Source organism: Proteiniphilum sp. (assembly GCF_034331125.1).
In the GTDB taxonomy this organism is placed as follows: domain Bacteria; phylum Bacteroidota; class Bacteroidia; order Bacteroidales; family Dysgonomonadaceae; genus Proteiniphilum; species Proteiniphilum saccharofermentans.
The window spans coordinates 1-87,735 of record NZ_JAXQGC010000040.1; the positions used below are offsets into that span (position 1 = coordinate 1).

The following is an 87,735-nucleotide window of genomic DNA, read 5'->3' on the forward strand; positions in this document are numbered from 1 at the left end:
CTTGCCAGTCGCTAATGTTTCCTATCAACTCGGCACATACAGGAACTTACATCCTACAAGCTTAATACCATGCCCGACATACCAAAGAGGGTGGAATCACATTACAGTAATTCCACCCTCAATTTTTATGGGTAAAAGGATATCCTTATGGAATCCGGTAAACAATACTGTTGATATTCATACCGGCACCTACCGAAGCCAATACAATATTGTCTCCGCTTCTGAGGGTATGCCCGTCCATCTCACCACGTGTAATGATATCGAGCAACGTAGGGACGGTAGCCACCGATGAGTTACCCAACCATGAAATAGTCATCGGCATAATATGTTCAGGGACCTCCTTGAGGTTATACAATTTAAATAACCGCTTCAGGATAGCATCGTCCATCTTCCCGTTTGCCTGATGGATCAGTACCTTACCGATCTCATTGACATGTAATTTCAATTTATCAAGTCCGGCTTTAATGGCTTTCGGCACGTTCTCAAGGGCGTACTGGTAAAGACGCCGGCCATTCATCTTCAGGTAATATTCTTTTTTCTCTGCCAATTCCGGTTTATAGGAATATCCTAAATAAAGCATATTGGCATATTCCAATGCATCGCTACGCGAATTATGACCGATAACACCTACAGGGATATCGCTTTCTCTTGCCTCCATGACCGCTGCGCCTGCACCGTCGGCATAGATCATACTGTCACGGTCGTGCGGGTCGGATATACGTGACAGCACATCTGCCCCTACAACCAATATCTTCTTTGCATCACCGGAACGGATATAGTAGTCGGCCTGAATAACCGCCTGCACCCATCCCGGACAACCATACAAAATATCATATGCTACGGCAGAAGGATTGGCAATACCCAGTTTCTGCTTCAAACGGGCAGCCATCGTCGGCAACACATCTATCCGCATATTATCCTTGGTTGTCTCACCGAAGTTATGGGCAAAAATAATATAATCGAGTTCCTCCTTATCCACTCCTGCCGCCTCTAAAGCTCTCTGAGATGCTACAAGAGCCAGATCGGAAGTCGACTCATCATCGCTGGCATAGCGCCGCTCGGCGATAGTGGTGATCTCTTCAAATTTCCGAGTGATCTCTTCGTTGGGTGTGAGCAATTTTTCTCCGGTAGAGTCATAAAACTCATAATTGTGAAAAAACTCGTTCTTTATCTGTTTGGCAGGAACATAACTGCCTGTTCCGGTAAAAACACTATAAAGCTTACTCATTGTAAATCTTTCTTAATTGACTTGATAACCTTGTATCTCTTTTTTACCTCTCTACTTCCTGTTAGGGAATACAAAAGTACATGATTTTTTCTAAATAAACCACAAACAGGTAAAAATAACCATTTTAATCAACGGAAAACTAATTGTATTAATGGGTTATCCCGGTTTCGGGTATTTTGGTGATGACCGGATTAGAGACATCCTCGTAAAGTTCCAGGTCGAAATATTTAGCTGCTGCTGTCACATGATCAAGCACGTCGGAACATATATCTTCATATTTAACCCAATTGGTTGTAGCAGTAAAGAAATAGAGTTCCAGGGGAAGTCCCTTTGAAGTAGGTTGCAACTGGCGTACCAGTATCAGCAGCCCTTGATGCACATCAGGATGATTTTTCAGATAAGAAAGCAGGTAATGTCTGTAAAGGCCCATATTGGTCAGATTTCTTCCATTGATGGAAAGTGACTTATCCACACCCCTCGCCTTGTTGTACTCATCGATCTCGGCACTCCTTGAACGGATATAATCCGAAATAAGTCCTATCCTTTCCAGTTCTTTCAACTCGTCATCCTTCATAAACCGGATGGTCGACTGTTTCACGAAAACAGAACGTTTTAATCTTCTCCCGCCGGTCTCTACCATACCGCGCCAGTTCTGGAACGACTCCGACACCAGTGAGTAAGGAGGGATAGTGGTAATGGTCTTATCGAAATTCCTTATTTTCACGGTAGTGAGTGAAATTTCGAACACATCCCCATCTGCATCATACTTGGGCATGGTGATCCAGTCACCAATACGCACCATATCATTGGCCGACACCTGGATACTGGCCATAAATCCAAGGATAGGGTCTTTGAATACCAGCATCAATACGGCAGAAAGGGCTCCCAGGCCGGTCAGGATATGAGCAGGATTTTGTCCGGTAAGGATAGAGAAAAAAACGATAAAGCCGACACAATAGAGCACAATCTTCACCACCTGGGCATAACTCTCCAGCGGCTTATCCCTCATCCTTGGTTTCTTGGCAAGCGAGTCAAAGAATGCATTAAGAACAGACATCAGAAGCCATATCACATAGAATATCAGGAAAATATCGATTAATTTATTGATCAATACCATTGTTTTCGGGAATTGGTCAAAAATAATAGGGATGGAACCTTTTACCAGGCTATAGGGTATCACCATTGCCAGGTAATGAGGAAATCTTCTGTTAGAAAGATTTTTAGGGAATTCGGCGCGTGAAATCTTCCCAAAACGGTTGAGTATCTTCTTCAGGATAGTACGGGTAAGGTATTGCACTATAAATACCAGTGCTGTTAATACTATCAACAAGATGACCAGGTTGATATACTTAGCCCAGGTATCAGTAATTCCGAGGCTTTGGAGTAATTGGAGGGACCAATCGCTGACAGCATTGGTCGAACGTGAAATTTGTTGGATGTTCTCTTCGTTCATAAAATTATTTGTCTTTTAAAGAAGCCTGACAGCGCAAAGATTAAACGCAAAGATAATCAGGGGTCAGGAATCAAAACATGCGTTATTTGATTAACTAATTAATATATCATCAGATAAGGTGATGAAACGACAAAGGTACAATTTTTAGGTGAAACACGCCTCATTTCACGGATTCATTGTATATTTGTAGAATATAGGATGCGGTTCGGCAGAATCTTCAAACAAGTTTGATATTCTGCGCTCACCTTTCACTATCTTTGTGGAATAGGATTTGTCAAGGCAGCCCTTACTCTGCTATGAAGAGATGAAGGAATTGCTTTCAAAATTATTATATCTAAACAACTTAACAAAAATATGGGAAAAGTACTGATCATTGGCGCCGGTGGTGTGGGAACAGTGGTAGCCAATAAAGTGGCACAAAACAGCGATGTGTTCACCGATATTATACTGGCAAGCCGTACCAAAAGTAAATGCGATGCCATTGCTGAAGATGTGAAACGCCGTACAGGTGTAACCATTCAGACGGCGCAGGTGGATGCCGACAATGTACCGGAATTGGTAAAGCTGTTCAACGAGCAAAAACCGGAATTGGTGATTAATGTAGCGTTGCCCTATCAGGATCTGACCATCATGGATGCCTGCCTGGAATGCGGCGTAAACTATCTCGATACGGCCAATTACGAGCCGAAAGATGAAGCCAAGTTCGAATACAAATGGCAGTGGGCCTATAAAGAAAAGTTCGAAAGAGCGGGGCTGACAGCCATCCTCGGCTGCGGCTTCGATCCCGGAGTGACAAGTGTCTTTACGGCATATGCTGCCAAACATCATTTCGATGAGATCCACTATCTCGATATTGTGGATTGCAACGCTGGCGATCATGGTAAAGCCTTTGCTACCAATTTCAATCCCGAGATCAATATCCGCGAAGTAACACAAAAAGGAAAATATTGGGAGAACGGACAATGGGTGGAAACGGAGCCGCACGAAATCCACAAACCGCTCACCTACCCCGAGATCGGCCCCAAAGAGTCCTACGTGATCTATCACGAGGAATTGGAATCGCTCGTGAAGAACTTCCCCACCCTCAAGCGGGCACGCTTCTGGATGACCTTCGGACAGGAGTACCTCACCCACCTGCGTGTGATCCAGAATATCGGTATGGCCCGGATCGATGAAGTGGAATACAACGGACAAAAGATTGTACCCATCCAGTTTCTGAAAGCGGTACTTCCCGATCCCGGCGAACTGGGAGAGAATTATACGGGAGAGACATCCATCGGATGCCGTATACGGGGTATTAAAGACGGTAAAGAACGTACCTACTATATCTATAATAACTGTAGCCACGAAGAGGCTTACAAAGAGACCGGTGCCCAGGGTGTAAGCTATACTACCGGCGTACCGGCAACCATCGGGGCCATGATGTTTTTGCAGGGTATCTGGAAGAAACCGGGTGTATTCAACGTAGAAGAGTTCGATCCCGATCCCTTCATGGATCAACTCAATAAACAGGGATTGCCCTGGCACGAACAGTTCGACATAGATCTGGAAGTGTAAAAAAATTATTTTTAAACCTTGCATTACCAATTGCAAGGTTTTTTTCTAATTTTGTCAATAATCTCAAAACAGGGACAAATGGGGATCAAAAGTTTAGTCAATATCGTCGATTACGACAGGGATGATATCTATCGTATCATCAAAAGTGCTTCCAGGTTCAAGCAGAATCCTGACCGTGATTTGTTGCAGGGAAAAGTGTGTGCCACGCTTTTCTTCGAGCCGTCTACCCGTACAAGGCTCAGTTTCGAGACGGCAGTCAACCGCCTGCGCGGACGTATCATCGGCTTCTCCGACTCGGCCACCAGCAGTTCCACTAAGGGGGAGTCGCTCAAAGACACCATCATGATGGTAAGCAACTATGCCGACCTCATCATCATGCGCCACCATCTGGAAGGATCGGCCCGCTACGCCTCGGAGATATCGCCCGTACCCGTAATCAATGCCGGGGATGGTTCAAACCAGCATCCCACGCAGACAATGCTCGACCTGTTCACCATCTACGAGACGCAGGGGACATTGGAAAACCTCACCGTCACCATCGTGGGCGACCTGAAATACGGACGTGCGGTACACTCGCTTATCCAGGGACTTTCCCACTTCAATCCTACATTCAATTTCGTAGCGCCGGAAGAGTTACATATCCCCGACAAGTACAAAACGTTCTGCGACAACAAACAGATCTCTTACAGGGAATTTACGGAATTCTCCCCCGAAGCGATCAACAGCGCCGACATCCTTTATATGACCCGCGTGCAGAAAGAACGTTTTACCGACCTGATGGAATATGAAAAAGTAAAGAATGTATATATCCTGCATAACCGTATGCTGGATGATTCCAAAGAGAATCTGAAGGTGCTGCACCCGCTTCCGCGCGTGAAAGAAATCGACCAGGATGTGGATGAGAGCCCGAAAGCTTACTATTTTGAGCAAGCAAAGAACGGGATGTACACACGACAGGCTATTATTTGCGATTTAATGGGAATCGTAGATAATAATTAATAATTGACAATTGATAATTGATAATTGACAATTATATAGTGAAATCTGTGAGTAAGTGAGAGTAAAACAAGTTTACTTGGGTTTGCCGGGCAGGAGCAGATTGCGCGAAACGAATGGTGAAAAATGGCAGGAAGGTCAGACTGGGAGATTGAGAAGACTGGGAGGCTGGGAGACCGGGAGACCAACGAACCGAAAAAGATCGCTAATTTGTAATTGGTAATTAGTAATTGGTAATTAGTAATTAGTAATTTTTAAAAAAACTATGGGAAAAGAACTACAGGTTGCAGCGCTCGAGAATGGCACAGCCATCGATCATATACCCAGTGATGCCGTTTTCAAAGTGGTCTCACTGCTTCAACTGCAGAAACTGAACAACCGGATCACTATCGGCAATAATCTGAAGAGCAGCAAGATGGGATCCAAAGGGATCATCAAGGTATCGGATAAATTCTTCCGTGAAGATGAACTCAACCGTATTGCTTTGGTTGCGCCTAATGTAAATTTGAATATTATCCGTAATTTCGAGGTGGTAGAGAAAAAGAAGGTGGTACTTCCCGATGAGATTGTGGAGATCATGAAGTGCAACAATCCCAAATGTATCACCAACAATGAACCGATGAAAACCCGGTTCCATGTGACAGACAAAGAAAAAGTGGAACTTCAGTGCCACTACTGCGAAGTAAAAATAAAAAAAGAAGAAGTAGTCCTTCTATAATTGAAATTGAACTAATTATGCCCGTCAATATACCCGATAAATTACCCGCGATTGAGATATTAAAAAAGGAGCATATTTTTGTGATGGACGATTTGCGTGCATCCACACAGGATATACGTCCGCTGAGAATCCTGATTCTCAACCTGATGCCGGTCAAAGTCACGACCGAGACCGATCTTATACGCCTTCTGTCCAATTCTCCGCTTCAGGTTGAGATTGAATTTCTGGGACTCTCCACGCATACTCCCAAGAATACGCCTATCGAGCACCTCATGTCGTTTTACACCAATTTCTCCAAAATAAAAAACACCTATTACGACGGGATGATTATCACCGGAGCACCGGTAGAAATGCTGCCTTTTGATGAGGTGAAGTATTGGAAAGAGTTCACCCAGATTTTAGATTGGGCACGTACGCATGTCACCTCCACTTTCTATATCTGCTGGGGGGCCCAGGCTGCATTGCATCATTTTTACGGTATCAATAAATATCCGTTGGAGAAAAAACTCTTCGGCGTTTTCAAGCATAGGATAAACGATCCTTCATTCCCCTTGTTCCGCGGCTTCGATGACGAATTCTATGCACCTCACAGCAGGCATACCACTATCCTGGCCGAAGAGATCAACCGGCATCCCGCTCTGACCATTCTCTCCGAATCGGATAAAGCCGGCGTATATATTGTCACTTCGCGTGGCGGAAGGGAGTTTTACGTAACCGGCCACTCCGAATACTCTCCTTCCACCCTGCATAAGGAATATATACGTGACAAGGAGAAAGGGATGGACTCTGTCGCACTGCCTGAAAACTATTACAGGAACAATGATCCTGAACAACCCCCGTTAGTGCAATGGAGATCTCACGCCAATCTGTTATACATAAACTGGTTGAATTACTTTGTATATCAGGCCACTCCATTCAACATCGAAGAGGTTGCACAGTTGGGAGAGTTGTAAAGCATTCGTAGCCTGGAAACACCGGTAAGGGAAACGCTCATCTCAAGAGCATATTCCCTCATCCGATCTGTTTTTACTTTTACCCTGACCCGGTCATTCAACCGGTTTTACCACGGTGTACTCCTCTATTCCCCACATGTAGGCGGCGACAAGTTCACTGTTGTTGAACGCTGCCGCATTCATCTTATTGATTTCTCCGATCAACCCCTTTGCTTTCACCGGATCAACCTCCTGCACAATAATGGCAGAGTTGTAACCCGGCCATACGGCGGTATTTTGCCGGGGTTCTCCCCACCGGCTCATGGCTGTCACCTGTTCTATTACCTGATAATCGGCATACTCCATCTCATCGAGCAAAAGTGTCAGGGTTTCCAGCATACTTACGTTACATGTAATATAGATAAACTTCATTTTAAAACTATGATTAATGTTTATAGCGGGAGGCGCAATCTTTCATCGCCCTCCCACTACAAAAACAATGAGTGATTAATTTGTCCTATTCTCTTCTGTTTTACCCCTTCCCTTGGCCAACCGAACCGAGATACGATCCTCTATCAATGTACGGTGATAGAGCGCCGTATACATGGTGGGGACCAGTATCAGGGTGGTGAGCACCGACACGAACAGTCCGCCAATAATCGTGACACCCAGCGGGGCGTACATCTCTTTTCCCATTCCTGTACTGAGAGCCATGGGCAACATACCGAGAATGGTGGTAAGCGAGGTCATCAGTACGGGGCGAAGACGCGAGCGACCGGCCTCCATCACGGCATCACGAAGAGAATAGTTCCGTTTACGCAGCATATTGGTATAGTCGACCAGCACGATTCCGTTATTCACTACAATCCCTACAAGCATGATCAGTCCGATGAAGGTGACAACGCTTAACGTGATATCGGTGATAAAAAACGCCAGGATAACCCCCACAAGGATAAAGGGAATGGCAAAAAGAATGATAAAGGGGTCTTTAAACGATTCAAATTGCGCCGCCATCACCATATACACCAGCGCTATACCCAAAAAGAAAATCAGATAGAGCGATTGAAATGATGAAGACTGGTCATCTACCTGTCCACCGATTTCAACGGTTATGCCCTCCGGGACGGTGGTTTCATCGATCAACTGCTGGGCTAGCCGGGTAGCTTCACCTAGGGAGATATCGTTCAAATTGGCGACAGTTTTCACATATCTCTGTTGTGACAGGCGCTGTATCTCAATCGGACCGCTCTCTTCCACAATATCGGCAACCGACGAGAGGGGTATCTGTTGCCCCAGCAGGTTGGTAATCTGCATTTCACGGAGTTTCGACACTTCATTGCGGTACTCCGGCGCATATTGTATCACCACACTGTAATCGTTTCCCTCTTCGGTAAACTCACCCGACTCGGTACCGTACAGATTCTGTCGTACCTGCATCCCCACCATGGCAACATTTAATGCCATCTGTGATGCTTTCTCCTTATCGACCCGCACCTGTACCTCTAACTTGCCGGGATCAACAGTGGTTGAGACATCGGTAAACGATTTCTCGGCAATCATTTTTTTCTCAAAATCAAGAGCCACTGCTTTGATTTTATCCAGATCATTTCCGGAAACAATAATTTCGATGGGTTTTTTATTTCCCGTTACGGCAGTAGCCAGGGCGCTCCCTCCCTGTATACTTACTGCCTCTATTTGCGGGATCGCTTCCACCCGCTGACGGATAGATTCGGCCACTTCGGCGGCAGAGCGACTCCGTTGCTCAACCGGCACAAGGTGACAAAGTACCGTCCCTACATTTTTACCTTCTTTGAAACCTACGGTTGTAAGCGCCCCGTCACGTGTCTGACCTGAGATAGACGCGATAGCGCCGTCGGCTATTTCAGGTATTTCGTCGAGCATAATTTTTAATATCTGCTGCCCGACGCTGTCTGTTTGATTTGCCGCCGTTCCTACTTCGGTTTCGAACACCACGGATACCGTTCCCGCATCAAAATCGGGAATATAGTCGGTACCTATTCGTTTGCCTAACCACATCGTTAACACAAAAACAAGCAATGCCACGGCCAACGTCATGCCTTTATGAAAAACCGCCCATCCCAGTACCCGTTTGTACCCGTCTTCGATCCGGTTGAATATCTTTTCACTGGCAGTATAGAGTTTAGAACGGCGCTGTTCTTCCTTATCGCGAGGAGCCCTCTTCAGCAACTTCGACGAAAGCATGGGAGTGAGTGTAAGCGCCGCAAAGAGCGACATGGTCATGCAGACGACCGTAAGAATGGCAAGCTGTTTAAACATGATTCCTACAATCCCCCCCATAAAAAGGAGCGGGAGAAATACCACCAGCGTTGTTGCCGTTGATGCAATAATAGCCATGCCCATCTCCGAAGTTCCAAAGATAGCCGCCTGTTTGGGATCGGCTCCCTTTTCGATATGCTGCGTGATATTTTCGAGTACCACGATCGCGTTATCCACCACCATTCCTATGGCAATCACGAGCGACATCAACGAAAATATGTTGATGGTATAGTCCATGATATACATCGCTATGAATGCGGAAATAAGAGATACCGGCATGGTGATGAAAACAATGAAGCTCGATTTCCACTCACGCAGGAACATAAGGACAACCAACGTTACAAAGACAAGGGCGTACCATATAGAAGAGGTGAGGTTCCTGATGGAACCGGTAATGATCTCTTCCGAGCTGAGTATCTCGTTCACCCGGATATCTGCAGGCAGTTGCTGCTCAAGCTCTGCCATCTTCGCACGGACGGCATCCACCACCTCCACGGTATTGGCTCCCGACTGTTTCTGTACCATCAAGGCCACTCCTTCGCCGATGTGATTACGGGCAAACGATTCTTTTTCCTTGAACGTATCCTCGATGTCGGCCACATCTCTCAACCGTACAACCTGACCGTTGAACGCTTTCAACACCGTATTGCCTATTTCATCCACCGATTCGAATTTCCCGGGCACACGCACAGAGAAATCGTACACACCCAGATTGATGTTTCCCGCGGGGATATTGATGTTATTGGCTTTAAGCATTGTAGATATCTGCGATGTTGACAGTCCGTATGCCTTCATCTGTTGCGGATTGATATTTACTTTTATCTCACGTTCGGGTTGTCCCAAATAAAGCACTGTCCCCACCCCTTCCACTTTGCGCAGGGCAGAGGCGATATCTTCCTCCACAATATGCTCGATACCGTTGTAATGGGCATCGGCATTGATGGCATACGCCAGAACCGGCATCATCGAGGAGTTGATCTTGTAGATAATGGGTTGTTGTGCTGCTGCCGGCAGTCGATTCTTTCCCAACTCGATCAGGTCGCGCGCATTGTTTGCCGCGGAGGTCACATCACCTCCCCATTCATAACTGAGTTGAATGAATGAGACGTTCTCTTTCGATGTCGATTTGATTTCCGTCAAACGCTCTGCGGCAGAGAGCACGGTTTCCAATGGCTTGGTGACCTGTTCTTCTACCTCGTTGGCCGAGGCTCCGGGATATACGGTGATCACCGTCACGGAAGGGAACTCCATTTCCGGCATCAGGTCAAGCGGCAACATCTTGAGCGATACGATTCCCAGCAGGATAATTGCTATGAACAGCATGGCGGTTGCCACAGGTCTTTTCACACCTATTTCGGGTAATTTCATTTGTATATTGTTTATAAGATGATCAAAAGCAGGATAAACTCCCTGTTATTTATTCACTATTTCAATAGGCGAACCGTCGTCCAATTTATTTTTCCCATCGACAACCACATACTCATCGGTACTGATTTCGGGGATCCGGATAAGGTTCCCTTTTGATTCGCCACGAGTGACTTTCCGGCGGGTGACCCGGTTCTGGTCGACGACCATAAAGAGATAGTCTTCTCCCGTTCCCTGTTGCCTGTACAGGGCATTTACGGGGACAAACACGCCGGTTGTCTGCGGCATGGAGATCGAAACCCTGCCGAACATACCCGGTTTCAGTTTCATTTCCCTGTTGGGAATGGTAACCTCTACCGTGGCGGTACGGGTCACCGACGACAGGACAGGTGAAATATAGCTCACTTTCCCTGAAACGGGTTCATCCGGATAAGCATCAAACACCACATCCGCATGTTGTCCCCGGCTGATGGAGTTAATCTCTTTTTCGTTCACTTCTATAATTATTTTCAGCGGATTGAGCTGGCGTATGGTAAGTATACCGCTCTGCATTTTCAGGTCGGAGCTTACCGAAGGAACAAAAGTATAATTCTCTCCCTCCTGCACCGTTATATCGGTTAATACTCCCCCGAAAGGAGCGGTAATAGAGGTATTCTTCTTCAGCATATTTACTTTGGTTTGCGACGCGTCGAACTTGGCCTTGATATGGTCGTAGTCCATCACGCTCACGCTCTCTTTTTCTTTCAGGCGGCTTATCCGTTCAAAATCCTTGCGAATCGCTTCCAATTCAATTTGTGCCTGAATCAGCATTTCGTCCGACATCTCGGCTATCACGGCTCCTTCCGGGACATAACTGCCCTTGGAGAAGTGAATCTTCTCCACCCGTCCCGGGATAGAAGCTCCGAGAGCAGCTTCCCTGTTTGCTTCGGCCGTACCTGTAAAATTCAACACGGGAATATACTCCATCTCTTTCGCAACATGCACAGTGACTTTTGTCGCGGTTGCCGGACTTGTCGCGGAATGACCGCTGTTCTCTGTCGTTTTTGTACTGCATCCGCCCGCGAAAATGGTGAGCAAACAGGTCGCGTAAGCTATTTTATTTGTCAGTTTCATCATTGTATTGTAATGTATATTTTTGTTTAAAATGTAAGTAAGTCTCAATAAAGGTAATTGTAAATCTCGCCTGTCGATTTATCCAGTTCCAGAAGTGTTGTCCTCATCTCCACCAGCGCGTCGATATGTTCCGAGGAGGCATTTTCCCACTGGAGTTGGGCTTCAAGCAGTTCAGTCAGGCGGCTCCGGCCTTCCATCAGGTTCTCTTTTGCCACGCGCATATTTTCTTCAGCCTGCTTCCTGGAAAGCCCGGTCATCTCCGCTTTTTTCAATGCCTCACTGTATCGATAGCGATTCTGGCGAATTTGCAGGTCAATCATTTCGCGGGCTTCGTTGAGTTCAAGCTGTACATTCTCCCTCTTCAACTTCGCGGCATGAAGATCATGTCGGCGTTCCCCCCAGGTAAAAATAGGTATCGAGACCATTACTCCCACACTCCAATTTCCCCCGAACTCACTTCTCAATCCATTGTAGGGATTAGGATTCATCCATCCATACCCCCCGGTAAGCGCCACATCGGGCATAAATTTGGAACGTTCGATATTTCTTTTCGACTCCATGATGGCTGCCTTCTCCTTCAACATGGCTATCTCTGCCCGGTTATCGGGAGAGATTTCCTGGTAGAAAGAAGCCGGCATGGAAAGCGGAGGCTTTTCCATAGTATCCGTATCGACCTCTATCTCGCTCTCTTCCATCCCGATAATCTGTGCCAGCGCCATTTTTGAGAGCGCACATCCGTTTTCGGCCTGCAATGTTTTCAGTTTTGCTTCGTTTTGTTTTACCTGGGCTTTCAACACATCATTCCGCGTAATGATACCTTCGGCATACATATTCTCGAGGTCGGTGACCAGCCTGTCGAGCAACGCTTCATAAGCATTTGCCAGCTTCAATTTCTCCTGTAGCGACACCACACGCCAAAAAGCTTCGTCGGTCTTGGCCACGACCTCCGCCCGGGTCAGCACCTCCTTCTCTTTGGCAATATTTTCAGCTCGCCTGGCAATGTGGTTGGCTTCCGTAATTTTAAAACCCGTAAAGATTGGCTGGGTAACGGTAAAACGGGCATAATAACTGTTCTTATGGTCAAAAACAAGTTTATCGGCCGGCAGCATCGCGTAGTTCTTGAAGATGGGATTCCCCGCCTGATCGACCATGGGCGCCCCAGTTTCAGGATTGATAACAAGCGTGTTCACAGCCGTCTCGGGATCTTTCAACGCTTCCGGGTTAAACCTCCCCGTTGCGGGATCAATGGTGTTGAACGGCACTACCGGAAGGAACAGGTCATTCTCCAGCGGTTGAATAGCCTTGCCTGTACGCAACCATGCCCCTCCGAAACTTACTTTGGGAAGATATTGTGTTTGCGCGGATTTTCTGGCATGGGTGGCTGCCTGCATCTCATTTTGCACGATACGAATTTCCCTGTTCTGTTCAAGCGCCAACGTACGGCACTCATCGAGCGTGAGTTTTTGCTGGGCAGAGAGAGGGAAAACAAAGAGTGTGATCAGTGTCAATAAACAGGTAAATTGCTGTTTGTCCGGATTCATAATTCTCATTTTCATCTGTTTTCATTCTACATTTACGGCTGCAAAATTATGAAACAACAGCTGACCCTGTTTTAAAAAAAATACTGAGCTGGAAAAATTGAATCTTTAAACGACGATAACGTACTTTAAAGCGATTACAGGAAAACGCGACAGGGAGACGGAGGCAACAATCAATGTTTCCGGCCGGGAACAGCCAAAGGCAACAGCAGGCTCTTCCGGCAAGAGGAGGCGGGCGGTATTTATAACAAGAAAGATAAGGAGGTGAGAGAAAATCTATAGGATATTATCCATGTACCAATTTTTAAAGTCACGATTGCGCGCCCGGCTCACAATGATTCGCTCGGGCGTTTCCACCGAGAGATTTACCGCCAACTTGCCTCCGAACCAAACCGACATATCCTCTATGGCGCGATGTGATACAATATATTGCCGATTGGCACGAAAAAATTGGGCCGGATTCAACTGGCCCATTAACTCATCGAGGGAGCTGTCCAGAGAGAATGTCTTTTGATTGAAACAGATAATTTTTGCTATTTTATATTCGGTATAGATATAAGCAATTTCATCCACCGGCAGCGGGGTAAGCTTGTCTTTATTCGGAATGAGGAAATGCCTCTTATAGGGTATCTTCGATTCATGCATCGATTGCATGATTTGCGAGACAAGCTCTCTGTTATTTTGTTGGGAGGTTAATGAAGTGAGCTTGTTCATCGCCCTCTCAAGATCCTGCCTGATGATCGGTTTCAGCAGATAGTCGATGCTGTTTACCTCGAATGCTTTTAACGCATATTCATCGTAGGCGGTAGTAAAGATAATGGGACTAAGGATTTCAACTTCCTCGAAAACCGAGAAAACATCACCATCGGCCAAATGAATATCCATAAAAACCACATCGGGGGAAGCGTTTATCGAAAACCACTCTACAGACTCTTCCACACTTTGCAGCACGGCCAGAATTTCCGTACTTCCATCCACTTCTTGTATCATCCGCTCCAGGTTTTGTGCGGCAACAAATTCATCTTCTACAATTACTATTTTCATCTGTTTGTTTTTATTTCTTATTTTTTCACACTATCGCCAGATGGAACCATTGATGATTAAAATAATCATTCAATTACATTAGACTATTTATACGCTCAACATAGTCAAAACAAGTTTTGCCTCTGTATTCGCTTAACGAAATAGTTCCTTTGCATGTTCAACGATTATTTTAACCATGCCGGTTTCATCGAAGGTGCCTTTACTTACCCTTATAAATATCCATATCTTTTATGAGCGGGATCTCAACGGAAAATAGCCCGTGGGCAGAACAGACAATGATCTCTTTTCCGAACATCAATCTGTATTGTTCGTTCAGATTCGACAGCCCCAACCCGCTACTCTCCCTCTCCCCGGTTTTTATCTGCAGGTTATTCTCCACACGCACTTTGTCATCCGGCAGGGTTTCGATCACGATACGAAGAGGTTTTTTCCGACTGACGACATTATGCTTGATGGCGTTCTCAATGAGTATTTGCAGTCCTGACGGGATCATATAATATCCCTTTTTTTCATCGTCGATACGTATTTGCACATCCAACCCGTCGTTATACCGGATCTTCATCAGATAGATATATGACTCTGCGAACTCCAACTCATCAACCAATCTGGCCACCTCCCTACTCTGCATCGTATAACGGAACACATGGGAAAGTTGTTCCACATAATTTTTGGCACGTTGATCATCATATCCGATCAATCCGTTCAACGTATTCAGCGAATTGAACAGAAAATGCGGATCGGTCTGGTTCTTGAGTGCATTATACCGATTTTGCAGACTCTCGAAAACAAGGTGTTGGTTTTCGATCACCCTCTTTTGATTCTGATTGATAAAATAGATCAATATCGTAAAGAGAAAAGAGATAATAAAGATGATCAGGTCTTTCACATAGTGCAGTGTGGAATAGGCTCCGGGCGATACTTCATCACGAAACCACCACCACTGCATCTGTGAAAAAAGGGGGCCCAACAAGATGATCAACACGAACAACCCCAATAAGAACAGCCACATTTTATACGGCCGGTTCAGGAAGTGCGTTACCGCCCAAAATTGCAGCTGAAAAACAAAATAGAAAAACAACGTATTGGCTAACAGCGTCACAACAGACTCCGGAGTAATAATATCAACCAGCCGTACCCCGCTGTTTTTATCTAACGATATGGAGTAATACATCGACGACGAGAGCATGACAAACGCCAGGATAAAACTGATGATGACCGACGCGATAAGCGCCGTCTTTCTATTGTAACTGAGAATAAAAAATCGTTCTTTTCGTAATTTCATTTTTTCAATTGCCATTTCTATTATAACAGACTCACAAATGTACGGAAAACAAGAGAGAAAAGACCCGATAAACATCCGTTGTCAGGCAAATGTTCATCGGGATCAAAAAAAGTGTCTGTTCGAGGAGATTGTCTCAATTAGACACCCGTATCAAAACCCGGCCCATCTCCATGTCGTCACACACTTTTCTTCATGTTGGGCATCGAATGAGGTTCCATTTCCGGCCTCTATGGCCGGATCTTGAGACAATCTCTTTGGGTTCAGCGTTCTGCTTTTGTCAGAAACGATATCCTATGCCTACGTTCACAGTTTGTGTCCGCATTTTAGCATCGTCCGAGCCGCTGATTACATTTTTCAAAGCGGTCAACTCATCCGCCTGATTAACCAGTCCGAACTGGTACCCTGCGTTCAGTTGCAAACCACTGTTGAACTCATATCCCAGCAAGAGCCCGAGACCAAAGTCCCAACGGTTCATAGGCGTTTTCCCCGCTACTTCTTTATACAGGTCTATGTCCAGATCATCAAGTCTTGCATCAAAACCCAATCCTACGAACGGCCCAATACCTCCATAGAATAATCCGTTATAGGTTCTGTATTGACCCAAAGCATATACCGGGAGCTGCATTCCCCACTGCTTGAATGTGTCGTCTTCCGACAGGGCTTCCATCTTAGCATTTCTATAGAAAAAAGACAGTTCCGGTTGAATGGCAAAATTATCGTGTAATTCGACCCTCATGAACCCTCCTAAGTTGGGTCCTGCTTTCATTTTACTCGAAAGCAAATCGAAGTCGTTCAGTAAAAAGTTCGACAGATTCATTTCACCTTTCACACCCCAATAGATAGGTGTTTGTGCATTCACACTTGTTATCCCTATGGTTATAAGGGCAACTAAACTTACTAAAATTGTTTTTTTCTTCATTGTTTCAATATTTAAATTTGGACAAATTTTGGCTATTCTTCTCTTCAAGCCTGACGACACAAAAGTAGTACACGAGTATCATGCCAGGTACAAAAAAAGTATCCAACCGAAAAATCAGAGGCTTGAAATGTGAAAAACCAATACTGAAACGATATTGAACCTTAATGTGAATTGAAAAAATGATGAAGGTGAAAAACTCAGTCGTTCCGGGCTGTTCCTGCAAACTTCAGGCAGACCGGCTTACTGACGGGGATATCCTGATGGGTATTGGTCAGTAGTCCTGTCTCGGTATCGATGCGGAACACCTGTATCTTATTATCATCCCTGCCGGCTACCAGGAGGAACTTCCCATTAGGAGTGATCACAAAATTACGTGGATGCTTTGCTGTCAATTGATAACCCGTTTTAGTGAGTGTCCCCTCGTCCGGATCAATGGAAAAGATGGCGATTCCATCGGCCTGCAGCCTGTTGGAAGCGTAGAGGAAACGTCCGTCGGGTGAAATGTGAATATCGGCACTACCTCTGGCACCCGTCGTATCAGCGGCAATTACCTGTTTTTGGGTCAATTCACCGAAGGAATAATCATATACAATCACTTCTCCCGATAACTCACCCAACAAGTAGAGATACCTGCCCCCATCGGGATGGAAATCGAAATGACGGGGTCCGATACCTGCAGGTGTTACAAATTCTTTCAGGCTATTCTCCAATAAACCGGGTTGTCCTTCAAAGGGAGTATCGTTCACGGAGAACCGGTAGAGTCTATCACTACCCAGATCGGCAGCAAACAAGTATTGCCCGTCGGGAGAATATCTTACACTATGTAAATGAGGCCTCTCCTGTCGAATGGAATCAGGACCGGATCCTTTGAAAGCAATCATCGAAACGGCTGGAGTAAGTGTGCCATCCTCTTTTACCTGAAACGAAGTAATGGTTCCCCCTCCATAATTTGCGGTATGCACATTCCGCCCTTTACTGTCGATAGTAATATAACAGGGGCCGCTACTGTTCACAGGATGGGAGTTCAGCAGTTCCATCTTCCCGCTCCGTTTATCGAGCGAAAAAGCGTGTACGGCACTACCTGACTCGTTATTTTCACTTACCGTGTAAATAAACCGCTCGTCCGGACTCAAGGTCAGGTACGACGGGTTATCGACTTCCACCATGCTGACCGAGTCGGAATTCCCGGTATCTATATTGAAACGGTATAAATATATCCCTTTGCTGCCCTCTTTGGAAGTGTAGGTTCCTGCCAATAAAAAGAGGTCTCCACCCATAGTCTCTATCGCCGGAAGCGTCTCCTCCGATGCATTCCTGTCGCCTGTTTTTCCGGAACGGTTTCCTGTGCATGAAACTAACAAAGCTGCTGTCATTACTGCCATTACTATTTTTTTTATCATCTTTCTTACATTTATCGGTCAAAAGCATATATCATCGCACGAAGCACACTATTATCGAAGACATTATCACGAGTAAAGCAAGTACTATCGCCTAAGGCACTATCGTGCAAAGCACACTACGCTCGAAGCGCATTTCACGAAAGTAACTTATTTTTCCGAAACAAATTCTCTTTTTGGGAAAAAGTTTGCGAATGTGGTGCGGACTCCGTATTTTTGCACCGTCAAAAATAAACCCGGTTGTAAAACAAGAAATTAATTATGTTGTCCGAAATATTATCCATCACGGGCCGTCCAGGCTTATATAAACTCATCTCCACCAATAAAAATATGAATATCGTTGAATCGCTTGCCGATGGAAAACGTGTTCCCATATACGCACAGGAGAAGGTGGTAGCCCTGAGTGATGTATCCATATATACCCAAAGTGGAGACACTCCGTTGCGGGAGGTACTGAAAAAAATAAAAGAAAAAGAGGGAGGCAAACAGGTATCCCTGGGTTCCAAATCGTCCGGTAAAGAACTATTTGCCTATCTGGCGGAGGTGTTGCCTGATTACAGCCGGGACAGTGTCTATGCCGGGGATATAAAAAAAATTATTTCCTGGTATAACATTTTGACGGAGCATAACATCGACCTGGAAGAAGCGGACAAAACAGGGGTAAATCCTTCTGACGAACCTGAAACCGGGGAAGGGAAAGAATAATTTTCCACTATTCCTTATCTTATAATGAACATAAAAGATATCATTACCCGTGCGGGAGCCGGCATCATTTACATCCTGGTCATCCTTTTAGGTCTGCTGGGAGGCCGGTTTTCATTCCTTGCAGTTTTTGGAGCCATATTGGGTTCCGGGCTGTTTGAATTTTACCGTATGGTTGAGAAAGACACCTCCCATGCCATCAGCAAGATATTCAATATCCTGATGGGAGTTATCATCTTTATATCGGTCTTTCTCTATCTGGAAGGTATCTATACCTATCTCCTACCTGTCTTTATACTCACTTATCTCTTAATACTGATTGCCTCAGCCATTTTCCTGCGCAGGCATGATATCCTTCATGGTATCATCTATTCGGTGTTCGGGCAGGTCTATATTACCATGCCGTTGAGCCTGCTCATGTTTATCTCCTATTCGCCCGATATGGCAGGCAGCGAATACAATTGGGTTCCGGTACTGGCACTCTTTGTGTTCCTTTGGGTGAATGATACGGCTGCCTATTTCATAGGATCGCTGATCGGCAAACACAAGTTGATAGAACATATCTCACCAAAAAAATCGATAGAGGGTTTTATTGCAGGTATCCTGTTCACTGTGCTCGCCTCCCTGATCTTCAACCGGTTCCATCCCGATTTCTCTACCGCTTTCTGGATGGGATTGGCCGTGGTGGTCGCCCTGTTCGGTACACTAGGTGATTTGTTCGAATCACTTATCAAGCGGACATGCAACGTAAAAGATGCCGGAAACCTCATTCCCGGACACGGCGGAATACTCGACCGGATCGACAGTCTCCTGGTGACTGTCCCGGCCGTTTATCTCTACCTGATCCTGTTCCATTCTCTTTAAACTATTTCACTTCTTCGAATAAGAACAAAGGGATGATCCCAAACTATCACATCATCCCTTTTTCCCGGAGACGCAGTTGCCATTTCCAGGCCGAAGCCATGGTATCTTCGATGGTTTCCACGGCTTTCCAGCCCAGCACGTTATTGGCTTTATCGGGTTGAGCCCAGATCTGTTCAATATCACCTTCCCTCCGTCCGACAATCTTATAGTTCAAAGGCTTCCCGGATACTTTTTCGAACACCTTGATCAATTCCAGTACGGAAAGGCCGGTTCCGGTCCCCAGGTTAAATATCTCCACCTTCTCATCCGACTTGTCATCAAGCATCCGTTCAATAGCAATCACATGCGCTTTAGCCAGGTCTACCACGTTGATAAAGTCACGGATACAAGAACCGTCAGGAGTATTATAATCGTCGCCGAATACGCTTAGTTGCTGGCGTATGCCGATCCCTGTCTGCGTGATATAAGGCACTAAGTTCTGCGGTACACCTAAAGGTAATTCCCCGATCTCGGCCGACGGATGAGCGCCGATAGGATTAAAGTAACGAAGAATGATACTCTTGATAGGAGCGCCCGAATGTACAAAGTCGCGGATGATCTCTTCGTTGATCTGCTTGGTATTTCCGTAGGGTGATGTGGCCGGTTTGACAGGGGCATTCTCATCGATCGGATTTGTATCAGGTTCTCCATAAACGGTACATGAAGAAGAGAACACGATCCCTTTCACGTTATGCAGCGGCATCAATTCCAACAGGTTAATCAACGACACTATGTTGTTGCGATAATACATCAACGGTTTTTCCACCGATTCTCCTACCGCCTTGCTGGCTGCAAAATGGATGATACCGTCGAAGGTATATTTCCGGAACAACGCCTTCATCGCATCAAAGTCAGTACAATCGAGTTTATCGAAAACAGGGCGTTTCCCGGTAATGCGGGTGATACCTTCCAATACATCGGCATTGGAATTGGACAAGTTATCAATAATCACCACTTCGTACCCGGCCTGTTGCAGTTCGACCACGGTATGGGAACCGATGTATCCGGTTCCTCCTGTTACAAGAATTTTTTTTGCCATAATATTTAATTTCAATTCAAAATTCAAGATTCAAGATTCAAGATTTGAAATCCCAATCACCTTTTTATTTTCATTTTAGGACTATACATCCCACTCTCCTCTCCCCTTCCCATCACTTTTCACTTTTAATTTTTCACTTTTAATTTTTCAACAACTCCTCCACTGCCCGTTTCAGTTGCAGGTCATCGTCACTCAGCAGTGATTCCGGAGAATTATAGACCTTCACATCAGGCTCCAGTTGATTGTTTTCCATCACGGTGCCTTTCGTATCCACCACAGTTACCTGCGGAATACCGAATACCAGCGATGGATCGATCTGCGTCTCCCACCATACGGCGGTCATGGTTCCCGGCACGGGGGCACCCACCAGTTTTCCGATTCCCAATTCTTTATAGACCCAGGGGAATCCGTGTGCGTTAGAATAATTGCTCTCTCCCATCAGCACAATGGAAGGCTTGTTCCACTTGTTGAAAGGATCACTGCCGATATACTCTCCACGGGGTGTAAATCGTTGGTACTCCTTCCCGCTCAGGAGAGTCGCCAGATCGTCATGTAGCCACCCTCCTCCATTGAAGCGGGTATCTACCACTACAGCCTCCTTATTACGGTATTTTCCAAGCAGATTCTGATAAACATCCCTGAAACTGCTGCTGTTCATCCCGCGGATATGGATATAGCCAATGCGTCCACCGGAATATTTTTCAGTCAATTCTTCCCGTTGTTCCACCCAGCGGTTATATAATAATTCGTTCTCCTCTCCGTAAGTAATAGGTTTCACAATCTCTTCGAACCGATCTCCTTCGCCGGGTGTATAAGCGGTGATGATGACATGTTTACCTGCCTTTCCGTCAAGCAAATGCCACCAGGTCTTTCCCGCTTCCACCGGTTCTCCGTCGATCTTCTCTATGATCACACCTGTCTTCAATTTCGTATTTGCCTTGATGAGAGGGCTTCCTTTCATGATCTCTTTGATCTTCAAACCGTCTCCTTTATAGGTATCATCCCAGAATACACCCAGGGTAGCTGTCTGCCAGCTACTACGGGGAGGTGAATAACGTGCACCGGTATGCGATGCATTCAGTTCACCCAGCATCTCCGACAGCATTTCTGCAAAATCGAAATTATTATCGATATGGGGCAAAAATCTGCGGTATGTTTCTCCATACATCTTCCAATCCACACCGTGTAATTCCTTATCGTAGAATTTATCCTTTACCTGCTTCCACGCATGATCGAAGATATAGACCCTTTCCGCCGCACCGCGGTAGTTAAAGGGGGCGGAAAACGATACTTCGGTCACTTTTCCGTTCTCTATCTTCTTTATCTTTCCCTGCGATACCAGGTACAGATTCTTTTCCTCTTTGTCCGGAAGCAATAAACCATAGCCTACATCTTTGCTTAACAGCTTGGTCGTATTTTCAAGGAAATCCTGTTCCCACAGGTCGACTCCTTTCTCAAAACTGGCAAGATAGTAGAGTTTGGATCCATCCTTGTTCAGGTATGCATCGGACAAATTGGAAGAGTGGCGCGTCAGGCGTACCACCCTGTGACGGCGGTTATCAAGATCGAAAACGAGCGGTTCCACAGTTTTGGTTGAATCCTTATCTGCATTCGATTCCTCTTTTGCATTCTTGTCTCCTTTTTTCTCCTTGCTTTCAGATTTCTTATCTTTATCCTTCGCCTCCTTTTCCATCTCTTTTTTCAGCGCCCGCTCCTCTTTGTCCATCCGGAAATCATCGTAAGCATCAGGAGTAAGGAACATCAGATAGGCATCGCGATGTGCTCCCCAACTGCCGTGGCTGCGATATCCGGCCCGGTCGGAGAAGAACAGGATCGCCTTACCTTCCAGCACCCATTTGGCTCGTACGTCGGTATAACCGCTGAGCGTGAGGTTGGTCGTCTCTCCGCTTCCATCAGCTTTTATCAATGCTACATCCTTGTTATTCCAACCACCAGTATCAATATAATCCGAGAGTATCCATTTACTGTCGGGCGACCATTGAAACCACTGGTCACCATCGCTGTAGGAATAATTGTATTTGGCATCCATCACCTTTCGCAACTTCTTGCTTTCCAGATTGAGCACATAAATAGCGGAACGGTCTTCCAGATAAGCTATCTCTTTCCCGTCGGGAGAGAACAGTGGCTGGAACGAAGGAGCGTCGGTGTCGGTCAGCTTTGTCTCTTTCAGTTCGCGGGCATAGCAGAAGTACTTGTCTTCTTTCCGCACCAATCCGGTGCTGTAAATATTCCACGTATTATTACGTTCCGCCGAATAGACAAGCGAACGCCCGTCGGGACTGAAATCCACATCGCGCTCCTGTTCAGGGGTATCGGTAATACGTTTTGTGGTATTGAATTCGATGGAAGTGACAAACACATCACCGCGGGCAATAAAGGCGATCTCCTTTCCGTTGGGTGAGACGGCGATACTTCTTGCATCGGTAGTAAGGGTCTGGGGAACCATGTCCCTTTCAAAATTGTCGGAAACGATACGGACATCTATTTTACGGGGGTTTTCACCTTTTTGCATATAGTACAACTCCCCGTTAAAAGAAAAGCAGAGATTGTCACTTTTATCGGCTGATAAAAAACGTACGGGATGGTCCGTGAAGTGTGTCAACTGAACCGGTGCATCACCTTCAAGGCCGGCACGGTATATATTAAACGTTCCGTCCTGCTCACTCAGGTAATAGAAACTATTCCCGTCGGACGACCAGACACCATTGCGGTTTTCACCTTTAAAACCGGTCAGTTTCCGGTGCGTTTTCTTTTTGCTGTCATACAACCACACATCACGGGTGATGGACGAGGTATGGTGCTTCCTCCATGCATCTTCATAACCTTTCCTGTCGGTATAAAGCCATAAATTCCCGTGCCGCGCAATATCCTCCATATGAGTTGGAGAAATCATCTGTGGCCGATCTCCATTCAAAGACACAGTATAAATCTGGTTGAACAATCCGATCGGGAATTGCTGGCTTTCCTGCGCCGGCTGGATAAAGGCGCTGAACAGTACGGTTGTGTCGTTTTGAAACCCTTCGGGATATTCGTTATTGGAATGGGAAGTGATGCGTTTGGTCTGTCCGGTTTGGAGTGTAACCACATATACATCAAAATTTCCTTCACGGTTGGACGCAAACGCCAGTTTATCACCCTTTGGCGACCAGACCGGGCGGGTATCGTAAGATGCATGTGAAGTCACTTGTGTAGCTTTTCCGCCGGAAACCGGCACGGTAAATATATCCCCTTTGTAAGTAAACGCCACGGTGGCACCATCCGGAGAGATTACACTATTACGAAGCCAGAGAGGGGCTTCCTGGGCATGTAGCCAAAAAGCAGCCAGTAAAAGCAAGGAAGAAAACAGGATTTTTCTCATTGAAATATTTATTAGATCATGGCGGTCAGACGGTATCATACCGTTTACGCACCGTTAATTTGCAAAATTACATAAAAATTATAAAATCTAAAACCATAATAGTGTCAAACAGGCTCTGATTATCGAAAAGAGACAATCACATTGTGATATTAGTTTTTTTTAGTATTTTTGTTTAATATTGATCCGTGTTGCGCACTCAAACAGATATGGGATACAGTGTAAAAGCATATTATCGTAAAGAGGATCTTCCTCCGATGGAGGAAGTCAATTTTTTTCACAGCCCTTCATCGTTCGATTGGTACGCCAACAGTCCCGCCTACACCCCTTTAATGCTTGTTGTTTTCGAGAATGAGGTGCCGGTAGCCGCCATGTTCGCTGTCATTGTGCGGATCAATCGTTTCCTGAGAGGTAAACTATTTAAAAGATGCTTTATCTCCCAACAACCGGCTTTCTTCAGAAAAAAACTACCCCAGATAGAGATATTCGATGCCCTTATTGCCCATCTGGTCAAAGAGGTACGTAACAGGGTTTTTTTCATCCGTTATGAAAACCTGGGCAATGCCATTTTCGGTTATAAGGGGTTTCGGGAAAACGGATTCTATTCGGTAAAATGGATCAATATCCGGAACTCGCTCCAGCGTAAAAGAAGAATCTGGGATCAGCTTTCGAAGAGCAGGAAGAACCAGGTCAACAACGCATTAAAAAAGGGGGTCGTGATAGAGGAATTCACCTCTGAAGAGAAGTTACCGGAGATGTATAAGCTGATCAGTGATACAAACAACAAAAAGATATCGCGCCGGTTCCCACCCTACCAATATTTTGAGAATTTCTTCTGTCACTATATAAAGCAAGGCAAAGGAAAAATATTACTTGCCCGCTATCAGGGTAAAATTATCGGGGGCGCCATTCTGGGATTCGAGAAAAAAGAGACGGTCTATTGCCTTTACTATTGGGGCAAATCGAAACGATACAAATTACTCTACCCCACGATTTTCACCATTTATCAGGCCATGCAGATATCGGAAAACAAGGGTTTCCATTATTTCGATTTTATGGATGTAAGTTTTCTGAATAAAAATGCCGGTCGCTCACGGTTCCTGCTTCAGTTCGGTGGTAAACAGCGAGCCACGAGACGCTGGTACCGGTTCAACTGGGGGTTACTTAACTTCTTTGCCAACCGGATCTACGATTGAAAGTTCAGCTATATCAAGTAAGAAGTAACCGAAAAACCTGAAAGCGAATTTCGATATATCGAATGAACGTAAATTTGCCATATATAAATAATGGAAGCCATCTTACACCTGTTACAACACACACAATCTCAGAGTAATAAATTAAAGCCACCTCCCTATTAAATGTATAGGAAAATGGCTTCAATTTTTTGTAAAAATTCACCTTTTCAATTATGCCTGTATTACCGATTGTCAGGCTGTATAGTGGTTATCTTATTATCAGCTGAATTTCAATGAACTGCTCTTGTTTACTCTTTTGTTTACATCGCCCGGATTACCGAAACAGGTTACGTCGGCTGAACCCGACACAGTGATATCGAGGCGGTCTGTAACACGGATACTCCCGTCGGCAGCGCCTGAAAAATCGGCATTGCAATTACGTGCGTTGAGTTTAGAAGCCGAAACATCACATCCGCCACTCGCAGTCAGGGTAAGCTCGTCAGTCTTCCCCGTCAGTTCAATGTCACAACCTCCGCTGGCGGAAATCCGGGTCGTTTGTGCGGATATATCATACAATTCCACATCACTACCGCCGCTCACATCGGCTCTTACGGTCTGTGCGGAAATAAACCTGATCTCCGCATCACATCCGCCTGAAAACTGTCCTTTAAATTGTCTACAGTCCAGTCTTAAATTTTCCAGATCAGTGCCACCACTCAATGCAAGCTCGAAATCGCCGGTTTTTACGGGTGTTTCAAAACTGATATCCACACCACCCGATGCTTCTATCTTTCCTAAATCCGTAACGGTAACGTATGCCTTTTGGATTATGTTTCGTGTGTTACCTAAGTCGCGAAGAGAGAATGTACGGTTGTTTCTCTTGTTATAGATATGCAGCGTGCCGTTTTTGACTTCCACGACGGCCTTATCCAATACCTCTTCGCTTACTTCTATGGAAACCGACTGACGGTCGCCCTGGCGAACAATAACATCCCATCCACCCGAAGCATTGATAGCGGAAAATGACGCTACCTGACGGTTTTGTTTTATGATTTTGTTTTGCGCCGGTGCGCTGACGAATGCCACTGTGGCAAGGATAATAGTGAATAATGTCTTCATTGTTAATAGTGTTTAGTTTATATTTTTTATAGCGATTGTATTTGATCCTTTAAAATACGCATGTAAAAAACCGGGTCAAACAAATTTTCCTTGACGCGAAATTTCCTCTGCTTTCTTATTAGACGCAATTAACTCTTGTTTGGTTACATTATTCTATGTTTTTTTTCACTATTTTGTTTTTTCATTATAAAAGTAAAAAAACAACTTATTACTTTCTCCAATCAAAGAGAGTTTATTTCGTATTCAATTGAGAAAAAAATCATTCTCAATCTTCAATCAATTGTAATACTTTTCGAGTGGCTTCCACTCCCTCGTCACTGCCGTATACGGTATTTTAAGGTCTTCTATTTTAATATCCGAGAATATTTGTTCCATCTTTTTATACATCTTCCTACTGCAAAAAACACCTTTCCGGTTTAAGCCAAAATCAATAAATTGGAAAATAGTCCGGTTCATTTCCGTATCACTAACATCCTGACACTAAAATGATTCAATTTATCAAGTTTTCAGGCTGTAAACTTAAATTCGTTTACTGTATAAATGTACCGTTTTCTTTTAAAAGAATAAAGGTCTGTATTCATCTTGATATAATTTTTTATTGGATTGTCTCATAGTAGTTTTACCTATTAATCAGGAGTATTCAGTAGAGTGTGCGTGTCAATCACAAAGATAAATAAATTCTATTACGGAAAATAATACGGTAAATAATTTGATTTAAAGCGAGAAGAGAATCGGTAAGTACTGTATGCGCCGAGAATACCAACGCCGTTTTCAATATTTGTATGTATCATTACCGGTTCGGTAAATGGACCATAATCTTCGGCATTCAAGGCTTTATTGCCTGAAATAAGATACTGGTACATATCCTTTGAAATTTCACCTATTTCTATGATATATTCCACTGTTAACTCTCCCCGGGAACTGCTCCCATCATTTATTTTCTCTCCATTGACATAAGTAACAGATTCCAGGATATCATAAAATGAGAAATCGAATATGATATCTTTTCCATCCACAAACAAATCCGAAAAAAGGTTATCTGTCCTGTCCGACTCTCCCTCATCACCGAAAATATCCTGAAAGATATTACCGTTATCTGTAATATTGTTCTTTAATACTTCACTGAGTTTCAGTTCCATTGTTCTTTCTGTGATTAACATGCCATTATCTGAGAAATACTGTGAGGCTTTTATAAAATAATAATTTTCTTCGTTGGGCATATCAGTCAATTTCAATTGTACCTGCATATTACGGGATGTAGTTTTAGTTACGGTATTGGGTTGGTAGGGATTTCTGTATTCCTCTTCCCGGACAGTCACTGTCGAATCATTGATCACGATACCGGGCTTTTTCGGAATTCGGGTCTGAGATGTAGCCCTGTTGAATCCCTCGGCAATAACTTCAATCTTTATATTCTCATCCGGCTTTGGCAAGTAGGTTCCTCTGTATATTCCTTTTTCACTATGCGAGAGTTGTTCTTTCAGATCGTCGTTTACAAATACAGATACTGTTGCATTGGAAATAGGGTTGAACGGGGCCATTTCCCCGAGGACGAAACGGCTTTGGGACAGATGTACGGAAACAACCGAATCAGGAGTAAATATACTATTCACCACCAGCATAGGATCGGTGACGGTACCTTTGAATTCAATATCTTTTTCGCAGGATATAAAACAACCTACTACGAGGATGAATAGTAACAGGGGATATATATTTCGTGTCGTATGACAATTGAATGAAGCGAAATTGCCGACTTCCTTAAAAGTATTAACTGGAGGCAACTCGCTTTTAATAATCAACATAGGGGTAAATGATTTATATACTCGTTTCATTGTCTTAAAAATTAATCTTAGAATTTAATTGTATAGCTTACCGAAGGGATAATGGGAAAGAGCGTGGCCTGCCGCAAAACATTTTTTGTTTTCCGTTCACCCGTCTCATGATTCACGGAGGTTTCATCCCAGACATATACATAGAAAGGATTCAGATGGTTGTACACGTTGTAAATGCTGACATTCCATGTGCGCAGGTTTCCCCGTTTGGTCTTTTTGTGGAAATTCACTCCCAGATCCAGCCGATGGTAATTACTATACCTAAAATTGTTCCGTGCCTCCACATAGGAATAGGTTTCAGGGAAATAGTATTTATTCCTATAGGTAGGAGAATTAGCGGCCTGATATTCATGGAAGGCGAAGGTTGCAGCATTCCCCGTGCTGAACACCCACGACGCCGAGACATCTATCTTTTCCGAGAACTTATGCGTGCCGGTAATGCTGATGTCGTGCCTTCTGTCGTACTTTGCAGGAAACCGTTTCCCGTTGTTGATAGTGTTCCCCGGGCGGTCGAAGATCCTGTCGGATTTCGACCAGGTATAACCTATCCATCCGGTTGTATTTCCGAATGACCGCTGAGCAAGGAACTCTATACCATAAGCGATGCCACGTCCCATACTCACCTTATCTTCCCAATTTGTAGAAGCCCCCATGAACGAAGCGCCATCCTTATACTCGAGTAGATTGTCCATTGTCTTATAATAGCCTTCTACCGAAAAATCGGCGATATGCTGAAGCGAATAGAATGCACCTATCGCATATTGGTGGGATTTCATCGGTTTGATCTTTGAAGTGGCCGGCACCCACAAGTCCGTCGGCATACTGATGGTATTGTTGGAAAGCATATGGATGTACTGGTTCATGGATGCATAGCCGGCTTTCAACGACAAGTTGTCGGTAAGCAGCACCCTCAATCCTGCACGCGGCTGCAAGGAAAAGTAGTTGCTGTTCTGCACATGGAATGAGGAAAAATGCACTCCCAAATTTACTTTCAACATCCTTCCGATCGAAATATTATCTTCCAGGTAAGCCGCCGTCTCATGCGCATATACTTTGGGGCTACCGGCCACAGTATCGATATCTTGCTCTGTTTGGCCGGTATCCTTAACCTTCAGTGAGATCACATCGGGTGCAAACGTATGGTACGTATAAGCAGCCCCGAATTTGACGTCGTGATTGACGTTCGGCGTGAAATCAAAATCAGTTTTCATCGTCCAGTCCTGTATTCCGGAATTATAGGTGAGCCGCGTTTCTTCTTTCTCTTGGGATCTGTCAGGATTAGAAGGGTAACGGGTTTCGCTTTCGTAGCCACTGCCTAATGCCGACCGGTAACGGGTGAATGAAGCGGTAGTATTCATAAACAATTTATTGTTCAGGATACGGTTCCAGCGGAGGGCGGCAATGGCGTTTCCCCAATCCCAGTCGAGTTTCGTATGATCTTTGGTTTCCAGATTATCACCGTAAGAATATCTGTCTTGGGCTTTCAGATAAATTGCGTCATCTCCGAAATAAGTACTCAGGTATAGCTTGTCTTTATCCGATAACTTGTGTGTGAACTTGGCGTTTATGTCGTAAAAAAAATATCCTGCACTATTCACCCCTCCGTTTTCATTATCTTGTGCCATTTTGATGATCGGTTGCGCCAGCACATCGATGTAGGTTCTCCGCAGTGATACGTTGAACGTGGTTTTCTCTTTTATGATGGGGCCTTCCAACTGTAATTTGGATGAGATCAGCCCGATGCTTGCCGTACCTCGAATTTTTTTATCGTCGCCGTCTTTCATCCGGACGTCTACCACGGAGGAGAGCCGTCCACCGAACCGTGCGGGAAAACTGCCTTTGTACAGGGTCACGTTTTTCAGTGCATCGCTGTTGAATACCGAAAAGAAACCGAGCATGTGATTTACATTATACAGCGGCACGCCGTCCAGCAGGAGCAGGTTTTCATCCGGCCCGCCTCCCCGGACATACAATCCCGCCGAGCCTTCGGTACCCGATTGCACCCCCGGCAGCAGTTGCAAGGCTTTGATCAGGTCGTTTTCACCAAGGAGGGTCGGGATGTTTTTTATCTGTTCGATAGGGACTTCCACGGTACTCATCTGCGATCCTTTGACGCCTGTTTCGGAGCGGTTGCCGATGACCGTCACTTCCTCCAGCATGTTATCCAGATCCAATTGGATGTTCAACACCGTGTCGCCCTGCAGATGAAATTCCTGTTTTAATGTCCGGTACCCGATATAAGAATATTCGAGGGTTACCTTCCCTACCGGTAGTGTCAGCGAATAATAGCCAAAGTTATTGGTTACTGCTCCTTTAGCTGAGTTCGAGTCGAAAACAGTAGCGGAAATGAGGGTTTCTCCGTTTACCTTGTCAGTAATGTATCCGCTGATGGTGTAACGTTGTGCAAATACCGGATGAGCGATCATATACAGCAGCATCAGGTAAAGTGTGGTTTGTTTTTTCATAAAATTAAATAACAAGCAATACTCAATATTGATTTTTTTATGTGATATGTTTATAAGATGCGGAACCGGCAAAAATCCCCTCACCCGACATTGTTAATATATTAAAAACAACTGCGAGCAATATAGCGAACGCTATCCATTTTGTCACAAACCAAACCGGGCTAAAGTACAGTTGCTGCTTTTCTCTCTCCATTTAAACAAGTCCTCCAAAGCCGCCCGGGTTGCTTGATATGAGGAATTTGAAGAATATTCAAAAAATACATTCTCTTCTATAGTCACATTATTTGCTGAATATATGCTATCCATTTTCCGCTGGTATTCTTTCTCAATATAATATATGTACATATAAGTATTGTAAATACTTTCTAACTCTGAAGGTACACCAATATCATCTTCTGTGAGCATTTTATTGTCAACAAAAATCCTGAAATGCGATTTATCATCATCAGAATAGTCACCCATAGACCAGTATTGAAAATTCATTACCGGAAAACCTATCTGGATAGTAGTGCTATCCCCAAGGTTTAGTAATTCTAAAGTACATGATACTTTGGCTGAATCATTAAATAAGTCAGCATAAACATATTCTTCAGTCATCTGGATTTTACAACTGTCATTTGTATAAATTCCTTTAACAACAATCGGGTTGGGAGCAATGTCAGCATTAACCCTGGCAAATAATAAAAAAGCAGTCAATATTAAATAAAATAATCTCATATTCATTATTTTATCACACAGATAACTTGCATTCATCGAGAATGTTTTAATTTGATTCGGTTTTAGAACCTTACGGGCATTACATTACAAGTTGCGTAACTATTCAACAGTTAGGTGTTTTAGAGGAAAAAACGGATAAAGATTGTAAAAAAATTACCATCAGTATCCGTTTTTAAGATTTAGTTTTTCAAAACTCAGTAAAAGCTGGAATCAGATGAAGGGTTCAGGGATCAGAAATAAACAGAAAGCCCTACTGATCCACCCAAACCTTTTGTTGAGTATTTGTAGGAAGAATCCGTTGAATACCGTGCACTCACTTCTGCATATTCTGCCATCAAATCGATAGAAATATTATTGCTGACAAAGAATGCTGCTCCTAATCCCCCAGCCCATGTAAAACCACCGAATGACATACTCTCGGCTTGCGCTCCCTGCATAGCCATTTCCAACGATACATTTGCATATCCTGCACCGAGAGCTGCAAACGGACGAACCGGTTTTCTTGTTGGGATGTAATAGGCTACCGTTGGCATCAGAATAAATTGAGACGTTTTACTTTGATAATCGCCATCGGTAATCGAAAATGAAGCCTGACCACCGACCGATAAATTATCAATCACAAAATACCCTATACTGGGGGTAATTGTAATTGAATATCCGTCCAAATCCATTGCCTCCCTATCACTGATGTCGATATTAGCACCATATACACGATTAGAAAAATAAGCTCCTTCCATTGACGAGCGGCCTGAAATGGAAAATTTACCTTTTTCTGTTTGTGCAGACATAGTAAATGAGAAAAGACAAAACAGTACTGATACGATAAAAAATTTTTGTTTCATAGAATTGTGATATTTATGCGAAGCAATAGTTGAAACTGTTCGCGGGTTTATTTAGTTAAATTATTTATAATGAATAAAATATATATAATTAAACACTAATTCAATCCTCTATAAATCATTGATATCTGTTTATAATCCACCACCTTCACTTTTTCTTCTTCTCTATTTGGATAACGCGTGGATGAATGGTGTCATTGGCTGCGGCATCAATTACGTAAAACAGCGGCTTTTCGGTAGTCTCATCCGTCATGGGTAAGATAGTGTACTCTTTCCCCTTTTCTGCCGTGAATACGAGTTTGTAATGCATATGTGGATTATTCGATTCCGCAATGGATGCACCGATTAATCCGAACATTGCCCCCGACATGGCAGCTTTATCTTTCCACTGCTGGAAGTGGCGTATCTCCACCGTTCGCTCACCCGGTAACACATCGGTATGTTTCGGGAAACCTTTCATATAACTGCCTACCGAAACCGTATCCACTTTCACAAGAAGGGCCGACTCGGAAGTCTTCTTCCCCTTGATTCTCAATTTATGATCGCCCTGATGTATACGGGCAAGGTCTGTAGACTCCATTTTCGTTCCCTGATACCCTTTGGTACTACCACAACCCGGCAAAAGAATTATACCGGTAAGAAGAATTGCCAGAAAAATAAATTCATTTGTTTTCATAAAGTGATAAATTGTTTGTTATAAAGGTTTATTAATACAGATCCAAATCGACAAATGTCATGCCAATAATTTAGACACTGCTTACCATGTCCTGAAACTCAGGAAAGCTGTAATCATTATGTTAGAAATACTTACCGGCTCATCATATTTTACGTTTTGTCCTGCTATATTGACCGAACTGATGTTTCCAAGAGTATAGGAAAGTTTCAACCCAAGCCCGGTTTTGGCATTCAACTTATACTCCCCGGCAACCCCGGCATTAATTCCGAAAGTGGTCTGACTGGCATTGATCTTTGTGCCGTCGAGATTCATCCTGTCCATATAGAACAAGGGGCCAAGAGCAATTGAAGATACCAGCAGGAACTTTGAAGACTCAATGCGACCTGCGAATGACGGGCCTACAAATAATGCATTTTGAGACTCCTTGTAACGGTTAACATTTCCCACATCGGGAATAGTAACATTGTCCCCGGATGTGGGTGATGAACAATAATTCGCATTAAGTCCCAATCCCCAACCCTCCTTAAAAAAGTATTGCGCATCCGCATCAACGGTAAATCCGTGTTGCAACTGCTTGTTTAGGTCATCAAGCTTAGGGTCGCCCGTTTTTTCTACTTCTCCCAGACGAAAAGCGTAACCACCTCCAATCGAAAATCGGAAATCCTTGTAAATCTGCGGAGATACATATTCCACTTCATACGAAGTTTCCTGCTGGGCAATAGCAGGCAATACAGCCAGCATGCACATAACAGCGGCTGCAAATGCAATAAAATAGATTTGTTTCATAAAAATGATAATAATTAAAGTAAAGTGTGTATTTCTTTCGTTTTGCTAAAGTGCTACTATTTCGCATCCTCAAGGGAAAGTATCTTCGAAATAAGAATATTTCTCATGATATCGGATCATATAAAAATAATTCATATGAAGCGCTGCAAATATAAAATATTTTTTTCAATCTTAATTATATATCTCAGAAAAATAATAGAATTTAAAAAAATAATTTATCTGTCTGCTATACAGTGTAAGTAAATCTTACTTTACAAAAATAATAATGAATAAATACAAACAGTTTATATTGTATTATTTTCAATTTATTAAGATCAAATTCGTTTGTCGTGACACGGTATTGAAACGTGAGATTCAGAAAAGCACCATCTTTTAACTAGAAATATTAGTTTTACAACGAAAATATTTAGTTACTTTACCGGCATAAACTTCAAAACAAAACAAATTATGCGAAACAAAACAGTAGTTACCGGATGTATAATATTTTTCTTTCTTTTGACAACCGGAAATCTTAACGCTATGCAACCGGCAAAAAATAATCATGTTGATCCTCCGCAACAGGAAGAATTGGATAAGGCTTTTCTCCGTATTATTTATGTGTTCGATCAGCAGGCAACAAAAGAGAAGGAAAAAATTTTAGTAACCGATACGATGGCGCTGGATATTGCACAAAACTGGTCGGTTTATTATGATTGGAACAAAGAGCAGAGAGATTCTGTCGCCAAAGTAAAAGATCAGAAATTAATACAAACACTTAAATCGGTGAATGTATTGAAAGATCCCGATAATGAAATTTTTGAGCGTTTTGAAGCCATGAACCGAAAACCCGAAATTATGAATGACCGGAAAGGTGAAGATGCACGAATATTTAAGAACCGATCTGACAATACAATTATTACCATAGATAAAGGTCCATTCACCGGAGCGGGTAAAGGTATATATCTCCGATTAAAAGAACAAATACCTCCAATGGATTGGCAAATATCGGAAGATACTATTTCCATAATGGGTTACCTTTGTTACAAAGCTACAGTCCCATTCCGGGGACGTAATTATACGGCATGGTTTTCACCAGAAATACCGGTCAACGAGGGGCCATGGAAGTTATACGGTCTGCCCGGAGCGATCCTGGATGCAAAAACGGAGGATGGATTATTTCGCTTTCAGGCGATTGGAATAGAGCAGATAAAAGACGTTCCTATCCGGTTTCCGTCCGACAGAGACTTTGAAGAAGCCAAAACCCTGAAACAGGTTAACGATTACAGAAGGTCGAAACTGAAAGACATATCGCTCAGTTATATGGATAATGGAACGATGACTATATTGAGGAAAAGGAATCCTGTGGAATATAATGATTTGGAATTGAGCGAATGATGAATGTGACAAGGCATTATTTACTGATCTTCCTGCTGATCTGTAGCTGTTTCTCTTCGTTTGCCCAACAGGAGATCAAAGGAAGGGTGCTCGATTCACAAAACCGCAAACCGGTTGTTTCGGCCACGGTCACGATACACCCTGTGGGTTCTTCCTCCATCCTGGCCTATACCATGACGGCAGAAGACGGCACATTCATCCTGAAACGCAACAACTTCCCCGACTCGGTCACGGTGACCGTATCGGCCATGACCATCGAACAGCAGTCAAAGAACATAAAGAGTGATGTTGCAATGATTGAATTTCTGGTTACCGAGAAGACAATGGAACTGAAAGAGGTGGTCGTGAAAGCACCCAAAATACGCCAGTTGGGCGATACCATCCATTACGACGTGGCCGGTTTCATGGATGAGACCGACCGCAGTATCGGCGACGTGTTGGAAAAACTACCCGGTGTGCAGGTGCTCTCCTCGGGACAGATACTTTACCAGAACAAGGAGATCAGCAAATTCTATATCGAGGGACTCGACTTGCTTCAGGGCAAATACGGCCTGGCTACCCAAAACGTAGATGCGTCCAAAGTGGCTTCGGTGCAGATACTCGAGAACCACCAGCCCATCAAGGCGCTTAAGGGGATGGAAATTCCTGAAAATGCCGCCATCAATCTGAAACTGAAACAGTCGGCCATGGGTGCTTTCTTTGCCACGGCACAACTGGGAACAGGCCTCCCGCCCATCCTGCTCAGCAACGAAGCAGTAGGCATGCGCTTCACCCGCTCGCAACAGAATATGCTGGTATATAAGGGCGACAATACCGGAAGGGATATCAGCAAAGAGTTGACTTCCTATTACGACCATTTCGGAAGCAGACCCTCCAACCTCTTATCGGTAATTGCCCCTGCCCCGCCTTCCATCAGGGAACAGCACTATCTTTTCAACGAAGCCCACCTGGTATCGCTGAACGATTTGAGAGGAATCAAGAAAGATCTTATACTCACCACCAACATAAACTTCCTGCACGATAAACAGAAAAGCAGCAGCTTCTCACAGCAGGATATCTTTTTAACACCTTCCGATACGCTACAGATAACGGAGGATATGGATGCACGCCTGTTGAAACGGGAACTGGAAGGGTCGGTCACCCTCGAAGGCAATACTGACAACTATTTCCTGAACAACAATCTCAATGTCCGCTCTTCATGGAATACCCATAAAGGCAATATTGCGGGGAGTGAACCGGTGGCACAGTTCCTGCAACTCCCCTCCTTCCATATTGAAAACAACTTCGACTACCTGCGGCGGAATAACTCCCGGCGAAACCGGATAAAGGCAAACATAGCATATACCACCCAGCATCATTCGCTGGATGTCTTACCCGTATTGTTCGAAGAGTTGAAGAATCCCGACCCGCGTATCCGGCAGGATATTTCTTTCGACCGGTTCAATGCCTCGGCCAGCGTATCCGGACATAAGGACCTGCAATGGTTTAGCTTCGGGTACACTACCGGAGCCTCTTTTCTGCATTACAGGATGGAGTCGGGTCTGCTTTCGGGCACCATCCATACGCCGGTTGTTGCAGATACCCTGCAAAACAATATCAGCCGTACGGAAGCTAAACTCAATTTCTCTCCGTCATTCGGGTACAGGCCTCCGTCAGGTCTCCAATTGAACTTTTCCTTTCCTCTGGACTACCTGTTCCTAAACAGGGAAGACGAGATAAGACAGACAAGGCAAAAGAGAGGACATCTGCTCGTTTCACCCTACTTGTGGATCCAATATCCATTCAGTACCAGACTGACTATCTTTTCCAATATTTCCTTTTCCAACCATATCGGTTCGGTGAATGAAGATTACAGGGGATATATACTGAATACCTACCGCAGTTTGAACCGCAGCGACGGATTGTTGTCGAAAAACAGCCGCACATTGGCAAACGTAAACTTCAATTATAAGAACCCGTTCACCACCCTCTTTACATCTCTGCGTTTGTTCTACAACAACACATGGCGTAATATGCTTTACGATGTTGAATACAACGATATCCTGAGTAGCAGCATAGGCACTATTCATCCCCACACCTCACATAATTGGGGTGCAGGTTACTCCATCGGTAAAAGCATCGATGCAATCAACTCCGAAGTGAGATTCAGCACCGGTTATGACCGCAATCAATCAGTAACCCTCCACCAGGGAGTAATCTCCGGTTACAGTTCAACCGGCTATTCCCTCTCACCGCGTATCACGACCGATATCGGTCGATGGATGATCGTAAAGTACGCTGCCTCCTACCGGCATAATCGGACCAAAATCAGAGATAACGAAATGTCACCGGTAAATGATTTCACACAGGACATCGCTCTGTCGTTGATCCCCGCAAAAGGGTTTACCCTGACCGCTTCGGTCAACCACTATTATAATAATATGATCGAGTCCTCGGCCCGTTCATCCTGGTTCGGAAACCTGGGAGCACGGTACAGGATGAAGAACGTGGACTGGATGCTCGACTGGACAAATATTTTCAACACCCGGCAATTCGTGACCTATTCTTATAGCGCTATCAGCAGCTATTATACAGTATATGAATTACGTCCGGTGGAAGTGTTGTTAAGGGTAAGGTTCAAAATACTGTAAATAATATACGAATACTGTAAATAATACAGGGTTACCCATTCGTCATTACCATCCATATTTACGACTAAAAACAAAACAATTCCCGAAAATATGTAAACAAAGATCAACCAATATTCTTTTAGTTACAAGAGTAGGCTTGAAAATACTAAATAAAATTAAAAGGCCAATATTTCCTGTCGGATTGTTTGGAGAAACGGAATCAACGCCTTATTTTTGCAACGTGTTTTTCATGGTATTAGATTTAAGGTTAACAATGAAGATTGGTTGTCGTGAGACAACCATTTCTTTTTATATATAGGCCCAAACAATTCTGCCAATCTTTAGCACCGGTATAAATTCACCACAACTTTCCAGATAAATACTCAACTAAACCCAACCGGAGATTCTTAAATCCTGATATATTATTTAGTTCACTGGAAAAGGAAAAAGGAGATTACAGAAAGAACCGCTCCTTATTATTTGTATTTTTCCCATAACGCAGAATAGATAATATCCCTCGTCTCCTCGATCAATCCGGGTATCTCAGCCTCCATAAGTGATCCGGTGGGTATAGGCCGATGGATCACAAGTTCCATCTTTCCGGGCCTGAGGCGAAAACCTTCCCTCTTCAGTACATTGTAAGCACCATTTATGGTCAACGGTACTACGGGCAAATTCATATCATGGGCCAGATAATAGGCACCCCGCTTAAAACGGCCTAATTTACCACTCCTTGTACGCGCCCCTTCCGGAAAGATCACCATAGAAACCCCATCCACTATCTGCTCCTTGGCCTTTTCAAGCGAAGCCGCCCGCGCTTTCGGGTTCGTGTTGTCCACAAAAACATGTCCGGCTTTTTCAGATGCAAATCCCACGAACGGTATTTTGCGTAAGCTCTCTTTTTGCATCCATTTGATATTCTGATTCAGGAAACCATACACTAAGAAAATATCAAATGCACTTTGATGATTAGGTACAAAAATATACGACTGAGCGGAATCGAGGTTCTCATGCCCTCTCGTCTTCACTCTACATAAAGCTAACCAGCAGGTCAGCCTCGACCACCACTTCGGAGGGTAATAACCCCAAAACTTATTCCCGAAAACAGGAGCCATCACCATTACAGTCAAAGCCGTTATAAGTGTGAGTACAATAAAAATCGGCACAAATATGAGCCATTGATACAAAAAAACAAGTATTTTTTTCACCACCATTCAGTTTTATTGCGATCAGTCTTCAGAAACGATACCTACGTTCCGGTCATCTCATCTGCATCAACGGAAACTTTTTCACAAAAATATACAATTTGTGCATTGTTCAGAGATAAAAAAGGTAGTTTTTTATCTCTGAAGTTCATTTTTTCGCTGAATACAAAATTTTTATCTCAAATTATTTCCTTGTTTGTCGAATTTTGTGTTTATTTGCGTTACGAAATCAGAAACATAAATTATTATACACACATGAAAGAATTAGCGAGAAACATCGGGATATTAGTAATGCTCATAGGCGTTGCTATTTTGGTGATTCCCTTTTTGACGGGCGGGACCAATAACACCAATTTAATCATCGGACTGGTATTGGTTATAGAAGGATTACTGGGACATATCTATGTGAATAACATGAAAAAAGGCGGTTTGATAAGTAATATTCTCTGGGCAATTATACTATTAATCGTCCCCTATGCTATCTTTTTCATCTCAAAGAGAATGGCTTATTCCGACGAAGAAATAGCTGCTTACAACTAACCAAAAGGCATCTGTTTCACAGCAAGATACAAAGTTTACGACAAAATACGAACACCCTGGGGTAAGAACCTCGGGGTGTTTTGTTTAAGTATATGCGTCAGCCTAAAGATATTCTGAAGGACAAACAATACGATACATAATGGTTTCTCTCCAGGTATCGCCCTCTGCATAAATACCTTGGGAAAAATGAGGCCAGTTAGGGGAGTCGGGATAATAGTGGGCCTCCAGGCATACTCCCGATAAGGACTGATAAGAGCCCGAAAGATAATCCCCTGTGTATATCATAACTCCCGGCATTGTTGAAAACACCTCCACACGTATGTCTGAATCTCCGCTTTTCAAAATAGCCAGTCTTTTTAAGTTTCTCTCATTCTCATTCCGTCGCGATATGAAATATGAATTATACCCCTTTATTTTTTCTTTTTTCAAACTCATATTTTCACCTATCACCTTGAATTCCCGAAAATCGAAACCCGGATTATTTTTAACATTGAGATAGGCTCCCGTAGGCAGGAAGTTGTTATCGGATTCAAGAACTGTAACCTTCCCTAAATAGGGAAGGTTACAAAGAGATTTATCAGAATCTGGAAATGGGATACAATCCCGATAATCTCGAGTATATAAGCTTCTGCTTAATGTATTTTTTTGCTTCGCTGAAATATCTTCCCCAATACCAGGAGATTAAAAGTGTAAGGGAGACCGATGTAATCCAAAAAAGTATTGTATTCATGAAAGAGCATCTGGAGGAAAAAATAACACTTAACAATATTGCAAGTGCAGTAGGTTATTCCAGTTCCCATTTAAACACCTTATTTATGCAAAGAACCTCTTATTCTCCTATGGCCTACTACAATCAATTAAAAATACAACGTTCCTGCTTTTACCTCCAATTTTCGGATTTAAAGATAAAAGAGATCGCCTTCCGGTTGAACTATTACGACCCGTTTCACTTTTCTAAAACCTTCGTCAAGGAAATGGAAATTACTCCGAAAGAATACAGAATACGATACCGCGATAAGAAAAGACAGGAATAATTTTCAGGACGATACACACCTTTCCACTTTTCCACTTAAATCACCTTATCACCTTTGCACCTTTCCCGACCACATACAACTGAAAATTCTCATACCGCCTCACCACCACTTCATCTCCTTTATCAATGAAACCTTTCAGTGAGATGGCATCGTAAAAATCCCCATCCACATTCACCATGCCCGAAGGACGAAGATCAGTAGCCGCCACACCGGTCTTGCCCACCAGGGAAACCGGCTCCATCGATACGGACACATATCCTTCCTGATCGGCATGCAATGCCGCGAACTGCAGGAAGCCAGGCTTGCCGATCCGGCCCGACAGGTAAATAATAAGCACCAGCCCCATACCCGTACCACCTAAGACAACCATCAGCGCCCTGAACATTTCCATGGCGGGTAATCCTTCAAAGTTAAACCGTATATTACCTATAAGTGCGAGCACCAATGCCGAAAAGACAAAGAGTATTCCCAGAATGCCGGTTATTCCGAAACCGGGGACGACAAATATTTCAAAGACAATAAAGATTAGCCCCAGGACAAACAGCAACACTTCCCAGTTCTGGGCATACCCCGTCAGATAAAGGGGCGTGAAATAGAGGATTGCGGCCGTAATGGCTGCAGCTGTGGGGAAGCCTACACCGGGCGACTGCAATTCAAAATAGATACCTCCTATAATAAACATGATGAGGAATGCCTGTACAATCCCGTTGGTAAGAAAACCTCTGATCTTATCATAAAAAGAGGGATTATAGGTCTCTAAAGTGTAGTCGCTGTACCCCAGATGGGTCACGATCACTTCATGCACACTTTCCGCGATACCGTCGCAATAGCCCAATTCCCTAGCCTGGCTGGCCGTCAGGGTGAGTATCTGTGTAGAGTCGGCAAAACCGGGTATCACAACCTTTTCATCTACCATCGCCTCGGCAATTTTCGGATCACGTCTCCATTTTTTAATGGTATCCCCATTGTTAACAGTCACAATCTGGCCATGACTCTCGGCTGTGGCACGCATGATACCGCGCATATAGGACTGATGTTTATCGGATGCCCTTTCACCGCTCCCTCCTTCCACCACTGTCGCAGCACCGATAGAACCGCTGCTGCGCATGAAAATACTGTCACAGGCAATAGAGATAAGCGCACCGGCGGAAGCGGCGTTATTGTCAATAAAAACATATACAGGGAGGGGAGCATTGAGAATAGCCGTACGCATAGAATCGGCCTCCAGTACGCTCCCTCCATAAGTATTCATATGTAAAAGCACTGCGGCGGCATCTTTTCCGGTTGCCTCATGAAGTCCGTTTTGGAGATATATCCATGTATTACTACCTATATTCTCCTTTACATTGATCCGGTATATCATGGGTTTGGCATCCTGAGCCGAAAGATCAAAAGAAAGGATCAGAAGAAGCAGGAACAATACGATTTGAAATTTTCTCATTTTTCACAAGGTTTAATACAACAAAGATAATAGATTTTGCGATTCACTATTCATTTTAATTTAAAATGTCTATATTTGTACTTCAATTTATCAGTATGAGCACAATTTTACTAAGCATAGGATCAAATACGTTCGCCAAAACCAATATCGACAAAGCTAAAAGGATGCTTGCATTTCTTTTTCCTGATATTGTTTTCAGTGAGCCCATCCTGACTGAACCGGAAGACGACAAGTATGCGTACCTTTTTCGGAATGTCCTTGCAAAAGCCGATACTGAGATGTCACCGGAAGAAGTTATTGACAAGATCAAACAAACGGAACGGGCTGTAGGACGAACTCCCAGAGATAAGTACTTAGGTAGAATGATCATTGATATTGATCTCATTCAATATGACGGCCGTATCCTTCGTCCACAGGACTATGAGCGGGATTACGTGCAACAGTTATTGCCTACCCTGCCGGATCTTGAGGCTACGAATCCAGGCACGGTCGAACCTGACACCATAATAAATCCTGAAATCACAGAAAAGGAAGAGGATTAAGCATATCCACAGGGGTAATCCCCGTCCCACAACGTAAAAGGGATATTTCTTTTATCTTTACGGGATATGTAGGTTCAATTCAATCTGGAAACGGATTTCACCCCTTTCACTGCCCTAAGTTTTTTAATTAATTGGTCGAGCATCGAAGTATCTCCCAGCATCACGGCGATATTTCCCTGAAAAAGGCCGTCGTTGGAATCAATGGTGATAGAACGCATCTGCACACCCTCCTCTTTCGAAATGATGGACATGAGGTTGGCCACTATATTAAGCTGGTCATTCCCTATCACCCTCAATACAATAGTATAGCTGGAAGAGCTAGTCTTACCCGACCAACGGGCTTTCAATATGCGGTAACCGAACCGGGAGAAGAGGTCGTGTGCATTCGGACAGTTTACACGATGTATCTTGATACCCTGCGAAGAGACAAACCCGAAGATATCATCTCCAAAAATAGGATTACAACATTTAGCCAATTTATAATCCACTCCTGTCAGATTCTGGTCGATGATCAACTCATCGGAACCGCTTATTTCGGGCGAAGGAGTCTTTAGCGTGAACTCTCCGGCGCTCACCGTTGCATGACTTTCCCGGTTTTCAGATTCTTTATTTTCCAATTCCAAATAGCGGTCTATCACCCAGTTTACATCAATCTTCTCAGAAGCAATGTCCACATAAAACTCGGTAACGGTCTTGTATCTGAGTTTTTTGATCAATTGCATCAGTCGCGATTCGTCCACCTCGATCTTCCGATTCCTCATCCGCCGGGAAAGTGTCTCCTTCGCGATATCCACCTGCTTACCGGCCTCCTCCTTCAGTAACTGGCGTATTTTGGCCCGTGCTTTCGAAGTTACTGCAAAGCTTAGCCAGTCCTGCTTGGGTGTTTGGTGCGACGAAGTGTTAACGGCTACCTGGTCGCCACTTTTCAGGACATGCCTGATGGGTACGTTTTTCCCGTTCACCCTTCCCGATACGCAGGCAGCACCCAGGTTAGAATGGATGGCGAAAGCAAAATCGAGGACTGTCGCCCCTTTAGGGAGTTTAAACAGATCTCCCTTCGGAGTAAATACAAATATCTCCTCGTCATACAGATCCAGTTTGAAATCGGTCAGCTTCTGGCTCAGGTTGGCATCACTGTCTTCCAGTGACTCCCGCAGCGAACTCAACCAGTTATCGAGCGCCGTCTCACCCTTCACTCCTTTATATTTCCAATGGGCTGCCAATCCGCGTTCGGCGATTTCATCCATCCGTTTCGACCGGATCTGTACTTCTACCCACCTTCCGTCGGGTCCCATCACAGTAATATGAAGCGATTCGTACCCATTGCTCTTAGGGATGGAAAGCCAATCTTTCAACCGCTTGGGATTAGGCTGGTACATATCGGTAATGATAGAATATACCTGCCAGCACTGGGCTTTTTCCTGTTCGGGCGGAGCATCAAGGATAACGCGGATGGCGAACAGATCGTAAATATTTTCGAATTCGATCTTCTGTTTTTTGAGCTTGTTCTGTATGGAATGGATCGATTTGGTACGTCCTTTGATATCATATTTCAATCCCGTCTTATCCAGGCGTTCCTTTACCGGCCCGATAAACTCGCTGATATACCGGTCACGCGAACGTTTCGTCTCATTCAGCTTACGCGCAATAAAGTCATATTGCTCCCGGTCGGTATATTTCAGGGAGAGGTCTTCGAGTTCCGACTTTATAGCATAGAGACCAAGCCGGTGAGCAAGGGGAGCATAAAGATAGGTAGACTCCACTGAAAGATCTAACCTATGTGAGGGTTCCCTCTCCTTTGCATCACGCATACGCTGCAGTTGTTGCGCTATCATAATAAATACCACCCGGATATCTTCGGCGATAGAAAGTAGCAATTTAATATAGTTTTCCGACTCTACGGCGCTCTTCTTATCACTGAATTGATTTACTTTCTTCAATCCCTTAAGAATACTATCAACCTCAATATCAATTAAATGATCAATATTATCCGGAGAATGTCCTCCCTCCACTACAGTATGAAAAAGTAAGACTGCACATACTGCCGGCTGCTTCAATCCTATCTCGTCAATAATAATGACAGCCGTACGCATAGCCAACACAAGGTGATATAACGCCTCGCTGTCGGGTTGCCCTTCTGCCTTTTTGAAAGAGTGCAACAACAACTCTTTCAACCCGGACACTTTCCTGACATCCCATTCCTGTCTGAGAAAGGAATAGAGTCTGGCATAAAGCCGGAAGAATTCACTGCGGGTTATAAAGGTGTTCTCACTCATCTTCTCTGTTTAGTCGCTTTTTCTCTTACAAATTTACAATTTTCTTCCAATATCATAGAAGTGTCTAATAAAAGTTCAGGAACAAATTGTTATATTCATATTGCTTTTTATTGGAGTTAATAAGCTACAAGATATGAAAAAAGGACTCGACTTTCTTTTTTGACGGTCAATAAGTAACGAATATACACCACCGCTCCATTTTTATGTATCTGTGTAATAATTCATTTTTATCATGTATATTTGCAGAATAATAAGATGCGCCTCGGATAAGCTTAAGCAAGCTTGGCTTACCCCGTGGCTTTCATTATATTTACAAAATATTTAACATAAAATTACCCCTGTTCTTATGCGTAAATTTATATCTCTTCTATTTCTTCTTGCCATGCCCTTTATTTTATCTGCACAACAAGTTGAGACACTCTCTTTGAATGATGGTTGGGAATTCTCACAAATGAATAAAAACCAATGGCATAGTGCAGAAATACCCGGATCGGTACAACGTGATCTGATCCGGCATAATGTCTTGCCCGATCCTTTTTATGGCACCAACGAAGAGAAGGTGCAGTGGGTAGAAGATGAAAACTGGGATTTCAGGAAAACTTTCACCGTAACAGCCAACCAGCTGAAATACGATGATGCACAGCTCTTTTTCGAGGGGTTGGACACCCATGCAGACGTATTCCTGAACGGCTCACGCATTCTACGTTCTGAAAATATGTTCATGGGTTACAAGGTACCTGTGAAGCAATTACTCAAAGAGGGGGAAAACCATCTTTATATCCGTTTTTACTCCCCGGTACAACTGATGATGCCGGCAAGGGAAACCTTCGGTTACGATTATCCGGCGGGAAACGACCACCGGAAAGAGAAACTGAGTATCTATAATCGTAAGGCACCCTACCATTTCGGATGGGACTGGGGTATAAGGATCGTACAGATGGGTATATGGAAACCTGTCACACTCAGTTTCTATAATAAGGCATATATCGACGATTTTTATGTAAAACAGACTTCTGTAACGGAGCAATCAGCCAAAATTGATAATCAGATAGAAATCTATTCCGTTGCCAATAAACCTATAGAAGCTGTCATCACCGTCGAATATGGTTTGCAGGAGAATGCAGGCAGTCCTGTATCGAAAAATGCCACCTTACAGCCCGGCAAAAACAAGATATCCATACCTTTAGAGATCAACCAACCCAAAAGATGGATGCCTGTATATTGGGGAGAACAACATCTCTACGATTTTACGGTGAAAGTTGTATCTGACAACCGGGAAATTGCCGAAAAGACAGTCCGGACAGGTTTACGCTCCGTCCGCATGGTACAGGAACCGGATGAGCATGGCAAGTCCTTCTATTTCGAAGTAAATGGTATCCCCATCTTTGCGAAGGGTTCCAACTATATTCCGGGTGAAATCTTCACTTCACAACAGGATACAGGTTTTTACGAAAGGCTGTTTGACAACATCACCGCAGCCAATATGAATTTTGTACGCGTATGGGGAGGCGGTATCTATGAAAACGAAGAATTCTACCGTCAGGCCGACGAAAGGGGTATTTTAGTATGGCAGGACTTTATCTTCGGTTGTGTACCCTATCCTTCAGACGATACTTTCCTGGCGAATGTGCAGAAGGAGGTGATTTATAATATCAAACGCCTCCGTAACCACGCTTCGCTCGCCTTCTGGTGCGGTAACAATGAGATCGAAGAGGGTCTTAACCACTGGGGTTGGCAAAAAGAATATCCGGCCGAAGTGATGGATGCCTGGTTCAAAGGATACGACAAAACATTCCGTGAACTGATTCCCGGATTAGTAAATGAACTTGACGGTACACGCAGTTATATCCACGGATCACCTTATAACTCCAACTGGGGTAATCCCGAGAAATTCGCTGCCAGTGACGCACACGACTGGGGATTATGGTACGGACACCTACCATTTGAAGGGATGGCAGACCGGTTGCCCCGTTTTGCCAGTGAATTCGGCTTTCAGTCGTTCCCCGAAATGAAAGTTATCCGTTCCTTTGCTCCCGAGGATCAATGGAGCCTAGAAAGTGAGGTGATGACGGTACATCAGAAAGCATCGACCGGCAACTCGCTTATCAAAAAATATATGGATATGTATTATCCTGAACCGGCCAACTTTGAAGATTTCGTCTATATCGGACTGGTGATGCAGGGGAACGGAATGGAAGAGTCGGTAGAAGCGATGCGTCGTGGAAGACCCTATTGTATGGGTGCACTTTACTGGCAAATCAACGACGACTGGCCTGTGGTTTCCTGGTCGAGTATCGACTACTACAACAACTGGAAGGCACAACACTACCGTATGCGGGATGTGTTGGCACCCCTTGCCCTGGGAGTTGAGTCTAAGGATGGTAAACTGAATTATTATACTATGTCCGATTATCTGCAGGATCACAACGACCTCAAACTGACCGTACAGGTCATCGATTTCTCAACCGGAAAACGGAAAGAATTTACTGAGCGTGTCAATGCCAAGGCCAACGACAGCCGGATCGTCAAAACATTCAATATCTCCGAACTGGCAAGTGAAGCAGAAAAGACACATACAATGATACATGCTTTCCTGAGCGACAGTAAAGGGAATGTGATCTCTTCCAAAGATCATTTCTTCTACTGGCCCAACAAACTGGAATTACCGGAAACAGAAGTGACAACCAATGTACAATATCGCGACGGAGAATACAGGGTGACTCTTTCAAGCAAAAAACTGGCGAAAGACGTCTTTGTGGAGATACCTATCCAGGGTGCCCGCTTCAGCGATAACTTCATCGACCTCTTGCCGGGAGAAAAGAGAACAATCACCATCACATCTCCTGAGCTAAAAGCTGCTAATAAAACACCTGTTACAGTAAAGCATGTAAGGGAAACGTATTAATTGATGTGATAATTTAACGATTTTAGATCTTGAATACGAAAGCAAACGTAATGGGAAAAAGAGAAGATCTTTCAATATTATTGGTAGTGGCGGTAACCTCCTTTATGGGTACCTTTCTGGTGTCGGCAGTCAATATCGCGCTACCCACCATTGAAAAGGATCTAGCCCTCAATGCCATTGAGTTGAGTTGGATCATCACTGCTTTTATCCTGGCTATGGCTCTTTTCATGTTGCCGTCAGGGAGTTGGGGTGATCGGAGTGACAACCGTCGGTTGTTCAAACTGGGATTGATACTGTTCACCATCTCTTCAGGTATCTGCTATGTGGCTCCCGACGGTCACTGGTTAGTTGCCGCCCGCTTTTTACAAGGTATAGGTGCTGCTTTTACCGGTACCACAGGACAAGCCATTCTGGTATCATCATTCCCTGCGGAACGACGGGGGCAGGTACTCGGTATCTCTGTCGCTTCGGTCTATGGCGGATTGGCTTTGGGTCCGCTGATCGGAGGATTCATCACTCTCCATATCGGCTGGCGCTCCCTCTTCCTGATCGCTGCCCTCTTCGGTCTGCTCACTATCCTTATCTCATATCTTTTCTTGAAGAGTGAAAAGCATAAATCTGTCCCGGCAAAAGGGAGAGACAAAATAGGAACCCTCCTTTTTATGACGGGACTTGCAGCATTGGTCTATGGCTCCTCGTTGATCCCCTCCGCTGTGGGCTGGGGCTTAATGAGCGGGGCAGTGATACTGCTCCTCCTCTTCTGGAGATATGAAAGCCGGATTACATCTCCGATGCTTGATACGAAACTCTTTTCCCATAATCGTCTCTTTACATATTCCAGCCTCTCGGCTCTCATCAATTATACCTCTACCTTTGCCATCGTCTTCTTTCTCAGCCTATACCTGCAAAAGGTACAGGGACTCTCGCCACGTGATGCGGGAGCGGTGATCGTAGCGCAACCGGCTATGATGGCCCTCTTCTCTCCTATCGTGGGGAGATTGTCCGATAAGATACAACCGCGCTACTTTGCTACTACAGGTATGGCCATGTGTACTACCGGATTAGGTATGCTGGCCTTCCTTGGCCCCGCAACAGCCATCTGGATCATCGTCACTATCCTGATATGGGTGGGGCTCGGCTTTGCCCTCTTCTCCTCTCCCAATATGAACACCATTATGAGTTCGGTAGAGAGACGGCAATACGGGCAAGCCTCCGGGCTCGCTTCCTCCATGCGGGTATTCGGACAAATCATCAGCATGAGTATTGTCACCCTGATCTTCTCCCTGCTCTTCGGCAGCCGTTCTATTGAGGAAGTACCCAATCCTGTTTTCCTGCAGGCCATGCGATGGGGATTTATTATTTTCACCCTGATTGGCTTACCGGGTATCTACTTCTCATTCAATCGGGGAAATTTGAAAAGAAAAGAATAAGAGGCCCAACTTTCACATATAAATTTGAAATGTATACACCTAAGGCGAAGACCTATAGATATTTTGTAAGACCCCATTGAGGAACTTATTACAACTCTTCCGATAATATTTTTTGTAAAAGATAGGTAGCATTAAGGTTTCGGGAAACACCGCGTTGTATTTTATAGCTGTACTGTTCCTCTTCGGAAAGAGATATCTCGAAACAATAATTTTGAAATGAACCGGGCGACCCATCCTCCAGTTTCGCCAGTTCCAGATCGTGGGTAGCAATAATCCCCGTTACCGGCAATTCCGCCATTTTTTTCAGAAACAATATTGAACCGTCGAGTTTATCTTTTGAGTTGGTTCCCTTTAACAACTCATCCAGTATGATCAATGTGTGCCGATGTGTCCGGCAATACCTGATCAACTCCCTCATCCTCTCCAGTTCAGCTTTGAAATAAGAGGTGCCCGATGAAAGGTCATCCGTATTGCGCATACTGCTGAACAGATGGAAAAGGGTAAAACTGAATTTCACAGCACACACATTCATGCCGTTGACCGCCAGGATATAATTGGCTCCCAGTGTACGCAGGAACGTACTTTTTCCAGCCATATTGGCACCGGTGATGATCAGAAACTGTTTTTTACTGATCAGGATATCATTGTCTACCCGTTTCTCTTTGGGTATGAACGGATGCCCCAATCCGGAAGCATCGACAAGCAGATCTACATCCTGCATGATTTCAGGTTGTACGAATTCTGGCAGATTGAACATATAAGTAGACTGTGACACCCTCGCCTCCATCTCAGACAAAGCACTGATCCATAATTGGATATGATCCAGATAATTATCTTTCCACCGATAGAACTGCCGCAACAAAAACAGATCACGCAGGAAAAAACCATTAAGCAACACAAGGATATAGGCATTATTACGCTGGTCAAATTTTTTCAGTAAGGAAGAAAGCTCTTTCAATGCTTCACGGGAGTTGTGGGTGCCGAACAGTTCCTCTTTTAAATCCCTGTTTTCTGCTGCATCGAAAGTTTCCTTATGCAAGATATCCAACAAGTCCGCATGGATCCTGGTATTTTTGTGCAGAAAGCCAATATCGGCACCCACCTTGTTCAGCGCCTTGTTAAAGGTCATCGGGATAAAAAGCTGTATCATAAACAAGGTGATAAATACCGACCAGGGCAGGACTCCCAACCAGGCCAACAGCATTGATCCCAACGTGATGGCTATAGAGACATAAATGAGTACCAATCCTGTTCTGGAAGTCAACCGTGCACTGTTACCCTTGTGTTCACTGATCAGTCTGTAGTTATTCTTCTCTTCGTCAAATCCTTTACAGACAGCCATAAACCGGTGTCTGAAATCAACTTTCCCCACCAGCTCCGAAAGCGATTGCTGCCTTGCTGTGATAACCTCTTCATTGTCCGGAATTGAGCTCAGTTTTTCAGCCAGAATAGAACCGGCCTCATGCGTCACCGTCCTGTTGATCATGTGGTAAATGGAGTTCTCGCCGAAAACATCCAAATCATAAGAATAGGGATGTTTTTTATTGATGAAGTGCTTCCCGTTATCGAAAGGAGTATAATTACCCTCCAGAAAGCTGATCTCGTTGGCATAGACACTATGCAGGGCCATATAATAAGCCCTTCTCCGCAGATAATATTCATCCCACCTGTAAAGCAAAGAGAAAACTATCAGAGAGAAAGCTGCGGATGTAAAACAGAATGACCTGTCCCAACCCCATTGAAAGGCAGCGATCACAAGGAAAACAGCCGCAAGAAAAAACAAAAGTTTCAGGAAAGGAAATATCCTTAAACGCGATTTTACTTTACCCAGCTCTATAGCGTTCTCTTCTATTTTCTTTTTATAATAATCCTTTTTCATTTCTTCAGTAACAAATTCTTTTAATTTTTTATAAATGATGGATACAACAAAATTAAACTGTCGCCAAAGATACAATTTTTTCGAGTTTCCACTTTGCTGCTTTCTACCTTACTACATTATTATTATCTTTGCATCCGCAAACAAAATAATGGAACATTTTCGTTAAACAAGAGCAGAACAACTGACAACAAACCGAAACCAAAGAACAAACTTGTTTGGATTTTGGTGAGGTGCGAAGGAAGACGACAAAGGCAACTCAAAACGATTAACAAAATTGAATTGTAACAAGATGGCTAAAGAATTGAAGGAGCTTACGCCCCGCAGTAAAGATTACTCTCAGTGGTACCTCGATTTAGTGATCAAGGCTGAGCTGGCAGAGAACTCCGCCGTGCGCGGTTGCATGGTAATCAAACCCTATGGTTATGCGATATGGGAAAAGATGCAACGTCAACTGGACGATATGTTCAAGGAAACAGGACATGTGAATGCCTACTTCCCGCTGTTCATTCCCAAGTCATTTCTTAGCCGTGAAGCCGACCATGTGGAAGGATTTGCCAAGGAGTGCGCCGTAGTGACTCACTACCGCCTGAAAAATGCTCCCGACGGCAGCGGTGTGGTGGTCGATCCCGAGGCAAAGCTCGAAGAGGAACTGATAGTACGACCCACTTCTGAAACCATTATCTGGAGCACCTACAAGAACTGGATTCAGTCCTATCGCGACCTGCCTATCCTTATCAACCAGTGGGCCAATGTGGTGCGCTGGGAGATGCGTACGCGCCTCTTCCTCCGTACGGCCGAATTCCTCTGGCAGGAAGGTCACACCGCTCACGCCACTAAGCAGGAAGCAATAGAAGAGGCAAAGCAGATGATCAATGTCTATGCCGAGTTTGCAGAGAAATATATGGCCATGCCGGTAGTGAAAGGGTTGAAATCGGAGTCCGAACGGTTCGCCGGCGCCATCGACACCTACACCATCGAAGCATTAATGCAGGACGGGAAAGCGCTGCAGTCAGGGACTTCCCACTTCCTGGGACAGAATTTCGCCAAGGCGTTCGACGTACAATTCACCGACCAGAACGGAAAACGGGACTATGTATGGGCCACTTCATGGGGTGTTTCCACCCGTCTTATGGGTGCCCTGATCATGTCACACTCCGATGATAACGGATTGGTACTTCCTCCCAAGCTGGCACCTTATCAGGTGGTGATCGTCCCTATCTACAAGAACAGTGAGCAACTGCAACAGATCGATGAAAAGGTGGCAGGTATCGTACAACGATTGAAGGCTTTCGGTATCAGCGTGAAATATGATAATTCGGATAACAAGAAACCGGGATGGAAATTCTCGGAGTATGAACTAAAAGGGGTTCCGGTACGTCTCGCCATGGGTGGGCGCGACTTAGAGAACAACACCATCGAGGTAGCCCGCCGCGACACTCTCACCAAAGAGACGCTGTCGTGCGACAATATTGAAACCCACATCAAGTCTCTGCTGGACGAAATGCAGGAAAATATCTATAAGAAGGCAGCCGATTTCCGTGCTTCCCAAATCCGCAAAGTGAATTCATATGAAGAATTCAAAGTGGAGATCGAGAAAGGCGGATTCCTGCTCTGCCACTGGGATGGTACACCCGAAACGGAAGAACGCGTCAAAGAGGAGACCAAGGCTACTATCCGCTGTATCCCTCTCGATGGAGATAAGACACCGGGTAAGTGCATGGTGACCGGCAAGCCGTCGGCACAACGGGTACTCTTTGCACGGGCGTACTAAAATCTGAAACTATTTTACTCAATAAGAGAATATTAGCACCTTTTAGTCCTTAGTTTTTAACTATTAATTTTTCACTTCCTTTCTATGGCAACAGTAAAAGACTGGATCTCTGCCTTTCGTCTACGAACGCTTTTTCTGGCTGTGGCGACTGTTGTCTTGGGAAGTGGACTGGCCTTGCATGAGGGGAATTTCAGTATAATAATTTTTGTACTCACTCTCCTGTTGGCCGTCTCCATTCAGATATTGGCTAACCTGGCGAACGACCTGGGTGATTTCCAGAAAGGGACAGATACTACCGGTCGCAGGCAAGGGCCTGCACGTACCCTTCAGAGTGGCAAGATCTCTCCCCGGGCAATGAAAAGCGCTATCGTTGTCTTCTCCGCTATCTGTGTCATTACCGGTCTCTCTTTAATATTCAATATTATAGGATTTATACCCCATGCTTCTGCTGCCATATTGATCGGCATCGGTGGTGCCAGCATCCTTGCGGCACTATTTTATACGTTGGGAAAGCATGCCTACGGCTATAAGGGTTGGGGTGACCTTTTGGCTTTTATATTCTTTGGCCCGGTACCGGTGATAGGTACCTACTTCCTTCATACGCACATACTCAGTTTTAAACCCGTCATGCCTGCCTTAGGGATTGGTTTGGTCAGCGCCATGATATTAAATATTAACAACATGAGGGATATAGAGAACGACAGGGCTTCGGGTAAGATCACCCTTGCCGTTAAACTCGGTATCCGCAGGGCAAAAATGTATCACGCCGGTTTGACCTTCGCCTCACTCCTTTGTTTTTTCGGGTATAACAGCATATATGAACCCTCTCCCTGGTTCCGGCACCTTTACCTGCTTGTTTTTCTTTTCCTGTTCAGGATACTGGACGACGTACGTCGGAAAGAAGGAGAGGCGTTAGATCCTTATCTGAAATTCACATCATTATCAGGATTTCTGCTTGCACTGTTGTTTACAATATGTATCAATCTCTAATGCGGGGAATAGTATAATGCGAAAAGGCTTCCACAATTATTGCCCGCTTGTTTCCATGTAGTGGATGAGGCCGACAATCGATTCAATATCTTTAAAATCGACTTTATTCTCCTTGGTATATTTGTTATAAAGCGGCTTCTGTTTGTTGTAATTTTTTTTTAATTGCCCCATCGATGAAAAACTCTTCAATCCTTCTCCATTATCAAACCAATAAACCACAGAACTATTCACTTTGAAATCGTCGGGCAATTCCAATTGATAAATTTGACCATCCCCTATCCAACTCGAATAGGTTGTGGCGGATGATGTTTGCGAAGTCCCACCAAAAGGAGCCGGTTTACCCGGAGGAATTATCCAGCATTTATACTGGACAAGTAGTTTATATCCCTCTTGATTGATGACCTCTGCAAATTTTTTATTGTCAAGTAATACAAACTTTCGATCTTGTACAAAAACGGTATCCAGGTTATTCAATGTGATCTCCGCAAAAGCTAATTTCTGTCCGTTCTGATCAAAGATCATCTCTTCGGTAGCAGCGTTATAGTTGAGCAAAGCCGGATTTCTGGTACCATCTTTCATCAATACAGTCCCCTTTGTGAATTCAGGCAATATATAATGGTATATCTCTTTTATACGCATCTGTGCACTTGCCAAAAAACAGACCGATATTAGGGAAATAAGCAAGATAGATTTATAGTTCATACGCATATTACATTTAATGTGTTATTGATATCATAAAGGTATATGATATTTTTTGTATCACAAAAAATTTAACTCAATATCATAATTCCATTTTTTGTCTCAATTATTTCGTTAACTTTGCCCGACTTACAAATTTAATAATTGTTTAATATGTTCGATAACAGCAAACGCGCATTTATAGCTATTAACGACAATGCGGAAGTATGTCTTGTCCCCAAGATGGCAAACCGTCACGGCCTTATCACCGGTGCAACCGGTACCGGAAAGACAGTTACCCTGCAAACATTGTCTGAGACTTTCAGTGAGATGGGAGTGCCCGTGTTTGCTGCAGATATGAAGGGAGACCTATCCGGTGTGGCAAAAACAGGAGGTAACAAGGAGAGCGTCGCAAAGCGCGTAGACCAATATAACCTGCCCGAAAAAGGATTCGAATACAAGCCGTTTCCGGTACGTTTTTGGGACGTATTCGGCGAACAGGGGCATCCGGTACGGACTACCGTTACCTCTATGGGACCGCTGCTGTTGGAGCGTTTGCTGGATCTGAACGAGATTCAGGGAGCTATCCTCACTATGGCTTTTCGTATCGCCGACGACAATGGCCTGCTGTTGATCGATCTCAAAGACTTGCAAAAGATATTGCAATATATCGGCGACAACCGGACACAGTTCACCACCAAGTATGGGAATATCTCTCCGGCAAGTATAGGCGCTATTCAACGGGGATTGATCCGGCTCGAGAACGAAGGAGCCGATAAGTTTTTTGGTGAACCCGACCTGGAGATCACCGATTTCATCCAGACAGAGCAGGGCAAAGGGGTAATCAATATCCTCGCTGCCGATAAGCTGATGCGGTCGCCACGGGTATATACCACTTTTCTGCTATGGTTACTCGACGACCTCTACGAAACACTTCCCGAGGTAGGTGACCTGGAAAAGCCCAAACTGGTCTTTTTCTTCGATGAAGCACACCTACTATTCAATGATATGCCTGCATCACTACTCGAAAAAGTAGAGCAGATCGTCCGCCTGATCCGTTCCAAAGGCGTGGGTATTTATTTCTGTACCCAAAATCCGGCAGATATCCCCCAAACTATCCTTGGCCAGCTCGGAAACCGTGTACAGCATGCGTTACGGGCCTACACGCCGAATGACCAGAAAGCTGTACGGGTAGCAGCCAACACTTTCCGTGCCAACCCCGCATTCGATACCGGTGAAGCCATAACCCAACTCAATACCGGGGAGGCACTCGTCTCGTTCCTCGACGAAAAAGGGGCTCCGCAAATGGTAGAGCGTGCCAATATCCTCCCTCCACAGGGACAGATAGGGCCGATAACGGTTGGCGAACGGGATCAGATGATCCGTAGTTCGCTGATTTACGGCGTATACGAAAAACTGATCGACCGGGAGTCAGCTTTTGAAATATTGTCTAAAAAAGAGGAGTTGCTCGAAGAAGAACGTCGTCTCGCTGCTGAAGAGAAAGAGCGTATCCGCCAGCAGAAAGAAGCCCAGAAGGCAGCACTCGAAGCAGAGAGGGCGAAGCGAGCCGCAGCACGGCAACGGAAAGCCGACCAGGGTTTCCTGGGAGATATCCTCACCCAGGTAGGGAAAAGCACTCAGCGGCAAATCAGTAACGAATTGGGAAGAACTATCACCCGCAGTATTTTCGGAGCGCTTTTCGGAAAGAAATAAATTCCCTATCCCACATCTATGTATAAAATACTATTCAAACATTACCTGTTAAAGACATTTCGTTCACCCGGATATTACAAAAATCTGATAGTCAACATTTTTGTAGGGTTAACCGCGCTTTACTTTATAGTGATCCTGGTGATGATGGGCTTCATGCTTCCCAGGCTACTGGAAGAGATTGCTCCTCAGCAAGATGCTGCAGCAACATTCAACAGCATCATTATCTATGGTGTAATAGCCTTACTTATGATCCGTTATCTGATGCAACCGTTGAGCACGCTGAACATAGAAAATTACCAGGTATTGCCTATCAAAAGGGAAACACTGGTCAACTATCTCCTGCTGAAACCGCTATTCAACCCGCTGAATTATATAGTACTGTGTTTTGCTATCCCCTTCGCCATCACCGGAGTATATCCGGTTTACGGGGTAGCCGGAGCCTTCAGGTTTATCTTCGTCGTTATTTTCCTGATTTGGTTCGATACTTTACTCGCTCCTTTCCTGAAACGCAAATTCAGCAATATCTTGTCAGGTACAATCGTATTTTTGGCTATTGGTGGAGTACTGGCAGGACTGGAGTATTTCAACATTTTTTCCCTGTCCCAACTGTCTCAACAACTTTTCGATTTGGTGAGTAAAACCCCTCTTGTATGGATTTCTCTGCTTCTTCCCGTTCTATTGGCTTTTCTACTCAATAAACACTATTTTGCAAAAAATTATTATCCCGAGAATTTCGACAAAAAAGTAAAGAGGACAGAAAGCGATTCCGGAAAATTCACTTTCATGGAACGTTTCGGGAAGATAGGAGAAATCATCTCCCTGGAGATAAGATTGGTGCTCCGCCATAAGCGGACAAAGAGAACACTCTATACAGCACTCTTTTTCCTGCTGTACGGACTGCTGTTTTATCCCAATCCCATATATAGTAACAACCCCGGATGGTTACTTTTTGTGGCCATTTTTGTGACCGGAACAGGAATGCTGATATTTGGGCAGTGGATCATCAACTGGGATGGGGCCCATTTCGATTTTCTGATGACAAGGGATATAGACACTCAAACCTATATCAGGGCCAATTATTTCCTGATGCTCTCACTATGTATCGCTTCATTTATCGCAACTACACCCTACTTCTTCTTTGGCACCAAGATTATTATCTATCATTTGGTGGCACTGATCTATAATGTGGGCGTCAATATATATGTATATCTTTTTGGAGCCACCTTCAATACCAAAAGATTGGAACTCTCCCGGGGTAATTCCATGAATATGCAGGGAGTTAGTTACAAAAATTTTCTGGTGATGATTCCACTACTCGTAATCCCTATCACACTGGTTATGCTGTTCGATCTCTTCTCGGCAGCACATATAGCATTGATCATTATCTCCCTGATGGGTTTGGCAGGCATCCTTTTCCGCGAACCACTCCTGAAGATTATAGAAAATCAATTCCTAAGAAGGAAGTATGCGCTTTGTGCAGGATTCAGGAAGAAGGAGTAAGCTGTTCCATTTTCTACCATTCCAAGGGATCAACAAATAATAAAAGAAAACGATAAGCAATAAAATATATGCAAGATCACGAAAACAGTTCAATGGAGCTCTCCGACACGCCTCCTCCCATACCGCAATCGGTAAATGAGACTAAAGAAATTATCACAGCCACAAACCTGAAGAAGATATACCAGGGCATTACGGTGTTGGACATCCCTTTTATCAGGATTGGTAACGGAGAAAGTTTCGGACTGGTGGGTAACAACGGTGCAGGAAAGACCACCTTTTTCCGGTTGATCCTCGACCTGATCGAGGCTTCCTCAGGTGAAGTGATAGTCGATGGTGAGAAAGTAGCCCGTCGCGACGAATGGAAATCCAAGGTGGGGTCTTTTCTCGACGAGAGTTTCCTCATAGATTTCCTTACCCCCGAAGAATATTTCACCTTCACAGCTAAAGTATATAACAAATCGGAAGGCGATATAACCCTGTTCCTGGATTCGATGAAAGAGTTCTTTAACGGAGAGATACTGGGTTCCGGAAAACTGATCAGGGATCTCTCAAAAGGCAATCAGAAGAAAACGGGTATTGCCGCAGCACTGATCAGCGATCCACAAATCCTGATCCTCGATGAACCGTTTACAGCCCTCGACCCCACTTCCCAGATCCGGTTAAAACGGATGCTCAATGAGCTGAAAACCAATAGAAAAATGACAATGCTGATCTCAAGTCACGATCTCAATCATGTGACCGAGGTATGCGAACGTATTGTGGTACTTGAGAAAGGGAATGTGGTGAGAGATATCCCGACAAGTGAAAACACCTTGAAAGAACTGGAATCTTATTTTGCAGTATAAGCATACATCCAGCCTGTTACCATATTCCCCGATAGCGGATAAAACAGTGGTTTACGCTACTCAAAACGTATAAATATTATATCTTTGCAGCTGCAAAATAATGCAGGCATTGCAAGTAAAACAATAGTACAACAGGAAATGAAGGAACAAGAAAGAGGAACAGCAAAAGAGCAGAAACAAATCAACCCCGTCACAGACTGGATCATCCGCCTTTTAAAAGGTGCCCTGGTCGGGATCGGATTTATTCTTCCGGGCTTATCGGGAGGAGTATTGGCTGTTATCTTCGGCATCTATGACCAGTTAATCCGTTTTCTTGCCAACATAAGGCGGAATTTCCTGAAAAATGCACTTTACTTCCTTCCTGTGGCGATCGGTGCCGCCATCGGCATTGTCCTCTTTGCTGTGGTAGTAGAAAAAGCATTTGGTAAATATGCTGCACTGTTTGTCTCTCTCTTTGTGGGATTTGTAGCCGGCACTTTTCCTTCTCTTTACAAAACAGCCGGGAAAGAAGGAAGAAAATCATCGGATATAGGTATTCTTATTGTTACCACCATCGCCATCTTCGCGCTGATGCTAGTCGGCGGGCAACAACTTACCGAAGTAACTCCCAACCTTATGGTATGGCTCGGATCAGGGCTGTTGATGGGATTGGGGCTGATCGTGCCGGGAATGAGCCCATCCAACTTCCTGATCTATTTCGGGCTTTACGACAAGATGGCTATTGGCATCAAGGATTTCGATTTCGGCGTCATTATTCCGCTGATCATCGGGTTTATTATCTGCGTGCTGCTTTTTGCCAAACTGGCTGCCTGGCTTTTCAAGAAATATTACTCCGGCATGTACCATTTCATTCTGGGAATGGTAGTCGGTTCTTCATTGGCTATTTTCCCTACCGTAGTCTTTCCCGCATTCTCTGCCGATCAACTTGCCACGGCCGGGTTAACTTTTTGGGGAGCGCTGCTTATGAGCTTGTTGCTTTTCATAGCAGGTACCATCGCCTCCTGGCTTTTCAGTAAAGTGGAAGAGAAATATCCGCGGGAAGAAATGTTTTAGACAAGTTTTACTCCTCCCCGGCGATCCTGATCCTTGGGTTCCGGTCTTTCAATTCTGCCATCAGGACATCTATATCCGCTTTATTTACCCTCAGCACTTCAAAACCTCGTACCTTATCAATACGAAGCTGGTTTTTCTTTATCTTTTGCAAACCAACGATATCACCTATAGCTATTCTTCTGTTCTTCGAGAACAATTTCAGTACAAAACGGATCTCCAGAAAATTCAGTTCAGTAACAGCATACTCCTTTATCGTGGTCGACAGAATAAAAACAATGGCAAAAGCAAAGTAAATAAAATCCATCCAGATTCTCTCACCATGTCTGAACCTGTAAATAACTACACCTAACAGGAAGAGTGAAACAATTCCCCAGAAAAGATTCCCAAGTCCGTTATCTGCTTTATATTTTTTTTCCACAACCGTTGAATTAAAGTTATATTACTCCGAAAATACATTAGTTTGTTTCTGCATTCAATACTTTACAAATATATTCTTCAAATATACACTTATTTCTGAAAAATGGGTTAAAAAATGAAAATAATCGGAGAATAGATCAACAGGTTGTTTTTGTCGACGAAACCGGCTTTTCAATAGACAAATCGCCTAATCTCATCTATATAACACTGAATATATGACATTTAAATAGCAAAAAAGAATATTTTCCCTTTAAACTTTTGCTTACCTTCGGAGGTCATAAGAGCAGATCATATTTTTATTCACTTTTTAAAATGTATGTATTATGAAGAAGATTGTATTCATGGCGCTGGTTGCCATATTCACCCTGAGTTTTACCCTTGAGGCTCAGGATAACACAAGAAATAGAAGGGACAACAGGCAGGATACCCGTAGCGGTATGAGATGGACAGCGAAGGAACGTGCCGACAATATGGAAAAGCAATTGGGACTGACTGCTGACGAGAAAGCGAAAGTGCAGGCTTTATTTGAACAACAGGATGCCAAACGGGCTGAGCAGGTTGCTGAACAGAGAGCAAAGAGAGATGAGCAGATGCAGGAGCGCACCAAACGTCGCGAAGAGATGCAGGCATTACGTGAAAAAGAGGTGGCCGAAAACGATGCCGAACTGGAAGCTATTATCGGAAAGGAAAAAATGGAACAGTGGAAGCAATATCGGGCCGACCGCCAAAAAGAGATGCGTAGCTCAAATCGTGCCGGGAGGCGCAGTCCACGTTGAATAAATAGTAATTCCAACTAAAGACGGGACTTTTAGAAATTTGAATTAATAAACTACGGGTAAAACTGACAAGCCGCCTCTCAAAACGGGGGCGGCTTTTCTATATCAGTAATATTTCCGGTAAATCCGCTTAAATGCCGGTGTTGTCTTAAACCGGTCAAGCCAGCTATTCAGGCTGTCCAGCAATACGGGAGAGTCTTTTCTTACTGACCACGATTCCAGTTGCGTAAAACTGATATCGGTCTCAATATCTATCTCCGGCAACACCTTTGCCAGTCGTATGGCCATTTTCTCATCGCACACCGTGAAGTCTATATCACCCGAAGCTACCATCATCACCAACTGTTCCGTTTCATAGGTGGGATCTTCTACAATAAAAATCGTATCCCCTATCTCATGGGAAAGATTATTCAGGCGTAGGATCACAGGGGAATCATTTGCCACACGAATGGTTTTTCCCGCCAGGTCGAGATGCTGCCGTATAGGCTCCACACTGTCGTTATATTCTTGCTTCCGTTGTACCAGCACCTGCTTGTTCAGCGTAATAGGATTGGTGAAGGCGAAAGTATCTTTCAATTTTATATTGACCGGGATATTACGGGCAACCAAATCATATCGCATCGTCAACAAGCCCTCCAGGTTTTCATCGAGGCTGTTCTCAAGAAAAAGATTCACCTTGATCCCCCACTCTTTCTCAAGCGCGAGGATCATCTCCCGTTGAAAACCCTGCAGCGAATCACCCGAAGCATAGAGACCGATACTATTGTAATCGGTCACTACGTTCAATTCTCCCGAAGAGATTATCTCATTATAATCGCGCGGGGCCATAAAAGTGTTGCGGAAACCTTTCATACTGGTCCTGAGCAGTATCATTGCCACTATAGCGACTATCAGCAAAAGGAGATAGAGATATAAACGTTTTCTGTTCTGCAAGCTGGAAAGATTTAATTATGTAAATTCACTGAAACTCCAAGTCTGATGATAGCAGGATTGACCGGATAACCCGGCAATGAAAAATATTCTTTCGGGTTCATGAATTGTGAGGCCACATTATAGTACATCACGTAAAAACGGGTCTGCTTCAAATGCATATTGGCATAGACAGTAGCGATAGGATAATTTCCGATCTCTTTTTCACGCTGATTGTAAAACTGCAACAAAGCCGGCTCATAACCAGGGACATAATAGTTTGTATGATAGTGTGCATCCACTCCCAGTTGTAAGGTGAGTTCGTTCACAATCTTCGTTTTAAGATACATATTGGAGTAAACACTGAGCTTAGGTACAGGGATCACTTCCTGATTGCTCGAAGTCTGGTAGACCACCTGGTTATCCCAGTTAAATATGCCAAAGCGCAGGTTCTGGTCTACACGTACGGTCAATAATTGTATGTTGCCGCTCTCCTGGGCTATTTGTCTCTCACTGTTGTAATAAATGAAGTTCTGCAGGTTCTCCACTCCTGCGCTCACCGTAGTATTTGTAAACGGTATATGCAGTTTTCCTCCGGCATAGACCCTGCGGATATCACCAAAATCATGATCCCATCGGAAATATTTTGAGTAATAGTTTTCTTCCAGATATTTAGGCTTCAAATTTTTGATGTATGCATGCGCCGAAAGGGTTGTCCGCTTTCCGGCAATATCAAAACCTGTCTCCACATCACCGATTGCCCTGAACTCACCCAGATTTGCCCCAAATACTCCGAGATCGGCCCGGATATTAAACAAGAGATTATCTCCCTGCTGTTTATTCAATACACCTCCCAGGGTAACAGCACTTTCGCGGTGCTGCATCATGCCTGGACGCAGACTGTCCCTTAAGGAATAGTTGCGCAACTCATGCTCCAAGAAGGCTGTCAGTCCAAACTTAACCCATTCTTTGAATCCTTCCCTCAAACTGAGTGACACACTGTTTTTTATTGATATGAACCGGATACTGTCATCCACTGCTCCTTCATAGAACCGGTTGGGGTAGAACTGGTCTATACGGTGCATGTCCACACCATCCACATTCACATAGGCGGTATCATATGAAAGGAAACGCCGGTGTTGCTGGGTATATTGCGATGCAAAACCTATGCTTGCCACAGGGACAAACTGTCCCTGTCCCTTGTGCAACGAATCGCCCGGTGCATCCATATAACCCAGGTTATACCTGCCCGATAAGAAGAAACGATTATTACGTAATGAATTCCAAGTGTTAGTGAATTTAACAGGAATATCCCTCGAGGTGAAACTCTGTTGGATAGAATCCGGATGGGTTATAAAACGCTCATCTGTTATTCCTCCGTTCTCTGCATTCTTCAGAGATCCAAGATTCATGAAAGCATGCGCTTCAATCCTGTCGGAAAGGTAATTTCCAAAGAGGGAAAAGTTATTATGTTTTACAGCTTGTGAGTTATAATAACCTCGTGTATTGATCAAATCGGCGTCCAATCCCACATTTAGGCTTTTCCCGAAATTAGAGGTCAATCGTGCTTCAAACCGTTCTTCTCTGGTCTGTTTAGGAACGGCACGGTTATAACTTAACCTGGAATAAGGTACACGTGTATTGACGAACAATACCTCTTCCGGATCTTTCAGGTAGAGATAATAAGCATTGTTGAATACAAAGTGCTCGGTCTCCGGCCTTTCGATAAATATTTTCGAGAATGCCGGAGATCCCAGTGTTGCCAGAAATCCCATTGCGACCGATTGTCCGTCGGGAAGGATAGTCTGTTGATAATTGTGGAGTAATGTATCTGAAACGGCAGGCAAGCGGTTACCGGTACGTGCATCTAACTTCCAGATGGTCATTCGTGCCAGTCGGCGAAGTGAATCGGCTTCCGCACCATGGTCGTTCAACAGGTGATTAATATGCGATCTACTCCCGGCTGATACAGAATCATTGTCGGGTTGAATATCCTGGGGTATCTGCCTGGGAAGTAAATCCAATGAATCGGGATTGGTGGTGATCTGCGATGAATCGGGCAGAATAATACGCGCCTGCGGATATGCAGTCCCCACACAAAGGACACATGCCAAAAGAGATATGAACAGCTTTTCTTTCATCGGATGCAAATCTACATAAAAATCGCCATACACAGATAACCAGCACGGCTTTTCTCTCATTTTTGAGAATTTTTAAAAGTGGAAAATTATTTCTACCTCTGAAAATATAAATACTGCTGGCTATTATTGTTACCTTGCATTCTCTGATAAGAGGCTGAAATCAATGGCGGGAATAGAATCCGAAAAAATATCTCTTTTATGAGTTGTTTTAAATAATTTCATTATCTTTGCGGCATCAAAATAACAAAAATGAAAGCAAACCTGTTCCATCATCATCATTTTCACACTTGCAATCAGGCGAGTTGAGGTTGGTATGTACGAACAGAAGACAACATATATGCACAAACCCGTCTGAAGAAACTCAGGCGGGTTTTTTGTTTAATATCATCCCCGGAATATCCGGTACGATTGAATAAAGTGGATAAAAAATGGAAAAAATTAAAATCGCTATTCAAAAAAGCGGACGACTAAGCGAGAAATCCCTTGACCTGCTCACGGAATGCGGTATCAATGTCTCCAACGGCAACCGCAAACTGAAAACCGATGCACATAACTTTCCCATGGAGATACTCTTCCTGCGCGACGATGATATCCCGCAATATGTTGAACAGGGAGTGGCCGACATCGGTATCCTGGGGCAAAACGAGGTATGGGAAAAGGAAAAGGATGTAATAGAGATAGAAAAACTGGGGTTTGGGAACTGCCGTCTTTCACTTGCGATTCCGAAAGATGAGATATACACGGGGCTGGATTACTTTAACGGAAAACGCATAGCGACCAGCTATCCAAAAATCCTGAAAAAGTTTTTCAGGGAGAAAGGAAGGGACGTGAAGATAGAGGAATTGGGGGGAAGCGTGGAAATTGCGACGGGGATCGGTCTGGCTGATGCAATCTTCGATATAGTAAGTACCGGAAGTACTCTCATCATGAATGGATTGAAGGAAGCGGAAGCCATCATCAAAAGCCAGGCAGTGCTGATCGGCAACAAAAACCTATCGACAGCCAAAACCGAACTGCTGGAGCGATTGTTATTCCGTATAAAGGCTTATAAAAACGGACAGGGAAAAAAATATGTATTGCTCAACGCACCCAACGAGGTTATCCCCGACATTGTGAGATTATTACCCGGTATGCGTTCCCCCAGTATCCTTCCGCTGGCCGACAAAGGATGGAGCAGTGTTCACTCGGTAATTCATGACGACGATTTCTGGGAAATCATCGACGAATTGAAACGCTTAGGCGCCGAAGGAATCCTCATAGTCCCCATCGAGAAGATGATCCTGTAATAATTTCAGATTCAAGATTTCAGGAATCAGGACTTCTTCTCTTCCAAGTTCAATCGTTAAATCAACAAATCAGTTATATCAGTTATATGAAAACGATTTCAAACCCTTCGCAAAGCAAACAAAAAAAGCTGGCCGAACGCCCTATGATCAGGCAGCGGAAGCTGATGAACACGGTGGAAAAAATATTCTATAACATCCACCGTAAAGGCGATAAAGCGGTACTTACTTACAGCCGTCAGTTCGACTGGCCGGCACAGGAGAGGCTGGAAGTAGACCGTGAGACAATTGAAAAGGCAGCAGGATTGGTATCCGAAAGGTTAAAACAGGCCATTGAACTGGCACGAAAAAATATAGAATCCTTCCATCGTTCTCAACAGGAAGAGATACGTAAAGTGGAGACCGCACCCGGCGTAATCTGCTGGCGTGAATCGCGCCCCATCAACCGAGTAGGAATCTACATACCCGGCGGTACAGCTCCACTCTTTTCGACGGTGCTGATGCTTGCAGTACCTGCAAAAATAGCCGGATGCAAAGAGATCATATTGTGTACTCCCCCCGACGAAGAAGGAAAAATCCATCCAGCCATTCTCTACGCAGCTACGCTGACAGGCGTTACGAAGATATTTGCAGCAGGGGGTATCCAGGCTATCGGTGCAATGACTTTCGGAACGGAAAGTATTCCAAAAGTAGATAAGATATTCGGTCCGGGCAACCAGTATGTGATGGCAGCCAAACGCTCTGCGCAATATTACGGTACTGCTATCGATATGCCGGCAGGGCCAAGTGAACTTCTGGTGATTGCAGACGACACATCGAATCCTGCATTCATAGCAGCTGACCTCCTGTCGCAAGCTGAACACGGTCCCGACAGTCAGGTAATCCTGCTTGCCGATAACAAAAAAGTGATCAAAGCTGTCAACAAAGAACTTGATATCCAACTGGAAAATTTACCCCGGAAAGAGATAGCAGCGCAAGCACTCAAAAACAGCAAGGCAATCCTCTTCGATGATCTGGACGAATGTGTGGATTTCAGTAATTTCTATGCTCCGGAACACCTTATCCTGGCGACCGAAAATCCGGTACTGCTGAGCCGGGACATCACCACGGCCGGCTCTGTCTTCCTCGGTCACTATAGCTGTGAAAGTGCCGGCGACTATGCAAGCGGGACCAATCATACACTCCCGACAAGCGGACACGCAGCGGCTTACAGCGGTGTATCACTCGACAGCTTCGTCAAAAAAATCACTTTCCAACAACTTACAGAAGAAGGAGTGATCAGTATCGGTAATGCAGTGGAAATCATGGCCGAAGAGGAACAACTTATTGCCCATAAAAACGCCATGACCCTCCGTCTCGGAGCCGTAAAAGCTCGACAGATAACCACGGCAGGTTATATACAAGATCAGGGACAAGAGCCACAACAAACAGGAGAAGGGGGATCACAAGGTTTATTACAACCAGATCGGCAGGAAATTGGTGAGCTACCCCAAACAACACAACAAATAGACGAAAATGAAGAGATTTGATCCGGAAACGCTGGTACGCCCCAATATCCTGGCATTGCAGCCCTACTCCAGCGCGCGCGACGAATTCACAGGCGATGAAGGTATTTTTCTCGACGCAAACGAAAACCCGTTCGGAGAAAGAAACCGTTATCCCGATCCTCATCAGCGCCTGCTGAAAAAGGCCCTCTCCGAAAGGAAACAGGTACCGGTGGAGAATATTTTCATCGGAAACGGAAGTGACGAAGCAATCGACTTGATCTACCGTATCTTCTGTGAACCCCAACAGGACCGGGTGATCATCTGTCCTCCCACCTACGGCATGTACGAAGTATCAGCCAACATCAACAACATAGAGGTGATACGGATACCACTGAACGACCAATTCGAATTGGATATAGATAAAATACTATCCTTTCAGGCTCAATGTATCTTCGTCTGCTCACCCAATAATCCTACGGGCAACACCCTGCAGAATGTGGAGCGGTTACTTCGGGAATTCCGGGGGATCATTATAATTGATGAAGCCTATATTGATTTTAGTTCCGGTAGCAGCTTTCTCGAAAAGTTACCAGACTACCCCAACCTGATCGTGATGCAGACTTTCAGTAAAGCGTGGGGATTGGCGGGCGCACGTGTAGGGGTAGCATACGCAAGTACCGACATCATCGCACTGATGGACAAGACAAAACCTCCCTATAATGTGAGTGCACTGAATCAGGAAGAAGCGTTAAAGGCGCTCTCAAACCCTCTCGAGTTTGAACGGCAACTCTCTGTCATATTAGAGCAACGTACTCTGTTGGAAAAAGAGTTGAAAGAATTGTCACTGGTACATCATGTCTATCCGTCAGATGCAAATTTTCTGCTGGTGGAAGTAACAGATGCCAATAAGATATACCAACATCTGGTCAATAAAAAGGTGATTATCAGGAACCGTAACAGCGTTGTCCGGAATTGCCTCCGTATCACTGTAGGAACGCCGGAAGAGAACAGGACACTATTGGATGAACTGGAAAAAATGGAAAGGTACAAATGAGTAATAGAGAGTAATGGTTAGAGAAGTTAAGACATTCAAAATCATGAAATCTTAATCTTGAATTTTGAATTTGAAAAAATATGAAAAAAGTATTATTTATTGACCGGGACGGGACGTTGATCATGGAACCGGAAGACGAACAGATCGACAGCCTGGAAAAGCTGGAATTCTATCCCAGGGTATTCCGAAACCTCTCCCGTATCGCAGGCGAATTGGAGTATGAATTGGTAATGGTTACCAATCAGGATGGCTTGGGTACATCCTCTTTCCCGGAAGAGACTTTCTGGCCGGTACAGAATAAGGTCATTAAGGCATTCGAAAATGAGGGAGTACATTTCAGCGAAATACTGATCGACCGCTCTTTTCCCCACGAAAACCTACCTACCCGAAAGCCCGGTACCGGTATGCTCACCCATTATATGAGAGGGGGATACGATCTGGAGCATTCTTATGTAATAGGCGATCGGGTAACAGATGTACAACTTGCTGAAAATATGAATTGTAAATCTATTTTACTAAATAATAATTCATATCCGGGAGTCACACTGTGTACTACAGACTGGGGAGAGATATACCAGTTTCTGAAAGAGGAGCCACGCAGAGGGAAAGTACACAGAAAGACTTCCGAGACGAATATCTTCGTCGAGGTGAATCTCGACGGCAAAGGGAAAAGCGATATCTCTACCGGGCTGGGATTTTTCGACCATATGCTTCATCAGATCTCCCGACATGGCAATATCGACCTTACCATCCGTGTGGAAGGGGACCTGCAGGTGGATCAACATCATACTGTAGAGGACACCGGTATTGCTCTGGGAGAGGCCTTTATACAGGCGTTGGGTAAGAAAAAAGGTGTAGAACGGTATGGCTTCCTGCTTCCAATGGATGATTGTCTGGCACAAGTGGCCATCGATTTCGGCGGACGTCCGTGGTTGGTATGGGAAGCAGAGTTCAACCGTGAATTTGTGGGCGATCTTCCCACGGAAATGTTCATGCACTTCTTCAAATCGTTCAGTGACAATGCCCGTTGTAACCTCAACATCAAAGCCGAAGGCGACAATGAGCACCATAAGATTGAAGCCATTTTTAAAGCCTTTGCCCGTGCGGTTAAGATGGCTGTGAAACATAACGGTACAGAGGGAATACCCAGCACCAAAGGAACAATTTAATGTGCCAATGGGACTAATGTGATGATTTAATGATTTAACAATTGAAGAATGATAGCAATTATCAAATATAATGCCGGCAATATCACATCGGTCAAAAATGCGGTCGAACGGCTGGGCTATGGATGTAAAGTGACTGATGATATTGGTGAAATACTATCGGCGGAAAAAGTAATCTTTCCGGGTGTAGGAGAAGCTGGATCGGCAATCACATACCTTAAAAACAGGGGATTGGATGAAGTAATTCAATCTTTAGTCCAACCCACACTGGGTGTATGCCTTGGACTGCAACTGATGTGCCGGCATTCCGAAGAAGGCAATACAGAGTGTCTGGATATCTTTGATGCGGACGTGAAAAAGTTCCCTGCAACTGATATTGTTCCCCATATGGGATGGAACAATCTGGAAGTGATGGACAATCCACTTTTCAGCGGTTTCAGAAAGGATAATACCGTTTATTTCGTGCACAGCTATTATGCCGAAATATGTTCCGATACAATTGCCCGCTGCAATTATATCCTGCCATTCAGTGCTGCTATACAGAAAAATAATTTTTATGCCACACAATTTCATCCTGAGAAATCAGGAGATGTGGGTGAAAACATATTGAAGAACTTCTTGGAACTATAGTTCAGGAAAAGTGGGAAAGTGTGGTGATTTATTGATTTAATAATTAAGAAGAATGAGAATTATTCCGGCAATAGATATAATAGAGGGGAAATGCGTGCGCCTGACCAAAGGCGATTATAATACACAGAAAATATATAATGATAATCCGCTCGAAGTAGCCAAAGAATTTGAAGCCAATGGCATACAACACCTTCACGTGGTGGATCTCGACGGTGCCCGCTCAAAGCATATTGTCAATCATAAGATCTTATACAACATTACCACTAAAACCTCACTGAAAGTAGATTTTGGTGGTGGTATCAAATCGGACGAAGATATTCGTATTGCCTTCGAGAATGGCGCAGTACAAATAACCGGAGGGAGTATCGCGGTACAACAACCCAATACATTCCGGGAATGGCTCGGGAAATATAGTGCGGAAAAAATTATCCTCGGCGCCGATAGCAATAACAGAAAAATTGCCACTCATGGCTGGATGCAGCAATCGGAACTGGACGTGGTCGACTTTATTTCTGATTATGCGGAGCAAGGCATTATTTATGTTATCTGTACTGATATCCAGAAAGACGGCATGCTGCAGGGCACATCAAACGAATTATACCGGGAAATTATCGAAAAAACCGGCGTAAAACTGATCGCCAGCGGAGGGGTTTCATCCATCGATGATCTATTCGCCTTAAGAGAACTCGGATGCGACGGTGCAATCATCGGAAAGGCTTTCTACGAAGGAAAGATAGGTTTTCGTGAATTGCAGAAGGTTGTTGAGGATTATAAATTATGAGTTATGAATTATAAATTAAAAGTGGGTAAGTAGAGGTCAGAACCAGGAAGTAGAGAATTTGATGATTTGACTCTGTCGATTTTCAATTCTATTCACGATCTGGAATCTTAAATTTTGAATGTTGAATTTTGAATTAAAAATAAATGTTGAAAAAAAGAATTATCCCATGTCTGGATATCAGGGACGGGAGAACCGTAAAAGGGATCAACTTCGTAGATATCCGCGACGCGGGTGATGCCGTGGAACTTGCTAAACGATATGTACAGGAAGGGGCTGATGAATTGGTGTTTCTGGATATCACCGCCACCATCGAAAGGCGTAAGACGCTTACAGAACTCGTCACACGTGTGGCGCAGGAAATCAATATCCCATTCACCGTGGGAGGAGGTATCCACTCGTTAGACGATGCACGTGCCATCATACAGGCAGGAGCCGACAAAGTCAGCCTGAACTCTGCAGCGGTCAGGCGGCCGGAACTGATCACCGAAATAGCCGGACAATTCGGTAGTCAATGTGTGGTACTGGCCATCGACACTAATTTCGAAAACAATGAATGGATCGTCTATACCCATGGTGGAAAAATCCCAACCAACCTCCGTACCGTAGATTGGGCAAAAGAGGGCGAACAACGTGGTACAGGTGAGATCCTGCTTACCTCAATGAATAATGACGGTACAAAAGATGGTTTTGCTATTGATATTACAGCGGCCGTCAGCGAAGCTGTATCTATTCCGGTGATTGCTTCGGGAGGAGCAGGAACGGTAGAGCATTTCGCTGAAGTATTCAGGCAAACAAAAGCGAGTGCGGCACTGGCTGCCAGCATTTTTCATTTCGGGGAAATTCCTATCCCTGCACTCAAAGATTATTTAAAAACTCAAAATATACCCATACGATGAATATCGATTTTTCAAAGTCGGGAGGATTAGTACCTGCCGTTATCCAGGATGCACTCAGCTTACAGGTATTGATGGTAGGCTATATGAACGAAGAAGCATTAGAAAAAACACGGAAAGAAGGAAAAGTGACTTTTTTCAGCAGAAGCAAGAACCGCCTTTGGACAAAAGGGGAAACTTCCGGCAATTGGTTGGTCGTGGACGAGATACTAACGGATTGTGACAATGATACCATCTTGATCAAGGCCTATCCACAGGGACCGGCCTGCCATACCGGCTCGGTTTCCTGTTTCGGGGACAAACAATCAAAAGGATTCCTGTACGAACTGGAGAATGTAATCGAGAAACGGATCACTGAAAATCCCGAAGGCTCATACACCAGTAAGCTGTTCAGCCGCGGGGTAAATAAAGTGGCGCAGAAAGTGGGAGAAGAAGCCGTGGAACTGGTGATCGAAGCGAAAGACGACAATGTCGACCTGTTCAAAAACGAAGCGGCCGACCTACTCTACCACTTCCTGATCCTGTTAAAGACTAAAAAACTGAAACTGGAAGATATTGAAGCTATATTGGTTGAGAGGCACAATTGAACATTTTCGTTAAGCTAAATGAGCAAAGTCAAACTTGTTTGAACTTTGCCATAGCGAGAAAATGTCTGATGAAATCGAACGTTTTCGTTAAGCTAAATGAGCAGAGTCAAGCAAGCTAGCTTGAACTCCGCCATAGCGAAAAAACGGCTAATGTAATTGAACGTTTTCAAAAACAAACTGTTGGTCAGGCTCAGTCTTGTACCCGTTTATATACGGAGAGTAGGTTTTTACGGATATAGTTTTATTTTCAGGATCAATGGTAACAATCCGGAGAAATCCGTTTCCACCATTTTCAGAACCTTCTACTCCCGACTGGTAATTGGCCAGCATCTGGTACACATCGTTGCCGTGTATTCCGGTGCTCACCAACTGTCCCGTACCACTATGGAGCACATGCCCGCTGAATACCAATAATACATTGGGGTACCGGTTCACCAGCTTCTCCCACATCATTTCGCCGTCGTTGACGGACTCGTCGCCTGTGTCTTCGCCCACCCCGTATCGCTGTGGTACCCAGGAATGATCGCGATCGATACTCATGCGGGTATCATCCGAATACATATAGTCGTGGGTATTAATGATAACCCTATGTTTGGGATGTGCCTCAATCACTTCACCCGCCCAACGCAATATTTTATCGCGTGTACCAAATTCGAGCGAAAGGATCAACCAATCCAATCCTCCGGCACGAAAAGTATGATAGGTATTTTCCATCTTTCCCGGCTCAAAGGCCCCGCCGAAATGTGCCATTTTACTATACCGGTCGTAGGGGTAAGTATTTATTGAAAAGTTCTGCGTCCCGGTTACTGGCACTGCCTCCCGGTCCCAGATCATGGTTACCCGGCACAAACGTATATGGCACTTTACCGTCCATTACAGAGAAAGCTGCGACAGCGTTCTGCCATTCCTCCTCGGAGTTGTGATCGGTAATATCCCCCTGTTGAAGGACAAAAGCGATGCTATCAGCATTTTGAACGATCCATTCGGTTTGCGAATGGAATATTTCGGGGTATAAGCGGGAATATACTTGCGTGTCCGGCAATAAGACAAGATTAAACGGTTTTGCCCGATCAGCACAAGACGACAAAACGAGTAATGCCAGAATGATAAATATTGCCGATATTACCCATTTCTTTAGTTCGTTGAAAAATGATTGTTGCTTTATATTTCTTGGCTCTATAACAAATAGAGTGGGTAATCAAATTTCAGTATTATTTGTTGTGGGTGCGCGCTTAGGGCATTGCCTGTTTTATCAGCCGGATTACTATTTAAAATATCCTCTTGAAATACTCCTTCCGTTTTCATGGGAGAGCGGCACGTTCAGATTTACGGGCTACAGAGGGCTTGCCAGCCACGGCGGAGCCATAGGGTTGATCATAGCCGTGCTGCTCTTCTACCGAAAAACAGGGATACATTTTCTTAGAGTTTTTGATTATATCGCCATTGCAGCCCCATTAGGAGGAACGTTTATCCGCCTGGGCAATTTAATGAATTCAGAGATTATCGGAAATCCAACGAATTTACCATGGGCTTTTATATTTACGAGAGTTGACCGGATTCCCAGACATCCGGCACAATTGTATGAGGCCATTGCCTATTTGACATTCTTTTTGTTAGTCTTCATGATTTACAATAAGAGGGGTAAAACATTGAAAAGAGGTTTTTTATTCGGTTTGGTACTTATCCTGATATTTACTTTCAGGTTTTTTATAGAATTCCTAAAAAAGGAACAGGTCGATTTTGAGAAAGGATTGATGCTAAATATGGGACAATGGTTAAGTATTCCTTTTATTTTGGTGGGGGGGGTTATCTGGTGTTTTTTTATAAAAACACAAATAGTAAAAAATTTGGCGTTACTAGATAAACTAATTAACAAAAGAGCTATTACCGGTGAGGAGCTTTTAGAAAGACTTATTCCCCGCCCCCTATAATTCACTGGTTCCCTACGTTTCTCGGAGTCTATAATTAATAAAAAGCCTGCAATTTTGTACAAACTATCCACACTTTCCGTTCATCAGCGAGCGTAGTAGCAAAGAGATAGGTATCACCACCATCTACCAATCCGGTCTTGTGACGGATCTCAGCGACCGTCATCGGAAAATTGCGGACAGCAATGTTCGCTTTTTTTGTATCCTGTAAAAAGGTTTTTATGTTTTTCTTATTCGGCGCAAAAGAGGTCTCTACTTCAAAGACACGGCCGGGAAAATCCGCGACAAGTTCGTCAGATGTATATAAATGGCTGTTGATATGCAGTTTCTGGAGATTGTATACTTGTGCAACCGATTTAAAAGCACCTGCTTTCAGGATTGATGCATTGGATTCGTATAAATAGTGCCCTGGTCCGCTGGCAAACGGAATTGACGCTTTCTGTTCCTGCTCCGGCGTAAAAGAAAAAATCTCTTTTCCTCCCGACCTTCTAAGGTTCACGGCAACAAATAACGGTTCATTCCCTGCCGTTTTCGATAACAGGAAAAGCAACTCCTTACACTCGTTATCTACCGAAACGATATGTACCGCACTTACACAACCGATAGTTTTGACCGCTAAAGAGATATCCAGCATCGGCGAATACTTCACCATTACCCTACCCGATTTTTCGAGCAACCACGGTTTTATTTTCAATAGATCGGGACTGCAATCCTCAATTCTGAACAGTTTCCGTCCGGCATTATCGCGTCGGGAAGGATCGAGATAGATAAAATCAAGAGGTGTCGTTTCTTTCAGGAAAGTTTCTGCATCAACACAGTGAATCGTCATATTTTTCAATCCCAACAGCCGGAAATTATGTACTGCAATCCGGCATAAATCCTTATTCTGCTCCACATAGGCCGCTTCCCGGAAATGCGGCGACAGGAATGAGAAATCAACTCCCATTCCTCCGGTCAAATCGGCAAACCTGTTATTTTTGTTTTCAACGGATACCTGGCTTGTTCCCGAAGTTATGAAACTCGAATCGGCAAACGCTTCACTTTCCCCTGTAATCAGCGAAACCTTATAGCGGGCGGTCAGTTCGGATGAAGACTGCTCCAGTGATAGATGTGCCGGATAAACGATATCGGTCTCCGCATACCACGACGGAATTTTCTTTTCTGCCATTTGTCTCCCTGCGATCTGTGCCAATAACAAAGGCATATCATCGCGCACAAAACGTAATGCCGTTTCACGTATATCTTCGCGTTCATGCGCCAGGATAAACTGCTTTTGTTCGGGAGTCAGTTGCATAGGGAGATACCAAAAAATAAAAACAACCTTACTTTGGAAAGCAGGCTGTTTTTATCAACTAAAAAATTATATTTTATGGTTCAAGTTCCCTTTTACCGGAACACCAAAGGCAATTGCTGTTAGGCTTCTGCCTGTACTTTCGGTTGTACCGATACGAATGAGCGGTTGTCTTTCCTTTTACGGAAAACTACCACACCATCTACCAGTGCAAACAAGGTATGATCTTTACCCATACCCACATTCTCTCCGGGATGGTGAGCAGTCCCGCGCTGGCGCACGAGGATATTACCGGCTTTTGCCGTTTCACCACCGAATATCTTGACGCCCAATCGTTTACTTTCCGATTCGCGGCCGTTCTTGGAACTACCTACACCTTTTTTATGTGCCATTTCCTTCTGATCTTAACTGATTAAGCAATAATCTCTTTTACTCTCACTTCTGAAAACTGTTGACGGTGTCCGTTCAGTTTCCGGTATCCTTTTCTTCTTTTCTTCTTGAAAACAAGGACTTTGTCGCCTTTCACATGGGAAAGGACTTCTACTACAACTTTCGCTCCTTCGATAACCGGTACACCTACAGTTACGGTGCCGTCCTTATCAACGAGCATTACTTTCTCAAATTCCACCTCAGCACCCTGATCGGCGTTGATCCTGTGGACAAATAATTTTTGGTCTTGTTCAACTTTAAACTGTTGACCCTGAATGTCTACAATGACGTACATATTAAAAATAACCTGAAGTTACGTGCCTGAGGCGGGCCACTCTCCGCAGCCTCTTTTTGGGCCTATTGGCAAATTGAGGTGCAAAATTACACAATTAAATCGTAAAACCCAAACAGATCAGTTCTTTTTTTCCAAACTCCGGTATGCATTTCCTATATTTTCAATGATATCCGAAGCGACGAAACTGCGGGGATGAATGCACTCACCAGCGATGTCGGCAGTCATTCCATGCAGGAAAACCCCTATTCTGGCGGCTTCTACCGCTTGATACCCCTGCGCCAACAAGCTGGTGATCATACCGGTCAGCACATCTCCGCTTCCGGCAGTAGCCAGTGCAGGCGTGCCACTGCTATTGACATATATTTCTTTTCCATCGATAATCAGCGAATAAGCTCCCTTTACTACTACGATCACATCATATTTACGCGCAAAAAACCTTGTTTTCTCTATCTTGTCATAATCGTCGCGCCACTCACCAATCAGCCGCTGGAGCTCTTTCGGATGGGGAGTCAGGATGGTTTCTGACGGCAGAAGTGATAGCCAGTCAGGATGCCCGGCCAGGATATTCAACCCGTCGGCATCCACCACCAACGGAGTATTGTTCTTCTGAAGGAACTGGTATATCGCCTGCGCTGTTTCCTCATGCAATCCCATACCTATACCTATACCGATCGCATCCGGTTTCAGTTCGTAGTCAATAGAGGTAATATGGTTCGCACCCTTATCTTCAAGGGCCATCGCTTCAGGGAAATAGCATTGTATTGCCGTCACGCCACATTTGGGCAGATAAGCCGTAACCAATCCACAACCGGTTTTGAGTGCCGCTTTCGATGCCAGGGAAACCGACCCGCATTTGCCGAGGCTTCCACCGATAATAAGCGCATGTCCCAAAATTCCTTTATGGACAAATTTGGAAAGCGGTTTCAGCAGATCTCTGATTTTCTTCTTTTCCGTCAGGTAAATATCTGTCTCCGCTTCAGCGATAGCTTCCTGGTTTAAGCCGATATTTACAATACGGACATTCCCGGTAAACCCGGCATTTTCGGGAAGAAACAGAGCCAGTTTAGGTATCTGGAACGTCACCGTTTCAGTCGCTTTCACCGCGAACTTCGTTTTCCGGTCCGAAAACAGCCCACTCGGCGCATCGATACTGATCACCTCTTTTCCGCACTCATTGATCCGAGCGATCACTTCAGCAGCGGCTCCACTTACTTCCCGCGACAATCCTGTACCGAATATACCGTCGATCACCACATCAAACGGCGACAGATCGGGAATATCCTCTTTGTTAAGAATCTTTTTATAGGGGATATTTTCAGCTTTCACGCGGCGGATATTGTGGGCACAGTCTTCGGTATATCTATTGCTGAACTCCACCATATATGCTTTCACCGAATAACCCGCCTTATACAAAAGACGAGCCACTACCAACGCATCTCCACCGTTATTTCCCACACCGGCAAAGATGATTACGGATGTATTTCTGTCCGTGTATTTCTCCGTAAAAAATCGATAAAAAGCAGTCGCAGCACGTTTCATTAGTTCAAGAGAGGAAATTCCCTCCCGCGTAATCGTTTCGGCATCTACCTTGCGGATCTGTTCCGATGTGAGGATTTTCATTATTATTTATTTTCTAAAGATCAATCTGACGGAAGTTCAATTTTCTTATATCTCTTGTAGACAGCAACCATCAGCGTGCCAAACAATACCGCCATCACGATCATGATATGGCTGGCCAACCCCTCTACCGAAAAAGAGAGCCTGATCAGGGTCGTGGAGACAACAAATCCTGAGTTTCGCATCACCTTGGGGAAATCATCAGTAACCGCAAATGAAAAAAGCAGTATAATCACATCGCTAAGGATCAGTATCAAAAAGAAAGAGGAGAATAGATCCCTGGACGATAAGCCGGTATTTTGCAACCATTCGATAAGTGAATGGTGACTGAACCAGTCCACCAGGTTAACCACAACCATCATCACGAATATAACACCAATTACCAATGCCAGAAACTTCTTGGCCAGGATATACTTTTTCTTCTTTTTCGGGATTCCGTCAGGTATTCCCTTGGTACTATTATTACTCCGGATGCTCTTTTGATTCTGCGCATAATAGAGGTAAATCAGGAAAAACAACACAAGAATAGTAATCAAGGTATAGATAAACTGTGGATTGCTGTACATCTGATCCAAATCGGACGAAATTTTCAGTTTGGGGATCTCTTTAAATATTTCCCGGATAGTGATAAGAGCAATCACTTCAAACTGCTTTCCAATATAGACAGTCATCGATTTGGGCAGATAATAAATCAGACAATACACTTCATAATAAAGGATAATGGAAAAAGGAGTATAAATGGCATTTACCGGATTACTGAATCCACTGGCATACTCTCCTGCATCGATCACCCCCAATTGCACCAGCCATATAACACCTAAATGGAGGAAGAAACCGATCATGGCAGCCACAAAAATCAACCTCTCCAATCTCAATTTAGTCTTTGAAGATAGTATTTTGTTATAGATAATTGTTAAGATTGCCTTTAACCTCATTATTCATACGATTAGGATACAAAAATAACAAATAGGGAGAGAAATAGTTGCTTTCCCGAAAAGAATCCGGAAAGAAGACGTTTTACTCTATGCTTTTTTACTATAAGCTAAACTCTTTTTTACTTTGCGAAACTTGAATTAAAAGGTAAACTTGTTGAAGAACTTATTGAGTTTGCTGTTATTGCCGCATAACTCTATTTTAAAATCTATAACGAACTATTGTTAAAAAAGATGGAAAAGCAGCGGAATAAAAAAACCACCATGAGTGTGGTGGTGTTAAAGTGCGCAGGATGAGACTCGAACTCACACGCCGTAACCGGCACTACCCCCTCAAAGTAGCGTGTATACCAATTTCACCACCTGCGCATTTGCAGTGCCCAGAACAGGACTCGAACCTGCACGTTGTTACCAACACTAGTCCCTGAAACTAGCGCGTCTACCAATTTCGCCATCTGGGCATTATCATTAATTTAAATAGAAAAACAGGCCACTGCCTGTCGCTATCCGAAAGCTCATGTTTCCGGCTATATGAACCGTCTGTTTCCGAATTGCGGATGCAAAGATAATAGTTTTTTTATACCTGAACGAATATTTTTAAAATTTATTTCCAATTCATTGTGATACCTTTTATATGTCGTTACTAAAAAAGGAAAACCGCTCCACAGGGGAACGGCCTTCCGATTCACAATGAAAAGTCAAGTAGAGTAGAATAAAAAAGTTATTTATATTGAGTCAGTAGAAAGTGTCATAAAAACTTCTCCCTCTTCAGAAATATCTACAGGCAGATAATTGGTATTGCGTGAGTAATTCCTGATCCTCTTGCGCACGACGGCCGGAGGCCTGTTGTCTTTGTAATCACGCAGTGCTTCACTCATCTCAATCGTTTTGCCCGCCGGCACCGATATTTCTACGGTGATGCTCTGGTTTCGGAATCCCTGCTCCACCGGTACCGAAAAGAATTCCGGAAGTAACAACAGGGAATCTTTCTGTACAATCTCATAAGAAAACTGTGCGATATCGGCTTTGGCGGAACGAAGATCTTTACCATGTATGGCAGATATGACCCGCACATGGAACAACGAGTCGCTGCTTTTACCTATCTGCAGGTTAATGTTATCAAAAAGGAGAGAATCTTCATTGATCGTGGTATAAGGCAGTTCGTCGATTTTAGTGCCCGGTCCGTATCCTGTCTTGAATTCAGCATAATCTTCGGCATAGGGTTGCATCTCCACATACATCTTGCCCGAGCTAACCAATTCAATGGAGACAGTTCTTTCACTGGAGCTTTCCACGCTGAACTTGTCGGCTATCCGTGCACCCAGCACACCGGATATCACCAGTCCCACAATCCAGAGCACAGAGGCGACAATCCCGATAGCCGGACGCGATTTGGCTTTCGTAGTGCGGCGCACAATCCATATGATGACCGCTATGATCGGAACCAGGAAGATCAATCCCAACGCGGTAAAGAGCAGATTGGTCTCATAACCGGGATCAATAAACAGCGACTTCAACGGCGAAAGATGTGTTCCGGTTACTAATAATCCGACAAACAGACCGATCAATACCAATAAGAAGATTCCTACAACTGAGAAGAAGATAATTTTCAGAAAGATAATCAATGCATTCAGGCAGCCGGAGCGTTCAGGTGGGGATACCGTTGCAGTACGACGCTCAGACAGAGGTGGTTCGGGAGGCATCTCCTCCATCCCGATGGCTTCATCCTCTTCACTCTCAACTTCTGGATCTGCGGCACGGAAGGCATCTTTTTTTTCTACCGACGGGCGAAAGTTTCCCTCATTGGAGGTACGGCTCCTTGAACTTGCTACATTGTCGGTTACCTTTTCCCTGATCGAACGGATATAATCCTCTTCACCCATCATTTCCAGCTTCTGTTTCACGGTCTTTGCCACGGGAATAATCGCCCAAAGGACAACATAGACTACTACCAGGCTCGAGTTGATATTCCAGTTGAAACCCACATTATCAAAGATCCGGTTCAACGGAAAAATGGAGATCATCCCAATCATATTCAATACAAGCGGTGTAAGGAACAGGAGACGGGGTATCCATGAATCGATGCGGAAATAGGCAGCAATACCGCCGCATACCCCGCCAATAAAACGGTCGTTGGGATTCCGGTAAAGCCGCTTGGAAACATTCGATTCCAACACTTTCGGTTTTAACACGATCCATAATACAATGTATACCCAAAAAAGAAATCCAAAGAACAGTACAAAGAGAAGTCTTATCCATACGGGGTCGGTTTTGAAATAGTGTGCTAACCCGCTACAAACACCACCTATAATCCGATCGCCGGCATTCCTGTGTAAACTTTGGCGTTCGCTTTCGGTTGACCAAGTTTCACTTTTGGGAGCACCGGAATTTCCCGTACCTGATTGAGATGATTGGGATTCCTGCCCGGTGCCCGCAACTTCTTCGTAATCCGAATCGAATTCCTGTGGCCTGCCGATACTGTCGATAACAGCTTTCACATCTTCATCAGTGATGCAATTGATGCCATGCTTCAAACGGTTGCCAAACAATTCGGCGATACGACATTCTATGTCGTTCACAATCTCATCGCCGCCCTCTTCGCGAGAAAAATAAGTCTTGAGACTACCAATATACTGCTTCAGCATTTCGTAAGCAGTCTCCTCGATGGCAATCACCTGACCCTGAAAATTAATGTTGATTACTTTCTTCATATGGATTCTATTCTGATTGATTTTCATGTGACTCGCCCCTCTTTTGCGTGAGGGTCTCAACTCCTGTCGCTAACTCATTCCATGTCGCTTGCAGAAGGATGTAAAACTCGTCTCCTTTTTCCGTCAGACGAAAATATTTGCGTGGAGGTCCCGAAGTACTCTCCACCCACTGGTAGGTAAGTATTCCGGCATTCTTCAAACGGTTGAGCAGAGGATAAAGGGTTCCCTCCAAAAGCTGTAATCCCGCATCCTTCATCTCGTCAATAATATCGCCGGGATAGGCTTCGCTTCTTTTGATGATGGAAAGAATACAATATTCCAATACTCCCTTTCTCATCTGGCTTTGCGTATTTTCAATATTCATCTCTGTATCATTTTATACTGCAAAAATAATCAAAGCAAGGTATTATGTAATACAAAGTACCAAATATTTCTTCGGAATTAAATTTATTTAACATTAAAAGCGGTAAATGTAGCCTTAATGAGACTGTATAGAGTTTGATTCTTGTTACTTTTGCACATCAATTATCACAACTTCCCGAGAGATCGGGACAAGTAGTCCCCGATTTATCGGGATTATAAAATCAACACAACTTGTCCCGACTTGTCGGGATCATCAAATCAACATTTATGTTGCTTCAGGGAAAACATATTGTATTAGGTATCACAGGCAGCATCGCAGCCTATAAATCGGCTATTCTCACCCGGCTGTTGATAAAAAAGGGAGCGGAGGTACAGATCGTGATTACGCCGGCCGGAAAGGAGTTCATTACGCCGGTGACGCTCTCCGCACTTTCGGGACGGCCGGTGATCAGTGATTTTTTTGCCTCGGGCGATGGTACCTGGCACAGTCATGTGGATCTGGGATTGTGGGCAGACGTGATGATTGTGGCTCCGGCTACGGCTGCTACTATCGGTAAGATGGTCAACGGGGTCGCCGACAATATGCTGATCACCACCTATCTTTCCATGAAAGCACCTGTCTTTGTGGCGCCGGCCATGGATCTCGACATGTACAGGCATATTTCCACCCAACGCAATATCGAAAAACTGAAAAGCGACGGAGTGCAGATCATCGATGCAACCGACGGGGAGCTGGCCAGCCACCTTGAAGGGAAAGGCAGGATGGAAGAGCCGGAAAATATTGTGTCTGTTCTGGAACAGTTCTTCGCTACCGGAAATGATCTTGACAAGAAAAAGATCATGATCACTGCAGGACCGACCTATGAACGGATCGATCCGGTACGTTTCATCGGCAATTTCTCTTCCGGGAAGATGGGATTCGCTTTGGCGGAAGAATGTGCTTCACGGGGTGCTGAGGTGATCCTGATCACAGGCCCCACCGCATTATCAGCTTCACATCCCAATATATTAAGGGTGAATGTGGAGTCAGCCGTCGAGATGTATGATGCCGCACTAAAGATTTTCCCGCAAATGGATGCAGCCATCCTCTCGGCAGCAGTAGCCGATTACCGCCCGGAGGAGATGAGTGAGGAGAAAATAAAGCGGTCAGGAAATGAGCACTTATCACTCTCTCTTGTTCCCAATCCCGATATCGCAGCTTCGCTCGGAAAAATAAAAAAACCGGGGCAACTGACCGTCGGTTTTGCTCTGGAGACCAACAACGAAGAGTCGAATGCGATAAAAAAGATAAAAGAAAAAAACTTCGACTACATTGTACTCAATTCACTGAATGACCGGGGAGCAGGCTTCGGACACGACACGAACCAAGTGACGATCCTTTCCCGCGACGGCGAAAAACAATCATTCTTACTGAAATCAAAGAAGGAAGTGGCAAAAGATATTATTGATACGGTTTTTGGTAATTGAAAATTGAAAATTAGTAGTTTCCAAATCCAATATCCGACATCCCAAATCTAAAGTCTTGGTTCTATCATCATTCTTAATTTTTCACTCTTAACTATATAATGCGACTACTTAAATTACAACTTATATTTTTCTTATTTTTCACCAGCACTCTCCTATCTTATTCGCAACAATATAGAAATCCCGTTACCATTTCACCCGCTCTTAGCGGCAACTTCGGTGAATTAAGAAATAATCATTTCCATTCCGGGATCGATTTCAAGACACAACAGGTGGTCGACAAACCCATCATCGCCATCGAGGACGGGTACGTCTCCCGCATCAGTGTCTCTCCCGGGGGCTATGGGTTGGCACTCTATGTAGACCATCCCTCTACCGGCCATACCAGTGTATATGCGCATCTCAACAGCTTCTCCAGAGAGATCGCGGAATGGGTAAAGGAACAACAATACCGACAGGAGCGATTCAGTGTCATCCTCTATCCGGAGCCGGGCATGTTGCCGGTAAAGAAAGGGGAACAAATTGCTTTGAGCGGCAACACCGGCAGTTCCGGCGGGCCTCACCTCCATTTTGAGATACGCGATACCCACACGGAAGAGCCGTTGGACGCATTGGAATTTCTGGCTAAGATACCCGATACACGAAAACCGAACCTTCAGGGGATCACCTTTTATCCCATACTTGAAAAAGGGGTAGTCAACGGTAGCGGCAATCCTGTCAGACTTAATATCAGCAAAGATAAAGCGGGAAATCCGTCACCACTGGGAAGAAACATTGAGGCCTGGGGACGTATCGGTGTGGGTGTAAAGGCATACGACCGGATGGACGGCCAAAACAATATCTACGGCGTAAAGCATATCCGTCTTTTCGTGGATGACCGCCAAATATTCAACAGTACCATAAGCCGGTTCTCATTCGCGGATACACGTATGCTGAACACTTTCATCGACTTTGAAGATTGGAGAAAGCGACGGTCGTTCTTTATGAAATCATTTATTGAGCCGGGCAACACCCTTCCATTCTATGAAGCCGAAAATAACGGATATATCGATATTGACGAAGAGAGGCCATACCGATTCCGGTATGAACTGGAAGATCATTACGGAAACAGGCTGACCTACAATTTCACCGTCGACGGAAAATCACAGTCTATCCCCCAAAGACCGGATTGTAATAACTGGATGGCCTGGAACCTCTATAACTCTTATATGGAGATGGGGTTTCAATTGCAAATTCCAAAAGGAAACCTGTACAACGATTTTTGCTTTTCCCATTCCACAACCAGAAGTAGGAATCATTATTCCGATCTGCACCAAGTGAACAATAGCCCTGTTCCACTACATGACCGTGCAGATATGTGGATCGGCATGCACACCGACACGTTACAAAACAAAAAAAATTACGGTATCGTAAGGATCAGCGACAACGGATCGGAGAGTTGGGTCGGGGGAGAGTATGTCCGTGGGGGTATTAAAATCAGCATTCGCGAGTTGGGTGATCGGTACGCCATATCGGCCGATACTATCGCTCCCGTCATAACACCTATAGAACCAGCTATCTGGGTAAATCAAAAACGCATCCGCATCCGGCTCAGGGATGACAAGAGCGGTATCGCATCATTCAGGGGAGAGATCAACGGCGAGTATGTATTGTTCACACACGACAGCAAATCATCGATCTATACTTACCGGTTTGATGATAGCCGGCTGACAAAAGGTCAACAGCAGGTATTGGTCTTTACTGTTGTTGACGGGGCAGGCAACCGAAGCGAGTATACCTACAACTTTTTTTATTAATTACAACCCCAGTACCGCCTGGGCAATCGCTATCTCCCGCTCGCTGCCGGTATGCTTACCTTCTACATCCGATAGTTTGATGCACTCCTGCCACTCTTCACGGGGAGTCATCTTGCAGCGGAAAAGTTTCATCACAATATTCATCCCTTTAATGTCGTTCCCCACATCAGCGGTCAGGTTTGTACCAATCCCGAAAGTAGCACCGATACGGTCGCCGCAATATTCTTTGATTTGAATAGCCTTATCCACATTCAGGCTGTCGGAAAAAACCAGGTATTTAAGTTTAGGATTTACGCGCAACTCCTCATACCTCCGGATCACCTTGTCGGTAAACAAGAACGGATCACCGCTATCGTGACGCAGGCTGGTGAAGAGCGACGCATGTTTTTTACTGAAGTTACGCAGAAAAACATCGGTGGTATAAGTATCGGTCAGCACAGTACCCAGATCGCCGTCGTAGACGTTGATCCAGTTCTCCATCGACATGTAGTTGGCCATCTTGTAACCGTAGATCGACCCGTGGAACTGCACCCATTCATGCGGATGGGTACCCGACACGTTCAGGTTATGTTTAAACGCCATATAGACATTGCTCGTCCCATAGAGGCCGGTACCGGCATGTTGCTTCAACAGCCCGGTCACGCGGTCCTCCACATCAGCACTGAAGCGTCGCCGCATCCCGAAAAGAGAAACGGAAAGGTTGTGTTCTTTCATCTTCTTTGCTTTTTCCACAGTCACCTCTTCCATATATTTCAGGTCTGGATAACGGCCGGTCTCACGGAAGTAGAGCTCGGAGACGGTCGCCAAGATAGGGGTTTCCCAAAGGGTGACGCGATAGAGAAGTCCAAGCGCTTTTATATGCAGCTTGCTTCCCTCCATGGTGATCTCCACCTCCGAGGGATCGAACCGGAATCCTTTCAGGAAATCGATATAAATTGGCGGCAAATAAGGCATCTGCTTCCTTACAAACGCCTCTTCCTCTTTGGTGAGTGCAAGGTTCGACATCTCCTCCAGTTCTTTTCTCAGCAGCCGGTCAAATCCTTCCGGATAGTCACCATTACTCCGGTCTATAAATTCAAACTCGCCGTAAGCCCTTGGAAAGAGCTTCGAATAGGCATAACCGGTGGTAAACTTATAAAGATCGGTATCGAGGATACTTTTGATAACAGCCATATCTTTTACTTATTTATTTTATTGAACGTTTTTGTTAAGCCAAATGTACAGAGATCAAACTTGTTTGGGCTATGTCATGGCGAGAAAACGACTAATGTAATTGAACAATACAACATCTCAAACCGAAATACGGTTCACCGGAGCCGTACTATGGAGGTTATCCCAACAGGGCGAGCACTTGTATCAATACGATCAATAATATCATGGCTACGGGATATACGGTGGCATAAGCCACGCTGGGAGCAGTGCTGTCGGTCATGGAATCGACAGTGGCCAACCCGGGGGTACTGGTCATTCCACCGACAATGGTACCCATTAAATCCAGAATAGGGATTTTGAACACGTAAAATCCAAGCAATCCGGCGATAATCATGGGTACTATCGTGATAACCGCTCCGGTAAGGAAATAGGGTAAGCCATAAGTTTGGAATGTAACGAAAAGATTTGCTCCTGCCGATGTGCCTACCTCGGCAAGAAAAAGCAACAGCCCGAGTTGCCGCAGTAGCTGGTTTGACATGCCCGACATCGACCAGAGAATAGGTCCTGTTTTCCCCAGTTTACTAAGCACAAGTGCCGTAATGAGTACCCCACCCGTCAACCCCAGGGAGAAAGAAAATGAATTGGAAAAAGATATCTGCAACTGTCCCACCAGTATGCCCAATACAATACCCATGGCTATCGGGAAAAAATCGGTATCGGATAATTTCTTCTCGTTGTTACCAAGCAGCAGGCCTACTTCCTGCACACTTTTTCGTTCACCTACCACTACCACCTTATCACCGAATTTCAATTTCAGGTCGGGTGTGGGAGAAAGCACTATCCCACTCCGCCGGATACGGGTAATATTACAATGATAGGCCCGTGAAAGGTCTAATGCTCCCAATGTTTTATCCACCATCCGTTTATTGGTAACCAGGAGCGATTCCACCACCTGATCATGATCTACAGGCAGTTCTATCTCGGTACGTTCGCCGATAAACAAGGCTAGCTGGTTCAAAGAGTTATCCGTTCCTACGGCTTTGACCAGATCCCCTTCCCGGAGGACGGTTTTCGCTCTGGGAATCACCATTACACCGTCGTGAATCACACGGGAGATAACAGCTCCCGTCATGGTGCGGATCTGCAATTCGGACAATGATTTATTGAATACTGTAGGATTCTTTACCCGGAAAACAGCAAAATTCACTTCGGGATAAGCCGCCTTTTCCTGCCGGTCGAGCCGAAGCACCTCTTCCTGAAGATCTACGCCGATTATTTTCGGAAAGAACTTCACGAACAGGATCACCCCTATCACACCAAACGGATAAGCAATACCGTAAGCGATTGAAGCAAGCGGGGAGTTGGTACTGTCGATGGCCACCGCCAGCCCAGGCGTACTGGTCAATGCGCCGGCAATCAACCCCGTCACTCCCGGCACATCTATACCGAAGAGATAAGCCAGTCCTATACCAACAGCACCGGCACTAACCACAATAATCAATGCCATCATCAATAGATTTTTCCCATTCTTTTTAAACGAATCGAAAAAACCGGGTCCCGATTGTAAACCGATCGTAAAAATAAACAACACCAGTCCGAAATATCCCAATGAGCTGGGAATAGTCACCCCAAAATGGCCGAACAGCAAAGCTATAAAGATGACTGCCGACACATCGAGTGAGAGACCTTTAATTTTGATGCGTCCAAGCATATAGCCAAGCGCTATAATAAGAAAAACGGAAAAATAAGAATTCTGAAGCAACGAATACAACATAACAATGTCCGGATTAATAAATTATCAATGACAGCCTAAAGAGGCTGCAAAGGTAATATTTATCCTTCGGTTAGGAAAGTGGTTACACCACAAAGTGATCCATCATAATTGTGACCTAAACCTGATTAATCCCTATTAGGCGGGATAATCCTGCGAGTGAAGAAAAGGACTATATTGTACGACAACCCACTCAGAAAAGCCGGACATATCCATGCCCGGCTTCCGACTTGAATGTACGTTTATTACAGAATAGTGTACACTTCTAAAAAATCACACCATATCTTCCACGTTCAACACAAAAGCTCGAAGCCCTAAATTATTATACTCATTATCAAGTTCTTTTAGATATTTAAGCAATAACGCCACTCTGTCATTTTCGACTATTGTAATAATAGCATTATTTACCGACGGCCAGGCATGGCTGCCATAATGAGGCTCTCCGGTGTTGCTGCCTCTGCCGTAAACTTCTTTCCAGGACGAAAATCCACGAATATTCAGTTTGGACAGGTCTCTCTCTATCTGGCTATAGTGCGCCTGGTCAAATATAATCAATCACTACTGACCGACTAAAATAATTAAAGAAGAATCGGGCTACTCCCGTTTTC

Annotated in this window: 72 protein-coding genes and 2 tRNA genes; 32 read left to right on the plus strand and 42 right to left on the minus strand. The window is 44.4% G+C overall.

Going from position 1 to position 87,735, the window contains the following annotated elements; genetic code table 11:
- Nucleotides 1-145: 145 nt before the first annotated feature.
- Together U2P89_RS09415 and U2P89_RS09420 are read right to left on the minus strand one after the other, a co-directional pair.
- Nucleotides 146-1,228: a ketoacyl-ACP synthase III gene (locus tag U2P89_RS09415; RefSeq protein WP_313381101.1), complete on the minus strand. Its 1,083-nt coding sequence runs from the start codon at nt 1,226-1,228 to the stop codon at nt 146-148.
- A gap of 148 nt (nt 1,229-1,376) precedes the next feature.
- The gene (locus U2P89_RS09420) at nt 1,377-2,681 is read right to left on the minus strand and encodes a mechanosensitive ion channel family protein (protein WP_313381100.1); all 1,305 of its coding nucleotides are present in this window, start codon (nt 2,679-2,681) and stop codon (nt 1,377-1,379) included.
- Nucleotides 2,682-3,035: 354 nt separating this feature from the next.
- On the opposite strand from U2P89_RS09420, the gene U2P89_RS09425 reads away from it, so the two are divergent.
- From U2P89_RS09425 to metA, 4 genes are all read left to right on the plus strand, one after another.
- A complete protein-coding gene (locus U2P89_RS09425) occupies nt 3,036-4,238 on the plus strand; it encodes a saccharopine dehydrogenase family protein (RefSeq protein WP_091909529.1) in 1,203 nt (400 codons plus the stop codon).
- A 78-nt stretch (nt 4,239-4,316) separates the two neighbouring features.
- Nucleotides 4,317-5,237, plus strand: coding sequence for an aspartate carbamoyltransferase (pyrB, locus tag U2P89_RS09430; protein WP_322191255.1), 921 nt, complete (start codon nt 4,317-4,319; stop codon nt 5,235-5,237).
- Between the two features lie 262 nt (nt 5,238-5,499).
- Nucleotides 5,500-5,952, plus strand: a complete 453-nt coding sequence (gene pyrI / locus U2P89_RS09435) for an aspartate carbamoyltransferase regulatory subunit (protein ID WP_019539212.1) — start codon at nt 5,500-5,502, stop codon at nt 5,950-5,952.
- Nucleotides 5,953-5,969: 17 nt separating this feature from the next.
- Nucleotides 5,970-6,905, plus strand: coding sequence for a homoserine O-acetyltransferase MetA (metA, locus tag U2P89_RS09440; RefSeq protein WP_091909523.1), 936 nt, complete (start codon nt 5,970-5,972; stop codon nt 6,903-6,905).
- A gap of 93 nt (nt 6,906-6,998) precedes the next feature.
- Here metA and U2P89_RS09445 read toward each other — a convergent pair whose 3' ends face one another.
- From U2P89_RS09445 to U2P89_RS09480, 8 genes are all read right to left on the minus strand, one after another.
- Entirely contained in the window at nt 6,999-7,316 is a 318-nt protein-coding gene (locus U2P89_RS09445) for a PG0541 family transporter-associated protein (RefSeq protein ID WP_091909519.1), read from the minus strand.
- Between the two features lie 75 nt (nt 7,317-7,391).
- The gene (locus tag U2P89_RS09450) at nt 7,392-10,550 is read right to left on the minus strand and encodes an efflux RND transporter permease subunit (RefSeq protein ID WP_322191256.1); all 3,159 of its coding nucleotides are present in this window, start codon (nt 10,548-10,550) and stop codon (nt 7,392-7,394) included.
- Between the two features lie 45 nt (nt 10,551-10,595).
- Nucleotides 10,596-11,663, minus strand: a complete 1,068-nt coding sequence (locus U2P89_RS09455) for an efflux RND transporter periplasmic adaptor subunit (protein ID WP_322191257.1) — start codon at nt 11,661-11,663, stop codon at nt 10,596-10,598.
- 41 nt (nt 11,664-11,704) lie between these two features.
- Nucleotides 11,705-13,216: a TolC family protein gene (locus tag U2P89_RS09460; RefSeq protein ID WP_322191258.1), complete on the minus strand. Its 1,512-nt coding sequence runs from the start codon at nt 13,214-13,216 to the stop codon at nt 11,705-11,707.
- 258 nt (nt 13,217-13,474) lie between these two features.
- Nucleotides 13,475-14,242 carry a LytTR family DNA-binding domain-containing protein gene (locus U2P89_RS09465; protein ID WP_322191259.1) on the minus strand — a complete coding sequence of 256 codons (768 nt, stop codon included), beginning with the start codon at nt 14,240-14,242 and terminating at the stop codon, nt 13,475-13,477.
- Nucleotides 14,243-14,441: 199 nt separating this feature from the next.
- Complete coding sequence (locus U2P89_RS09470) at nt 14,442-15,524, minus strand: sensor histidine kinase (protein ID WP_322191260.1); 1,083 nt, start codon at nt 15,522-15,524, stop codon at nt 14,442-14,444.
- A 277-nt stretch (nt 15,525-15,801) separates the two neighbouring features.
- Complete coding sequence (locus U2P89_RS09475; RefSeq protein ID WP_322191261.1) at nt 15,802-16,443, minus strand: porin family protein; 642 nt, start codon at nt 16,441-16,443, stop codon at nt 15,802-15,804.
- Nucleotides 16,444-16,640: 197 nt separating this feature from the next.
- Entirely contained in the window at nt 16,641-17,843 is a 1,203-nt protein-coding gene (locus U2P89_RS09480; protein WP_322191262.1) for a lactonase family protein, read from the minus strand.
- 258 nt (nt 17,844-18,101) lie between these two features.
- Here U2P89_RS09480 and U2P89_RS09485 point away from each other — a divergent pair, with 258 nt between their 5' ends.
- Both U2P89_RS09485 and U2P89_RS09490 read left to right on the plus strand, forming a co-directional pair.
- Nucleotides 18,102-18,545, plus strand: a complete 444-nt coding sequence (locus U2P89_RS09485) for a DUF5606 domain-containing protein (RefSeq protein ID WP_322191263.1) — start codon at nt 18,102-18,104, stop codon at nt 18,543-18,545.
- Between the two features lie 24 nt (nt 18,546-18,569).
- A complete protein-coding gene (locus tag U2P89_RS09490) occupies nt 18,570-19,406 on the plus strand; it encodes a phosphatidate cytidylyltransferase (RefSeq protein WP_322191264.1) in 837 nt (278 codons plus the stop codon).
- 46 nt (nt 19,407-19,452) lie between these two features.
- On the opposite strand, the gene galE is transcribed toward U2P89_RS09490, so the two are convergent.
- Together galE and U2P89_RS09500 are read right to left on the minus strand one after the other, a co-directional pair.
- Nucleotides 19,453-20,484, minus strand: a complete 1,032-nt coding sequence (galE, locus tag U2P89_RS09495) for a UDP-glucose 4-epimerase GalE (RefSeq protein WP_322191265.1) — start codon at nt 20,482-20,484, stop codon at nt 19,453-19,455.
- A gap of 139 nt (nt 20,485-20,623) precedes the next feature.
- Nucleotides 20,624-23,863, minus strand: coding sequence for a S41 family peptidase (locus U2P89_RS09500; RefSeq protein WP_322191266.1), 3,240 nt, complete (start codon nt 23,861-23,863; stop codon nt 20,624-20,626).
- Nucleotides 23,864-24,069: 206 nt separating this feature from the next.
- Between U2P89_RS09500 and U2P89_RS09505 the strand changes: the two genes are divergently transcribed.
- A complete protein-coding gene (locus U2P89_RS09505; protein ID WP_313381084.1) occupies nt 24,070-25,056 on the plus strand; it encodes a peptidoglycan bridge formation glycyltransferase FemA/FemB family protein in 987 nt (328 codons plus the stop codon).
- A gap of 258 nt (nt 25,057-25,314) precedes the next feature.
- Here the strand turns inward: U2P89_RS09505 and U2P89_RS09510 are convergent, their stop codons facing one another.
- The 7 genes from U2P89_RS09510 to U2P89_RS09540 form a co-directional block, all read right to left on the minus strand.
- The gene (locus U2P89_RS09510; RefSeq protein ID WP_313381082.1) at nt 25,315-26,154 is read right to left on the minus strand and encodes a head GIN domain-containing protein; all 840 of its coding nucleotides are present in this window, start codon (nt 26,152-26,154) and stop codon (nt 25,315-25,317) included.
- Nucleotides 26,155-26,837: 683 nt separating this feature from the next.
- The gene (locus U2P89_RS09515; RefSeq protein ID WP_313382358.1) at nt 26,838-27,986 is read right to left on the minus strand and encodes a DUF4249 domain-containing protein; all 1,149 of its coding nucleotides are present in this window, start codon (nt 27,984-27,986) and stop codon (nt 26,838-26,840) included.
- Nucleotides 27,987-28,003: 17 nt separating this feature from the next.
- Nucleotides 28,004-30,451, minus strand: a complete 2,448-nt coding sequence (locus U2P89_RS09520) for a TonB-dependent receptor (protein WP_322191267.1) — start codon at nt 30,449-30,451, stop codon at nt 28,004-28,006.
- Between the two features lie 144 nt (nt 30,452-30,595).
- The gene (locus tag U2P89_RS09525; protein WP_322191268.1) at nt 30,596-31,204 is read right to left on the minus strand and encodes a hypothetical protein; all 609 of its coding nucleotides are present in this window, start codon (nt 31,202-31,204) and stop codon (nt 30,596-30,598) included.
- A 194-nt stretch (nt 31,205-31,398) separates the two neighbouring features.
- Entirely contained in the window at nt 31,399-32,010 is a 612-nt protein-coding gene (locus U2P89_RS09530) for an outer membrane protein (protein ID WP_313381814.1), read from the minus strand.
- Nucleotides 32,011-32,155: 145 nt separating this feature from the next.
- Nucleotides 32,156-32,683 (minus strand): hypothetical protein, encoded by a 528-nt coding sequence (locus U2P89_RS09535; RefSeq protein WP_313381815.1) that lies wholly within the window; start codon nt 32,681-32,683, stop codon nt 32,156-32,158.
- Nucleotides 32,684-32,764: 81 nt separating this feature from the next.
- Nucleotides 32,765-33,469, minus strand: coding sequence for an outer membrane beta-barrel protein (locus U2P89_RS09540; RefSeq protein ID WP_313381816.1), 705 nt, complete (start codon nt 33,467-33,469; stop codon nt 32,765-32,767).
- Between the two features lie 447 nt (nt 33,470-33,916).
- Here U2P89_RS09540 and U2P89_RS09545 point away from each other — a divergent pair, with 447 nt between their 5' ends.
- Both U2P89_RS09545 and U2P89_RS09550 read left to right on the plus strand, forming a co-directional pair.
- Nucleotides 33,917-34,843 carry a GLPGLI family protein gene (locus U2P89_RS09545; RefSeq protein ID WP_313381817.1) on the plus strand — a complete coding sequence of 309 codons (927 nt, stop codon included), beginning with the start codon at nt 33,917-33,919 and terminating at the stop codon, nt 34,841-34,843.
- A complete protein-coding gene (locus tag U2P89_RS09550) occupies nt 34,840-37,473 on the plus strand; it encodes a carboxypeptidase-like regulatory domain-containing protein (RefSeq protein ID WP_313381818.1) in 2,634 nt (877 codons plus the stop codon). The genes U2P89_RS09545 and U2P89_RS09550 overlap by 4 nt, the downstream gene beginning before the upstream one ends.
- Before the next feature lie 455 nt (nt 37,474-37,928).
- On the opposite strand, the gene U2P89_RS09555 is transcribed toward U2P89_RS09550, so the two are convergent.
- Entirely contained in the window at nt 37,929-38,666 is a 738-nt protein-coding gene (locus U2P89_RS09555; protein ID WP_322191269.1) for a lysophospholipid acyltransferase family protein, read from the minus strand.
- A 246-nt stretch (nt 38,667-38,912) separates the two neighbouring features.
- Here U2P89_RS09555 and U2P89_RS09560 point away from each other — a divergent pair, with 246 nt between their 5' ends.
- A complete protein-coding gene (locus U2P89_RS09560; protein WP_091910340.1) occupies nt 38,913-39,197 on the plus strand; it encodes a hypothetical protein in 285 nt (94 codons plus the stop codon).
- 102 nt (nt 39,198-39,299) lie between these two features.
- Here the strand turns inward: U2P89_RS09560 and U2P89_RS09565 are convergent, their stop codons facing one another.
- Nucleotides 39,300-39,869, minus strand: coding sequence for a hypothetical protein (locus tag U2P89_RS09565; RefSeq protein WP_092026490.1), 570 nt, complete (start codon nt 39,867-39,869; stop codon nt 39,300-39,302).
- Between U2P89_RS09565 and U2P89_RS09570 the strand changes: the two genes are divergently transcribed.
- Nucleotides 39,788-40,231: an AraC family transcriptional regulator gene (locus U2P89_RS09570; protein ID WP_322191270.1), complete on the plus strand. Its 444-nt coding sequence runs from the start codon at nt 39,788-39,790 to the stop codon at nt 40,229-40,231. The genes U2P89_RS09565 and U2P89_RS09570 overlap by 82 nt on opposite strands.
- 40 nt (nt 40,232-40,271) lie before the next feature.
- On the opposite strand, the gene U2P89_RS09575 is transcribed toward U2P89_RS09570, so the two are convergent.
- On the minus strand, nt 40,272-41,672 hold the full coding sequence (locus U2P89_RS09575) for an NfeD family protein (RefSeq protein WP_091906827.1): 1,401 nt from the start codon (nt 41,670-41,672) through the stop codon (nt 40,272-40,274).
- 95 nt (nt 41,673-41,767) lie between these two features.
- Here U2P89_RS09575 and U2P89_RS09580 point away from each other — a divergent pair, with 95 nt between their 5' ends.
- On the plus strand, nt 41,768-42,214 hold the full coding sequence (locus U2P89_RS09580; protein WP_175456746.1) for a 2-amino-4-hydroxy-6-hydroxymethyldihydropteridine diphosphokinase: 447 nt from the start codon (nt 41,768-41,770) through the stop codon (nt 42,212-42,214).
- 74 nt (nt 42,215-42,288) lie between these two features.
- Here U2P89_RS09580 and U2P89_RS09585 read toward each other — a convergent pair whose 3' ends face one another.
- Nucleotides 42,289-44,490, minus strand: coding sequence for a RelA/SpoT family protein (locus U2P89_RS09585; protein WP_091906831.1), 2,202 nt, complete (start codon nt 44,488-44,490; stop codon nt 42,289-42,291).
- Nucleotides 44,491-44,836: 346 nt separating this feature from the next.
- Between U2P89_RS09585 and U2P89_RS09590 the strand changes: the two genes are divergently transcribed.
- Both U2P89_RS09590 and U2P89_RS09595 read left to right on the plus strand, forming a co-directional pair.
- Nucleotides 44,837-47,395, plus strand: coding sequence for a beta-mannosidase (locus tag U2P89_RS09590; protein WP_322191271.1), 2,559 nt, complete (start codon nt 44,837-44,839; stop codon nt 47,393-47,395).
- Between the two features lie 50 nt (nt 47,396-47,445).
- Nucleotides 47,446-48,825: an MFS transporter gene (locus U2P89_RS09595; protein ID WP_076930819.1), complete on the plus strand. Its 1,380-nt coding sequence runs from the start codon at nt 47,446-47,448 to the stop codon at nt 48,823-48,825.
- 88 nt (nt 48,826-48,913) lie between these two features.
- On the opposite strand, the gene U2P89_RS09600 is transcribed toward U2P89_RS09595, so the two are convergent.
- Complete coding sequence (locus U2P89_RS09600; protein WP_322191272.1) at nt 48,914-50,704, minus strand: MutS-related protein; 1,791 nt, start codon at nt 50,702-50,704, stop codon at nt 48,914-48,916.
- A gap of 289 nt (nt 50,705-50,993) precedes the next feature.
- Between U2P89_RS09600 and proS the strand changes: the two genes are divergently transcribed.
- Both proS and menA read left to right on the plus strand, forming a co-directional pair.
- Nucleotides 50,994-52,475 (plus strand): proline--tRNA ligase, encoded by a 1,482-nt coding sequence (gene proS, locus U2P89_RS09605; RefSeq protein ID WP_076930820.1) that lies wholly within the window; start codon nt 50,994-50,996, stop codon nt 52,473-52,475.
- 84 nt (nt 52,476-52,559) lie between these two features.
- Entirely contained in the window at nt 52,560-53,465 is a 906-nt protein-coding gene (gene menA, locus U2P89_RS09610; RefSeq protein WP_322191273.1) for a 1,4-dihydroxy-2-naphthoate octaprenyltransferase, read from the plus strand.
- Between the two features lie 36 nt (nt 53,466-53,501).
- On the opposite strand, the gene U2P89_RS09615 is transcribed toward menA, so the two are convergent.
- On the minus strand, nt 53,502-54,167 hold the full coding sequence (locus U2P89_RS09615; protein ID WP_322191274.1) for a hypothetical protein: 666 nt from the start codon (nt 54,165-54,167) through the stop codon (nt 53,502-53,504).
- A 150-nt stretch (nt 54,168-54,317) separates the two neighbouring features.
- Between U2P89_RS09615 and U2P89_RS09620 the strand changes: the two genes are divergently transcribed.
- The 4 genes from U2P89_RS09620 (at nt 54,318) to U2P89_RS09635 (ending at nt 59,254) form a co-directional block, all read left to right on the plus strand.
- Nucleotides 54,318-55,856, plus strand: a complete 1,539-nt coding sequence (locus tag U2P89_RS09620) for a helicase HerA-like domain-containing protein (RefSeq protein WP_076930823.1) — start codon at nt 54,318-54,320, stop codon at nt 55,854-55,856.
- Between the two features lie 18 nt (nt 55,857-55,874).
- On the plus strand, nt 55,875-57,356 hold the full coding sequence (locus tag U2P89_RS09625; RefSeq protein ID WP_313381828.1) for a DUF5687 family protein: 1,482 nt from the start codon (nt 55,875-55,877) through the stop codon (nt 57,354-57,356).
- A gap of 149 nt (nt 57,357-57,505) precedes the next feature.
- Nucleotides 57,506-58,201 (plus strand): ABC transporter ATP-binding protein, encoded by a 696-nt coding sequence (locus U2P89_RS09630; RefSeq protein ID WP_322191284.1) that lies wholly within the window; start codon nt 57,506-57,508, stop codon nt 58,199-58,201.
- Between the two features lie 138 nt (nt 58,202-58,339).
- Entirely contained in the window at nt 58,340-59,254 is a 915-nt protein-coding gene (locus U2P89_RS09635; RefSeq protein WP_313381829.1) for a DUF368 domain-containing protein, read from the plus strand.
- A gap of 7 nt (nt 59,255-59,261) precedes the next feature.
- Here the strand turns inward: U2P89_RS09635 and U2P89_RS09640 are convergent, their stop codons facing one another.
- A complete protein-coding gene (locus tag U2P89_RS09640) occupies nt 59,262-59,672 on the minus strand; it encodes a hypothetical protein (RefSeq protein ID WP_091906843.1) in 411 nt (136 codons plus the stop codon).
- A 322-nt stretch (nt 59,673-59,994) separates the two neighbouring features.
- On the opposite strand from U2P89_RS09640, the gene U2P89_RS09645 reads away from it, so the two are divergent.
- Nucleotides 59,995-60,447 (plus strand): hypothetical protein, encoded by a 453-nt coding sequence (locus U2P89_RS09645; protein ID WP_091906845.1) that lies wholly within the window; start codon nt 59,995-59,997, stop codon nt 60,445-60,447.
- 105 nt (nt 60,448-60,552) lie between these two features.
- Here the strand turns inward: U2P89_RS09645 and U2P89_RS09650 are convergent, their stop codons facing one another.
- Nucleotides 60,553-61,380, minus strand: coding sequence for a transporter substrate-binding domain-containing protein (locus U2P89_RS09650; protein WP_091906847.1), 828 nt, complete (start codon nt 61,378-61,380; stop codon nt 60,553-60,555).
- Nucleotides 61,381-61,391: 11 nt separating this feature from the next.
- Complete coding sequence (locus tag U2P89_RS09655; protein ID WP_091906848.1) at nt 61,392-63,557, minus strand: putative porin; 2,166 nt, start codon at nt 63,555-63,557, stop codon at nt 61,392-61,394.
- Between the two features lie 368 nt (nt 63,558-63,925).
- On the opposite strand from U2P89_RS09655, the gene hisG reads away from it, so the two are divergent.
- From hisG to hisIE, 8 genes are all read left to right on the plus strand, one after another.
- Nucleotides 63,926-64,783 carry an ATP phosphoribosyltransferase gene (gene hisG / locus U2P89_RS09660; protein WP_091906850.1) on the plus strand — a complete coding sequence of 286 codons (858 nt, stop codon included), beginning with the start codon at nt 63,926-63,928 and terminating at the stop codon, nt 64,781-64,783.
- Between the two features lie 86 nt (nt 64,784-64,869).
- Nucleotides 64,870-66,309 (plus strand): histidinol dehydrogenase, encoded by a 1,440-nt coding sequence (gene hisD / locus U2P89_RS09665; RefSeq protein ID WP_092026523.1) that lies wholly within the window; start codon nt 64,870-64,872, stop codon nt 66,307-66,309.
- Nucleotides 66,296-67,321 carry a histidinol-phosphate transaminase gene (hisC, locus tag U2P89_RS09670; protein WP_091906854.1) on the plus strand — a complete coding sequence of 342 codons (1,026 nt, stop codon included), beginning with the start codon at nt 66,296-66,298 and terminating at the stop codon, nt 67,319-67,321. The genes hisD and hisC overlap by 14 nt, the downstream gene beginning before the upstream one ends.
- An 80-nt stretch (nt 67,322-67,401) precedes the next feature.
- The gene (gene hisB, locus U2P89_RS09675; RefSeq protein WP_092026528.1) at nt 67,402-68,490 is read left to right on the plus strand and encodes a bifunctional histidinol-phosphatase/imidazoleglycerol-phosphate dehydratase HisB; all 1,089 of its coding nucleotides are present in this window, start codon (nt 67,402-67,404) and stop codon (nt 68,488-68,490) included.
- 48 nt (nt 68,491-68,538) lie between these two features.
- On the plus strand, nt 68,539-69,117 hold the full coding sequence (gene hisH, locus U2P89_RS09680) for an imidazole glycerol phosphate synthase subunit HisH (RefSeq protein WP_091906857.1): 579 nt from the start codon (nt 68,539-68,541) through the stop codon (nt 69,115-69,117).
- Between the two features lie 52 nt (nt 69,118-69,169).
- Nucleotides 69,170-69,898 carry a 1-(5-phosphoribosyl)-5-[(5-phosphoribosylamino)methylideneamino]imidazole-4-carboxamide isomerase gene (gene hisA / locus U2P89_RS09685; protein ID WP_091906859.1) on the plus strand — a complete coding sequence of 243 codons (729 nt, stop codon included), beginning with the start codon at nt 69,170-69,172 and terminating at the stop codon, nt 69,896-69,898.
- Between the two features lie 143 nt (nt 69,899-70,041).
- A complete protein-coding gene (hisF, locus tag U2P89_RS09690; RefSeq protein WP_091906861.1) occupies nt 70,042-70,794 on the plus strand; it encodes an imidazole glycerol phosphate synthase subunit HisF in 753 nt (250 codons plus the stop codon).
- A complete protein-coding gene (hisIE, locus tag U2P89_RS09695) occupies nt 70,791-71,378 on the plus strand; it encodes a bifunctional phosphoribosyl-AMP cyclohydrolase/phosphoribosyl-ATP diphosphatase HisIE (protein WP_092026534.1) in 588 nt (195 codons plus the stop codon). Before hisF ends, hisIE begins: the two co-directional genes overlap by 4 nt.
- A 147-nt stretch (nt 71,379-71,525) precedes the next feature.
- On the opposite strand, the gene U2P89_RS09700 is transcribed toward hisIE, so the two are convergent.
- Nucleotides 71,526-72,128 carry a hypothetical protein gene (locus U2P89_RS09700; RefSeq protein ID WP_322191275.1) on the minus strand — a complete coding sequence of 201 codons (603 nt, stop codon included), beginning with the start codon at nt 72,126-72,128 and terminating at the stop codon, nt 71,526-71,528.
- Nucleotides 72,129-72,132: 4 nt separating this feature from the next.
- Entirely contained in the window at nt 72,133-72,420 is a 288-nt protein-coding gene (locus U2P89_RS09705) for a metallophosphoesterase (RefSeq protein ID WP_322191276.1), read from the minus strand.
- 61 nt (nt 72,421-72,481) lie between these two features.
- On the opposite strand from U2P89_RS09705, the gene lgt reads away from it, so the two are divergent.
- Complete coding sequence (lgt, locus tag U2P89_RS09710; protein WP_322191277.1) at nt 72,482-73,309, plus strand: prolipoprotein diacylglyceryl transferase; 828 nt, start codon at nt 72,482-72,484, stop codon at nt 73,307-73,309.
- 34 nt (nt 73,310-73,343) lie between these two features.
- Here the strand turns inward: lgt and U2P89_RS09715 are convergent, their stop codons facing one another.
- From U2P89_RS09715 to U2P89_RS09755, 9 genes are all read right to left on the minus strand, one after another.
- Entirely contained in the window at nt 73,344-74,600 is a 1,257-nt protein-coding gene (locus U2P89_RS09715) for a class I SAM-dependent methyltransferase (protein ID WP_322191278.1), read from the minus strand.
- A 119-nt stretch (nt 74,601-74,719) separates the two neighbouring features.
- Nucleotides 74,720-74,989, minus strand: a complete 270-nt coding sequence (gene rpmA, locus U2P89_RS09720; protein WP_092026540.1) for a 50S ribosomal protein L27 — start codon at nt 74,987-74,989, stop codon at nt 74,720-74,722.
- Nucleotides 74,990-75,009: 20 nt separating this feature from the next.
- Nucleotides 75,010-75,321: a 50S ribosomal protein L21 gene (gene rplU, locus U2P89_RS09725; protein ID WP_019539127.1), complete on the minus strand. Its 312-nt coding sequence runs from the start codon at nt 75,319-75,321 to the stop codon at nt 75,010-75,012.
- A 117-nt stretch (nt 75,322-75,438) separates the two neighbouring features.
- Nucleotides 75,439-76,941 (minus strand): NAD(P)H-hydrate dehydratase, encoded by a 1,503-nt coding sequence (locus U2P89_RS09730; RefSeq protein ID WP_322191279.1) that lies wholly within the window; start codon nt 76,939-76,941, stop codon nt 75,439-75,441.
- A 20-nt stretch (nt 76,942-76,961) separates the two neighbouring features.
- Complete coding sequence (locus U2P89_RS09735; protein ID WP_322191280.1) at nt 76,962-77,807, minus strand: hypothetical protein; 846 nt, start codon at nt 77,805-77,807, stop codon at nt 76,962-76,964.
- A 348-nt stretch (nt 77,808-78,155) separates the two neighbouring features.
- Nucleotides 78,156-78,239, minus strand: a tRNA-Leu gene (locus U2P89_RS09740).
- A gap of 8 nt (nt 78,240-78,247) precedes the next feature.
- Nucleotides 78,248-78,331 (minus strand) — tRNA-Leu (locus U2P89_RS09745).
- 264 nt (nt 78,332-78,595) lie between these two features.
- Nucleotides 78,596-80,581: a PspC domain-containing protein gene (locus U2P89_RS09750; RefSeq protein WP_169337967.1), complete on the minus strand. Its 1,986-nt coding sequence runs from the start codon at nt 80,579-80,581 to the stop codon at nt 78,596-78,598.
- A gap of 7 nt (nt 80,582-80,588) precedes the next feature.
- Nucleotides 80,589-80,945 carry a PadR family transcriptional regulator gene (locus tag U2P89_RS09755; protein ID WP_019539123.1) on the minus strand — a complete coding sequence of 119 codons (357 nt, stop codon included), beginning with the start codon at nt 80,943-80,945 and terminating at the stop codon, nt 80,589-80,591.
- Nucleotides 80,946-81,211: 266 nt separating this feature from the next.
- On the opposite strand from U2P89_RS09755, the gene coaBC reads away from it, so the two are divergent.
- Both coaBC and U2P89_RS09765 read left to right on the plus strand, forming a co-directional pair.
- Entirely contained in the window at nt 81,212-82,411 is a 1,200-nt protein-coding gene (coaBC, locus tag U2P89_RS09760) for a bifunctional phosphopantothenoylcysteine decarboxylase/phosphopantothenate--cysteine ligase CoaBC (RefSeq protein WP_322191285.1), read from the plus strand.
- Nucleotides 82,412-82,509: 98 nt separating this feature from the next.
- The gene (locus U2P89_RS09765; RefSeq protein WP_322191281.1) at nt 82,510-84,204 is read left to right on the plus strand and encodes a M23 family metallopeptidase; all 1,695 of its coding nucleotides are present in this window, start codon (nt 82,510-82,512) and stop codon (nt 84,202-84,204) included.
- On the opposite strand, the gene pncB is transcribed toward U2P89_RS09765, so the two are convergent.
- The 3 genes from pncB to U2P89_RS09780 all read right to left on the minus strand — a co-directional run bounded on the left by pncB (nt 84,205) and on the right by U2P89_RS09780 (nt 87,682).
- Complete coding sequence (gene pncB / locus U2P89_RS09770) at nt 84,205-85,377, minus strand: nicotinate phosphoribosyltransferase (RefSeq protein ID WP_322191282.1); 1,173 nt, start codon at nt 85,375-85,377, stop codon at nt 84,205-84,207.
- A gap of 157 nt (nt 85,378-85,534) precedes the next feature.
- Nucleotides 85,535-87,130 carry an aspartate:alanine exchanger family transporter gene (locus U2P89_RS09775; protein WP_322191283.1) on the minus strand — a complete coding sequence of 532 codons (1,596 nt, stop codon included), beginning with the start codon at nt 87,128-87,130 and terminating at the stop codon, nt 85,535-85,537.
- A gap of 270 nt (nt 87,131-87,400) precedes the next feature.
- Nucleotides 87,401-87,682, minus strand: coding sequence for a PG0541 family transporter-associated protein (locus U2P89_RS09780; protein WP_092026555.1), 282 nt, complete (start codon nt 87,680-87,682; stop codon nt 87,401-87,403).
- Between the last annotated feature and the right edge of the window lie 53 nt (nt 87,683-87,735).

What these genes read in the sequence shown, in the direction of transcription:
- U2P89_RS09415 (WP_313381101.1), bottom strand. Translation starts at nt 1,228, where the DNA reads ATGAGTAAGCTTTATAGTGTTTTTACCGGAACAGGCAGTTATGTTCCT.
- U2P89_RS09420 (WP_313381100.1), bottom strand. Translation starts at nt 2,681, where the DNA reads ATGAACGAAGAGAACATCCAACAAATTTCACGTTCGACCAATGCTGTC.
- U2P89_RS09425 (WP_091909529.1), top strand. Translation starts at nt 3,036, where the DNA reads ATGGGAAAAGTACTGATCATTGGCGCCGGTGGTGTGGGAACAGTGGTA.
- pyrB (WP_322191255.1), top strand. Translation starts at nt 4,317, where the DNA reads ATGGGGATCAAAAGTTTAGTCAATATCGTCGATTACGACAGGGATGAT.
- pyrI (WP_019539212.1), top strand. Translation starts at nt 5,500, where the DNA reads ATGGGAAAAGAACTACAGGTTGCAGCGCTCGAGAATGGCACAGCCATC.
- metA (WP_091909523.1), top strand. Translation starts at nt 5,970, where the DNA reads ATGCCCGTCAATATACCCGATAAATTACCCGCGATTGAGATATTAAAA.
- U2P89_RS09445 (WP_091909519.1), bottom strand. Translation starts at nt 7,316, where the DNA reads ATGAAGTTTATCTATATTACATGTAACGTAAGTATGCTGGAAACCCTG.
- U2P89_RS09450 (WP_322191256.1), bottom strand. Translation starts at nt 10,550, where the DNA reads ATGAAATTACCCGAAATAGGTGTGAAAAGACCTGTGGCAACCGCCATG.
- U2P89_RS09455 (WP_322191257.1), bottom strand. Translation starts at nt 11,663, where the DNA reads ATGATGAAACTGACAAATAAAATAGCTTACGCGACCTGTTTGCTCACC.
- U2P89_RS09460 (WP_322191258.1), bottom strand. Translation starts at nt 13,216, where the DNA reads ATGAAAATGAGAATTATGAATCCGGACAAACAGCAATTTACCTGTTTA.
- U2P89_RS09465 (WP_322191259.1), bottom strand. Translation starts at nt 14,242, where the DNA reads ATGAAAATAGTAATTGTAGAAGATGAATTTGTTGCCGCACAAAACCTG.
- U2P89_RS09470 (WP_322191260.1), bottom strand. Translation starts at nt 15,524, where the DNA reads ATGAAATTACGAAAAGAACGATTTTTTATTCTCAGTTACAATAGAAAG.
- U2P89_RS09475 (WP_322191261.1), bottom strand. Translation starts at nt 16,443, where the DNA reads ATGAAGAAAAAAACAATTTTAGTAAGTTTAGTTGCCCTTATAACCATA.
- U2P89_RS09480 (WP_322191262.1), bottom strand. Translation starts at nt 17,843, where the DNA reads ATGATAAAAAAAATAGTAATGGCAGTAATGACAGCAGCTTTGTTAGTT.
- U2P89_RS09485 (WP_322191263.1), top strand. Translation starts at nt 18,102, where the DNA reads ATGTTGTCCGAAATATTATCCATCACGGGCCGTCCAGGCTTATATAAA.
- U2P89_RS09490 (WP_322191264.1), top strand. Translation starts at nt 18,570, where the DNA reads ATGAACATAAAAGATATCATTACCCGTGCGGGAGCCGGCATCATTTAC.
- galE (WP_322191265.1), bottom strand. Translation starts at nt 20,484, where the DNA reads ATGGCAAAAAAAATTCTTGTAACAGGAGGAACCGGATACATCGGTTCC.
- U2P89_RS09500 (WP_322191266.1), bottom strand. Translation starts at nt 23,863, where the DNA reads ATGAGAAAAATCCTGTTTTCTTCCTTGCTTTTACTGGCTGCTTTTTGG.
- U2P89_RS09505 (WP_313381084.1), top strand. Translation starts at nt 24,070, where the DNA reads ATGGGATACAGTGTAAAAGCATATTATCGTAAAGAGGATCTTCCTCCG.
- U2P89_RS09510 (WP_313381082.1), bottom strand. Translation starts at nt 26,154, where the DNA reads ATGAAGACATTATTCACTATTATCCTTGCCACAGTGGCATTCGTCAGC.
- U2P89_RS09515 (WP_313382358.1), bottom strand. Translation starts at nt 27,986, where the DNA reads ATGAAACGAGTATATAAATCATTTACCCCTATGTTGATTATTAAAAGC.
- U2P89_RS09520 (WP_322191267.1), bottom strand. Translation starts at nt 30,451, where the DNA reads ATGAAAAAACAAACCACACTTTACCTGATGCTGCTGTATATGATCGCT.
- U2P89_RS09525 (WP_322191268.1), bottom strand. Translation starts at nt 31,204, where the DNA reads ATGAATGCAAGTTATCTGTGTGATAAAATAATGAATATGAGATTATTT.
- U2P89_RS09530 (WP_313381814.1), bottom strand. Translation starts at nt 32,010, where the DNA reads ATGAAACAAAAATTTTTTATCGTATCAGTACTGTTTTGTCTTTTCTCA.
- U2P89_RS09535 (WP_313381815.1), bottom strand. Translation starts at nt 32,683, where the DNA reads ATGAAAACAAATGAATTTATTTTTCTGGCAATTCTTCTTACCGGTATA.
- U2P89_RS09540 (WP_313381816.1), bottom strand. Translation starts at nt 33,469, where the DNA reads ATGAAACAAATCTATTTTATTGCATTTGCAGCCGCTGTTATGTGCATG.
- U2P89_RS09545 (WP_313381817.1), top strand. Translation starts at nt 33,917, where the DNA reads ATGCGAAACAAAACAGTAGTTACCGGATGTATAATATTTTTCTTTCTT.
- U2P89_RS09550 (WP_313381818.1), top strand. Translation starts at nt 34,840, where the DNA reads ATGATGAATGTGACAAGGCATTATTTACTGATCTTCCTGCTGATCTGT.
- U2P89_RS09555 (WP_322191269.1), bottom strand. Translation starts at nt 38,666, where the DNA reads ATGGTGGTGAAAAAAATACTTGTTTTTTTGTATCAATGGCTCATATTT.
- U2P89_RS09560 (WP_091910340.1), top strand. Translation starts at nt 38,913, where the DNA reads ATGAAAGAATTAGCGAGAAACATCGGGATATTAGTAATGCTCATAGGC.
- U2P89_RS09570 (WP_322191270.1), top strand. Translation starts at nt 39,788, where the DNA reads ATGGGATACAATCCCGATAATCTCGAGTATATAAGCTTCTGCTTAATG.
- U2P89_RS09575 (WP_091906827.1), bottom strand. Translation starts at nt 41,672, where the DNA reads ATGAGAAAATTTCAAATCGTATTGTTCCTGCTTCTTCTGATCCTTTCT.
- U2P89_RS09580 (WP_175456746.1), top strand. Translation starts at nt 41,768, where the DNA reads ATGAGCACAATTTTACTAAGCATAGGATCAAATACGTTCGCCAAAACC.
- U2P89_RS09585 (WP_091906831.1), bottom strand. Translation starts at nt 44,490, where the DNA reads ATGAGTGAGAACACCTTTATAACCCGCAGTGAATTCTTCCGGCTTTAT.
- U2P89_RS09590 (WP_322191271.1), top strand. Translation starts at nt 44,837, where the DNA reads ATGCGTAAATTTATATCTCTTCTATTTCTTCTTGCCATGCCCTTTATT.
- U2P89_RS09595 (WP_076930819.1), top strand. Translation starts at nt 47,446, where the DNA reads ATGGGAAAAAGAGAAGATCTTTCAATATTATTGGTAGTGGCGGTAACC.
- U2P89_RS09600 (WP_322191272.1), bottom strand. Translation starts at nt 50,704, where the DNA reads ATGAAAAAGGATTATTATAAAAAGAAAATAGAAGAGAACGCTATAGAG.
- proS (WP_076930820.1), top strand. Translation starts at nt 50,994, where the DNA reads ATGGCTAAAGAATTGAAGGAGCTTACGCCCCGCAGTAAAGATTACTCT.
- menA (WP_322191273.1), top strand. Translation starts at nt 52,560, where the DNA reads ATGGCAACAGTAAAAGACTGGATCTCTGCCTTTCGTCTACGAACGCTT.
- U2P89_RS09615 (WP_322191274.1), bottom strand. Translation starts at nt 54,167, where the DNA reads ATGAACTATAAATCTATCTTGCTTATTTCCCTAATATCGGTCTGTTTT.
- U2P89_RS09620 (WP_076930823.1), top strand. Translation starts at nt 54,318, where the DNA reads ATGTTCGATAACAGCAAACGCGCATTTATAGCTATTAACGACAATGCG.
- U2P89_RS09625 (WP_313381828.1), top strand. Translation starts at nt 55,875, where the DNA reads ATGTATAAAATACTATTCAAACATTACCTGTTAAAGACATTTCGTTCA.
- U2P89_RS09635 (WP_313381829.1), top strand. Translation starts at nt 58,340, where the DNA reads ATGAAGGAACAAGAAAGAGGAACAGCAAAAGAGCAGAAACAAATCAAC.
- U2P89_RS09645 (WP_091906845.1), top strand. Translation starts at nt 59,995, where the DNA reads ATGAAGAAGATTGTATTCATGGCGCTGGTTGCCATATTCACCCTGAGT.
- U2P89_RS09655 (WP_091906848.1), bottom strand. Translation starts at nt 63,557, where the DNA reads ATGAGAGAAAAGCCGTGCTGGTTATCTGTGTATGGCGATTTTTATGTA.
- hisG (WP_091906850.1), top strand. Translation starts at nt 63,926, where the DNA reads ATGGAAAAAATTAAAATCGCTATTCAAAAAAGCGGACGACTAAGCGAG.
- hisD (WP_092026523.1), top strand. Translation starts at nt 64,870, where the DNA reads ATGAAAACGATTTCAAACCCTTCGCAAAGCAAACAAAAAAAGCTGGCC.
- hisC (WP_091906854.1), top strand. Translation starts at nt 66,296, where the DNA reads ATGAAGAGATTTGATCCGGAAACGCTGGTACGCCCCAATATCCTGGCA.
- hisB (WP_092026528.1), top strand. Translation starts at nt 67,402, where the DNA reads ATGAAAAAAGTATTATTTATTGACCGGGACGGGACGTTGATCATGGAA.
- hisH (WP_091906857.1), top strand. Translation starts at nt 68,539, where the DNA reads ATGATAGCAATTATCAAATATAATGCCGGCAATATCACATCGGTCAAA.
- hisA (WP_091906859.1), top strand. Translation starts at nt 69,170, where the DNA reads ATGAGAATTATTCCGGCAATAGATATAATAGAGGGGAAATGCGTGCGC.
- hisF (WP_091906861.1), top strand. Translation starts at nt 70,042, where the DNA reads ATGTTGAAAAAAAGAATTATCCCATGTCTGGATATCAGGGACGGGAGA.
- hisIE (WP_092026534.1), top strand. Translation starts at nt 70,791, where the DNA reads ATGAATATCGATTTTTCAAAGTCGGGAGGATTAGTACCTGCCGTTATC.
- U2P89_RS09700 (WP_322191275.1), bottom strand. Translation starts at nt 72,128, where the DNA reads ATGGCACATTTCGGCGGGGCCTTTGAGCCGGGAAAGATGGAAAATACC.
- lgt (WP_322191277.1), top strand. Translation starts at nt 72,482, where the DNA reads ATGATAAATATTGCCGATATTACCCATTTCTTTAGTTCGTTGAAAAAT.
- U2P89_RS09715 (WP_322191278.1), bottom strand. Translation starts at nt 74,600, where the DNA reads ATGCAACTGACTCCCGAACAAAAGCAGTTTATCCTGGCGCATGAACGC.
- rpmA (WP_092026540.1), bottom strand. Translation starts at nt 74,989, where the DNA reads ATGGCACATAAAAAAGGTGTAGGTAGTTCCAAGAACGGCCGCGAATCG.
- rplU (WP_019539127.1), bottom strand. Translation starts at nt 75,321, where the DNA reads ATGTACGTCATTGTAGACATTCAGGGTCAACAGTTTAAAGTTGAACAA.
- U2P89_RS09730 (WP_322191279.1), bottom strand. Translation starts at nt 76,941, where the DNA reads ATGAAAATCCTCACATCGGAACAGATCCGCAAGGTAGATGCCGAAACG.
- U2P89_RS09750 (WP_169337967.1), bottom strand. Translation starts at nt 80,581, where the DNA reads ATGAAGAAAGTAATCAACATTAATTTTCAGGGTCAGGTGATTGCCATC.
- U2P89_RS09755 (WP_019539123.1), bottom strand. Translation starts at nt 80,945, where the DNA reads ATGAATATTGAAAATACGCAAAGCCAGATGAGAAAGGGAGTATTGGAA.
- coaBC (WP_322191285.1), top strand. Translation starts at nt 81,212, where the DNA reads ATGTTGCTTCAGGGAAAACATATTGTATTAGGTATCACAGGCAGCATC.
- U2P89_RS09765 (WP_322191281.1), top strand. Translation starts at nt 82,510, where the DNA reads ATGCGACTACTTAAATTACAACTTATATTTTTCTTATTTTTCACCAGC.
- pncB (WP_322191282.1), bottom strand. Translation starts at nt 85,377, where the DNA reads ATGGCTGTTATCAAAAGTATCCTCGATACCGATCTTTATAAGTTTACC.
- U2P89_RS09775 (WP_322191283.1), bottom strand. Translation starts at nt 87,130, where the DNA reads ATGTTGTATTCGTTGCTTCAGAATTCTTATTTTTCCGTTTTTCTTATT.